Raw genomic sequence first — 96,967 nt, 5'->3', positions numbered from 1 at the left:
GGGCGTCTCCTCGGACGGCGCAGACTCACCCGACACCGCGAGTGAGCCGTTCTATTGCTGCGCCGCCCTGCGGGGATCGCCCTGGTACGCCCCCGCCCCCGGTGTCGCTCCGGTCAGCCCGTGGTGCCGACGCCCGTGCAGGTACGGGCGTTCACCTGGAGTGCCACCGCCGTGTTGGCGCCGAGCGTCGCGGTGAACTGGCCCGAGCCGTTCACCTTGACGCCGTTGCCGGACTGGATGTCGCAGTAGTCACCGGCGGGCAGCGAGGTCTGGAACGTACGGGTCAGCGCGGAGCCCTCGTGGTTGATCGCGACGTACGCCTTGGCGCCGCGGCCGAACGCGATCCGGTCGCCGCCGTCGTCCCACCAGTCGGTGACGGCCTCGCCGCGCGCGGTGTTGCGGAAGCCGACCATGGAGGAGATCTCGCGCCAGGCGTGCTGGCACTTCCAGCCGTCGCTGTAACAGGCGTTCACCGTGCCGCCATTGGGCGGGCCCGCGTCCTTGTCGGACCATTCGTAGCCGGAGTGGACGTCGGGCGAGCCGTACGGCCAGGCCAGCATGAAGACATTGGCGAGGGTGTAGTTCGCGCCGTCCTTGTAGTTCAGCGTGTCGCCGCCGCGCTCGGTGTCGTGGTTGTCGACGAAGACCGCCGCCTTCGACGAGGGCATGAAGCCCCAGCCCTCGCCGTAGTTCTTCAGATAGGCGAGGTTCTCGTTGTTGAAGACCTGCTTGAGGCCGCGGGCGTACCGGAATTCCTGGACGTCCCCGGTGCCGGTGTACTCGTCCGGCGAGACCGCCTCGCCCGCGCCGTATATCGCCTCCTGCTTCCAGTAGACGTTCGGGTCGCCCAGCCGTGACTTGATGTTCGCCAGGTCCGCGGCGGGCATGTGCTTGGCGGCGTCGATCCGGAAGCCGTCCACGCCCAGGGAGCGCAGGTCGTCCAGGTAGGCGGCGATCCGGCCGCGTACGTAGTCCTCGCCGGTGTCCAGGTCGGCGAGGCCGACGAGTTCGCAGTTCTGGACGTTGGCGCGGTCCTGGTAGTTGCTGATCTGCGCGGTGCAGTCGTCCATGTCGGCCGCGGAGTACACGCCGGGGTAGTCGTACTTGGTGTACGAGGAGCCGCCGGTGCCGGTGCCCGATCCGGCCGACATGTGGTTGATGACGGAGTCCGCGACGACCTTGACGCCGGCCGCGTGGCAGGTGTTGACCATGGCGGCGAAGGAGGCCCGGTCGCCGAGCCGTCCGGCGATCTTGTAGCTGACGGGCTGGTACGAGGTCCACCACTGGCCGCCCTGGATGTGCTCCTGGGGCGGCGAGACCTGTACGTAGCCGTAGCCGGCCGGGCCGAGGGAGTCCGTGCAGGCCCTGGCCACCGAGTCGAACTTCCACTCGAAGAGGACCGCGGTGACGTCCTTGTCGCCGGGGGCGGCCGCCTGAGCGGTCGTGGTGGGGGCCACGAGGGCGGCGGCGCCTGCTGCCAGGGCGAGCGCCGCGGACAGTGGTCTGCGTGCCATGTTTCCTCCTGCTGTGGGGGGAAATGCGGGTGACGGTGCAGCCTCACGTGGCAACGCGCCCTGCCCTCAAGGCTCCTGAAGGTTCTTGCTGCAAGAATGCAAACCTTGCCGCAGCCGAGACCGTACGAGCCCATCAGGTTCCGGTCAACCCTTTGGACATGACCCGCTCACATCCACGAAACCCAGGAGTTTTCTCCCTGCAAGCACTTACGCAAAACATTGCAACGCTGTTAAGTTTCTCCCGACTCCGGTCCGGTCGGCCGGGGGTTCCGGCGATCCCGGACCCCACGCGCCCGGCCGGCCGGGCCGGTCAAGGACAAGAGAGGCACCCGGGGCCGCTCACTCCCCGCAGGCCCATCCAGGGCCGGCTCCCGGTGCCTCTCCTGTACCGTCCGGCCCCATGGGCCTCAGCAGCCCCGGAGTGCGGCGGTGGACCCCCGTACCACCAGCTCCGGCTGGAACACGTACTCCGTGCGCTGCACCGGGCTGCCGCCGATCTCCTCCAGCAGGGCGCCCACCGCCGCCGCGGCCATCGCCTGGACCGGCTGGCGCACCGTCGTCAGCGGCGGATCGGTGAACGCGATGAGCTGCGAGTCGTCGAAGCCCACCACCGACACGTCGCGCGGCACACCGAGCCCGCGCTCCCGGGCCGCACGCACCACGCCCAACGCCATCAGGTCGCTGCCGCAGACGATGCCCGTGCACCCCTGGTCGAGCAGCGCACCGGCCGCGACCTGGCCGCCCTCGACGCTGAACAGCGTGGGACAGACGAGGAGTTCGGCCTCGGCACGGTCCAGGCCCAGCAGGTTCACGACGGCGTCGACGAAGCCCTCGCGCTTGCGGCGGGCCGGCACATAGCGCTGCGGCCCGATCGCCAGACCGACCCTGTTGTGGCCGAGGTCGGCGAGGTGCCCGACGGCCATCCGCACGGCGGCGGCGTCGTCGGGCGAGACGAACGGCGCGCTGATCCGCTCGTTGTAGCCGTTGATCAGGACGAACGGTACGCCGCGCTCGGTGAGCGCGGCGTACCTGGCCGGGTCGGCCGACATGTCGGCGTGCAGCCCGGAGATGAAGACGATCCCGCCGACGCCGCGCTCCACGAGCTGCTCGACGAGTTCGTCCTCGGTGGCGCCGCCGGGCATCTGGGTGCAGAGCACCGGGGTGTAGCCGTGCCCGGCCAGCACCTGCTCGACGGACTGCGCGAACGCCGGGAAGATCGGGTTGGTGAGTTCGGGCGTCACCAGTCCGATCAGCCCGGCGCTGCGCTGCCGCAGCCGTACGGGACGTTCGTAGCCCAGGATGTCCAGCGCCGCGAGCACCCGCTGACGGGTGGTCTCCGAGACGCCCGGTTTCCCGTTGAGCACCCGGCTGACGGTCGCCTCGCTGACCGCTGCCTGGCCGGCGATGTCCGAGAGCCTCGGCGCACCGGTCCTGGGCGGAGGAACCGTCACACCGTCCACCACACCGTGGTGTCGGCGGGCAGCTCGATCTCGGCGCCGTCGGTGACGACCGGGCTGCTGGACAGCAGGACGGTGCCGCGCACGGGGATGCGGACCGGGCGGCCCGTCGTGTTGACGGTGCAGACGAAGCCGGGGCGGGCGAAGATCAGCAGCCCCTCGGGCGCCTGGAGCCACTCCACCGAGCTTCCGGCACCGAGCCCCGGGTGTGCCCGGCGGGCGGCGATCGCGGCCCGGTACAGCTCCAGGGTGGAGCCCGCCACGCCGGTCTGCGCCTCCACGGACAGCTCGCCCCAGCCCGTGGGCTGCGGCAGCCAGCTGCCGCCGTCGCCGAAGCCGTACGAGCTGCCCTCGCGGGTCCACGGGATCGGCACCCGGCAGCCGTCGCGGAAGCCGTCCTGGCCCTCGGCGCGGAAGAACGACGGGTCCTGGCGGACCTCGTCGGGCAGGTCGGTGACGTCGGGCAGGCCGAGCTCCTCGCCCTGGTAGACGTAGGCGGAGCCGGGCAGTGCCAGCATCAGCAGGGTGGCGGCGCGGCCCCGGCGCAGGCCCAGCTCGCGGTCGCCGGCGGTGCGGATCTGGGTGCCGAGGCCGGGCGGGTTGGCGAACCGGGTGGTGTGCCGGGTCACGTCGTGGTTGGAGAGCACCCAGGTGGTGGGGGCGCCGACCGGGCGCATCGCGTCGAGCGAGGTGTCGATGACCTTGCGGAGCTCGGCGGCGTCCCAGGAGGTGGACAGGTACTGGAAGTTGAACGCCTGGTGCATCTCGTCGGGGCGCACGTAGTTGGCGGTGCGCTCGACGGTGGGGGTCCAGGCCTCGGCGACGGCGATGCGGTCGCCGGGGTACTCGTCGAGGATAGTGCGCCAGGAGCGGTAGATCTCGTGCACCCCGTCCTGGTCGAAGAACGGCATGACGTCGTTGCCGAGCAGCTTGAGCTGGTCGTGGCTGCCGAGGTCGGGCAGGCCGGTGGCCTTGACGAGGCCGTGGGCGACATCGACCCGGAAGCCGTCGACACCCATGTCGAGCCAGTAGCGCAGGATCGAGCGGAACTCGTCGGCGACGGCCGGGTGTTCCCAGTTGAAGTCGGGCTGCTCGGGCGCGAAGAGGTGGAGGTACCAGTCGCCCGGGGTGCCGTCCGGGTCGGTGGTACGGGTCCAGGCGGGGCCGCCGAAGACGGACTCCCAGTCGTTGGGCGGCAGTTCGCCGTCCGTACCCTTGCCGGGGCGGAAGTGGTAGCGCTCGCGCAGCGCGGAGCCGGGGCCCTCGGCGAGGGCGCGCTTGAACCACTCGTGCCGGTCCGAGGAGTGGTTGGGCACCAGGTCCACGATGATCCGCAGGCCCAGGTCGTGGGCGTCCCGGATCAGCCCGTCGGCGTCCAGCAGGGTACCGAACATCGGGTCGATGGCACGGTAGTCGGCGACGTCGTAGCCCGCGTCGGCCTGCGGGGAGGCGTAGAAGGGGCTGAGCCAGACCGCGTCGACGCCGAGGCTCCTGAGGTACGGGAGCCTGTCGCGTACGCCTGCGATATCGCCCATGCCGTCGCCGTTGCCGTCGGCGAAGCTCCGCGGATAGACCTGGTAGATCACCGCGTCCCGCCACCAGCCGGTCTGGTGGGCCGGAGCGGCGCCGGACGTGCCGGTGGAGGGGGCAGCGAGGTGCTGGGTCATGTCATCCCTGGGGTGTCTGGGTGGGGAGCGGCGCCGGGGCCGGGTCGGGATTCCGGCGGCCGCCGTGACTGGTGCGTGCGGGTCGTGCTGCGGTCGTCGGTCTCAGCCCTTGACGGCTCCGGCGGACATGCCGGTCACGAGGTGCTTCTGCGCGAACAGGAAGACCAGGGCCGCGGGTATCGCGATGAGCACGGACGCGGCGGTCATCGGGCCCCACTGGGCTCCGTACTGGTTGACGAAGAGCTGGAGTCCGCCGGCGAGGGTGAGGTTGTCCTCCCCGACCATGAAGGCGGAGGCGTAGGCCACTTCGCCCCACGCGGTGATGAAGGAGTAGAACGCGGTGACGGCGAGGCCGGGCTTGGCGAGCGGCAGGATCAGCCGCCAGAACGTGCCGAACGGGGTGAGGCCGTCGACCTGCCCGGACTCGTCGATCTCGCGCGGGATGGTGTCGAAGAAGCCCTTCATCATCCAGGCGCAGAACGGCACCGAGATGGTGAGGTAGGTGATGACGAGGCCGGCGGGCTGGTTCAGCAGCCCCATGCTCGCCATGATGTTGTAGATCGGCACGATGAGGACGGCGACCGGGAACATCTGGGTGACCAGCAGCGTCCACATCAGCCCGCGCTTGCCGGGGAAGCGGAAGCGGCTGACGGCGTAGCCGGTGGAGGCGGAGACGATGACGCCGAGGAGCGTGGTGAGTCCCGCGATGAGCAGGGAGTTGCCGAACCAGGTGAGGAACTTCGTGTTCTGGATCAGGTTCGTGTAGTTCTCGAACGTGGTCTCTTTGAAGAAGTCCGTGGTGGTCGCGAACGCGGCGGGCTTCAGCGAGGTGAGCAGGACCCACAGCACGGGGAAGACGGCGATCACGGACGCCACGATGAGCGTCAGGTGCAGGCCGGCGGAGGCCAGCGGCGAACGCTCCCCGCGCAGCCGGACCTTGGGCGCGGAGTGGCGCGCGGCGGGGGTGGGTGCGGTGGTGGTCACCAGTCGTCTCCCTGGGTGCGCAGGACTCGCCGGTAGACGGCGGCGAAGATCAGCAGGAGTACGAGGATCAGTACGCCCCAGGTGGAGGACTGCGCGAAGTCGCGCGGGCTGATCTCGAAGGAGAACTTGTACGCCTGGGTGACCAGGATCTGGGTGGCCTCGCCGGGTCCGCCGCGGGTCAGCAGGTAGATCACCGGGAACATGTTGAAGGTCCAGATGGTGGAGAGCAGGATCACCGTGGTGGAGACCGGCCGCAGTCCGGGCAGCGTGATGTGGCGGAACCGCTGCCAGGCGGTGGCGCCGTCCATCTCGGCGGCCTCGTAGTGCTCGCTGGGGATCGACTGCAGTCCGCCGAGCAGGGCGACCATCATGAACGGCACGCCGAGCCAGACGTTGACGGCGATGACGGAGAACTTCGCCCAGGTGGGGTCGTTCAGCCACGGGATGCCGTCGATCCCGCCGCCGGAGAGGATTTTGTTGAGCAGCCCGCGGTCCTCGTTGTAGAGGAAGCGCCAGGCGAAGACGGAGACGAAGCCGGGGATGGCCCAGGGCAGGATCAGCGCCATCCGGTACGCGGAGCGGCCGGCGATCCGGCGGTTCAGGATGTTGGCGAGGGCCATGCCGAGGCAGAAGGTGATGGTCACGCAGGAGACCGTCCACACCAGGGTCCAGCCGAGCGTGCCGAGGAACTGTTCGCCGGTGAGTGCCTCGGTGTAGTTGTCCAGACCCACGAACTCGTACGTGGCGGGCAGGTGGTTGACCCCGATGGACCGCGCGACGTTGCGCTCGTTGGCGTCGGTCATCGACAGGTAGATGCCGCGGACCAGCGGGTATCCGATGATCACGCCGATCACGACGACGACCGGGGCGACCATGGTCCAGGCGTACCAGTGGGTCGACAGGGCCCGCCGGAGCCTGCCCGGCGGTGTGGGTGTGCCAGTGCCGCGGCTCCGGCCGCGGGCGACGGTGTCGTCGTCCGCGGCCTTCGCCACCGACTGGCTGGTGTGGACAGCCATCAGCCGGCCTGCCTTCCTGTTACTTCCAGCCCTTGAGGAGCTTGCGGTAGGAGTCGCCGGTCGTCTTGGTGGCCTTCTCCGGGGTGGCCTGGCCGGTGAGGACCTTGGTGTACTCGGTCACGAGCGGGGCGAAGAGGCTGCCGGTCTCGGGGATCCAGGGGCGCTCGACGGCGGTCTCGACGACGGGCTTGAAGAAGCCGACGATCTCGTTGTCGACGACGTCCTGCCGGGCGTAGGCGGAGGTGCGGGTCGGCAGGAGGCTCAGCTCCTTGGTGACCTTGGCCTGGGTCTCGGCCGACGTCATGTAGTCGACGAAGGCGTAGGAGGCGTCGAGGTTCTTGGAGCCGGCGTAGACGGCGAGGTTGTGGCCGCCCTGCGGGGCGCCCTGCGCGGCGGAGCCGGCCGGGACCGGGGCGATGCCCAGGTTGGCCTTGTCCTTGAACTCCTTGCCGGCGTAGGTGTCGGCGACGGCCCACGGGCCGTTGATCATCATGGCGACCTTGCCGTCCTTGAAGGACGCCTGCATGTTCTCCCAGCCGTCCGTGGCATCGGTCTTGGCCGCCCCGGAGTCGACGAGGTCCTTGACGACCTTCATCGCCTTGACGCCCGCGGGGTTGTCGATGGTGACGGACTTAGTGGAGGCGTCGACCATGTCGCCGCCCTCGCCGTACAGGAAGGAGAGGAACCAGTACGCGTCGTCGCCGCGCAGGTACATGCCGGTCTTGCCGGTCTTGTCCTTGATCTTCTTGGAGACGGTCTTCAGCTCGTCGACGGTCTTGGGGACCTCGACGCCGGCCTCCTTGAAGATCTTCTTGTTGTAGAAGATGCCCATGGAGTCGATGACCTGCGGCACCGCGTACGTCTTGTCCTTGTACTTGGTGGACGCGGCGGCCTGCTTGAGGAAGTCGTCCGAGTTCTTCAGCGCGGTGGTGCCGTCGAGCGGGGCGAGGTAGCCGAGGTCCGCGAACTCGGGGGTCCAGGCGACCTCGGAGCGGATGACGTCGGGGGCGTCGGAGCCGGACTGCGCCGCGTTCTTGAACTTGTTCTGCGCGTCGCCGAACGGCACGTTGACGTACTTGACGTCGACCTTCGGGTGCTTCTTCTCGAAGTCCTCGGCGATCTTCTTGAAGACCTTGTCCTCGCTGCCCGCGGTGGAGGTGTCCCACCACGTCACCGTGCCGGAGAGCTCGCCCGAGCTCTTGCCCGTGCCGTCGGACTCGTTGTCGCTGCCGCAGGCGGTCGCCGCGAGGGCCAGGGCCGCGACCAGGGCGGTGGCCGTTATGCCACGTCGCATCTGAACTCCTTCAACTGCCGTACCGCTCCGTCGCGGCGCCGGGTCGACGAGAACGTAACAAGGATGAAAGAACGCCGAAAGAGTTTGCGGAAGATTTCTGCAAGCGCCGACGATCGTTACATTCGCGTGTCCTCACGGTTGCCGTCAAGACCCTTGACGCCGGGCATCGTGCCCTGACAGCAGCAGGCCACAGCCCGCGGGCCGTGCGGTGCGACGATCCGACCGGAGCCGGCAGACCCGGCTCGCAAGACCTTGCAAGATGTTGCCGGTAAACCCTCGGGAACCGGCGCACGGAGGCAGTCGTCCGATTCATGCCCATGGTGGGCAATCCGACATACGCCCGGTACAGTCCACTTCCATGACCGCACGGCTTGCCGATATCGCAACTCAGGCGGGGGTCAGCGAAGCGACGGTCAGCCGTGTACTGAACGGCAAGCCCGGGGTTGCTGCGGCCACCCGCGAATCCGTTCTCGCCGCGCTCGACGTCCTCGGCTACGAACGGCCCGTACGGCTGCGCAGGCGCAGCGCGGGACTGGTCGGCCTGATCACACCCGAGCTGGAGAACCCCATCTTCCCCGCCCTGGCCCAGGTCATCGGCCAGGCGCTGACGCGGCAGGGCTACACGCCGGTGCTCGCCACCCAGAGCCCCGGCGGCTCCACCGAGGACGAGTTGACCGAGATGCTGGTCGACCGCGGTGTCTCGGGCATCATCTTCGTCTCCGGGCTGCACGCCGACACCTCGGCCGATATGCAGCGCTATGAGCAACTGCGCGCCAAGGGCGTCCCGTTCGTCCTGGTCAACGGTTTCTCGCCCAAGGTCCAGGCGCCGTTCATCTCGCCGGACGACCGGGCCGCGATGCGGCTCGCGGTGACGCATCTGGTGTCGCTGGGCCATCAGCGGATCGGGCTGGCGGTCGGCCCGAAGCGGTTCGTGCCGGTGCTGCGCAAGATCGAGGGCTTCCACGCCACCATGCGGGACCAGTTGGGCCTCGCGCCGGAGGCGGTGGAGGAGCTGATCCAGCATTCGCTGTTCACTCTTGAGGGTGGACAGGCCGCGGCCTCGGCGCTGATGGAGCGGGGCTGCACGGCGGTGGTGTGCGCGAGCGACATGATGGCGCTCGGCGCGATCCGGGCCGCCCGGCGGCTGTCGCTGCGGGTGCCGCGCGATCTGTCGGTGGTCGGATACGACGACTCGCCGCTCATAGCGTTCACCGACCCGCCGCTGACCACGATCCGTCAGCCGGTGACGGCGATGGGCCAGGCCGCCGTACGCACGCTGCTGGAGGAGATCGGCGGCACGCCCGCTCCGCACAGCGAGTTCGTCTTCATGCCCGAACTGGTCGTTCGCGGTTCAACGGCAGCCGGGCCCGCTCCGGCCGCCACCGCCTGACCGCTCAAGGATCCCACGCCCGCCCCCTGCACGCAGTCCGGCACCCACGGATGTGCGGCCCGGCCCCGGCCGGAGGATGATCGGGCGGAAAGGCATTTTCTGGCAGACTCTGTGCCTATGGGTGAATTGAGCGTGACATCGAAGGAAGGCCGGTCGGAGGCCACCCCGTCACCCATCGTGGACGAGGCGGCCCCTGCGGCGAACGCGAAGCAGAGCACCGGACGGCGTGACGGCGGCCCGGTGGGACCGCGTTTCCCGCTCGCCGCACTGCGTGCGCTGCGCTCCCCGCGCCGGCCGCACATCTGGTTCGAAATCCTGCTCGTCGCGGCCAGTTACTGGGTGTACTCGCTGGTCCGCAACGCCGTCCCGGAACAGCGGACCGAGGCGCTGCGCAACGCGGACCGGATCTGGTCGGCCGAGAAGTACCTGGGCATCGCCGTGGAACAGACCGTCAACCACGCGGTGAATTCCGCGACATGGCTGATCGTCTCGATGAACTACTACTACGCGACGCTGCACTTCGTCGTCACCGTCTGTGTGCTGGTGTGGTTGTTCCGCCGTCACCCCGGCCGTTACGCGGCGGCCCGGCTGGCCCTGTTCGCGACCACGGGTGTGGCGCTGCTCGGCTACTACCTGTATCCGCTGGCGCCGCCCCGGCTGATGAACGGCGGCCACTTCATCGACACCGTGCTGGTCCACCACACCTGGGGTTCGATGGCCTCGGGCAACTTCAAGAACATGTCGAACCAGTACGCGGCCATGCCGTCGATACACATCGGCTGGTCGCTCTGGTGCGGCCTGACCGTCTTCGCGCTGACCTCCGCGCCCTGGGCGCGCGTCCTGGCCCTGCTCTACCCGACGATCACCCTGGTCGTCATCGTGTCGACCGCCAACCACTTCTGGCTGGACGCGCTGGGCGGCATGGCGTGCCTCGCCTTCGGTTACGCCGTCTCGTACGCCTGGTACGGCTCGCTGCCGCACCATCTGCCCAGGCGGGTGCCGCCGCCGCGCGGCAGGGCCCGGCTGGCGGGGCTGTCCGCGGGCGCGCCGGTCCGGACCCGGCGCCCGGCGGCGGGCGCGGCGGCGGGCCGTCGCTGAGGACCCGGCCCGCCCGTCACCGCCTCAGCCCCGGTGCGTCACACGCCCCCCGCACACCGTGAGCCGCACCGGCGCCTCGCCCAGCTCGTCCGCCGGTGCGTCCACCGGATCCACCCCGAACGCCGTCAGATCGGCCCGGTACCCCACCGCGATCCGGCCCGCGACCCGCTGCTCCCCGGCGGCGACCGCCGCGTGCGAGGTGCAGCCCTCCAGCGCCATCAGCCCGGTCAGCGCCTGCTCGGCGGTGACCGGCTCGGTGTCGTACGCCCCGGGCAGCCGCCGCAGCCGGGCCGTGGCCAGCACCTGCCGTACGTCGTAGTGGGCGATCGGCCAGTCCGAGCCCAGCGCCAGGTACGCCCCGGCGTCGCGCAGGTCCCGGCAGCGCCAGGCCCGGCCGGCCCGCTCGTCGCCCAGCCGCTTCGACCACTCGTCGCTGTGGTCGGCCCGGGTGTACGCGGTGTGGGTGGGCTGCATCGAGGCGATCACCCCCAGCTCGGCGAACCGGGCGGCCAGGCCGTTCGGCACGGTCTCGATGTGCTCGACGCGGTGGCGGAGCCGGCCGCTCTCCCCCAGCGCCTCCACGGTGTCCAGCACATGCCGCACGGCCGCGTCCCCGATGGCGTGGGTGGCGGTGCGCACCCCGGCGTGGTGCAGTTGGTGGACGGCGGCGGTGTACGCCTGCGGGTCCGGCCAGAACGCCTCGGTGCCCTCACCGTGGCAGTCGGCGTGCTCCAGCCAGGCGGTGCCGCCCTCGACGGTGCCGTCCATGAAGAACTTGACGCCGCCGACCCGCCAGAGCCGGCCCGCCTCGCTCTGTACGCGTACCAGCTCCTCCAGGGCCTCCCGGTCGGCGCCCGGCATGCACCAGGGGGCCAGCCGCAGCCGTACCGGCAGGTCGGTCTCCTCCTCCACGGCGGCCAGCAGTCCGGGCACCGAACCGTCGGCGAGGTCCATCACATGGGCCCCGGTGAGACCGGTGGCGGCCATGCCGGAGAGCAGCTCCACGAGGCGGGCGCGGCGCTCCGCGGACGAGGGCCTGGGCAGCCGTTGCCCGACCAGGTCCATCGCGGCGTGCTCGATGAGGTGCCCGGTGGGGCGGCCGTCGGGGTCGCAGACGACGGTGGAACGCTGGACGAAGGAGCGAGGGCCGGTGATCCCGGCCCGTTCCAGGGCCGCTCCGCTGGCCAGGGCGGAGTGCCCGTCGTAGAGCCGGATGAAGGCGGGGGCGCCGCCGATGGCGTCCTCGATCAGGGCCCGGTCGACGGGGCGGCCGCCGAAGGCGTTGTGGTCCAGGCCCCAGGCGACGATCCAGCCCTCGGTCCGCTCGGCCGCGGCCAGGGCGGCGCGCAGCCGGTCGAGGTCGCGGACGGCGGTGAGGTCGGTGCCGGTGGCCATCTCCAGGCCCCACACGGGGTGGCTGTGCGCGTCGACCAGGCCGGGGGTGAGGGTGGCCCCGGACAGGTCGATGTGCTCGGTGCCGCTGCCGCGCCACTCGCGCAGCCCGGCCTCGTCGCCGACGGCGGTGATCACCCCGTCCTTGACCGCCACGGCGGTGGCTTCCGGCCGGGCCGGGTCGAGGGTGCGGACACGGGCTCCGGTGAGGAGGAGGTCGGCTGCGGACACGGTGGAACTCCTTAGACGGTGGTGGAGGAGGGAGCGGCGGCGGGCACGGGGTCCGGGGTCGACGGCTCGGCGGCGAACCGGGCGTACACCTCGGGCCTGTCGCGCTTCAGCCGGTGGGCGAGCGCCAGTCCGATCAGGAAGACCGCGGGCACCAGGGAGACGAGCACGGTGTTCACCCCGGTGGAGGCGCCGGAGAACAGATCGACGTGGTCCGTGACCAGGAAGATGGCGGCCGCCAGCAGCACGGCGGCGACGACCGGGGCGACGACGGTACGGAACCGGCCCTCGCCGTGCTCGAACCGGCGGAAGTACAGCGGTACGGCGATCGCGGCGAGCAGCTGGAGCAGCATCAGGCCGAGCATTCCCGGGGTGTTGACCCAGAGCAGCAGCTGCGCGTACGGGTCGGCGCCGGCCGCCGCGAAGGCGATGACGATCACCGCTCCGAGCGCGATCTGGGCGAGACCGGCCACGTAGGGGGAACGGTGGCGAGGGTGGACGCGGCCGAGCGCCTCGGGCAGCACCCCTTCCTCGGAGAGCGCGAGCCCGTACCGGTTGATGGCGTTGTGGAAGGCGAGCAGCGAGGCGAGGACGCTGGTGACGATCAGGATGTGCATCAGGTCCGCGGCCCAGGGGCCGACGTAGTGGGTGATGGCGGAGAAGAACAGCCCGCCCGGGTCGGTGGCCGCGGCCTCGACGACGTTCGCGTCGCCAAACGCCTGGACGACGGTCCAGACGATGAACGCGTAGAAGAGCCCGAGGAACGCGACGGCGATGTAGGTGGCGCGGGGGACGGTACGGTCCGGGTTCCGCGCCTCGCGCCGGTAGATCACCGTGGACTCGAAGCCGGTGAACGCGGCGAACGCGCAGGCCAGCACGGCTGCCGTGCCGGGTACGAGGACATTGCCGGGGGTGAACGAGGCGAGCGAGATCCCGTCGGCCCCGCCGTCCAGCAGCACCCCGCCGGCGAGCAGTACGAGGATGCCGGTCTCGGCCACGAGCAGCACCCCGAGGACCTTGGCGCCGAAGTCGATGGAGCGGAAGCCGCCGTACCAGATGAGCAGCAGCCCGGCGAGGGAGACCGGCAGCCAGGGGATGTCGACGCCCCACAGGGCCTGGACGGTGTCGGCGGTGGTGGAGCCGAGCAGCCCGTAGACACCGATCTCCATGCCGTTGTAGCCGAGCATCGCGATCAGGGCGGCGGCGATGCCGACGGGGCGGCCGAGGCCCCGGGTGATGTACGCGTAGAACGCGCCGCCGCTGCGGACGTGGCGGCTCATGGTGGTGAACCCGATGGCGAAGATCGCGAGGGTCACACCGGCCAGCAGATAGCCGACGGGGGCCCCGATGCCGCCGAGCATGATGGCGATGGGGGCGACTCCGGCCATCACCGTGAGCGGGGCGGCGGCCGAGATGACGAAGAAGGCGATGTCGGCGGTGCCGAGGGTGCCTTTTCTGAGGGTTGGCGCATCCATGCGAGAGGAGAGCCCTTCTGCGACTGGCGGGGGCAGGGACCGGTGACCAGAAACCTAAAGGCTTTCGGTTTGCGCAATGTAGCCTCACCCATGGGCATCCGGGAAGACCTCCCGGAGGACACACGTCAGGAGAAAAACGCATGGGACGGCCGCGCACACCGCTGCTGGACCGGGAGCGCATCACCACCACCGCGCTCGAACTCATCGACGAGAAAGGCGAGTTCAGCGTCCCGCAGATGGCCCGGCGGCTCGGGGTGCAGACCGGTTCGGTCTACCACCACGTGGACGGAAGGGGCGGGGTCGTCGAGCTCGTCCGGGAACGGGTGTGCGCCGCGATCGACTCCGCGGCCTTCGACGTGGAGCCCTGGGACGCGGCCATGACGGCCTGGGCCCGCTCCTACCGTGCCGCGTTCGCCGCCCACCCGCGCGCGATCCCACTGCTGATGACAACACCGGTGCGCGCCCCGAAGGTCCTGGAGCACTACGAGCGGGCGGTCCGGCTGCTGCTGGGCGTCGGCTTCGCGATGGCCGAAGTGATGGCGGTGATCACCGCGCTGGAGAACCTGGTCCTGGGGTCGGCGCTGGACCTGGCGGCCCCGGAGACGATGTGGGAGCTGCCGGACGACACCACGACGCCGCGCCTCGCCGAGGCGCTGGCCGCGGTGGGCACGGGCCGGGCGGACGCGGCGTTCGAACTGGCACTGGGCGCGTTCATCGGGCACGCCCGCGCGCTGCTGGACGCGAAGGAGGCGTGACAGGGACGGCCCACGCGCCCCGCCTCACGCCCGGCCACGCGCCCCGCCTCACGCCCCGTAGAACCGCTCCTCCATCACCGCCCGCGCCCGCCGGGTGATCCGCCGGTAGTCGTCCAGCATGTCCCCGACGTGCCCCGGCTCGTACCCCAGGTACCGCCCGACCGCGGTGAGTTCACGCGGACCGGACGGGAAGGTGTCGCCCGGCCGGCCGCGTACCAGCATCACCGCGTTGCGCACCCGGGTCGCCAGCACCCATGCCTCGTCCAGCGTCTGCGCGTCCTCGCCGGAGATCAGCTCCGCCGCGCAGGCCGCCGCCAGCGCCTCGCGGGTACGGGTGGTGCGCAGCCCCGGTTCCGCCCAGCCGTGCTGCATCTGCATCAGCTGGACGGTCCACTCGACGTCGCTCAGCCCGCCGCGCCCCAGCTTGGTGTGGAGCGTGGGATCCGCGCCGCGCGGCAGCCGCTCGGACTCCATCCGGGCCTTCAGCCGCCGGATCTCACGGACCGCGTCCTCCCCCAGGCCCTCCATGGGATAGCGCAGCGGATCGACCAGCTCGATGAACGCGCGGCCCAGTTCCGCGTCACCCGCGACCGGTTCGGCGCGCAGCAGCGCCTGGCTCTCCCAGACCAGCGACCAGCGCCGGTAGTACGCCTCGTACGACGCCAGCGAACGCACCAGCGGTCCGCTCTTGCCCTCCGGCCGCAGGTCTGCGTCGATGATCAACGGCGGGTCGGCGGTGGGCAGTTGGAGCAGCCGGCGCATCTCGGCGACCACCGCGTTCGCGGCCCGGCCGGCCTCCTGCTCGTCGACGCCCTCGCGCGGCGAGTGGACGAACAGCACATCGGCGTCGGAGCCGTAGCCCAGCTCGTGGCCGCCGAAGCGGCCCATGCCGATGACCGCGAAGCGGGTGGGGAGGGTGTCCCCCCACTGTTCGCGCACGGCGGCGCGCAGGGCGCCCGCGATCGTGACGGCGTTCAGATCGGTGAGCGCGTTTCCGACCCGGTCGACCAGCGCCCCCGGGTCCTCCTCGGCAGGCCTGTCCTCCGTGCCGTACGAGCCGATGAGGTCGGCGGCCGTGGTCCGGAACAGCTCGCGCCGCCGCACCCCGCGCACCACCGCGACCGCGGTCTCGGCGTTGTCCGCCCGCCCCACCGCGGCCAGCACCTCCTGCTCCAGGTTCTCCCGGGTGCGCGGCCGCAGCCCCTGCGGGTCGCCGAGCAGCGCCACCGCCTCCGGGGCCCGCAGCAGCAGGTCGGGGGCGAGCCGGCCGGCCGACAGCACCCGGGCGAGGTTCTCCGCCGCCGCGCCCTCGTCCCGCAGCAGCCGCAGGTACCAGGGGGTCTTGCCGAGCGCGTCGGACACCTTGCGGAAGCCGAGCAGCCCGGCGTCCGGGTCCGCGGAGTCCGCGAACCAGCCGAGCAGCACCGGCAGCAGGGTGCGCTGGATGGCGGCCTTGCGCGACACCCCGGAGGACAGCGCCTCCAGATGCCGCAGCGCGGCGGCCGGATCGGCGTAGCCGAGCGCTTCGAGCCGGTGCGCGGCCGCCTTCGCGCTGAGCCGGGTCTCCCCCGGCGCGAGCTGGGCGACGGCGTCGAGCAGCGGCCGGTAGAACAGCTTCTCGTGCAGCCGCCGCACCACGGAGGCGTGCCGTTTCCACGCCTGGTTGAGTTCGGTGATCGGGTCGGTGCGCATCCCGAGGGAGCGGCCGATCCGCCGCAGGTCCGGCGCGTCCTCGGGGACGAGGTGGGTGCGGCGCAGCCGGTAGAGCTGGATGCGGTGCTCCATGGCGCGCAGGAAGCGGTAGGCGTCGTCCAGTTGCGCGGCGTCCACCCGGCCCACGTAGCCGCCCTCGGCGAGCGCGCGCAGCGCCTCCAGCGTGGTGCCGCTGCGCAGGGTGGTGTCGCTGCGGCCGTGCACCAACTGCAGGAGCTGTACGGCGAATTCGACGTCCCGCAGCCCGCCGGGGCCGAGCTTGATCTCGCGGTCGACGCGGTCGGCGGGGATGTTGTCGACGACGCGGCGGCGCATCTTCTGCACGTCGGGGACGAAGTTCTCGCGGTCCGCGGCCTGCCACACCAGCGGCGAGACGGCCTCGACGTACTCCGCGCCGAGTTCGGGGTCGCCGGCCACCGGCCGGGCCTTGAGCAGCGCCTGGAACTCCCAGGTCTTGGCCCAGCGCTGGTAGTACGCGAGGTGCGAGGAGAGGGTCCGTACGAGGGGGCCGTTGCGGCCCTCGGGGCGGAGGTTGGCGTCGACGGGCCAGATGGTGCCCTCGACGGTCGTGTCGGAGCAGATCCGCATCATGTGCGCGGCCAGCCTCGTGGCGGCCTGCACGGCGTCGCTCTCCTCGTAGCCGTCGACCGGTTCCGCGACGAAGATGACGTCGACGTCGGAGACGTAGTTCAGCTCGTGGCCGCCGCACTTGCCCATCGCGATGACGGCCAGCCGGCAGCGGGCGGCGTCGGCGGGCGCCGCCGTACGGGCGATGGCCAGCGCCGCCCGCAGGGTCGCGGTGGCCAGGTCGGCCAGTTCGGCGGCGGCCTCGGCGACGTCCGTCGTACCGCACACGTCACGGGCCGCTATGGCCAGCAGGCACCGCCGGTAGGCGACGCGCAGCGAGTCCGGGTCGTCGGCCCCGGCGAGCCCCTGCTCGAACTCGGCCACGCCGGGGTGGAGATCAGCGGCCTCGTAGGTGACCAGGGCCTGCCAGTCGCGGGGGTGGCGGGCGAGGTGGTCGCCGAGCGCCTCGGAGGCGCCGAGCACCCCGAGCAGCCGGTCCCGCAGCGGTTTGGCGGTGATGAGGGTGTCCAGCAGGATCTGCCGCTCGTCCGCCTCCTCGGCCTCCACCAGCCGGACCAGCCCGTTCAGGGCCAGATCCGGGTCGGCGGTGGCGCCGAGGGCTTCGAGGAGCACCGGGTCGGAGCGCACGGAGGACAGATCGGGCAGATCCAGGAGCCGCTCGGCGGCCGAGGGGTCGGTGAAGCCGTGCCGCAGCAGTCGGGTGAACGTGCTGCTCCTGCGTCCCGGCACCGTCGTCATTCCGTGCTCTCCCGCTCGCCGCCACACACAATCCAGCGCTCCGAGCTTACGGCCTCCCCCGGTGATGGGGAGTGGGCTCGCAGGGCCCTGCGAGCCCACTCCGAGGAATCGGGAGCGCGTGTTCCGATGATTCCGGAGCGCGTGCGCGGTCTTCACTTCGCGGGCACGATCATTTCCACGACCGGACCGGGAGGCCCACATGTCAGGATTCGAACCCTTCGCCGAGCTTGATCCCGACTACAGCGAGGCGGGCGCGACGGCCTGCCCGTGGTCGGTGGCGAGGGAGCTGCTGACCGGGGCGGAGGTGTACTGGCTGTCCACGGTCCGTCCCGACGGCCGCCCGCACGTCACTCCGCTGATCGGGGTGTGGGCGGACGGCGCGCTGCACTTCGCCACCGGCGCCGAGGAACGCAAGGCCCGGAACCTGGCCGCCGGCCCCGAAGTGGTGCTGATGACCGGGACCGGGGACAACTCCATGTCGAAGGGGCTCGATGTGGTGATCGAGGGCCGGGCCGAGCGGGTGACGGACGAGGCACCGCTGAACCGGCTGGCCGCGGCCTGGGAGGCGAAGTACGGCCCGCAGTGGCACTTCGACGTCCGGGACGGCACCTTCGTGAACGGGGGCCGTGCGGCACTGGTGTTCCGGGTGCGCCCCCGCAAGGCCTTCGGCTTCGGCAGGGGCGCCCACTTCAGCCAGACCCGGTGGCGGTTCAGCTGACCGTGCCGCTCACGGACGGTGCGCCGGGCCGGGCCTGGTGGCGATGACGACGGTCGCGTACAGCTCGTCGGAGGTGACCACGCGCGGGATCAGGCCGCTGCGGGCGACGGTCTCCTCGGCCCGTGCCGCCTGCCGTTCGCTCGTCTCGACCAGCAGATGCCCGCCCGGCGCCAGCCACCGCGGGGCCTCGGCGGTGACCCGGCGCAGGACGTCGAGGCCGTCCGCGCCGCCGTCCAGCGCCACCCGCGGTTCGTGGATCCGGGCCTCCGGGGGGAGCAGTTCGACGTCGTCCGTGGGTACGTACGGCACATTGGCCAGCAGGATCTCCACCCGGCCGCGCAGCGAGGCGGGCAGCGGCTCGAAGAGGTCGCCCTCGTACACCTCGCCCGCGTCACCGATGTTGCGGCGGGCGCACCGCACGGCGGCGGGTTCGACGTCCGCGGCGTGGAGTTCGGCCCGGCCCAGCGTCGCGGCGAGCGCGGCGCCGAGGGCTCCGGAGCCGCAGCACAGGTCGACGACGACCGCTCCGGGACCGGCGAGGGCGGCGGCCTGCCGGACCAGGAACTCGGTGCGGCGGCGGGGTACGAAGACGCCGGGGCCGACGGCGATCCGCAGGCCGCCGAACTCGGCCCAGCCGAGGACGTGTTCCAGGGGAAGTCCGGCGACCCGCCGTTCGACCATGGCGGCGATCGCGGCGGGGCCGGCGGCGGTGGCGAGGATCAGTTCCGCCTCGTCCTCGGCGAATACGCAGCCGGCGGCGCGGAGCGCGGGGACGATGGTGGCGAGGGTGAGGGGTGAAGCGGTGACCGACATGTGCGGAGCCTTTCGGGAAAGCCGATGGGCGCTCCGCGGTCGACTATGTCGGGTCGACCACGCGTTCGCGAGAGCTGAGCACCCAGCCTGATACAGCGGTAATGGGTCTCACCTCCTCGGTCGGCCCCCGTGTGGGGATGCGTCACATTACACCTGCCGGGAGAACATCCTTCAGCCCGCCACCGCGACCGGTGACGACCCGCCCTTCACGGCCATACGGGGTGTGCCCGTACCGTCCGCCGGAACGGTCCAGATGTCGCTTCCCCGGCCGCCCCCGCCCGGCAGTGCGTAGGCGAGCGTGCCGTCGTCCAGCCAGGCCGCCTGGTCGTCGACGCTGTGTTCCTCGGCGAGCGGGGTCTCCCGCATGGTCCGCAGGTCCAGGACGTACAGCCGCCAGGGCGCGGCCGCGTCGTCGGAGACCTTCTTCTTGAAGGCGAGCCGGGTGTTGTCGGGCGACAGGGAGGGGCATTCGACGTTCTGCCGCAGCGCCTTCGCCGTCCAGTCCCGCATGTTCCCCTCGACGAGGTAGGTGCGGCCCTTGGTGGAGACGGTCGCGTAGAAGCGGTTGTCGTCGCGGGCGAAGGTCACGCCCCAGTAGTTGACGTCGGGGGCGTGGTAGCGGGCGCCGTCGATGGTGAGCTGGATGTTCTCCATGGACTTGATGAGGTAGCCGGTGCGCAGATCGAGGATGGCGGTGCGGGTGGAGAAGGACGTGGTGGCGTACGAGTCGCCGGTCGCGAACACCGTCCAGGACAGCATCCGCCCGGAGGCCGAGACCCGGGCGCGGGTGGGCACGCCCGGCACGGTGATCCGGCGCTTCTCGCGCAGCCGCCGGTCGAGGACGATCGCGTACGTCTTCGGCAGCACCCCGGGTTTGGCGCGCAGGCAGAGCGCGCCTTCGTCGGAGGCGTAGAACCGGTCGCAGGCGGGGCCGCCGCGGGTGCGGGTGCCGCCGGTCCGGGCGTCGGCGGCCCGGGTGGCGGCGGCCCGGGTGGCGGCGGCCCGGGTGGCGGGGAGCGGCTGGTGGGCGACGCGCCCGCCGGCCGTGTCCCGGAAGTACAGCGCGGGCCCGCCGAGGGCGAACGAGGCGTCGGCCTCGGTCTGCCGGCCCTTCGTCCGCTGCTCGGCGTGCATCACGTACCCGACGGAGCCGCCCGCGAGGAGCAGCACCGCGGCCACCACGACGGCGATCCTGGCCCGGGGGCCCAGCGGGGTCGCGGGTTTCGGGAACCTGGCACTCATGCGGTCCGCCTTTCGGGGATCTGGGCTTGCGGCTGTCCGGGGGCCGGGGTGCCGGAGGGGTCGCGCGGCAGCAGTGCCCAGCCGCCGGCGAGGGCGGCGAGCAGGGCCGAGAGCGCCGCCCACAGCGCGGGGCCCGGCCCCCACAGGGTCCAGGCGGCGCCGAAGCCCGCCGCGGCGAGCAGCCGGGCCAGTGCCTGGCCGGTCTGGAGCACGGCGAGTCCGCCCGCCCGGCCGTCGGTGGGCAGCACGGGTCCGGCGAGGGCCATCAGCACCCCGTCGGTGGTGGCGTAGAAGACCCCGAGCAGTACGAGGACGGGCACGAGGAGGAGCAGGGCGGGTCCGCCGACCGGGGCGAGGAGCGTGGCGTACACGCCGAGCAGGGCGAGGTGTCCGTACAGGAAGGGCAGCCGTCGGCCGACCCGGTCCGCGATCCGGCCCGCCGGGATCGCCAGCAGCAGGTAGCAGGCCGCCGCGCCGAGCGGCAGCAGCGGGAACCAGCTGACGGGGAGGTCGAGCCGGTCCTGGAGCAGGAGGTAGACGAAGGCGTCGCCGATGGTGGCGGCGCCCAGCAGGGAGGCGGCGGCCAGGATCCGCCGGAAGGCGGGATCGCGGAGCGCCTCGAACGGCTTGCGTCCGCGGGGTACCGGGCGCACGGGCGGTGCCGGGCGCACGGGCAGGTCCGGTTGCTGCCCGGGGACGTACAGGACGAGGAGCAGTACCCCGAGCAGGCCGACGCAGAAGCTGACGACGAACACCGCGTCGTAGGCGTCGGCGGTCGCCCAGAGCAGGGCGAACGCGGCGAGCGGGCCGAGCAGGGCGCCCGTGGTGTCCATCGCCCGGTGCACGCCGAAGGACCGGCCGAGCGCCTCGGGCGGGCTGCTCAGGGTGATCAGCGCGTCGCGGGGTGCCGTGCGGATGCCCTTGCCGACCCGGTCGGTGGCCAGGGCGGCCGCGATCCCTGCGGTGGCGCCGCCCGCGAGGAGCAGGCCGAGCCGGGAGAGGGCGGAGAGGGCGTAGCCGAGCCCGGCGACCCGTTTGTGTCCGCGGCCGCGGTCGGCGGCGTACCCGCCGAGCAGTCGTACGACGGCGGCCACGCCGTTGAACAGGCCGTCCAGGAAGCCGAATTGGAGGGGTGAGAGACCCAGTCCGAGGACCAGGTAGAGCGGCAGCACCGCGGTGACCATCTCGGAGGAGATGTCGGTGACGAGACTGACCGTGCCGAGTGCCAGGACGGTGCCGGGGACACGCCGGCCCGCCCCGCCGGAGCGGGGTCGGACCGGTGTGTCGCGGCGGCCTGTGGTCGCCAGGTACATCAGTGGCAGGTGTACTTCGGGCTGGTGTCCTTGGTCTTGCCGTCGGTGCCGAGGTAGTTCCAGCTGTAGCCGGAGTCGGTGAAGTCCATCTTCAGGACGCCGTATTCACCGCTGATCCGCTTCTGGCTGTTGGGCTGGACCTCCTCGATGGGGTAGGGCTCGGCACCGCCCATCCCGCCGACGATCTCGGTGATCCCGTCGGCGACGGCCTTCCCGTCGGGGTTCTGCGGGGCGAACCGCTCGTAGTGGTGGTCGTGCCCGTTGAGCACCAGGTCGGCCTTGGCCCCGTACAGGATCTTCCAGACCGGCCTGCTGACCGGGTCGTTGCCGTGTCCGCCCGAGGAGTACAGCGGGTGGTGCCAGTAGGCGGCGATGCACGCCTTGCTGTTCTTGGCGAGGTCGGCCTTGAGCCAGTCGATCTGGGCGGTCTTGTCGAAGGAGTTGGAGTCGAGGGCGATGAAGTGCCAGTTGCCCTCGTCGTAGCTGTAGTAGGTCTTGCCCTGGGGGTAGGCGATGTCCCCGAAGTAGGCCTTGTAGCCGGCCAGTGCGCCGGCCGGGTCGTACGTCTCGTGGTTGCCCGGCACCGGACGCGTCTTGGCCTTGAAGGCGCCCCAGGTCTTGTCGTAGTAGGCGCGGAAGTCGGAGATCCGGGCGTCGTCGTACTGGCTGTCGCCCATCGTCAGATAGAACTTCGGGTCGATCTTCTTGGCCAGTGCCGCGGTCTTGGGGTGGGCGCAGTCGCTGTCGGACGCGGTGCACTGGGCGGCGATGTCACCGGCGGCGACCACGGTGAAGGCACCGGTCTGCGGCGGCTGGCCGCCGAGCGTGCCGTACACCTCGAACTCGTACAGCGAGTAGCCGTAGGCGGTGGCGCGTGCGGTGCCGTACACGCGCAGGTAGCGGCCCTTCCCGGTGAGGGCGGGCCAGTCGTCGGTGCCGCCGTCGCCGGCCGTCTCGTCGGCGAGCCGGGTCCAGGTGGTGCCGTCGGCGGAGATCTCGATCCGGTACGCCTTGGCGTACGCGTCCTCCCAGCTCAGCTTCACCCGCGTGACATCGGCAGTGGCGCCGAGGTCGACGCTCAGCCACTGGGGGTCCTTGCCCTCGACGCTGGCCCAGCGGGTGGCGGGGTCGCCGTCGAAGGCGTTCTGCGGTCCGAGGTCGGAGCTTTCGTCGGAGGAGGAGGCGGCGGACTTGCCGCCCGAGATGAGGGGGTCGGCGGCGGCGCCGGCCCGGTCGGGGTAGGCGAGCAACAGGCCGCCCACGAGGACGAGTACGGCGGCGATGACCACGCCCACCGTACGGCGCCGCGTGGGCGTGAGAAGCAGAGCTGAGCCGTTCGGGTGCATCCCTGGACTCCTGGCCTTGTGGGGGTGGCGAGAGCTGGGCATCGGTGCGTGGCCCCGCATCCGGCCCGGGTGCGGGCAGGGGCGGGGTCGTGGTGGCCGGGCCAGAGCTCTCACTGAGCGCGTCATGCCTGAGGAGCGGGGCACCGCGCCGGGCCACCGCCGGGAATGCTAGCGAACAGGAAACTTTCCTACCAGTCCCCCAACTGGCTTCGTTCCACGACCTGTTCGGCGCCGGGGGCTCGGCTTCTCAGCGGAAGAGGACGTCGAGCAGGAGCGCGCCGACGATCCACAGCGGGATCGCGAGCGCGACCAGCAGGCCGGCCAGACAGCCGGACGCGGTCAGCCGGGCACCGGTTCTCGCGGGGTCGTCGCTCTTTCGCATGCGGGTATTCAACCCGAACGCACTCCGGGCCGGAGGCGCACCGCCTCCGGCCCGGATGTCACTGCGCCGCGGTCACAGCACCGGCAGCAGCGCCTTCAGCTCGAAGGCGGTGACCTCGGAGCGGTACTCCTCCCACTCCTGCTTCTTGTTGCGCAGGAAGTGGCTTGCCGGGTTCCCGACCTGCGGCCACGTCATCAAACAGCGCTGTGACCTGCTCTTGAGCCGTCGGCAGTTGTCAGCATTGGTCGGCGCTGCGCACCCTTCCACGGCGCCGAGACGGCCCCGGGAGGGCGCCGCAGCATCCAGTGCCCAGCACGAGTAGTGGGGCAATGTCGGCGTAGATACCGATGGCCTCTGCCATGGGTTTCCACGAGATCGCTGCAATAAAGATCAGCACGACTAGCCAGATGCCCGCGCCAGGGCTTGACACGGGCGGGTTCCACAACGTGCGCTCCAAGGCGGGCGGCACAGTTGGACGCTAGCAACGGTGCCGCTGCGGCGCTGGCCTCGACCTCACTGACCAGACAGGTCCCATTGAAGAGCTCCGACGTAACCAATGCTCTCAAGTTTCAGCCACCCCAAAGCGCGTTGAGCAGGGCTTATTCGCTACCGAAGAGCGATAAACTATGTTGACCTGCGGTTTTGTTCAATGAATCCGAGCCCCAGCGAGTCAGTAAAGATGGCTGATTCTAGTCGGTGGTGTGGTCGAAGTGCTCGCCGCACAACGGCGGACCGGGGTAGGAGTTTTCATGGGGCAAGGCGTGTGCCCGCAGGTCTGCTCCTCTTGAACCACCACTCACCTAGTTCCCGTCCCGTCCGCCTTCGACCCACACACCGTGGAGCGGTCGCGGTTCAGGGCGTCAAGGTGGAGCGCGCCACTGTACGAACGACCTTGACGCCCTGAACCGCGACCGCTCGGCTCTGCCTGGGTCGAAGGTGGTCGGGATGGGAGCCCACGACGCTCGCCACGCTCCGGCCGGCACTCACGAACGGCGCCCCTCCCATCCCGGGGTCTTTGCGCCCCCGCCGGAGGCATCGTCGTGAAGCCGCGGGCTTGGTTCTCGTCTTATGCCCCACGCCTACACAGCGGGCGCGCGTCGGCGGCGGCAGCGCCGAGCGGGCCGAAGGCAGGAGCGCGGGCGCAGCCAGAGCCGGGAAGCGCGCCCGGCGGAGCGGAGCGCAGCCGGGTGCCTTGATGAGGTAGAGAAACCTGTAACAGCTCTCGTTTTCAGGCAGGTGCCACGAAGCAGACGGCGTCGACCTGCTTGCCGCCGAAGGTGTGGAGGGCTTCGCCGATCCGTTGCCAGCCGAGGCGTTCATAAAGGCGGATTGCGGCAGCGTCCTTCGTCAAGACCTCCAGCACCAAGCGCAGTTGCGTCTCTCGGGCGTAGGCCGTGGCGGCTTCCATGAGGTGTTTGCCGACAGCTTCCTTACGTGCTTCGCGCGCGACGAAGAGCCGGGCCAGTACTCCGATGCGAGAGTCGTACTCGCCACTCTTCTCCCTCCAGAGGCGGGCCGGCTCTTCCTCTGGTTGCGGGCTGTTGATGGCGACATGCCCCACCACACGCCCATCGAGTTCGGCGACCCAAGCTGCCAGCAGCCCTTCCGGGGACAGCCATGCCTGCGGGTCCTCCACCCCTTCGACCGGGTACCCGTCAAGTTCGTGTACTGCGGTCAGAATGGTTGCAGCCTCTGAGAGGTCGTGTGTCTTCCGCGGGCGAACTACGGCCTTTGGCATGGGCGATTTTCCTCTTCGACGTGGGTTACTCAACCGGCAGCTCGTACAGCAGGCCGGTCTGATCCGCTCGGTGCACGTGCCTGGAGACCTCGAACGGTTGCAGGTTCTGAGCAAAGCTGGTGTGGAGTACCTCCAGGATCGGAACGCCCGGCAGCAAATGGAGAATCCGTGCTTCTTCCGGCGTAGGCATCCGAGCACTGATCTCGTCGCGGACCCGGGTCATGACGTGCCCTAGATCCTCAAGCCGTCCGTAGATCCCGTCTTTCCCGGTCTTGGGCTGCATGAGCAAGGTGTTCTTGGCTTCATCCCACCGAAGGTATGTCGAGACGATCTGAACGGGTTCGTCGTCTGCGAAGTAATGGTTCTCGCGGTGCACGACGCTCTGTTCATTTGAGGGCACACCGAGCCGTTCCGCCACACTGGGCCGGCGACAGCGCGGTGCTGGTCCGCTACATCAAGGGCCGCACGTCCGAGGAGAGCATCACACTGCCGAGCAAGGCGGTGCGGCTGCTGGAGCGCTGGCTCGAGTATGCCGAACTGGCGAGGTCACACTGCCCACCCGAGTTGCGCAACGGGCTATGGCTGTGGCTCGCCTACACCTCACGCCGCGCGGGCGACGAGGGACTCGGGCCGTGGAGATACGGGCGCCCCTGCAAGTCCACCATCGTCGACTGGTCCCGGGACGCGGGCGTGGTCGACGCCCACGGGGCACCGGTCGTGATGCACCGTCACCGGATCCGCACGACGTTCGAGTCCCACCGGGACCGCTCTTCCTGGATCGGCAGCCGACGCTCGACGATCGACCCCAACCACACCCCGGGAGTGGAAGGCGACCACTACCTGTCCGCGATGACCGAGGCCCAGCAGAACGCCCTGGAAGACATCGTCGAGCAGGCCCAGGGCGATCTGCTCCGCCGGGGCCAGCCGCCCATGGTGCTGTCGGACGAGCAGGTCGCCGACTTGGCCCGTCAGTTCCCGCAACTGGTCAGCGAACTGGAGTTGGACGATCGGGCGATCGCCGAGCTCGTGGGTGGGCAGCGCGATGTGTTCGTGGCGTCCTGCGCCGATCCGACTGCTGGAGTGCACGGCCCGAAGGGAAAGCCGTGCCCGGCCCGCCCCTGGGTGTGCCTGCTGTGTCCCCTCGCCCTGTTCACACCGCGGCACGCGGCGAACCTCCTGCGCATGAAGGCGTTCTTCGCCAGGCAGTGGCAGCAGATGCCTGCCACGCAGTTCATGGCCGCCTTCGGCCACTACGCCCAGCGCATCGAGGACGTCCTGATCAAGTACGACCCCACGCAGCTCGCTGCGGCTGCCACCCAAGTCACTGACACCGACGCCGAGATACCGCTCGAACGGCTCAAGATCAAGGTCGCCGAGCTCAAGGAACGCCTGGCTCAGCGGGACGAGACCGTTGCCGAGCTCACAGCGTTCAAGGAACTCGCCGTCTCACGCTTGGCCGCACAGCACGACGAGATCGTGCGTCTACGGGAACAGGTCGCAACCCTCGGCAACGTCCGCCGCCTGCCCGCCGCCCGCCCTGGAACGGCCCCGTACGGATCGTGCAGCTGAACCTGACGTCTGCCGACGTGTCTGAAACACGGCGGGGGAGCCCGTCGGCATGGCCTGCCGTGCTTCCTCGCCGTCCGCACCAACGGCCCCCTCAAGGGTGACGTTGACCGAAGGCTCGTCGATGGGCAGATCGTGGTGTTCATGCAGGTCACGGCCCCCGAATGCCTTCCCGGGATGTTCGTTGAAGGCGGTCGCGATGCACTGATAGACGGTGGCACGGTGTTGTCGACGCGTATGCGGATTTTGATACGCGGACGATATGTGCCCGCTCGTAACATCGAGAGCATGCGTGTGCTGATCGTCGAGGACGAACCCTATATGGCGGAAGCCATCCGCGATGGCCTGCGCCTGGAAGCCATCGCGGCCGACCTCGCCGGCGACGGCGACATCGCCCTGGAAATGCTGAGCATCAACAGATACGACATCGCCGTCCTCGACCGCGACATCCCCGGACCTTCCGGTGACGAGATCGCCAAACGCATCGTCGCCTCGGGCAGCGGCATGCCGATCCTCATGCTGACCGCGGCCGACCGCCTCGACGACAAGGCATCCGGCTTCGAACTCGGCGCCGACGACTACCTCACGAAACCGTTCGAACTGCAGGAACTCGTCCTCAGGCTCCGGGCGCTCGACCGCAGGCGTGCCCACAGCCGGCCTCCGGTCCGTGAGATCGCAGGGCTGCGGCTGGATCCGTTCCGACGCGAGGTCTACCGGGACGGCCGCTACGTCGCGCTGACGCGCAAGCAGTTCGCCGTACTAGAGGTCCTCATCGCCGCCGAGGGCGGTGTCGTCAGCGCTGAGGAACTTCTGGAGCGCGCGTGGGATGAGAACGCCGATCCGTTCACCAATGCTGTCCGAATCACCGTCTCAGCACTGCGCAAGCGTCTCGGTGAGCCGTGGATCATCGCCACGGTCTCCGGCGTCGGCTACCGAATCGATGCACAGCCGCAGGCCGGAGACGGAGGAGAGAACCATGGATAGAGCGCCTGGATTGAGTGTCCGCCTCAAGCTCACCCTCAGCTACGCCGGATTCCTCATGCTCGCCGGTGCCTTGGCGCTCGCCGCCGCAGGAGTGTTCCTCCTGCGACAGGGGTGGTTGCAAACCAACGAAGAGGGGGCATGGAAAAGAAACCCGGTCATCGACTTCGTGCAGGGTTTCGCGCCAACGGCAGCCGCAGTAATGGTGTTCCTCCTCGTGTTCGGCCTCCTGGGAGGATGGATCCTCGCCGGTCGTATGCTCGCCCCCCTGGCTCGCATCACCAACGCTACCCGCACGGCCGCTACGGGATCGCTCTCGCACCGTATCCAGATGCCGGGCCGCCAGGACGAGTTCCGCGAACTTGCCGACGCCTTCGACGCGATGCTCGCACGGCTTGAAGCACACGTCGCCGAGCAGCAGAGATTCGCGGCAAACGCCTCGCACGAACTACGCACCCCGCTGGCCATCTCGAAGTCACTTCTCGACGTGGCCCGCACCGATCCATCACACGACACCGGCGAAGTCCTCGGCCGCCTCCAAGCTGTCAATACCCGAGCGATCGACCTCACTGAAGCGTTGCTCTTGCTCAGCCGAGCCGACCAGCGATCCTTCACCCGCGAACAGGTCGACCTGTCCCTCATGGCGGAAGAAGCCACCGAAACGCTGCTCCCCCTCGCGGAAAAGAACGGCGTCACCATCGAGACCCGCAGCGACATCACCCCCGCGAGCGGATCGCCGGCGCTCCTGCTGCAACTGACCATGAACCTCGTGCACAACGCGATCGTCCACAATCTGTCTGAACAGGGCAGGGTGTGGGTCACTACCGGCGTCCACTCCGGCACCGTGATACTCACGGTCGAAAACACCGGCGAGAAACTGCCTCCACACCTGGTCTCGACGCTCACCGAACCATTCCAGAGGGGCACCGAGCGCATCCACGCCAACCAGACGGGCGTCGGCCTCGGCTTGGCCATCGTCACATCCATCACTCGCGCACACGACGGCACCCTCACCCTCACCCCGCGCGACACCGGCGGCCTGCGCATCACGGTGGAACTGCCCGCACGCATGTCCCCGCGGTCGTGATATGCGCCCCGCCGACTATGCGGGCGGTGCGGCCGTGTCGACGTACGCCGAGATCCGCCGGATGTCCCACGCGTGCTGCGCGGCATCGTGAGCATTCTTGTAGAAGCGGGCCCGGCCCAGCAGATCCTGGTCGAAGCCGGGCAACGAGCGCGATCCCGAGAGGCGTGCTCCGGCCAGCCGCTCCGCCAGCTGCGCGGGCTGTCCGTGCCGTGGCTGACGTACGCCGTTCCGGCCTTCAGGACGCCGTGTCCGACCTCGGCGGAGAGGCCGTGGTAGTGGCGGAAGTTGTCAATCGGCGGGTTCCAGACCCCGGGAGGCGGCATGGACGCGCGGCGTCTCACACTCGACACTGAAGCAACCGCCCTCCGCACCCGGCGAGGGCGCAGGCGCACGCCTCCAGCTGTAGGACGTACTCAGTGACGCGTGGCGGGGCCACGAGATCGACGTCGGAGGGGGTGAAGCCTGCGGCGCGAACTTGTCGGGTTCGTGCCGGTACACCACGCGCCTACTCTCCGGCCCCGGGTCGACCCCGGTGAGCGGGACACGGCGCTCCACCTGTTCCCAGAGGTCCGGCACGGCGACGTTGAGCACCAGCTCGGGCGTACGGCGAGGTTGCGCGGCGTCCGGCTCGCAACGCCGAGGCCAAGGACCACGTTCTGGCCCAGGACCCAAGCGGAGGAGATCGGGGCGATGTTGGCGGCTTCGTCGTCGTTCTCGGTGGTCAACAGAACCACGAGCATGCCGAAGTACAGGATGCTCTCGGCCGGATCGCACGGTGGGTTTCGTCCGTCATAGGCCAGGACGCTGAGGTCAGGGCCCCTCGGCCGGCGTCGAAGCGTCGCCCGCCGACTATGGCCGGGTGACCAGCACCGACACCTTCACGAAGAGCCCGGCCTGGTCTCCTTGGGTGCCCTCCCCACGGATCGCACCAACGCCGCCATGTGCCTAGCCCTGCTCGACGGCCGCGTCTGGACGGCCGCCGACATGGCCCGGCTTGCCGGGGTGGCGCCGTTCACCGCGAACAGCCACCGCGACCGGCTGGCGGCCTGCTCGGCGAACACCGCGCGGGCCGGCAAAGGGGGCTGACAACGTATCGGCAGCGTATCAAAAACTGCATACGCGCTGGCAACACTCGGTTTCCTTGAATGGAGGCATGACCTACAGCGAACCAGTGGGAATCACCGCTTTCGGATGCGAGCGGGACGAAGCCGAACGGTTCCGTGAGCTGGCGCCCCGATTCGGAGTGACACTGACGATCACAGAATCCGCGGTGTCGGAGGATGACGTCCACCTGGCATCCGGGAACCGGTGCGTCAGCGTCGGACACAAGACCCGGATCTCCTCGGCGACACTTCGTGCGCTGAGTCGAGTCGGTGTCTCCTACATCTCCACAAGAAGCATCGGATACGACCACATCGACGTGGATTATGCGGGCCGCATCGGCATTTCCGTCGGGAACGTCTGCTATTCCCCCGATGGCGTCGCCGACTACACGGTGATGATGCTGCTGATGGCGGTGCGCCACGCCAAGTCCACCGTCCGCCGCGCGGATGTGCACGACTACCGGCTGCACGACGTACGGGGGAAGGAACTGCGCGACCTGACCGTCGGCGTGGTCGGAACGGGGCGCATCGGCACGGCCGTCATGGAAAGGCTCCGCGCCTTCGGATGCCGGATATTGGCGTACGGAAATCGCGCCGGCGACTCCGGCGACGAGGTGTCGCTTGATGAACTGCTGAGGTCGAGCGACGTCGTCACGCTCCATGCGCCACTCAACGCCGAGACGCACCACCTCCTCGACCGTGAGCGCATCCAGCGGATGAAACTCGGCGCGTTTGTGGTCAACACCGGGCGTGGCGCCCTCATCGACACGGCCGCGCTGGTCGAGGCGCTGGAGGACGGGCGTCTGGGCGGTGTCGCCCTTGACGTCGTCGAGGGCGAGGAAGGCGTGTTCTACGCCGACCGACGGAACACGCCCATCGACAGCAAGCCACTGCTGCGGCTGCAGGAAATGCCGAACGCGTTCATCAGCCCGCACACCGCGTATTTCACGAACCGTGCCCTGAGCGACACGGTCGAGAAATCGATCAGCAACTGCCTGGAATTCGAAAGCAGGAATCAGCATGCCTAAGGCAAAGCTTCAGGTCGGAATCCTCTTCGGAGGCTGCTCGGAGGAGCACCCCATCTCCATCAAGTCCGCGCAGGAGATCGCGCGGAACCTCGACCCGGACAAGTACGAGCCGTACTTCATCGGGATCACGCGCAGCGGCGCCTGGAAACTCTGCGAGGGCCCCGCCGCGGACTGGGAAAGCGGCGTCGCGTACCGGTCCGCCGTGCTGTCCCCGGACCGCGATGTGCGCGGACTGCTCGTCCTCGATGAGGGGAAGTACGAGACGGTCGGCCTGGATGTCGTGGTGCCCGTGCTGCACGGCAAACTCGGGGAGGACGGCGCGATTCAGGGCCTGCTCGAACTGTCCGGAATCCCGTACGTGGGCTGCGACGTGCAGAGTTCCGCGTTGGGCATGGACAAGTCCCTCGCTTACGTCGTCGCCGCCGGCGCCGGAATCGCCACGCCGAATTTCTGGACGGTCGCGGCGGGCGAGGACATCGACGCCGGCCGGCTCACCTATCCCGTCTTTGTGAAGCCGGCCCGCTCGGGATCGTCCTTCGGGGTCAGCAAGGTGGCGCATGCGGAAGAACTGCCGGCCGCGCTGGAGGTCGCCCGGCGGTACGACACGAAAGTCCTGGTCGAGGAGGCGGTCGTCGGCAGCGAGGTGGGATGCGCCATCCTGGGCGGCGGAACGGACCTGATCGCGGGGGAAGTTGACCGCATCGCCCTGTCCCACGGCTTCTTCCGGATCCACCAGGAGGACGAACCCGAGACCGGCTCCGACAATTCGACGCCGATTGTCCCCGCCGATATTCCGGCTGAATCCCGGACACGCGCCCAGGAAGTGGCGAAGGCCGTCTACCGCGCCCTGGGCTGCAACGGCCTCGCCCGCGTGGACCTGTTCCTCAAGGAGGACGGACAGGTCGTCCTCAACGAGGTCAACACGTTCCCCGGCATGACCTCCTACAGCCGTTATCCGAGGATGATGGCCGCCGCCGGGGTTCCGCTGTCCGAAGTGATCGACCGTCTGGTGACCGGGGCGCTCGCCCGGTCCCTGCCTTCGACGGAGCAGGCCGATGCGTAACGACTTCGTCTTCATGGACGAGTTCATGCCCGGAGTCCGCTGGGACGCCAAGTACGCCACCTGGGACAACTTCACCGGAAAACCGGTCGACGGATACCTGGCCAATCGCATCGTCGGTACCAGGGCTCTGTGTGCGGCATTGCAGAGCGCCCGAGAAGAGGCGGCCTCGCACGGATTCGGCCTGCTTCTCTGGGACGGCTACCGCCCGCAACGTGCCGTGGACTCTTTCCTGCGCTGGTCGGAGCAGCCGGAGGACGGCCGCACCAAGCAGCGCCACTACCCCAATATCGACCGGCCCGAGATGTTCGAGAAAGGATACGTGGCCGCCAAGTCGGGCCACAGCCGCGGCAGTACCGTCGACCTGACGCTGTACCACCTGGACAGCGGCGACCTCGCCGCCATGGGTGGCGACCACGATCTGATGGACTCGGTCTCGCACCACGGAGCGGAAGGAATCCCGCGGGCCGCGGCGGACAGCCGCAGGCGTCTTCGCTCAATCATGGAGACCAGCGGATTCAGCTCCTACGCCTGCGAGTGGTGGCATTACACACTCACGGACGAGCCCTACCCGGACACCTACTTCGACTTTCCGATCACACAGGTGAGTCTGGGATGAATACAGCGCGGCTCCGGCGGTCCAACCGGAGCCGCAGCCCGTCCTCCGATACCGAGCGGCCAGGGCGAGCACCCCGCCAGAACCCACCACGTATCGCCGACGTATCGAGAACCGCATACGCGTCGGCAACAACCCGCCGCTTTCACTGGAGCCATGACTCAGAGCCAGCCATCCCTCGCCCTGCACCCCCTTTCCCTCGCCGAGATCGCCGCGCTCGTCGGCGGCCGGGTCACGGGGGATGCGACCGTCACAGTGAGTGCGCCGGCCGTCCTCGACAGCCGGCACGGTGAACCGGGCGGTCTGTTCGTCGCCATGGCCGGTGAGCGCGTCGACGGCCACGATTACGCCGGCGGCACCCGTGCGACCGCCGTGCTCGGCTCGCGGCCGACATCGCTGCCCACCGTCGTCGTCGACGACGTACCGGCCGCATTGCAGACACTCGCCGCCCGCTCCGTGGCCCGGCTGCGCGAGCGGCTGACCGTCGTCGCGGTGACGGGCTCACAAGGCAAGACCAGCACCAAGGATCTGCTGTCCGTGGTCCTTTCGGGCGCCGGGCCGACCGTCGCCACACACGGTTCGTGCAACAACGAGCTCGGCGTGCCCCTGACCATGCTGCGCGCCGACGCGCACACCCGTTTCCTCGCCCTCGAAATGGGCGCCCGCCACGTCGGCGACATCGCCCACCTCACCGGCCTGGTCGCACCCGACATCGCGGTCGTGCTCAATGTCGGCCAGGCCCACATCGGGGAGTTCGGCTCGCGCGCGGCCATCGCACGGACCAAGGGCGAACTCGTGCGCGGCCTCGCACCCGGCGGCACCGCCGTCCTCAACGCCGACGACCCCCGCGTCGTCGCGATGCGTGCGCTGACCGACGGGCCGGTCCTGACTTTCGGCCGCGCCGAACACGCCGACGTGCGTGTCCAGGACCTGGTCCTCGACCGCCTGGGCCGGGCGACCTTCACGCTGCGCACCTCCGGCGCCTCGGCCCGTGTCGCGCTGCCGCTCGTGGGCGCCCACCAGGCACTCAACGCGGCGGCCGCCGCCGCGGCGGGACTCGCAGCCGGCATCCCCCTGATCACCTCGGCAGTGGCCCTCAGCACCGCCTCACTGTCCAAATGGCGCATGGAGTTGCGCACCCTCGCCTGCGGCGCGACCCTGCTCAACGACTCCTACAACGCCAACCCCGACTCCACCCGAGCCGCCCTGGACACGCTCGCCGCGATCTCGGGCCGGCGCCGTATCGCCGTACTCGGCGCGATGCTCGAACTCGGCGCCGACAGCGAGGCCGAACACCGAGCGGTGGGCGAGTACGCGGCCGCACACGCCGACCTGGTGGCCGTCGTCGGCGAAACCGCCCGTCCCGTCGCCGACGCCGCAGGGGCGCGGGCGGTCGCGTTCCCCAACAACCAAGCGGCCGCAGCCTGGCTGCACGAGATCCTTACCGACGGTGACGTCGTCCTCGTCAAGGCGTCGCGCGGCGCCCGCCTCGACGAGGTGGCCTCCGCACTCGGGTAACCGTGCGGCGCGGGCTCAGCGCCCGCGCCGCCGCATGTACAGGTCGAAGGCACGGTAGACCAGCGGTCGCAGCGGCAGATCCCACTCCCCGACGTACCGCACCGCCCGCCCCCCGGTGCCGACCTTGAACCGGATCAGGCCCACATGCGGATCAGCGGTGTCGAGCGTCGGCGTGATGCCCCGCAGGTCGTACACGTCGCAGCCCGCCGCCAGTGAATCGCGGATCATCGCCCACTGGCACGCGTTGGAACCCCGCACCTCACGCTTGGCCGTCGAGGAGGCGCCGTACACGTACCAGGAGTGTCCGCCGACCCGCACCAGGATCGTCGCAGCCACCAACTCGCCCTCGTGGCACGCCAGATAGAGCGCGATCCGCTCGGGATCCTCGGCGCTCAACTCCGCGAACATCGTCTCGAAGTACGCCAACGGCCGCGGCGTGAATCTGTCGCGGGCGGCGGTGTGTACGTAGAGCTCGTGGAACGCCGCGAGGTCCGACGCACCACCGACCGTGACCTCGCCCCCCGCCTTCGCGGCCTTCTTGATGTTGCGGCGCCACTGCTGGTTCATGCCCTTCAGGACGTCGTCCTCGGACCGTCCCGCCAGCGGCACCTCGTACGTGAACTGCGGCTGCCCGGCACCGAACCCGTCCTCAGGGCTCTGCGGCAGCCAGCCGGCCGCCCGCAGCCGTCGGCTCACCTCGGCACCGACCGGATCGACCTGCCCATCAGGGAGCTCGGTCAGCCGCCGCGCCCCCGGATCGGCCACGCCGTCCTTGACCTGCGCCGCATCCCAGGTGTGCGTCCGCACTGGCGGGCACAGCCGGATCGCGAACGCGCCGCGAGCCTTGAGATATGCCGCCAGTGGGTCGAGCCACGCACCGATGTCCCCGGACCAGTCGATGTCAGGACCCCACGGCAGATACGCAAGCGTGAACCGCGACAGCCCCGGCACCGGCCGGTGAAGGACAAGCCCCGCCCCCACAAGCCGCACGCCGTCGAACCATCCGAGCGACTCACTGCGCCACTCCGTCTTCACCCGCCCCCACGCCGGCGTCTGCACAAAGTTCACCGACCGCTGCGCCCGCACAAAGGCCAGGTGCTCGGCGTCGCTGATCGGCGCGACGCTCAGCGTCACAGGGAGGGACATGGGTGCTGGTTCGCGATAGGACATGACGCCAGCCAAGTCGGCCCTGTGTTGCCGGCGCGTATCCGCTTTTCGATACGCCAACGATATGCGCCGCTCAGGCGCTCCGCGCCTGTCACAGATCGTGCTGCTCACCGTCAGCGGCAATCGTGAACGTTCCCTGGCCGTCCTCACCACTGATCGACCCAACGCCCCCTACACGGAAGGCCCCTGTGCCAGAACCCACACCTTCACCTATCGTTCCAGCTGACGTGGCACCCTCACGCAGACGTGATCTCAGTCACGCAGTCGTGCAGGACAAAGAGACAACATGCTTCGCTGCAACGCGACACAACAGGGACTCTCGACCCTCGCGTAAAGCGACATGACCTGTGTGGGACACAGCGCCTGCCGTCACAAGGGTCCCGGCGGCGCCGCCATGGGCTACCACCGTGCCGGCTTCGACGTTGACGGCGTGGACCTCGCCGACCGCCCCCGCTACCCGTTCCCCGCCCACCGGGGCGATGCTCTGGAGCACCTCACCCACCTGATCGAGACGGGTGAGATCGAGCAGTACGCCCTGGTGCATGCTTCCCCGCCCTGTCAGAACAAGTGCGGGCTCACCGTGGGCACCAACCGGTCCCGTGGATGGGGCGGCGAACACGTCGACCTCGTCGGACCTACTCGGGACCTGCTCGACCGAACATGCCTGCCCTACGTCATAGAGCAGCCCAATGGACAAGCCGTGGTTGAGCAAAACGGCTGCGGATATGGACAGCGGGCAGCACATCGACCCGAAGTTGGCGCAGACCACGTTCCGGGAGTACGCCGAACGCTGGCTCAAAGCGCAGACCTCGGACCCGACGTCTCGGGAATCGGTGAACTCTCAGATCCGGTTGCACGCACTGCCGTACCTCGGCCCGCGGCCTCTCGGCTCTTTCAAGCCCGAGCACATCCGCGAGTGGCTGGCCTCCCGGCTACCTCGTACCGGCGCGTCATCTTCTCCAGCGTCTCAGCGATCCTCAACGCCGCCGTCGATGACGAGTACATGCGCAAGAACCCTTGCAGCGCGAGCACCGTGCGCGCGCCGGCCCGCAACGCTCAGAAGGTTGCGCCCTGGGCATCGGAACGAGTCTTCGCCGCGCAGGCCGCTCTGCCTGAGCAGTACCGCGCCATGGTGGACCTCGGTGCGGGGTGCGGTCCCCGCCAGGGTGAGGCCTTCGGACTGGCAGAGGAGGCGATCCGATTCGGCACGGGCTGGGTGCACGTCGGATGCCGAGTCAAGGTGGTAGAAGGCGAGTTGGTTTCGCTCTGCCCAAGCGCCAGAAGGAGCGGGACGTACCCCTCTCCCCGCAGGTGGCTGAAGCATTGAGGAGGCATATGGCCGCCTCCGCTCCCGTGGCTGTGACGTTGCCGTGGGCGCGTCCGGACGGTAAGCCCGTCACCAAGCGCCTCCTCTTCGTCCGGCCGGACGGGAAGGGCGCGGTGCGGCGTACCGACTTCAACACTCGGCTGTGGAAGTCCGCTCTCGTCGCGGCCGGCGTCATTCCGCCCGCCGAGCCGGGCAAGCGCCACACGGCTGCGAGAGAGCACGGGATGCACGCCCTGCGGCACTTCTACGCGTCCGTGCTCCTGGACGCCGGGGAGAACATCAAGGCGCTGAGCACGAGTAGCGAGGGGCGGGCCCGTGTCGCCATGGACAAGGTGTACCTCGGCCGTCCGTCCGGGCTTGACGGCCCCCAGACGGCCCAGAGCTGATCATGACTGCGGGCGGGTCGCCTCCATTGAACCGGTCGACCCGCCCGCGTTGCGCTCCCTAAGCCGCTGACCTGCTCTTACAGCACCGGCAGCAGCGCCTTCAGCTCGAAGGCGGTGACCTCGGAGCGGTACTCCTCCCACTCCTGCTTCTTGTTGCGCAGGAAGAAGTCGAAGACGTGTTCGCCGAGCGTCTCGGCGACCAGTTCGCTCTTCTCCATCAGCGCGATCGCCTCGCCCAGGTTCTGCGGCAGCGGCTCGATGCCCATCGCGCGGCGCTCCGCGTCGGACAGCGCCCAGACGTCGTCGTCGGCGCCGGCCGGGAGTTCGTAGCCCTCCTCGATGCCCCTGAGGCCCGCGGCGAGCAGCACCGCGTACGTCAGGTAGGGGTTGGCGCCGGAGTCGATGGAGCGGACCTCCACCCGGGCGGAGCCGGTCTTGCCGGGCTTGTACATGGGTACGCGGATGAGCGCGGAGCGGTTGTTGTGGCCCCAGCAGATGTACGAGGGGGCCTCGCCGCCGGCGCCCGCGGCGCGGGAGGAGCCGCCCCAGATGCGCTTGTAGGAGTTGACCCACTGGTTGGTGACGGCGGAGATCTCCGCGGCGTGGGTGAGCAGGCCGGCGATGAAGGAGCGGCCGACCTTGGAGAGCTGGTACTCGGCGCCCGACTCGTAGAAGGCGTTGCGGTCGCCCTCGAAGAGCGAGAGGTGGGTGTGCATGCCCGAGCCGGGGTACTCGGAGAACGGCTTCGGCATGAACGTCGCCTGCACGCCCTGCTCCAGCGCGACCTGCTTCATCACCAGGCGGAAGGTCATGATGTTGTCGGCGGTGGAGAGCGCGTCCGCGTACCGCAGGTCGATCTCCTGCTGGCCGGGGGCGCCCTCGTGGTGGCTGAACTCGACCGAGATGCCCATGGATTCGAGCATGGTGATCGCCTGGCGGCGGAAGTCCATGCCGACGTTCTGCGGGGTGTGGTCGAAGTAGCCGGAGCTGTCGGCGGGGGTGGGGCGGCTGCCGTCGACCGGCTTGTCCTTCAGCAGGAAGAACTCGATCTCCGGGTGGGTGTAGAAGGTGAAGCCCAGGTCGGAGGTCTTGGCGAGGATGCGCTTGAGGACGTAGCGCGGGTCGGCGAAGGAGGGCGAGCCGTCGGGCATCAGGATGTCGCAGAACATCCGGGCCGTGCCGGGGGCCTCCGCCCGCCACGGCAGGATCTGGAACGTGCCCGGGTCCGGCTTGGCGATCATGTCGGACTCGTACACCCGGGCGAAGCCCTCGATGGCCGAGCCGTCGAAGCCGATGCCCTCGTCGAACGCCTGTTCCAGTTCCGCGGGGGCGACCGCGACGGATTTGAGGTAGCCCAGGACATCGGTGAACCACAGCCGTACGAAGCGGATGTCGCGCTCCTCAAGCGTCCTGAGGACGAATTCCTGCTGCTTGTCCATAGCCACATCCTTGCAGTTCAGACGGTCCGTGCACCACCGCCCGGGGTAGGGGAGGAACTCCAGTATCACGACCCGGGATTTCACCCAGATTACGCACACGACGTGAGATGGAGCACCCGGCCACCCACTACGATCGGCGCCCATGGCGCGCAAGGGGTGGCACGCCTTCGTGACGGCCCCGCGCACGCCGGTTTCCCGGCCTTCGGCCTGTCCGTCCCCGCCCCTTCCCAGAAGGACCTGACGACATGAGTTTCGACCCCAGGACCCCCATGGCCCAGACGCACGACGCCCACCGCGCGCGGCAGCGCCGCGACCGTGCCCTGGCCATAAGCCTGAGCGTGCTCGTGGTCGTGGGGCTGGTCGGGTTCGGCTCGTACATGGTGCTGACCAAGTCCGAGGCGTCCGAGCAGAAGCGGGCCGCCCCGGCGGCGGACGGCAAGGCGCCCTCGGACGGGCAGCAGGCTCCCGCCGACGGGCCGATCGAGGGGCTGCGGACCTGGGACGCGAAGAAGCTGACCCGCAACCATGTCACCGGGACCGTCGCCTACCCGATGAAGCCGCCGGTGGGCGGTGACCACAACCCCGTATGGATGAACTGCGACGGCGAGGTCTACGAGAAGGCGATCCCCGATGTGAACGCCGTGCACGCGCTGGAGCACGGATCGGTGTGGGTGACGTACACGGACAAGGCTCCGGCCGCCGATGTGGCGAAGCTGGCCGAGCGGGTCGGCCGGACGCCGTACTCGCTGATGAGCCCGTACGAGGGCCAGGCCGGAACGATCATGCTGAGCGCCTGGGGGAACCAGGTGACCGTGGACGGCGCCGACGACCCGCGGGTCGACCGGTTCTTCTCGAAGTTCGTGCAGGGTCCGCAGACGCCCGAGCCCGGTGCGACGTGCACGGGCGGGCTGGGGGCGCAGTGACCGCCGGGAAGCGCCGCGGCCGGCGCGTCGAGTGGGTGGCGGGCTCCGCCGTGGCGCTCGCGCTGCTGTTCGCGGGGGTGGTGACGGTCGCCTCCGCGCGCGGCGGGGCGGACGGGGCCGACCGGGCGGCGGCCGCCCCGCACCCGCCCGCGGCGGACTCGGCGGACGCCGGTTTCGCCCGCGACATGGCGGTCCACCACCAGCAGGCCGTGGAGATGTCCTTCATCGTGCGTGACCGCACGAAGGACGAGGAGGTGCGCCGGCTCGCGTACGACATCGCCAATACGCAGGCCAATCAGCGCGGCATGCTGCTCGGCTGGCTGGATCTGTGGGAGCTGCCGAAGACGGCCGCCGGAGAGCCGATGGGCTGGATGGCGGCCGGGCACGAGGGACACTCGGCGAAGGGCATGGACGGGATGCCCGGCATGGGGACCGGCTACCGGGCCCATGACGGCTCCCTCATGCCCGGCATGGCCACCAGGACCGAGCTGGACCGGCTCCGGACGGCGAGCGGCAGGGCGGCCGAGATCCGGTACCTCCGGCTGATGACCGAACACCACAGGGGCGGCATCGACATGGCGCGCGGCTGCGCCCGGCTGTGCACGGTGAAGGCCGAGAAGCGGCTCGCCCGCGGGATGGTCGAGGCCCAGCAGTCGGAGCTGGACGAGATGGCCCGGCTGCTGGCCGCGCGAGGCTCCGCACCCAGGTCCTGAAAGATTCCCCCGAGCCGCAGGTGCACCCGAACGGGTGATAGCGGTCGCGTCCCCCGAACGGGCCCATGACGATGGGTTCGCTCGGGGTCGTACAGCATGCCCACCGGCACGCAGGAGGAATTCCTCATGACCACTGCCAAGGACATCATGCACACCGGGGCCACATGGATCCCCGCGCACGAGACCCTCGACCGGGCCGCGCAGCTGATGCGCGACCACAAGGTCGGGGCGTTGCCCATCTCGGCCAACGGCGAGCAGGACCGGATGATCGGCATCATCACGGACCGCGACATCGTGGTCGGCTGTGTGGCCATGGGCCACGACCCGTCGAAGATGACGGCGGGCGACCTCGCCCACGGCACGCCGCGCTGGATCGACGCGGAAGCGGAGGTGGAGGCGGTGCTGGATGAGATGCAGACACACCGCATCCGCCGGCTTCCGGTGGTCGAGAACAAGATGCTGATCGGCATGATCAGCGAGGCCGATCTGGCTCAGCACCTCAGCGACGAGCAGATCGCCGGCTGGGCTGCGAAGGTCTACGCGCACGGCTGACCCCGCCGTACGGCCTCGCGGCCACGGCCCGTCACCACGGCCCGGCCCCCTGTGTCCGAGGGGTGCCGGGCCGTCGCGCGGCCCCGGCGCCGGGGCCATACGGACGCGGTCGCGGGACGCGCGACGGCTCCGCGCGCGGGGGATACCCGGCGGGGGTAGTGTGCTCACCATGACCCTGAGTGGACGTACGGCATACGGACGGTCGCCACTGCCCGCCTCGCTGATATAGGAGGGGAGCGCCTCCCCCTCCCCCAGCAGACCGACCCGCCGAAACACATTCCGAGGTGCACTCCGTCATGCGTACTCCACCCACTCGACGCGCCGTGCTCGGCGCCGCTGTCGCCACCGCCGGTTCAGCGGTACTGGCCGGCTGCTCCGACGAATCCGGCACGGGCCGCGGCGGCCGGACGACCGAAGGCGCGAGCGTCGCTGTCACGGGCCACGGCAGCGCGAACCGCGGGGGCCCCTCCCCCGGCGGGCGATCCAAGGGCGAGTACGTCTCCCCCGACGGGCCGGAGGTCGCCGCGGCCGAGGCCAGGCGGGGTTCGGGCCCACTGCGGAAGGTGAGCCTCGTCGCCGCCCCCGCCCGTCTCGAACTGGGCGCCGGGATCACCGTCGACTCCTGGGCCTACGACGGCCGGCTGCCCGGCAAGGAGCTGCGGGTCACCGCCGGCGACACTCTGGCGCTCACCCTGGCCAACAACCTCCCCACGGAAACGTCACTGCACTGGCACGGCCTCAATGTGCGCAACGACATGGACGGCGTGCCCGAGGTGACCCAGGCGCCCATCGGGCCCAAGACCGAGTACTCCTACCGGTTCACCGTGCCGCACCCCGGAACGTTCTGGTTCCACCCGCACACGGGCGTCCAGCAGGACCGGGGACTGTACGCGCCACTGATCGTGGACGACCCGAAGGAGCCCCTCAAGTACGACAAGGAGTGGGTCGTCGTCCTGGACGACTGGGTCGACGGGGTGGCCGGCTCGACGCCCGACTCGGTGCTGAACGAGCTGAGCGGCGGCCGGGGCGGCATGAGCCACGGCGCGGGCGGGCACGGCACGCCCGGGAAGCCCGCCAAGCCCAACGACGGGAAGCCCCTCAGCGGGCCCTCGCGGCTGGAGAAGCGCTCGTACAGCAGACTGCTCGACAGCCACGGGGGCGATGTCGCCTACCCGTACTACCTGATCAACGGCCGCGTACCGAAGGCTCCCACCACCTTCAACGCCAAGCCCGGCGAGCGCATCCGGCTGCGCATCGTCAACGCGGGCGGCGACACCGCCTTCCGGGTGGCGCTCGGCGGCCACAAGATGACGATTACCCACACCGACGGCTACCCGGTCCAGCACACCACGACCGACGCCCTGCTGCTGGGCATGGGCGAGCGGTACGACGTGGTGGTCACCGCGGGCGACGGGGTCTTCCCGCTGACCGCGCTGGCGGAGGGCAAGAACGCCACGGCGCTGGCCCTGCTCCGCACCGGGAAGGGGACAGCCCCCGCCGCGACCGTCCGTCCCAAGGAACTGGACGGATGGCTGGTCGAGGCACACGACCTGATGCCGGACCCGTCCGTGGAGCTGTCCCGGCGCGAGGCCGACCGGACCCGCCGGTTCAAGCTGACCGGCAACATGCGGGCGTACAACTGGGCCTTCGACCACGACCCGTACAACCCCCGCCAGCGCCACCCGGTGCGGGCGGGCGAGCGGGTCAGACTGGAGTTCTACAACGCCACGGAGATGTGGCACCCGATCCATCTGCACGGGCACTCCTTCGGCGTGGTCGGCCCGGCCGGGCGGCGCCACTGGGCCACCGAGCGGGGGCGGGCCCACTGGGCACGCAAGGACACCACGATCGTCCGGCCGAACAGCTCGATGGCCGTCGAGTTCGACGCGAACAACCCGGGGCTGTGGATGCTGCACTGCCACAACATCTACCACTCGGACATGGGCATGATGACGGTCCTCGGCTACCTCGCCTGACTCGCCCCGGCCCGGTCCTCGCGGCCCGCGGACGCGGTTCCGCGGCCCGCGAGGACATTGCGTCAGTCAGACGATTACACTGGTGCGCGTGCCTCAACTACGTCTCGCACTGAATCAGATCGACTCGACCGTCGGTGATCTCGCCGGCAACTCCGAGGCGATCGTCCACTGGACCCGGCACTCCGCCGAACAGGGCGCCCATCTGGTGGCGTTCCCGGAGATGGTGCTGACCGGCTACCCCGTCGAGGACCTGGCCCTGCGCTCGTCCTTCGTCGAGGCCTCGCGGCAGGCGCTGCGCGCGCTCGCCGCCCGGCTCGACGCCGAGGGCTTCGGGGAGCTGCCGGTCGTGGTCGGCTACCTCGACCGCTCCGAGACGGCCCAGCCGCGCTACGGCCAGCCGGCCGGCTCCCCCCGGAACGCAGCCGCGGTGCTGCACCGCGGGCAGGTCGCGCTGACCTTCGCCAAGCACCACCTCCCCAATTACGGCGTCTTCGACGAGTTCCGGTACTTCGTACCGGGCGACTCGATGCCGGTGGTACGGGTGCACGGCGTCGATGTGGCGCTCGCGATCTGCGAGGACCTCTGGCAGGACGGCGGCCGGGTGCCGGCCGCGCGGGCCGCCGGCGCCGGGCTGCTGCTGTCGATCAACGCCTCGCCGTACGAGCGGGACAAGGACGACACCCGGCTGGAACTGGTCCGCAAGCGGGCCCAGGAGGCGGGCTGCACCACCGCGTACCTGGCGATGATCGGCGGCCAGGACGAGCTGGTCTTCGACGGCGACTCGATCGTCGTCGACCGGGACGGCGAAGTGATCGCCCGTGCCCCGCAGTTCGCCGAGGGCAGCGTCGTGCTCGACCTGGAGCTGCCGGCGGCCGCCGCCGAGCCGCCGTCCGGGGTCGTCAACGACGGGCTGCGGATCGACCACGTGGTGCTCTCCGAGGAGCCCCTCGCGGCGTACCCCGCGGAGCTGACCGGCGGCTACGCCGAGCGGCTGGACGACGACGAGGAGCTGTACTCGGCGCTGGTCGTGGGCCTGCGGGCGTACGCCGCCAAGAACGGCTTCAGCAGTGTGCTGATCGGGCTCTCCGGCGGGATCGACTCGGCGCTGGTCGCGGCCATCGCCTGCGACGCGCTGGGCGCGCAGAACGTGTACGGCATCTCGATGCCGTCGAAGTACTCCTCGGACCACTCCAAGGGCGACGCGGCCGAGCTGGCCCGCCGTACCGGGCTGAACTTCCGCACCGTACCGATCGAGCCGATGTTCGACGCGTACATGGGCTCGCTGGGGCTCACCGGTCTCGCCGAGGAGAACCTCCAAGCGCGACTGCGTGGCACGACGCTGATGGCCGTCTCCAACCAGGAGGGCCAGATCGTCCTCGCACCGGGCAACAAGTCCGAGCTGGCGGTCGGCTACTCGACGCTGTACGGCGACGCGGTCGGGGCGTACGGCCCGATCAAGGACGTGTACAAGACGTCGGTCTTCCGCCTGGCGAAGTGGCGCAACCGGGCCGCCGAGGAGCGCGGGCAGACCCCGCCGATCCCGGAGGCGTCCATCACCAAGCCGCCCAGCGCCGAGCTGCGCCCGGGACAGGTCGACACGGACTCGCTGCCCGACTACGACGTACTGGACCGGATCCTGGAGCTGTACGTCGACCGGGACCAGGGTCTGGACGAGATCGTCGCGGCCGGCTTCGACTCGGCGCTGGTGGCGAAGACGCTGCGGATGGTGGACACGGCCGAGTACAAGCGCCGGCAGTACCCGCCGGGCACGAAGATCTCCCCGAAGGGCTTCGGCAAGGACCGCCGGCTGCCGATCACCAACCGGTGGCGCGAGTCGGGCTGAGCGGGACGACGGCGCGGTGACCCGGCGGAGCCGGTCACCGCGCCGTCGCGTTTCAGCGCGCGTCCGCCGGGGCGTCGTCCCGCACGGGCCGCGCGTCCGCACGGGCCACCACCCTGGACGCCCCCGGTGTGCGTTCCCGGTCCAGCAGACCCCCCGTGACCGCCACCGCCAGGCCCGCGACCGCGAGGGCCGCGCCGACCGGGGCCGGGGAGGTCCAGCCCCAGCCCGCCGCGATCGCGGCGCCGCCCAGCCACGCGCCGCCCGCGTTGGCGAGGTTGAACGCGGAGTGGTTGGAGGCGGACGCCAGGGTCGGGGCGTCCTTGGCCTTGTTCATGACCAGCATCTGGAGCGGTGTGGTCGTCATGAAGCCGACCGCGCCGAGCAGCACCACCAGCACCGGTGCGGCCCACCGCACCTGGACGGCGAACGGGAAGACCGCGAGGACGACGGCGAGCGCGCCGAGCGATCCGTACAGCGTCGGCCGCAGCGCCCGGTCGGTGAGCGGTCCCGCCGCGAGGGCGCCGAGGGTCATGCCGATGCCGAAGAGCGCGAGCACCGGTGTCACGGCGGACTCGCCGAAGCCCATCACCTCGGTCGTCATGGCCGAGAGGTAGGAGTACACGGCGAAGACCCCGGCGAAGCCGAACACGGCGGTGAGCAGGCCGAGCAGCACCTGACGGTCGCCGAGGGCGCGCAGTTCCCGGCCCAGGCCCTGGTGGGCGTCGACGGGCACCTGCGGTACGAGCCGGGCGAGCGCCGCCACGGCGCACAGCCCGATGGCCGCGACGACCAGGAACGTGGCCCGCCAGCCGAGGTGCTGGCCGAGCAGGGTGGCCGCCGGGACGCCGACGATGTTGGCGACGGTGAGCCCGAGGAACATGGTGGCCACGGCCCGTGCCCGGCGCCCCTCGGGGACAAGACGGGCCGCGACGACCGCGCCGACGCCGAAGAAGGCCCCGTGCGGCAGCCCGGCCAGAAACCGGCCGCCCAGCAGCCAGCCGAAGCCGGGGGCGAACGCGGAGGCGAGGTTGCCGACCGTGAACAGGGCCATCAGCAGCAGGAGCATCCGCTTGCGCGGGATCCGGGAGCCGACGGCGGTGAGCAGCGGGGCCCCCACCACGACGCCGATCGCGTAGGCCGAGACGAGGTGTCCGGCGGTGGGTACGGAGGTGCCCAGGTCGTCCGCGACATTGGGCAGCAGGCCCATCATCACGAACTCCGTGGTACCGATGCCGAAGGCGCTCACCGCGAGTGCGAGCAGGGCCAGGGGCATGTGGAGAGACCTTTCCGCAGGGAAGCCGGGGAGCCGGGCGGACCGGCTTCGCGGCCGGGCCGGCTCCATTGCCGGACGCCCTTGGTTCCCAAACGGAACAAATTCTCTCAGACGGTTTGTTCCGCCGGGTGAACGGACCGTTTCGTCAGCGTTCGCCCGGGGTGACGGAACGGCTCACCGCGTCACAGCTCCACCCGCGCCACGATCGGCAGATGGTCGCTCTCGGTCGCGCCGAGCGTCCACGAGGACATCGGCTCGACGCCCTTGACCAGGATCTGGTCGATCCTGGCCATCGGGAACGAGGCCGGCCAGCTGAAGCCGAAGCCGTCGCCGGCCGCGCCCTGGGTGGAGCGCATCTGGGCGGTGACCGCGTTCAGCGAGCGGTCGTTCATCGTGCCGTTGAGGTCGCCGAGCAGGATCACCTTGCCGAGGCGCTCGTGGGAGATGGCCTCGCCCAGGGCGTCCGCGCTGTCGTCGCGCTGGTTGGCGGTGAAACCGGCGTGCAGCTTGACGCGTACGGACGGCAGATGGGCCACGTAGACGGCGACCTCGCCCTTCGGGGTGGTCACCGTGGAGCGCATCGCCCGGGTCCAGCCCATCTTGATGTCGACCGGGCGGGTGGCGCTCATCGGGTACTTGCTCCACAGACCGACGGTGCCCTGCACCGAGTGGTACGGGAAGCGGTCGGCGAGCGCCGCCTCGTACGTCGCCACCTTGCCGCTCGGCAGCTCCTCAAGGGCGATCACATCGGCGCCGGAGGCCGCGACCTTCCGGGCGGTGCCCTTGGGGTCGGGGTTGTCGGCGTTGACGTTGTGGGTGGCCACGGTGAGGTCGCCGCCGCTGCCGGACTTGTCGGTGAGCAGGCCGCCGAAGACGTTGAACCAGACCACGGCCGGCAGCAGCAGGGCGATCAGCGCGGTCGCCGAGCGGCGCACCAGGCCCAGGACCAGCAGCACCGGGAGGAACACCCCGATCCACGGCAGGAACGTCTCGGAGAGGCTGCCCAGGTTGCCGATGGCGTTCGGGATCTTCGAGTGGAAGGCCATCACCAGGGTGATGAGCACCGAGCAGAGGGCGAGGACGATGCCGCGCCGCCAGATGCCCGGATCACGGGTCCACCGCTCGCGCAGGTCCCGGAAGCGGGATCCCGTCCCGGCGCGTTCCGGTTCCGGCTCCGCACGGTCGTTCCCGGTGTCCGCTCCGTACGCCTGCACCATCGCGCTGTCCTCACTGCCTTGCCGTGCATGTCGCCGCGCCCTCGACCCTAGGCGATGCGTGGCGGGTTTCCTGCCGTCGACGACGGCCGTACTGCCACGAGGACGAAGGGCGGGGTCCGGCGGGTTCCGGCCACGCGGGGTCCGGCGGGGCTTGTGACAGAACGATCACATTCGGGCGGGTCCGGGAGTGTCAGGCGCCGCCGGGCGGGCCTGGGGCCCGGCCGGGCCCCAGGCCCTCGACCAGGACCTGGACGATCCGGTCGGCGAGATCCTCGGGCAGCGGCGCGTCGGGCCGGTGGATGGTGCGTACGAGCATGGGCCCCAGGAACAGGTCGTCCATCAGCCCCACGTCCAGGTCCGCGCGGAGTTCACCGGCGTCGACGGCGCGCCGGACGGCGGCCAGCATGGCGACGCGGCGGGGCGCGATGACGCTGTTGTGGTATTCCTCCCACAGCTTGGGATGGCTCTTCATCTGCGCGAAGACGTTGTGCAGCAGCACCGAGGAGCGCTGGGCCAGGCCGCGCCTGCGCAGCGAGTCCAGCAGCAGTCGCAGGTCGTCGAGGCCGGCGGTGCCGGAGACGGCGGGCTCCGGCGGCTCCATGTCCTTCAGTACGTCGACGAAGAGTTCTTCCTTGCCGCTCCACCGCCGGTAGATGGTCGCCTTGCCCACCCCCGCGGTCCGGGCTATCCGCTCGATGGACAGGGCCGCCAGGGGCTCACCGGCCTCCAGCAGCCCGACGACGGCGTCCAGGATCGCCCGCTCGGCCGCCGCGCTGCGCGGCCGGCCCCGGCGTGGTGCCGGGGTCTTCGCCCGTACGCCGGTCCAGCTCTCGTCCTGCCGCGTCGCCGGTGTCATCGGCCCGCTCCCGCCGCGCGCACCGACCGGTCGCCCCGGCCCGACCCGTCCGGGCCGTCCTCGGCGGGCGGCTTCCCCGGCAGGAAGAGCGCGACCACCAGGGCGCCCACCAGGGCGATGGTCGCCGAACCGATGGCGGTGACGTGCATGGCCTTCAGGAACGCGTCGTTCGCGGAGGCGATCAGCGGGGCGCCCGCCGGGCCCAGCTTGTCGGCGATGCCGAGCGTCGCCTCGATCGACTCCCCGGCCGCCTCCCGGGCGCCGGCCGGGACCGCGCCGAGGTGGCCCTCGATGTCGCCCCGGTAGACGGTGGAGAGCACCGATCCGAGCACGGCGACCCCGAGTGCCCCGCCGACCTGCCGGAAGGTGTTGTTGACGGCCGATCCGGAGCCGGCCTTCTCGCGGGGCAGCGCCTGCATCACCGAGACGGTGACCGGTGTCATCACATGTGCCATGCCGGTGCCCTGGACGAAGAAGAGCAGGCACAGCACCCAGACCGGCGTGGTGTCGTCGAACAGCGCGAACGCCGCCAGCCCGATGGCGACCAGCAGCATGCCGCCGGTGCAGGTGGCGCGGGCGCCGAAGCGGTCGACGAGCAGCCGGGCCCGGGGCGCGAAGATCATCTGGGTGGCGGCCAGCGGCAGCAGCATCATCCCCGCCTGCAGCGCGGTCCAGCCGCGCACGCTCTGCATGTAGAAGGCGGAGAAGAAGGTCACCCCCATCAGCGCGAAGAAGACCAGCGCTATGGCGGCGACGGCCGCGGAGAACGACGGCTCCCTGAAGTACGAGATGTCGATGGCCGGGTGGGTGCTGCGCTTCTCGTGCCAGACGAACCCGGCCAGGACGAGCAGTCCGCCGATGCTCGACAGGAGCACCACGGGGTCGGCGAAGTCGGCGAGCTGGCCGCCGCGGATGATGCCGTACACCAGCAGCACCAGGCCGACGATGGAGAGCACTACGCCGAACGGGTCGATCCGGCCGGGGCTCGGGTCCCTGGAGTCCGGCACCAGCAGCATCATCGCAATCAGCGCCACGATCACCACGGGCACGTTGACCAGGAAGATCGAGCCCCACCAGAAGTGCTCCAGCAGCAGCCCGCCGGTGATCGGGCCGATCGCGATGGCCACCCCGACGCTGCCGGCCCATATGCCGATGGCCTTGGGCTGTTCGTCGCGCTCGAAGACGTTCATCAGGACGGCGAGGGTGGCCGGCATGACGAACGCGGCGCCGAAGCCCATCAGGGCGCGCCAGGTGATCAGCTGGGCGGGCGAGCCGGACATGGCCGCCAGCGCGGAGCCGGTGCCGAAGAGCAGGATGCCGAAGAGCAGCGTCTTCTTGCGGCCGATACGGTCACCGAGCAGCCCGGCGGTGAAGAGGAGTCCGGCGAAGACGAGCGTGTAGGCGTTGATCGCCCACTCCAGCTGGCTCTGGGTGGCGCCCAGGCCGGTGGGTGCGGGGCTGGCGATGGTCTTGACCGCGACGTTCAGGATCGAGTTGTCCAGCACGACGATGAGCAGGCTGAACATCAGGACGACGAGGATCGCCCAGCGGCGACGGTGGACCGCCTCCGGGATCTGGGACGCGTCGGCGCGAGCACCGGACGGTATCGACATGGAACGGAGCTTATCCGATTTCGATACGAGACCGTCTCGTATTGGAAAAGCGTCCACCGGTGGGGCCTCGTCCAAGGGTGGGTGCGGGCCCACTTCCCGTGGACCACCGCGGGATGCCACCATGGAACCGGTCCGGGGACGCCGTCAGGGCGCCTCGAGATGACGAAGGAGCCGTTCGCAATGTCGCTTCAGGCTGCGCGGAATCAGTCCGCAACAACCCCCGCGGGGACTCCCACCGACAGCAGCAAGGCGCTGTACGGAGGCAAGAGCACCCGCCGCGTCTCCATCCATGACATCGCCGCCGCCACCGAGCGCGGCGAGAAGTGGCCCATGCTCACCGCCTACGACGCGATGACCGCGTCCGTCTTCGACGAGGCCGGGATCCCGGTCATGCTCGTCGGCGACTCCATGGGCAACTGCCACCTCGGTTACGAGACCACCGTGCCCGTCACGATGGACGAGATCGCGATCCTCTCCGCCGCTGTCGTACGGGGTACCAGGCGTGCCCTGATCGTGGCGGACCTGCCCTTCGGGGCGTACCAGGAAGGCCCCGTCCAGGCCCTGCGCAACGCCACCCGGCTGGTCAAGGAGTCGGGCGTCGGTGCGGTCAAGCTGGAGGGCGGTGAGCGCAGCCACGAGCAGATCAAGCTGCTCGTCGACGCCGGCATCCCGGTCATGGCGCACATCGGCCTGACCCCGCAGTCCGTCAACGCGATGGGCTACCGGGTGCAGGGCCGTGGCGAGGAGGCCGCCCAGCAGATGCTGCGCGACGCCAAGGCCGTGCAGGACGCGGGCGCGTTCGCCGTGGTGCTGGAGCTCGTACCGGCCGAGCTGGCCGCCGAGGTCACCCGCACCCTGCACATCCCGACGGTCGGCATCGGTGCCGGCCCGGACACGGACGCCCAGGTGCTGGTCTACACCGACATGGTCGGGCTGACCGGTGGCAAGGTGCCGCGCTTCACCAAGCAGTACGCGAACCTGCGCCAGGTGCTGGGCGACGCGGCGAAGGAGTTCGCGGAAGAGGTCGTGGGCGGCGCCTTCCCGGCCGCCGAGCACACCTTCCACTAGCTCCACCGGTTCGTTCCGTACAGAACCACTGCCCGCACCACCGACAGCCCGCCGACATCCCCCATCGGCGGGCTGTCGGCCTGCTGTCGGCGGACTGTCGGTGGCGGCTGGTCCCATGGAGGGCATGACGCGAATCGACAAGAACCCCAGGAGCGGCTCGAACGCCGTCGAGGTCCGGGGGCTGGTCAAGCACTACGGCTCGACCAAGGCTCTGGACGGCGTGGACCTCGATGTCCGCGAGGGCACCGTGCTCGGTGTCCTCGGCCCGAACGGAGCGGGCAAGACCACGCTCGTACGCTGCCTTTCCACCCTGATCCTCCCGGACGCCGGACACGCCACCGTGGCGGGCTACGACGTGGTGAAGCAGCCCCGGCAACTGCGCCGCACCATCGGCCTGACCGGGCAGTACGCCTCGGTCGACGAGAAGCTCTCCGGCTGGGAGAACCTCTACATGATCGGGCGGCTGCTCGATCTGTCCCGCAAGGCCGCCCGGTCCCGGGCCGACGAGCTGCTGGAGCGGTTCTCGCTCACCGACGCGGCCAGGAAGGCCGCGATGGACTACTCCGGCGGCATGCGGCGCCGGCTCGACCTGGCCGCCTCGATGATCGGCAACCCGGCCGTGCTGTACCTGGACGAGCCGACGACGGGGCTGGACCCCCGGACCCGTAACGAGGTCTGGGACGAGGTGCAGCGGATGGTCGCGGAGGGGGCGACCGTGCTGCTCACCACCCAGTACATGGAAGAGGCCGAGCAGCTCGCCAACGAGCTGACCGTCATCGACAAGGGCAGGATCATCGCCCGCGGCGGTGTCGACGAGCTGAAGGCGAAGGTCGGCGGCCGCACCCTGCACTTGCGGCCCTCGGACCCGGCGCAGCTGTCCGCGATGGCGCAGGCCATCCGGGAGGCCGGTCTGGACGGCGTCGCGGGCGCGCAGGCCGTCCCGGACGAGGGGCTGCTGTACGTGCCGATCCTCAGCGACGAGCAGCTGACCTCCGTCATAGGCCTGCTCGGCACCCGGGGCTTCTCGCTGGCGCACGTCGCCACCGCGCTGCCCAGCCTCGACGAGGTCTTCCTCGCCATCACCGGCGAGAAGTCCGCTTCCGTCACCGACACGACTCCCGAGGAGATCGCGGCATGAGCACGGCGACTCTGACACCCACGCCCACACCCACCGCGTCCGCCCGTGGCGGGGCGGTCCACGACGAGGGCCGGATCGGGCTGCGGAACAACCTGCGCCACATCGGGGCGCTGGTACGGCGCAACATGCTCCAGATCAAGAAGGATCCGGAGTCGATGTTCGACGCGCTCCTGATGCCGGTCATCTTCACGCTGCTGTTCGTGTACGTCTTCGGCGGCTCGGTCGGCGGCAGCATGGGCGGCGGCCGGCAGGAGTACCTGAACTACCTGATACCCGGCCTGATGGCGATGATGGGCATGAACATCGCCATGGCGGTCGGCTCCGGGGTCAACGACGACTTCCGCAAGGGCGTCATGGACCGGTTCCGGACGATGCCGATCGCCCGTTCCTCGGTGCTGATCGCGAAGATAGTGGTCGAGCTGGGCCGGATGATGGTCGCCACCCTCATCCTGCTGGCCATGGGCTTCGCCCTCGGCATGGAGCTCCAGGAGTCGGTGCTCGGGCTGATCGCGGCGATCGCGCTGTCGGCCGCGTTCGGCGCCGCCATCATGTGGATCTTCATCCTGCTCGGACTGACCATGAAGACGGCCCAGGCGGTGCAGGGGATGGGGATGCTCGTGCTGATGCCGCTCCAGTTCGGCTCCTCGATCTTCGCCCCGACGAAGACGATGCCCGGCTGGCTCCAGACGTTCACCGACTACAACCCGCTGTCCAACCTGGCCGACGCCGCGCGGGCCCTGATGATGGGCGGCCCGCTCGCCCACTCGGTCCTGGTGACGCTCGGCTGGACCGTGGTCATCACCGCGGTGATGGCCCCGCTCGCGGTCGCCAAGTTCCGCAAGAAGAGCTGACCCGGCGAGGGTTCAGCCCCGGTACGCGTCCGCGAGGGCGGCGGCCTCCTCCAGGGAGAGGCCGCCGCCCTCGGCGTACGCGGCCTCGTAGCCGGCCCGGCCGAGCACGGCCACGGCCAGCTCCTCCGCCCGTGCCCAGTCGTCCAGCTCCATCGCCGTCCGCACATGACCCTCGGGCAGCAGCCCCCGGCCGGCCCCCAGCAGCCGGGCCGCCACGGTGGCCCGATGCTCGCCGCCGATACCGGCCAGCGAGCGGGCGCTGGCGACGAGATGGATGACGGACAGCTGGGGCGCCATCATCTGCGACAGCCGGTCCGTGGACCGCTCCAGCGCCATCAGGCCCCGGGGCAGGGCCTGCTCGTACAGCCCTTCCTGGTTGTCCAGCCAGGCCGTCGCGCCCAGCACGACCCCTTCGAAGACCGCCCTGGTGTCGGACTGGAAGTCCTCGCGCAGCGCCGCCAGTTGAGCGCGCGCCTCGCCGGTGCGGCCGCTGCGGCCCAGCCACATGACCAGATGGAGCCGGGCGAAGGGCACCGCCCCGTGTCCCGCCCGGCGCCCTTCGGCGAGCACCTCGCGCAGGATCTGCTCGCCCTCGGCGCCGCGCCCCAGTTCGGTGAGCACGGACGCGTGCCGGGTGCGCAGGACCGCCACCTGGGACTGGGCGCCCAGCTTCCGCGCGTAGCCGATCGCGGCCCGGAAGTCCTCGGCCGCCAGGGCGTACTCGCCCCGCCGTTCGTTGGCCTCCCCGCGGGCGGAGAGCGATTCGGCGGCGCCCCAGTCGTCACCGATCCGGCCGAAGATGCGCAGGCTCTCGTCGGCGTCCGTGCGTGCCTCGCCCGCCCATTCGGGCCGGTTGGCCAGCACATTGGCACGCATCTGGAGGGCCTCGGCGAGCTCCCATTCGTAGCCGTACTCCCGGCAGGCGCGGACCGTTTCGTCCAGCAGCCGCGGCAGGTCGGTGGTCTCGCCGGTGAGCACGACCGCGAAGAACCAGAGCGATGCCGGAACCCGGCAGGTCTGCGGCTGGCCGGCCCGGTAGGTGCTCGCGATGACCCGCAGCCGGGCCATGCCCTCCTCGTCGGCCCAGATGTTCTGGGAGTGGTCGGCGCTGACCAGCTGGACCAGGGCCACCTGGCGCCGCGCCTCCCCGAGCAGTTCGGGCCCCATCGGCGGCGGCGCGTCGGTGCAGCGTTCGTGGATGGAGGGCGCCGGTTCGACGGCCGCGGTCCCGACGGGCGGGGCGAAGGGGTCGGGGCCCAGCGCGGCGGCCGCCTCGGCCCAGTGCAGGGCGTCGGTGCGCAGTTCGCGCATCTGCCAGTACCAGCACAGCGAGAGCACCATGCAGAGCACCTCCTGCTCGTCGCGGGCGGCGACGGCGTGACGCAGGGCGGTGCGGATGTTCTCGTACTCGCGCTCCAGGAGCGCGATGGCGGACCGCTGTCCGGCGCCGCGCAGTTCGGGTTCGACGGTACGGACCAACTCCCGGTAGAACACCAGGTGGCGCCGGACCACGGGTTCCCGCTCCGCCGCCTCGTCGAGCCGGGCGGCGGCGTACTCGCCGACGGTCTCCAGCAGCCGGTAGCGCATCTCGCCGTCCTCGCCGGGCGCGGCGACGACGAGCGACTTGTCGACCAGGGAGCCGAGCAGACCGGCGACCTCGCGGGCGCCCCGCGGCCCGTCCGCGCAGACCGCCTCGGCGGCGGCGAGGGTGCAGCCGCCCGCGAAGACGGAGAGCCCGCGCAGCACGGCGCGTTCGGGCTCGTCCAGGAGGTCCCAGGACCAGTCGACGACGGCGCGCAGGGTCTGCTGACGGGGCAGTACGGTGCGGGCTCCGCTGGTGAGCAGGCGGAACCGGTCGTCGAGCCGGTCGGCGATCTGGCGCGGGGTGAGCATCCGCAGCCGGGCGGCGGCGAGTTCGATGGCGAGCGGCAGTCCGTCCAGGCGGCGGCAGATCTCCGCCGCGGCCGCCGCGGTCTCCTCGTCCGCGTCGGCCCGGAAGCCCGGCCGGGCGGCGGCGCCGCGGTCGGCGAGCAGGCGCAGCGCCATCGGGTCCGGCAGCGGTTCGACCGGGCGGACGAACTCGCCCGGGACGCCGAGGGGTTCACGGCTGGTGGCGAGCACGGTGAGGTGCGGGCAGTGGGCGAGCAGGTGGTCGGCGAGGGCCGCGGCCGCGTCGATGACGTGTTCGCAGTTGTCCAGGAGCAGCAGCATGCGACGCCGGGAACAGTGCTCGGTGAGCCTTGCCAGGGGGTCTTTCACATTCCCCTCGGCGACCCTGAGCTCCTCGGCGCCAACGCCGCGCAGCACGGTCTCGCGGGCGCCGAGCGCGGTCAGTACGGCCTCCGGCACCGACTCGGGGTCGTCGACCGGGGCGAGTTCGGCCAGCCAGACACCGTCCGGCCAGGCGTCCGCGACGGATTCGGCGGTCTCCTGGGAGAGCCGGGTCTTGCCCGCACCGCCGGGGCCCAGGAGGGTGACCAGCCGGGCGTGCGAGAGGTCCTGGCCCAGGGCCGCGATGTCGTCCTCGCGCCCGACGAAACTGGTGAGCCTGGCCCGGAGGTTGCCGTACGGTGCGGCGGCGGCCGCGGGGGCCGCGGGGCGGGGACTCGCTGACGGAGCGGCCGGGGCGGGCGGGTCCTGGCGGAGCAGTTCGGCGTGGAGCGCGCGCAGTTCGGGGCCGGGGTCGGTGCCCAGGCGGTCGGCGAGGACGGTGCGCACCTCGTCGTAGGCGGCCAGCGCCTGGGCGGTGCGCCCGGCGTCGCGCAGGGCCCGCAGCCGCAGCGCCTGAAGGGGTTCGTCGATCGGGTGCTCGGCGCACAGCGCGACCAGTTCGGGCAGGGCCTCGTCCGGGCGGCCGAGCGCGAGGACCGCGCGGAGCCGGTTGCGGCGGGCGTCCAGCCGCCGGGCCTCCCAGCGGGCGGCTTCGGTCAGGCGGTCGGGCAGGTCGGCCAGGACCGGGCCGCGCCACAGGACGAGCGCGTCGTCGAGCACGGTCCGGGCCTTCACCGGGTCGCCCTCCTCCAGTGCCCGCGCGCCCTCGCCCGCGAGCCGCTCGAAGCGGTGGAGGTCGACGGCGTCCGGCTCGGCGGCCAGCCGGTAGCCGCTGTCCGCGGAGACGATCGCGTCGTGGCCGACGGCGCGCCGGAGCCGGCCGACGAGCGCCTGGAGGGCGCCCACCGCGTCGGCGGGCGGCTCGCCGTCCCACACCTCGTCGACGAGCACGGCGGCCGGGACGGTGCGGCCGGGGCGCAGGGCGAGGACGGTGAGCAGGGCGCGCAGCCGGGCCCCGCCGATGGTGACGGCCGTGCCGTCGTCGCGGAGTGCCCGGGTGGTTCCGAGGATGCAGTAGCGCACCGGCCCATTCTCCGTGACCGGGATCGACAGGCGCACACCTGTCCGCCCGTACCCCTGTGCGCCGTGTTCCGGATCGCTCGTCATGCCTCCACCTTTTCCGGAACCATCGTCCCGGCGCGAGACGTTTGTGACGTGTCGGCGGTACGGTCGGGCTCGCCGCCCGCCGCGCCGTTCACTTCCGGCCGTCCGTCAGGAGTTCGCCGATGACCACCGCAAGCGCCCGCAGCGACCGGCGGATCAGCCCGGTCTTCCTCGGGATCGCCGCCGTGACGGCGTTGTCGGGCTGGGCGGTGTGGACGGACACCGGGTATCCGTACGGGCTCGCGGTCTTCGTCTTCGTCACGGCGGCATGGGTGGTCTCGCTCTGCCTGCACGAGTACGCGCACGCCCGCACCGCGCTGCACAGCGGGGACCTCTCGGTCGGCGCGAAGGGCTACCTCAGCCTCAATCCGCTCGCCTACACGCACGCCCTGCTCAGCATCGTGCTGCCGGTGCTGTTCGTGATCCTGGGCGGGATCGGGCTGCCCGGCGGCGCGGTCTTCATCGAGCGGGGGCGGATCCACGGGCGGTGGAAGCACAGCCTGATCTCGGCGGCGGGCCCGCTGACGAACGTGCTGTTCGCGCTGGTGTGCACGGCCCCGTTCTGGCTGGACGCGCTGGACGGTGTCCCGAGGGAGTTCCGGTACGCGCTGGCGTTCCTGGCCCTGCTCCAGGTCACCGCGGCGATCCTGAACTTCCTGCCGGTCCCCGGGCTGGACGGGTACGGGGTGATCGAGCCCTGGCTGTCGTACCGGATCCGGCGCCGGGTGGAGCCGTTCGCCCAGTTCGGGCTGCTCGCGGTGTTCGGCGTGCTGTGGATCCCGGAGATCAACCACGTCTTCTTCGACGCGGTCCGCGGCCTGCTGGACTCACTGGGCGTGAGCGGGACGGAGACGGAGTGCGGCCGCGCCGCCTATCAGTTCTGGGAGAACTGGAACCGGGAGTACCCGGTCTGCGCCTTCGCCCCGTGACCGGCGGTCCGGCCCTCAGCCCGCGGTCTGCGCGCGGTGCCGGCGTACGTAGAACCACGCCATGTTCGACGAGAGCCCGGCCAGCAGCACCCAGACGATCCCCAGCAGGTTGCCCTGGGCGAACGAGATCACGGCCGCGACGACGGCCAGGACGCAGACGGTGATGGCGTAGAGAGCGAGTCGGGGCATGGGGGCGGCTCCTGTCGGGGGCGGTGCGCGGTCCCGTCCAGTGTCCCCCATGCCCCTTTTCGCTCGCCGCAGGGTGGGCCCGGGAGCGGCCCGGGCCGGGACGGCCGGTGGCCGGTCCGGTTCAGACGTCGGTGGTACGGAGCCCCGCGTGCGCCTTGTAGCGGCGGTTGACCGAGATCAGGTTGGCGACCAGCGACTCGACCTGGTGCGCGTTGCGCAGCCGTCCGGCGAAGATGCCGCGCATGCCGGGGATCCGGCCCGCCAGCGCCTGTACGAGGTCGGTGTCGGCGCGGGCCTCGCCCAGCACCAGCACATCGGTGTCGATCTCCTCGATGGCCTGGTCCTGCAACAGCACCGCCGAGAGGTGGTGGAAGGCGGCGGTGACCCGGGACTCCGGCAGCAGGGCGGCGGCCTGCTCGGCGGCGCTGCCCTCCTCGGGCTTCAGCGCGTAGGCGCCCTTCTTGTCGAAGCCGAGCGGGTTGACGCAGTCGATGACGAGCTTGCCCGCGAGCTCGTCCCGCAGCGACTCCAGGGTCTTGGCGTGGCCGTCCCACGGCACGGCGACGATCACCACGTCGCTGCGGCGCGCGCACTCCGCGTTGTCCGCGCCCTCGACGCCGTGGCCCAGTTCCTCGGCGGCGCTCCGCGCGCGGTCGGCGGCCCGGGAACCGATGATCACCTGCTGCCCGGCGCGGGCGAACCGGTAGGCGAGGCCGCGCCCCTGCGGTCCGGTGCCGCCGAGCACGCCGACGGTCAGCCCGGAGACGTCGGGGAGGTCCCAGGGGTCCTTGGCGGGCGGCTTGGCCGCGCTGTCACTGCCATTCGTGCCATTCGTAGTCATGGCTCCGACATTACTGCCCGCCACTGAAGGCGACCCGGTGTGGTCCCGGGCTTCCCGTTCGGCTGGTCCGGGGCCGTTCTCCGGTGGAGGGCCCGGGTCCTGGGGCAGGATGCCGGGCCATGGATGCCGTACGTGTCGCCCTGCTCCGTGAAGTGCTCGCCGGGACCGAGTGGCCCGCCGCGACCCGGCGGTTCGCGGGGGCGCTGAGGTCGTCAGTGGTGCCGCACGGCGGCGGGCTGCTGCTGGTGGGGACGGCGGCGTACGAGCCGTGGCATCTGGCGGCCCATCTGGTCGACGAGTCCACCTGGTCCGGGCTGCCGGAGCTGGCCCCCACCCTGGTGCGCCACCGGGTGGAGCCGGGCGGCCCCGCGCATCTGGCCGTGGGCCTCGGCCGGATCGAGGCGGCGGGGCGGGGCGAGACGCTGCTCCTGGTGGCCCCGGAGCGGCCCGGCGCGGGGCTGCTGGAGCGGGTGCACGACGCACGGCGCGCCGGGGCCACGGTGCTCTCGCTGAGCGACGGCGATCCGGAGGTGCGGGGGCTCGCCCACGAGACGCTCGCGGTGACCGGCGCCGACGACGTCGACCTCGACACCGTGCAGCATCTGGTGAGCGCGGCGGCCGGGGAGAACAGCGCCCCCGCGCCGCGCGGCCGCCGCGGCTTCCGGGACCGGCTGTCCCGGCTCGCCGACCAGCTGACGGCGCCGCCCCCGGCCCGCTGGTGAGGCCGCCACCGCCGGGCCCGCAGCCGTGGGCCCGGCGGTGGCGGGCCTGCGCTGACGTCCGGTGCGGGCCGCCGCTGACGCCCGGTGCGGGGCTGCGCTGACGCCCGGTGCGGGCCGCTGCGAAAATCCGTTGCGGTGCCGCCGTCGGCGTCACAGCATGGCCTCCTGTGACCTCTGCACCCTCCCCGGCCGCCCGGCTGGCCGCTCTGCTGCCCGACCTCACCCCCCTGCGCTCCGGCGGCGACTTCCGGCTGCTGTGGATCCAGGGGCTGGTGACGTACTTCGGCAGCTTCATGGCGATGATCGCGCTGCCGCTCCAGATCAAGGAGCTGACGGGTTCGCCGCTGGCCGTCGGGGTGATGGGCGCGGTCGAGCTGGTGCCGCTGGTCGTGTTCGGCCTGTACGGCGGGGCGCTCGCGGACGCCTCGGACCGCCGCAAGGTGATCCTGGCGACCGAGGCGGGGCTGGGGCTGCTCGCCGTCGTGCTCCTGGTGAACTCGGCGATGCCCGCCCCGATGCTCTGGCCGCTCTATGTGGTCGCGGCCGGGGTCTCCGCGCTCGCCGGGCTCCAGCGGCCCGCGCTGGACTCGCTGATGGCCCGGATCGTGCCGCACGAGCAGCTGACGGCGGCCGCCGCGCTGAATTCGCTGCGCTGGCAGTTCGGCGCGATCACCGGCCCTGCGGTGGCGGGGGTCACGGTGGCGTACGCGGGGCACGCCACGGCGTACGCGGTCACGGTGGTCACGTTCGCCGTCTCCGTGCTGCTGTGTCTGCGCCTGGCGCCCGCGCCGCCCGCCCGGGACAACACGAAGCCGTCGCTGCGCGGCATCGTGGAGGGCGCGAAGTACGCCTGGAGCCGGCCGGTGCTGCTGGGGACGTACGCGGTCGACATGGCCGCGATGTTCTTCGCCTTCCCGAACGCGATCTTCCCGTTCCTGGCGGACGACCTGCACGCCGACTGGTCGCTGGGCCTGATGTACGCCGCGGACTCGGTCGGATCACTGGTGCTGGGGCTGACCAGCGGCTGGACGTCGCGGGTGCGGCGGCATGGGCTGTTCGTGGTGTTCGGGGCCGCGGTCTGGGGGCTGGCGATCGCGGCGGCCGGCTGGTTCGGCAATGTGTGGCTGGTGCTGGTCTGCCTTGCGGTGGCGGGCGCGGGCGACATGCTCAGCGGTCTGGGCCGCTCCACGATCTGGAACCAGACGATCCCGGAGGAGCTGCGGGGCCGGCTGGCGGGCATCGAGGTGCTCTCGTACAGCATCGGCCCGCAGCTGGGTCAGGTGCGGGCCGGTGCGATGGCGGGCTGGACGGGGACCAGGTCTGCGATCTGGAGCGGCGGGGTGGCGTGCGTGGCCTCGGTCGCGCTGCTCACGGCCGCGCTGCCGAAGCTGCTCACCTACGACTCCGAGACGGACGAGGACGCGCTGCGCAGGCGGAAGGCCAGGCAAGCCGGTGAAGCCGGTGAAGCCGGTGAAACCAGCCCTTCCGCCGTCTGAGAGCCTGCCGGGCGCGGGCCCCGGGACGGGGCCCGGCCTCCCCGGTCAGGACTCCGGACCGGGCGGGGTGGTGCCCCCGTCGTGCCACTTGGGGTCGTTCTCCCACTCCAGGTTCCGCTCCCGCGCGGTGTCCATCGCGTGCTGCGCCTCCTCGCGGGAGGTGTACGGCCCGAACCGGTCCTTGGCCGGGCACTCGGGGCCCTCCTCGACCTTGTGGTGTTCCAGGCAGTAGTACCACTCGCCCGGCTTGCCGACCGTGCGCTTCTTGAACAGGGCCATCTCGGCTCCTTCCCTCGGGGCCATGCTGCCCCAAGCACGCTGGTTAGACTCGCTGACATGTCTGGCCAGTCGCTGCTCGTACCCGGGGAGATCACTCCCATCCGCTCCGTGCCCGGAAAGATCCGGCGCCCCGAATACGTGGGCAAGCCGGCCCCCACCCCGTACACCGGCCCGGAGGTGCAGGACGCCGACACCGTGGAGCGCATGCGCGTCGCCGGCCGGATCGCCGCACAGGCGATGGCCGAGGCCGCGAAGCACATCGCCCCGGGTGTCACGACGGACGAACTCGACCGGGTCGCCCATGAGTTCATGTGCGACCACGGCGCCTACCCGTCGACGCTCGGCTACCGCGGATTCCCCAAGTCGCTCTGCACCTCGCTCAACGAGGTGATCTGCCACGGCATTCCGGACTCCACGGTGCTGCGCGACGGCGACATCGTGAACCTCGACGTCACGGCGTACATCAACGGTGTGCACGGCGACAACAACGCCACGTACCTCTGCGGCGACGTCGACGAGGAGTCCCGGCTGCTCGTGGAGCGCACCGAGGAGTCCCTGAACCGGGCCATCAAGGCGGTCCGGCCGGGCCGTCAGGTCAATGTGATCGGGCGGGTCATCGAGTCGTACGCCAAGCGCTTCGGCTACGGCGTGGTGCGGGACTTCACCGGGCACGGGATCAACTCCTCGTTCCACTCCGGTCTGATCATTCCGCACTACGACAGCCCGCGCGCGACCACCGTGATGCAGCCCGGGATGACGTTCACCATCGAGCCGATGCTGACGCTGGGCAGCCACGACTACGACATGTGGGACGACGGCTGGACCGTGGTGACGAAGGACCGCAGGCGCACCGCGCAGTTCGAGCACACGCTGGTGGTGACGGAGACGGGCGCCGAGATCCTGACGCTCCCGTAGCCGGCCGTACCCTTCCGCCTCGAAAGCGGCCGCCCTCCGGGGCGGCCGCTTTCGCGTACCCGGCACGCGGAACCAGGCGTATCGTTTTTACCGACAGGTCGTCGGGAAGCTGTTGACTTAGGTAAGCCTAAGTAGGAGGATCGGGGTTGTCGACAGCGGTTCCGCACCATGCGGCCACTGCCGATATTTCCGTCTCTTTCCGGACTCCCCGTCCCCCTCTCGGTCCCAGGAGGCCCGCCTTGGACGCAACCGCCGCCGCCACGCCCTTCTCGACGCTCATCCGTACCGCGTCGCACGAACAGCACACCGAGGCGGAGACCTCGTCCTTCATGACCGACCTGCTGGGCGGACGGCTCGGGGTGGATGCGTACACGCGCTACACGGAGCAGCTGTGGTTCGTGTACCGGGCCCTGGAGGAAGGCGCGCAGGCGCTGCGGGGCGACCGGGTCGCCGGTCCGTTCATCCGGGCCGAGCTGATGCGCACCGCCGAGCTGGAGCGCGATCTGGCCCATCTGCGGGGTGCGGACTGGCGCGAGGGCCTGGAGCCGCTGCCGGCCACGGCCGCGTACGCCGCCCGGGTCGCCGAGTGCGCCCGCGACTGGCCGGCCGGATACGTCGCGCACCATTACACCCGCTACCTGGGCGACCTCTCGGGCGGCCAGATCATCCGGGACAAGGCGGAGCGGACCTGGGGCTTCGCGCGCAAGGGCGACGGGGTCCGGTTCTACGTCTTCGAGGGGATATCCAACCCCGCCTCGTTCAAGCGGGACTACCGCGAGCTGCTGGACGCGGTGGACGCGGACGACCTGGAGAAGCAGCGCGTCGTCGACGAGTGCAAGCGCGCGTTCGCGCTGAACACGGCGGTCTTCCGGGAGCTGGGCAAGGTGTTCCCGCTCAGCGCGTAGTGCCCCGTCCGGCGCGGTGGGGTGACCGGTCCGGCCGGTCGCCCCGCCGCGCCGTCGTGTTCCGTTCCGTGCTCAGCCGGCGTACGGGGCGGGCTTTCCGCGCAGGGCCAGCACGACGCGGCCGCCGATCTCCACCGTGCCGTCGGGCGCCGGGGCGGTGAGGATCTGGGAGCCGCGACCCTGCCTGATGTTGAGGGCCCGCCCCAGCTCCGTGCTGAGCAGCAGCGCGGCCGCCCCGGTCGCCTCGTCCTCGGTGATGTTGTCGTCGCGCCGGGGGAACGCCCGCGCCCTGACCCGGCCGGCCGCCTCGTCCTCCCAGGCCCAGACGTACAGCCGGCCCTCCCCCGGCGGCGGGCCGGTGAGCGCCTCGACCTCGGCGACGGATCCGTACCGCTCCAGCGTGCGCGGGGGCACCCATTCGGGGCGAGCGGTGATCCAGGTGAACTCGCCGTCCTGACGGGCGAACACGTCCCCGACCGCCAGTTCCAGGATCTCCAGATCGAGCAGCCAGGCCGTGCCGACGAGCGGGTGCCCGGCGAACGGCAGGCGCAGCCCCGGGGTGTAGATGTCCACCTGTCCGCGCTCGGGGTCGTCGACGAAGACCGTCTCGCTGAAGCCGAGCCGGCCGGCCAGTGCCTGCCGGGACGCCTCGTCCGGGTAGCCGCGGCCGTCGCGGACGACGCCGAGGGCGTTGCCGTGCCGGCCGTCGGGGCCGCAGAACACGCGTAGTACGTCGATGCCCGCGGGTACGTCGAATTCGCTGTCGCTCACGTGGGCATTGAAGCACCGCCCGGGCGGCGGCCGTACGACCGGGCCACCCGGGCGGTGCTGTCACGCGCGGACGCGGACGGGTCAGACGGTACGGCGACGGCGGGCCGCGATCACGACCCCGGCGCCGGCCGCGACGACCACGCCCGAGGCGGCGAACAGTGCGCCCGCCGGGATTTCGGAGCCGGTGGCGGCGAGGGAGCCCGCACCGCCGACCGAACCGCCGCCGACCGAACCGCCGCCGACCGAGCCGCCACCGCCGACGCTGCCGCCGCCCGCGGTCGCGGAGCCGCCCGTCGAACCGGTGCCGCCCGCGGAGCCCGAACCGCCCGCGGAGCCCGGGAGTTCGGCGTCCTTGTCGAGGGCGACCGCGACGGTCAGCGCGTCGAGCTGCTCACCGGCCGGGTACATGCCGCCGAAGGCCTTGGTGCCGTCGGCGGTGAGGGTCGCCGGGACGGCCGAAAGGTTCACCACACCGCCCTTGGCGGCCAGTCGGCCCTTCGGCAGCTTCAGGTCGGCGACGGCCAGACCGGTGTACGTGGAGACCTTCTTGGACTCGCGGTCCTTGGTGGAGACGTCCGCGATCAGCCTGCCCTTCGTGCCGTTCACCTGGATCTCCATGCCGGACAGGGAGAGATCGAGGGTGTACGCACCCTTCTCCTCATGGCCCAGGAAGCGGACCTTGCCGTGGAATTCGGCGTTCAGGGTCTGCTTCGCGGCGTCGAAGTGTCCGGTCGCGTCGGGGAACCGGTAGCCGTCGCCGGAGGCGGTGGCGCCTGCGGTCGCCTCGACCTTGCCGTTGGCGATCGGGCCCGTGACGTACGAGCGGAAGGACTTCTTGACGCCCCAGTCCAGGGTGCCGCCGTGGATCTCGCCCGCTTCGGTGCCGGTCGGTCCGGCGGTGGACGGGCCGGAGGGGGAGGCGGGCGAGGTGGGCTTCGCGCTCGGCCCGGCGGACGGCTCGGTACTGGGCTTCGCGGAGGGCTCGCCGGACGGCTCGGTGCCGGGTTCCCCGGAGGGCTTCTCGCTCGGCTTCCCGCTCGGCTTCTCGCTCGGCTCCGCGGCCGCCTTCACCGAGAGGGTGGCCGGGTCGAGCGCGTCGCCCTCCTTGTACTGGCCGTCGAACGCCTCGGAGCCGGCCTTCGTCAGCGTCGCCGGGATGTCCTTGAAGACCATCGCGCCGCCCTCGCCCCTGCCCGGCTTCACCGCCGAGAGGTCGAGAGACGCGAACTCCACGTCGTCCTCGGTGCCCTTCGGGGTCGTGACGTCGACGGTGATCGCCCCGCCGGTCCCGGTCGTGGCGAGCTTCACGTCGGAGAGCGTGATGTCGAGGACGCCGCCGTGGGCGTAGAAGTTGACGCCGCCCTCGAAGGCGGTGTCGGTGCCGTACGTGGCCGTGTCGTAGGTGCCCTTGCCGCCGGAGAAGGTGAACGCACCGTTGCCGGCGGCCTGGGTGGCCCCGTCCTTGACGGTGATCTTCCCGCCGGAGAACGACGAGGCGAGGTACTTGCGGAAGGACTCCTTGACGCCCCATTCCAGCGTGCCGTCCGTCAGTTCCAGCTTCGGTGCGGCGGCGGCCCTGCCGCCGGCCGCGGCGCCGTCGTCGGCGAGCGCCGGAAGGGCGAACACGGTGGCGCCGAGGGCGGCCGCCGTGGCGACTGCGGCGGTGAGAGCTATGGGACGGCGGTTGGCTGCCATGGTCATTGGTCTCCTCAGGAACGGGGGGATGGTGCGGAGGGGGAGGTCAGTCGTTGTTCTGCCGGGCGGCGCGGCGGCGGACGAGGCCGAACGCGACCGCCGCGGCGACGAGCAGGGCGGCGCCGCCGAGGACCGGGTACAGGACGGTGCCGGTACCGGTGTCGGACGCCGCGGTGGCGGGGGCGGGCTTCTCCGTGGCCGGGGCGGACGGCCCGGACGACGGGCCGGGGTCGCTGCCGAGGTCGGGCAGGGCGGGCAGTTCGGCCCCGGCGTCGACGGCGACGGCCAGTGAGACCGGGTCCATCGCGGTGCCCGCCCGGTAGAGCGAGCCGAATGCCTCGGCGCCCTCGGCGGTGAGGGTGGCGGGGGCTTCGGTGAGGACGGCGAGACCGTCCTTCGGGGCGAAGTCCTTCGCGGTGAAGGTGACCAGCGGGACGGCCCTGTCCCGGTCGCCGTCGCTGTGGACGTCGGCCAGGAGCGTGCCCCTGCCCGCCGCCAACCGGACCTTGACGGCCGACAGTTCCAGGTCGAGCCCGTCGGCCCCGGTGAAGTGGACGCTGCCCGCGAAGCCGGCGTCCAGGGTCTGCTTCTTCGGGTCGTACGTGCCTTTGCCCTTCGGGAAGCGGAACAGCGCCCCGCCGTCCTGGGCCCCTTCGGCCAGGGTCCACTTCCCCTTGCCGATGGAGCCGGTGACGTACTCGCGGAAGGTCCGGCGGACGCCCCAGTCGACGGCGGCGTCCTCGAAGCGCCCGGCGGCCGGGCCGGCCTTCTTCGCTTCCTTCTCCTTCCCGGGGGACTCGGTGGCGGCCGGCTTCCCGGCCGGGGCGGAGGTGTCCACCGAGAGGCTGACCGGGTCGAGCGGGGTGCCTGCCGTGTAGTAGCCGGCGAACGACTTCGCGCCCTGTGCGGTCAGGGTCGCCGGGACGTCGCGGAGGGCGATGGGGGTGGAGCCGCCCTTCATGTCGATCCCGGACAGACCGAGCGTCGCGAGCGGCACCTGGGCGGCCGAGGTCACCCGGCCGGTCCCCCGGTCCTTGCCGACCACGTCGGCGTACAGGGTTCCGCTGCCGCCCGCGATGCGGACGGTGGGGCGGCTGATGGTGAGGTCGAGCTCATGGCTGCCGTCGGACTTGCGGTGGCCGAGGAAGTGGACCCCGCCCGCGAAGGCCGAGCTGAAGGCGCCGGTCGCCGGGTCGTAGGAACCGGTGGCGGAGTGGAAGCGGAACTGGCTGCCGCCGACCGTGGCGGCGCCGCCGGTCAGGCTCCAACTGCCGTTCGCCACGGGTCCGGTGACATAGCTCTGGAAGGAGGACTTGATGCCCCAGTCCAGCCGGCCGCCCTGCACCGTGCGGCCCTCCGCCTGCGCGGCGGTGGCCGGGAGCAGGGCTCCCAGCACGGCCGCGAGAAGCGCGACGGTGAGTGCGCGGGCACGTCTGGACGACAGCATGGACCCCTCCGAGGTCTCGAAAGTCAGGTAAGGCTAACCTAAGCCATGCGGGTTCTACGGTGGACCCCTGCCCCCGCATCACTCGCATACCAGGACCAACTGCCCCTCGCAGACGACAGGAACGACAGGACGGTGCCCCAGTGCGCTTCTCGCAGGACTTCGCCCCGCCGGGTGCCGACCGGCGGCCGGGGCGCGGCCGGGCCGGGGCCCGCGGACCGCTCGGCATCCTGGCCGCCGCCCTCGCCCTGGCCCTCGCCCTGACGGGCTGCGGCGCCGGTACGGACCGGGGCGCTCCCGCCACCGGGTCCACTCCGGAGGCCGCTGCCGACCGGATCGAGCCGCTGGCCACCGCGCCGCGGCCACAGCTGCCCGTCACGATGAAGTCGGCCGACGGCGCCGAGGTCACCGTCGCCTCGACGGACCGGATCGTGCCGCTGACCGGCGGGCTGAGCGAGATCGTCTTCACCCTCGGCCTCGGCAAGCGGGTCGTGGCCCGTGACATCACCGCCACCTTCGAACAGGCCGCGAAACTCCCCGTGGTGACCCGGGCCCATGACGTCTCGGCGGAGAGCGTGCTGTCGCTGAAGCCGACCGTCGTGCTCGCCGAGACCACGACCGGCCCGGCGGAGGCCATCGACCAGATCCGGGACGCCGGCATTCCGCTCGTCGTCGTCGCACCTGCCAAGCAGCTGTCCGACGTCGGCCGCCGGATCGACACCGTGGCGGCGGCCCTGGGCGTACCGGAATCGGGCACCGAACTGAAGTCGCGCACCCGGTCGCGCATCGACGCCGTGCGGAAGTCCGTGCCCGCCCCGGCGGACGGGGACGGGAAGCCCCGGGTCGCCTTCCTCTATCTGCGGGGCTCCGCCTCGGTGTATCTGCTGGGCGGCCGGGAGTCGGGGGCGAGTTCGCTGCTCGAAGCGGCGGGGGCCGTCGACGCGGGCAAGGCGTCCGGGCTGAAGAAGGACTTCACCGCCATCACCAGCGAAGCACTCGCCAAGGCCGCCCCCGACGCCATCCTGGTGATGGCCAAGGGACTCGAATCGGTGGGTGGCGTCGACGGGCTCGTGAAGATCCCGGGCGTCGCCGAGACCCCGGCCGGGATGGACCGGCGGATCGTCTCCATCGACGACGGCGTGCTGCTGAACTACGGCCCGCGCACCGACCGGGTGCTGAGCGAACTGATCGCGCAGCTCTACCCGCGGGACGGGGCGGACAAGTGACCACCTCGTCCCCGGAACACATCCGCACCGGGGCCGCCACCGCCCCGGACCGCACACCGGCCCCGAAGCCCCGGCGCTCCCCCGCCTTCGCGCTGACCGCCGGGCTGCTCGCCGCCCTCCTGGTGTGCTGTCTGCTGTCCGCCGGGCTCGGCGCGTACAGCATCCCGCTCGGCGACGTCCTCGGCTCCGTCCAGCACCGGCTCGGCCTCGGCGGGGCCGCGCTGGACCGGGTCGGCGAGAGCGTGCTGTGGAACGTACGGCTGCCGAGGGTGGTCCTCGCCCTGCTGGTCGGGGCCTCGCTGGGCTGTGCCGGCGCCCTGATGCAGGGGGTGTTCGGCAATCCGCTCGCCGAGCCCGGGGTGATCGGGATCTCCTCCGGCGCCGCGGTCGGCGCGGTCGCCTCGATCGCGCTCGGGCTGAGCTTCTTCGGCAACTGGACCGTCACCGTCTGCGCGTTCGCCGCCGGGCTCGTCACCGTGCTGCTGGTGTACGCGCTGTCCCGGTCGGGAGGGCGGACCGAGGTGGTGACGCTGATCCTCACCGGGATCGCGGTCAACGCCTTCGCGGGCGCGCTGATCGGGCTGTTCATCTTCTTCGCCGACAACGCTCAGGTCTCCCAGATCACCTTCTGGCAGCTGGGCTCGCTGGCCCAGGCGACCTGGCCCAAGGTGCTCGCGGTGCTGCCGTGCGCGGTGCTCGGGCTGCTCGTCGCACCCTTCCACGCCCGGAAGCTGGACCTGCTCGCGCTCGGCGAGCGGCCCGCCCGGCATCTGGGGGTCGATGTCGAACGGCTCCGGATCGTGCTGGTGCTCGTCGTGGCGCTGCTGACCGCCGCCGCGGTGGCGGTCGCCGGGATCATCTCGTTCGTGGGACTGCTGGTGCCGCATCTGCTCCGGATGGCGAACGGTCCCGGCCATCGCTTCCTGATCCCCGGCAGCGCGCTCGGCGGCGCCCTGGTGCTGGTGGTGGGCGATCTCGCGGCCCGTACCGTCGCCGATCCCGCCGAGCTGCCGCTCGGTGTGCTGACCGCGCTCTTCGGCAGCCCGTTCTTCTTCTGGCTGCTGCGCAGGACCCGTCGCAAGCAAGGTGGTTGGGCATGAGGGCCCTGAAGAATCCGTTCCGGGTACGGGGGCGGCTGCTGCCCGCTCCCGTCGCCCCCGGCTCCCCCGTCGCCGAGGCGCGCGGGCTGCGGGTGCGGCTGGGGCAGCGGCCGGTGCTCGACTCCATCGACCTGACCGCCCGGGCGGGCGAGGTGCTGGCGCTCGTGGGGCCCAACGGGGCGGGCAAGTCGACCCTGTTGGCGGCGCTGGCCGCCGATCTGCCCGCCGAGCACGGCGAGGTGCGGATCGACGGGCGCCCGGTCACCGACTGGTCGGCCGCCGAACTGGCGCTGCGCCGGGCCGTGCTGCCGCAGTCCGCCGCCCTGTCGTTCCCGTTCCCGGTGGCGGACGTCGTACGGATGGGGCGGGCCCCGTGGGCCGGTACGGAGCGGGCGGACGAGGACGATCCCGCCGTGGCCTCGGCGATGGCGGCGACCGAGGTCACCGAGTTCGCCGAACGCCCCTTCTCCGCCCTGTCCGGCGGCGAACGGGCCCGGGTCGCACTGGCCCGGGTGCTGGCACAGCGCGCCGGGCTGCTGCTGCTCGACGAGCCGACGGCCGCGCTCGACCTGCGCCACCAGGAGCTGGTGCTGCGGATCTGCCGGGAGCGGGCCGCCGCCGGGGACGCGGTCGTCGTGGTGCTGCACGACCTGGGGCTCGCGGCGGCGTACGCGGACCGTGCGGCCGTGCTCCACGACGGGCGGATCGCGGTGGCGGGGCCGCCCGCCGGGGTGTTCACGGGCGAGCTGCTCGGCGCGGTCTACCGGCAGCCGGTCGAGGTGTTCCCGCATCCGCGGACCGGGGCGCCGCTCGTGGTACCGACCAGAGACGCTTGACCATCGCTTGACCCTTTCGTGGGACTCCCATGGGTCGTCCGTGATCACCTCGTTCCCGGGCCGCCGGGATGAGAGCTGAATCACTGCACGGGTGGGTATCGCTCAGGTAAGCCTCGGTTAAGTTAGGTCCGCCTCACCAGCCTTTGTCCCGATCTTCTCCCGCTTCTCCTTCGTCCTTTGTGGAGCCCGTATGCGAGCCGTTCGTTTCTCCGTCGTCACCGCTGCCGCCACGGTGGCCGCTCTGACCGCCGTCACGGGCTGCGCACAGAAGACCGACGGCAAGGGCGACGGCGCCCTCCAGGTCGTCGCGAAGGACGACTCCTGCGAGGTGTCGAAGAAGAAGGTTCCGGCCGGTCACATCGAACTGGCCGTGCAGAACAAGGGATCCAAGGTCACCGAGGTCTACGTCCTGTTCCCGGACGACCGCATCGTCGCCGAGCGCGAGAACATCGGCCCCGGCACCAAGGCGAACATCACGGCCGAGATCAAGGCCGGTTCGTACGAGATCGCCTGCAAGCCCGGCATGAAGGGCCACGGCATCCGGCAGAAGCTGGAGGTCACCGGCGGCAAGGCGGCCAAGCGCAGCCCCGAGATGGACAAGGCCGTCGCGGAGTACCGCACCTACGTCCAGGCCCAGGCCGACGAGACGCTGCCGAAGGCCAAGAAGTTCACGGACGCCGTCGCCGCCGGCGACATCGAGGCCGCCAAGAAGATCTACGCCGACTCCCGGCTCGGCTGGGAGCGCACCGAGCCGGTCGCCGAGTCCTTCGGCGACATCGACCCGAAGGTCGACATCCGCGAGGACGGCCTGGAGGACGGCCAGAAGTGGACCGGCTGGCACCGCCTGGAGAAGGCGTTGTGGCAGGACAAGAAGCTGGGCGCCGAGGAGAAGGCCCTCGCGCCGGCCCTCTACAAGGACCTGCTCGACTGGCAGAAGCGGGTCGGCACGGCGGACATCACCCCGACCTCGATGGCCAACGGTGCCAAGGAGCTCCTCGACGAGGTCGCCACCGGCAAGGTCACCGGTGAGGAGGAGCGCTACAGCCACACCGACCTGGTCGACTTCAAGGGCAATGTCGAGGGCGCGGAGAAGTCCTACGAGCTGCTGAAGCCGATCGCCTCGAAGAACGACGCGGCGCTGACGGCCACCCTGGACAAGCGGTTCGCGGAGCTCAACACGCTGCTGGACAAGTACCGCAAGGACAAGGGCTCCTACGAGTTCACCTCGTACGAGAAGGTCGGCAAGGCGGACCGCAAGGAACTGTCGGACGCGGTCAACGCGCTGGCCGAGCCGCTGTCCCGGCTCGCCGCCGCGGTGACGAAGTGACGAGCGGGAAAGCTCCGGTCATGTCCGAGCAGACACAGGCCGCTCAGACCCCCGAGGAGACCTCCGGCCCCGCACCGTCCCGCCGGGCACTGCTCGGCTGGGGCGGGGCCGGGCTCGCGCTCGGCGCCGTCGCGGCCGGTGGCGCGGTCGCCGCGGTGCGTCCGGGCAGCGACGCGGTGCCGGCCGCGGACAGCGGTGCGGCCGTGCCGTTCCACGGTGCGCACCAGGCGGGCATCGCCACCGCCGTGCAGGACCGGCTGCACTTCGCCGCGTTCGACGTGACGACGAAGGACCGGGCCGAGCTGATCGCGCTGCTCAAGGAGTGGACGCGGGCGGCGGAGCGGATGACGGCCGGTCACGCGGTCGGTGACGGGGCGTACGGCGGTCTCGCCGAGGCCCCGCCGGACGACACCGGTGAGGCGCTGGGGCTCAAGCCGTCCCGGCTCACCCTCACCATCGGCTTCGGCCCCTCGCTCTTCGCCAAGGGCCGGTTCGGCCTGGAGGACAAGCGCCCCGAGGCGCTCGTCGACCTGCCGAAGTTCCCCGGTGACAACCTCGACGCGGCGCGCAGCGGCGGCGATCTCTGTGTCCAGGCGTGCGCGGACGACCCGCAGGTCGCGGTGCACGCCATCCGCAACCTCGCCAGGATCGGCATGGGCCGCACCGCGATCCGCTGGTCCCAGCTGGGCTTCGGCAAGACGTCCTCGACGACGCCGGACGCCCAGACCCCGCGCAACATGATGGGCTTCAAGGACGGCACCCGGAACATCTCCGGCACCGACACCGCCGCCCTGGACAAGCACGTCTGGGTCGGCGGGAAGGACGACGCGGGCTGGATGACCGGGGGGTCGTACCTGGTCGCCCGCCGCATCCGGATGCACATCGAGACCTGGGACCGCGCCCCGCTCCAGGAGCAGGAGGACGTCTTCGGCCGCGACAAGGGCGAGGGTGCCCCGGTCGGCAGGTCCAAGGAGCGCGACGAGCCGTTCCTGAAGGCGATGCTGCCGACCGCGCACGTACGGCTCGCCCACCCGGACAGCAACGGCGGCGCGACGATCCTGCGCCGCGGCTACTCCTTCACCGACGGCACGGACGGCCTGGGCCGGCTCGACGCCGGGCTGTTCTTCATCGCCTACCAGCGCGATGTCCGCAAGGCATTCATTCCGCTGCAACGGCGCCTGGCGGCGCACGACGCACTCAACGAGTACATCCAGCACGTGGGTTCGGCGCACTTCGCCGTCCCGCCGGGCGTCCGCGACAAGGACGACTGGTGGGGCCGGGCGCTGTTCTCGTAACGGGTCGGAACAGAAAGGAGCACCGGAACGTGTTCAGCAACTTTTTGATCGGCCTGCGCGAGGGCCTGGAGGCCAGCCTGGTCGTCTGCATCCTCATCGCCTATCTGGTGAAGACCGGCAACAGGAACAAGCTGGTGCCGATCTGGATCGGTGTCGGGATCGCGGTCGTCGTCAGCCTGGCGTTCGGCGCCGGGCTCGAATTCGGTTCGCAGGAGATGACGTTCAAGGCCCAGGAGGCGCTGGGCGGTTCGCTGTCGATCGTCTCCGTCGGCCTGGTGACCTGGATGGTCTTCTGGATGCGGCGCACCGCGCGGCACCTGAAGACGGAGCTGCACGGCAAGCTGGACGCGGCGCTCGCGATGGGCACCGGTGCGCTGGTCGCCACGGCGCTCCTCGCGGTGGGCCGGGAGGGGCTGGAGACCTCGCTGTTCGTGTGGCGTGCGGTGCACGCGGCGGACGACGGCTGGCACCCGATGATCGGCGCGCTCCTCGGGATCGCGGCCGCCGTCGTGCTGGGCTGGCTGTTCTACCGGGGTGCGCTGCGGATCAACCTGTCGAAGTTCTTCACCTGGACCGGCGGAATGCTGGTGATCGTCGCCGCGGGCGTCCTCGCGTACGGCGTGCACGACCTCCAGGAGGCGGAGTTCATCGGCGGTCTGCACAACCAGGCGTTCGACATCAGCGCCACGATCCCGCCGGACAGCTGGTACGGCACGCTGCTGAAGGGCACGTTCAACTTCCAGCCCGACCCGACCGTTCTCCAGATCACGGTGTGGGCGCTGTATCTGATCCCCACCCTCGCGCTGTTCCTCGCCCCGGTAGGGTTCGGACGGTCAGTGGGGGCGACGGATCAGAAGGCGCGGAAAGCAACGGATGAGAAGCCTGAGGCCGATTCGGCTGGCGACGGGGCTCGCGACGGCGACGGTGCTGTCGGTGACGGCGAGCGGTTGCGTGACGGTGCACGGCGAGCTGGAAGTGGTACCGGCGGCAACCAGGTCTGAGGCCGCGCAGGCCCTGAAGGCCTTCACCTCCGCGTACAACGCGGCGGACAAGGCGTACGACCCGGCCCTGGACGCGGACCGGGTCACCGGGCCGCTCGGCGCGATCAACCAGGCCGGGCTGAAGGCGCGGCAGAAGAACCATCCGGACGGCAACCCGGACCACTCGCCGCTGGAGCTGACCGACGCCACCTATCTCATCCCGAAGAAGGCCGGCTGGCCGCGGTGGTTCCTCGCGGACACCGACTCCAACCGCGACCAGGACGGCGGGGAGACGGACAGCCGCTGGCTGGTCGTCTTCGTCAAGTCCGGCCCCGACGCCGGGTGGAAGGCCGCCTATCTCTCGGTCGTCCGCCCCTCCCGGCTGCCCGCCTTCGCGAAGGACGGCGACGGCCTGGCCAGGCCGGTGGCCGCCGACAGCGCCGCTCTGGCCGTGGCACCGGAGGACCTGAGCACCCAGTACACCCAGTACCTGCAGAAGGGCGCCCCGGACGTCTTCGCCCCCGGCTCCGCCACCTCGGGCTGGCGGGAGACGCGCCGGACCACCCGGCGGGCGGGCTTCTCGTACCAGTACATCGACCAGCCGCTGGACAGCGGTTCGTTCGGCCCGCTCGGGCTGGAGACGGACGACGGCGGGGCGCTGGTCTTCTTCAGCAGCAAGCACTTCGAGCGGCAGACCGCGGCGAAGGGGCTGCGCCCGCCGCTCAACGCCGACGCGGAGGCGCTGCTGACCGGTGAGGTGGAGTCCACCCTCACCAAGGAGCGGGTCTCCGGCCAGCTGGTGTACGTGCCGAAGAAGGGCTCGACGAAGGACGGCGGCAAGGTCGTCCTGCTGAACAGGCTGCCGGGCCTGACGGCGGCGAAGGGCTCCTGACGGAACCGGGGCCGCCGCTCGGCGGGCCCCGGCCGTGATCCGCCGGAGGGTTTTCTAACGGCTCAGCGGCCAGGCCACCGAGTCGTGGTCGAGATCGCTCTGGTCCGCCGCGTCCGCGTACTGCGCGCACGCGTCGGTCAGCGTCTCCAGCAGGGTCAGCGGATCGGGCAGCGGATTCTCCGGCCCGCGCACCCACCGCACGTCCAGTTCGCCGGGGAGCATGGCCGGCGGCAGGAGCACATAGCTGCCCCGGCAGTGCCACCGCAGCCCCGGATGTTCGTCCATGGTCTCGGGGTGGCAGTCGAGCTCACAGGGCCACCACTCGTCCTCGTCCTCGGGCGTACCGCGGGTGGCGGTGAAGAAGAGCATCCGGTCGTCGCCGGAGCGGGCGACGGGGCCGACGTCGATGCCGGCCGCGAGGAGCCGCTCCAGCGCCTGGCTGCCCGCGCTCAGCGGCACGTCGAGCACGTCGTGGATCATGCCGGTCGCGGTGATGAAGTTGGCCTGCGGCTGGCTGCGGGCCCAGCGCTCGATCTGTGCCCGGTCGGTGGTGGACTGCGTCTGCCAGGCGAAGGAGATGGGGTGCCGGGCGGGGGTGGGACAGCCGATGCGTTCGCACGAACATCGGTACCCGACGGGGTGGGCGGCCGGCGCGATCGGCATTCCGGCCTCGGCGACGGCCAGGAGCAGCGCCTCCCGGGCGGTGTCGTCGACCTCGCTCTGCTGCGGTTTGGGTCGGCGGCGAAGCCATTGGGAAAACTTGCTCTCTGAGCCGCGATAACGGCCGAAATCGGCGCCCATCTATCCCCTTACCTCAGCGTTGCCCCTGCCCATGGTCCCACCATCCTGCGCCTCGGGTGGCCGGACTCCGGAAGCGGGGTACGGACGGCGATGCCGTGAGCTGGGCACTATGCCACTTCTTGTCAGGAAATGACGGGTGCGTCTCGGGGAACCCCGGACCGCGCATCGCACCTCAGGGCGCCAGCCCGCGCACCACGTGGTCGACTACGGCGTCCGCGTACTCGCGGGTGAGCGGGAGGGTGCGCAGCAGCCAGCGGTGGGTGAGCGGGCCCACGAGGAGCTCCACGGCGATCCGCGGGTCGGCGTCGGCGCGCACCTGGCCCGCCTGCTGGGCGGCCCGCAGCCGGGCGACGTACAGCCGGAGCCCGGGGTCGAGCAGCTTCTGGACGAATTCGGCGCCGACCTGCGGGTCGACGATCCCGGCGGCGGCGAGCGCCCTGGTCGGCGCCTCGAAGGCGGGGTCGTTCAGCTCGTCTACAGTGGCCCGCAGCACGGTCCTGAGGTCGGCGGCGAGATCGCCGGTGTCCGGGATCCCCTGCGCCCCGTCCGCGCCGCTCTGCGCGGCGGTCCGCTCGCCGAGGGCCACGAACGCCTCCAGGAGGACGGCCGCCTTGGAGGGCCACCAGCGGTAGATCGTCTGCTTCCCGACACCGGCCCGCGCGGCGATGGCCTCGATGGTGGTCCGCGGATAGCCCACCTCGGCGACCAGGCCGAGCGCCGCGTCATGGATCGCGCGGCGCGAGCGCTCGCTGCGGCGGCTGGAGTCGGGCACCCGGTTCTCTACCATGGCGGCCAATCTAACAGCGGCGCAAGCCGGTACGTATCGTCTCCCGGCCCGACGGAACCACCCGATCGGATCACTGCGCACCGGCCCCGGAGAGCGGACCATGGGCTCACGCACACACCCGTGCGACGTCCCCTCGGCAGGCAACCCCTGCCTTTCGTGAGGAGCCTTCGTTGCCTCGTGAAGCCACACCCCGCCGCTACCTGATGTGCGCCCCCGCGCATTTCAGGGTGACGTACTCCATCAACCCCTGGATGGACCCCAGCAAGCCCGTGGACCTCGCCCTGGCCCAGACCCAGTGGGAGGACCTGCGCGACCGGTACCGCGCTCTCGGGCACACCGTGGAGCTGCTCACCGCCCGCCCCGAGCTGCCCGACATGGTGTTCGCCGCCAACGGTGCCACGGTCATCGACGGCCGGGTGCTGGGCGCCCGCTTCGCGTACCGGGAGCGGTACGAGGAGGCCGGGGCCCACCGCGAGTGGTTCCGGTCCAACGGTTTCACCGAGATCCACGAGCCGGACCATGTCAACGAGGGCGAGGGCGACTTCGCGGTCACCTCGTCGTACGTGCTGGCCGGGCGGGGCTTCCGGTCCAGTCCGCTCTCGCACGGCGAGGCCCAGGAGTTCTTCGGGCGCCCGGTGATCGGGCTCGATCTGGTCGACCCGCGCTACTACCACCTGGACACGGCGCTGTCCGTGCTCGACGACGCGGGCGACGAGATCATGTACTACCCGGGCGCGTTCTCGCCGGGCAGCCGGTCGGTGCTGGCCCGGCTCTTCCCCGACGCGCTGATCGCCGAGGAGGCGGACGCCGCGGCGCTCGGTCTGAACGCGGTGAGCGACGGGCGCCATGTGCTGCTGCCGCAGGCCGCGACGGGGCTCTTCGATCCGCTGCGGGCGCGGGGCTTCGAGCCGGTGCCGATGGACCTGGGCGAGCTGCTCAAGGGCGGCGGCAGCGTGAAGTGCTGCACACAGGAGCTGCGGGGGTGACCCGGCGGGTGGCGCTCAGGCGTTCTCGCCGGGCGGCCACTCGTCGCCCCACGCGACGTCCCGGGCGGCCCGGTACAGCTCGCCGTGCCGCTTGGTGACCGTGGCGCGCCGCAGGGCCTCGTCGCGGGTGCACAGGTCCAGCAGCACCTGCCCCTTGCGGATCTGCGGCTTGCGGGTGACCCGCGCCGCCACGGGCTCCGTCCCGAAGCGGGTCGCCACCACGTAGCTGAACTTCTCGTCCTCGTAGGGCAGCGAGCCGCCCTTGACCTGCCGGTGCAGCGAGGAGCGGCTGACCCGGGCCGAGAAGTGGCACCAGTCCGTGCCCGGCTCGATCGGGCAGGCGTCGCTGTGCGGGCAGGGCGCGGCGACCGTCAGTCCGGCGGCGATCAGCCGGTCGCGGGCCTCGATGATCCGGGCGTAGCCGTCGGGGGTTCCCGGTTCGACGACCACGACCGCCTGCGCGGCGGCCGCCGCGCTGTCGACGAGGGCGGTCCGGACGTCCGCGGTCAGTTCCTTGAGTACGTAGGAGACGGTGATCAGGTCGGTGGGGGCGAGTTCGAGGCCGGCGCCGATCCGGGCCCGGCGCCACTCGGCGGCGCGCAGCGCGGGGATGCCGGAGAGCCCGGCCAGTTCGCGGCCGAGGGCGAGCGCGGGCTCGGCCCAGTCCAGCACCGCCGTCCGCGGCCCCTCCTCCCAGGCCCCCGCCACGGCCCAGCTCGCCGCTCCGGTGCCGCCGCCGACGTCGGTGTGGGTGGCGGGCGTCCAGTCGGGGGCGGCCTCCCGGAGCGCGGCGAGTGCGGACCGTACCGCTTCGAAGGTGGCGGGCATCCGGTACGCGGCGTACGCGGCGACATCGGAGCGGTCGCGGAGCACCGGTGCGTCGGTCGGGGTGGTCCCGCGGTAGTTGGCGATGAGCCGTTCGACGGCCCGGGCGGCCTGCTTGGGCGGCAGCCCGTCGAACAGTCCGGCGAGCGTCGCGCGCAGGACTTCCGCGGTGGGGAGGGTGGCATTCACCGACGAATTGTAGGCAAAGCCGACGGACCTGTCCCCGCCCCGGTATCCGCGCCGATCTGCACGGAATCCGAACTGCCGCGATGCCCACCCAAGTTGCTACGCTGACCGCCGCGAGGTCGGGATCGCCCATCGAGGGGAACCATGAGACAGAAGATCGTGCGCCTGGTTCTGGTCGGCGGAGTGCTCGTGCTGGCCATGCTTCTTCTGCTCGCCACCTGCGGCAGCGGTGAGAAGAGCACGGACAAGCCGGAGAAGCACGCCAAGAAGAAGAGTCCGGCCGAGGTGACACAGCTCACCGTTCCGTCCGCGTACGCGCCCGAGCGTGGCTGGGAGCTCATCGGGACCTCGCCCGACTACGCGATCTCCCGGACCACGGGACGCCTCGCCTACCTGGTGCGGGAGTCGGAGACCAAGTACCAGCTGCGGACCATCGACAACAAGTCGGGGCAGGCCGGCTGGCACGGCGAGAGCTGGCGGCCCCCGTCGCCGCACCAGTTCCCGAGGCTCCTCTCGGTCACCGTCGACGACCACGAGTACTTCGTGACGTGGGCGTACGGAAAGGTCGGCGAGAACGCGCTGACCCCCGCCGACACGATCGTCTCGCTGGACGTCTACGACGTGGAGGACGGCTCCCGGCGGCGCGTCGAGGTGCCGTGGAACTCGGTCCCGACGGTCTCCACCACCGGCCCCGGCATCCTGATCAGTGACGGCCGGACGAACAGTGCGGTGGTCGACCCGGTGACCGGCCGGGTGACCGACGTCTCGGCCCCCGCGCTCAAGTACCCGAAGGGCTGCAAGACCTGCAAGCAGCTCACCGAGGTGCGCGGGCTGACGCAGAAGGGGCTGCTGGTCAGCGGGGCCAGGGAATTCTGGGTGCAGGGCGGCTGGTTCAGCCGCAATGTCGCACCCAAGGGCACGGACAAGTACAGCGGGATCCCCACGTCGGTGGTCCCGGGCCTGATCCTGGCGAAGTGGCAGCTGGACAAGAAGGCGAAGCGCGCCGCCACCCACGACATGTGGGTGGTGCACGACGTGGAGACCGGCAAGCCGCTGGCCTCGGTGGAGTGCAGCAAGCCCGCGATAAAGCCGGGCCAGTACCCGCAGCTCGTCTCCGCGCCCTCGGGTTCCTACCTGGTGGCCGGACCGCTCGCGTTCGACCTGGCCACGAAGCGGGGCTTCTGCTTCGAGGGTGCGGACGGCACGAAGCCGCTGACCCTGGCGTCGGTGAACGACGAGGGCACCGCGTACGGCGCGGCAAGCGCGCGCAACGCGGCCGATGTCCTGGCCGGCGGCGGCGCCCCCGTCGCGGTCGCCGTCCGCAGCGGCTCGACCGGCGCCCTGCCCTCGAACGTGCGCGTCCCGGGCATGGAGACCGCGGACGGTGTCGGCCTGTTCCGCTGGACCGACGAGAAGGACCGCCCGCATCTGATCGGGTACCCGAGGTCTTCGTAGCGTCACGGAGGACCGGGGCCGAGGACCGGGGCGGAAACTCGTTCGCCCCGGTTCGAACCCCGCTGTTACTGGTGGGACATGGGAATCTGGACCGACGCCTTCATCGCGCCCCCGAAGCCCGTCCTCCTGCGGCCGGAGGCGTTCGGCAGCCTCGTGGTCGCGCTGGCGCGTGAGCGCGTGGTCCGCACGCCGTGGGCGCTCGTCGCGGGGAGGCTCTGCGTCAACGCCAGTCTCAACTGGGGCAGCGTCAGCGGTCAGGCCCGTTGGGACCGGCCCCCCGTCGGCACATCGCTGCGGACCGAGGAGTTCCCGGTGGCGGTGCCGGACGACGACCCGCCGCCCTGGGGCCCCTCGCACGAGGAGGCCGGGCTGCTCGCGTCCGGCGACGCGATCCTCGATGTGCTGCCGGCGCTGCGGGCCGCCCCGTACGGCGACGAGGACATCGCCGTCGTCTTCGACCACATGGACTTCGGCAACCGGGCGGTCAGGAACCACCTCTGGTTCGAGGACCCCCGCACGATGCTGGTCTGCTTCGCCCTGGCACGTCCGCAGCACCGGCCGCTTTCCACCGACGACTGCGGGAGACCCGGCGGGCCCACGCATCCGGTGCGGACCTGTGTGGTCCACACCTTCAAGCACTCGATGGAGGAGGGCCCGGTGCCGGCCCTCGTCTCCGTCGTCTCCCGCTGGTTCGGGCCGGACACGGTCAGCGGCGAGACCTGGGGCTGAACCGCGCCCCGGGCCCCGCCGCCCCTCCCGTCATGGCGTCCGGGTCCGCGCGGCCCCTGTCACGCCGTCCGCTGCCAGGGCCTGCACAGCCCCAGGAAGCAGGCCATCGCGCCCAGCCCGCAGACCAGCTGGACGACGGCCATCGGGACGGCCGTGTCCTCGCCGGCGATCCCGACGAGGGGCGAGGCGATGGCGCCGATCAGGAAGGACGAGGTGCCGAGCAGCGCGGAGGCGGATCCGGCCGCGTGCTTCGTACGCATCAGGGCCTGGGCGTTCGTGTTCGGCATCGCCAGGCCCATCGCCGACATCAGCACGAACAGCCCGGCCGCGACCGGGACCAGGCCCACCTTCCCGAAGACCCCGGAGGTCATCAGCAGCAGCGCGGCCGCGGCCAGCACGATGACCGAGAGGCCGAAGGCGAGCGCCTTGTCCAGGCTGATCCGGCCGACCAGCACCTTGCCGTTGATCTGGCCGACGATGATCAGGCCGACCGAGTTGACGCCGAAGAGCAGGCTGAACGTCTGCGGCGAGGCGCCGTAGATCTCCTGCATGACGAACGGCGACGCGCTCACGTACGAGAAGAGGGTGGCGAAGGCGAGGCTGCCAGCGATCATGTAACCGGTGAAGACCCGGTCGGCGAGCAGTCCGCGCATGGTGCGCAGCGCGTCGCCGACCCCGCCGGTGTGCCGGTCCTGCGGCGGCAGCGTCTCGTGCAGCCACTTCCAGACGACGAGGGTGAGCCCCACGCCGACGACGGTCAGGACGGCGAAGATGCCCCGCCAGTCGGTGAACCGCAGCACCTGGCCGCCGATCAGCGGGGCGACGATCGGTGCGACGCCGGAGATCAGCATCAGGGTGGAGAAGAACCTGGCCATCTCCACGCCGTCGTACATGTCGCGCACCACCGCACGGGCGATGACGATGCCCGCCGCGCCGGCCAGGCCCTGGAGCAGGCGGAAGCCGATGAGGAGTCCGGTGGTGGGCGCGAAGACGCAGAGCGCGGTGGCGACCACGTAGATCATCATGCCGAGGAGCAGCGGCCTGCGCCTGCCCCACCGGTCGCTCATCGGCCCGACGACCACCTGCCCGAGCGCCATGCCGGTGAGGCAGGCGGTGAGGGTGAGCTGGATGGTCGCGGCCGGGGCGTGCAGGGACTCGGTGACCGCGGGCAGCGCGGGGAGGTACATGTCCATGGAGAGCGGCGGCAGAGCGGTGAGGCCGCCGAGGACGAGGGTGACGAGAAGTCCGGTGCGCCGGGCCGCTTCGGCAGCGGCCGGTTTTCCGGGTGGTGTGCCGGTGGTCCCGGGCTCCGCGGCCCGGGTTCCGGCGGTCGGTATGTCTGTGCGTTCCTGCTGGGCCCGGCTTGCGCCGCTCTCCGGCATTTCCATCTCCATGTCGTTGAATCCGCATCTATGCTCTCAGCTCAGCCGGACTGGTCGAGACCTCTTGGGGAGCAGGCATGACAGGCATGAGCGGCACTGTGCGGTGGGGTGTGCTGGCGACCGGCGGTATCGCCACGGCGTTCACCGAGGATCTCCGGTCGATGCCGGACACGGAAGTGGTGGCCGTCGCATCTCGGACAGACGCCTCGGCGCAGGCGTTCGCCGAGCGGTTCGGGATACCCCGTGCGTACGGCAGCTGGGCCGCGCTCGCCGCCGACGACGAGGTCGACGTGGTGTACGTCGCGACACCGCACTCGGCCCATCTGGAGGCGGCCTCGCTCTGCCTGGAGGCCGGGAAGCACGTGCTGTGCGAGAAGGCGTTCGCGCTGAACGCCCGGGAGGCGGACCAGTTGGTGAAGCTCGCCCGGGACCGGGGGCTCTTCCTGATGGAGGCCATGTGGACGTACTGCAACCCGGTGATCCGGCGCATGACGGAGCTGGTGCGGGACGGCGCCATCGGCGATGTCCGCACCGTGCAGGCCGACTTCGGGCTCGCGGGCCCGTTCGGGCCCGAGCACCGGCTGCGCGACCGGGCGCTGGGCGGCGGCGCGCTGCTGGACCTCGGGGTCTATCCGGTGTCGTTCGCGCAGCTGCTGCTGGGCGAGCCGGACCGGGTGCAGGCCGACGCGGTGCTCTCCCCCGAGGGCGTCGATGTGCACACCGCGATGCTGCTGGGCTGGTCGGAGGCGGGCGCCTCGGCGCTGCTGAACTGCTCGATCGTGGCGGACACTCCGCAGACCGGCGCGGTCACGGGCACCAAGGGCCGGATCGAGTTCCCGCGCGGCTTCTTCTACCCGGAGCGGTTCGTGCTGCACCGGCCGGGACACGAGCCCGAGGAGTTCACCGCCGGGGCCGCGGGCGCGGGGCTGCGCGGGCTGCAGTTCGAGCAGGCCGAGGTGGTGCGGGCGCTGCGGGCGGGCGAGACGGAGTCGCCGCTGGTGCCGCTGGACGGTTCGCTGGCCGTGATGCGGACGCTCGACGCGGTACGTGACCGCATCGGCGTCCGCTACGCGGCGGACGACCTCGGCTGACCGGGGCCGGGGCCGGGGAACACCGCGACCTGGCCTTACGCCGGCGTGAGGCCCTGGTTGCCCACCTCGGTCACGAACGACGCGGCCGTCGCGAGGGGCGCGCCGGGGGTGGTGACGGCGGACACCGTCCGGTAGTCGGCGCGCGCCTGCTCCCGGCCCAGTGTGACGACGGCGTACCCGCGGCGGCCGTTGAAGAACTTCATGTGCGGGTTGGCCTGCATCTGGTTGTTCCAGCTGCCCGGCTTGTCCGAGCCGTCCTTGCCGCTGGTGATGGAGGTGGCGACGATCTCCGTGCCGACGGTGCGGGACGCCGGGTTGTCGAAGTCCTGCTTCAGGTCGAAGCCGTAGCCGACGTGCACATCGCCGGTCAGCACCATCAGGTTGTCGACCCCGGCGGCCTCGGCGCCCTTCAGGATGCGGCCCCGGGAGGCGGGGTAGCCGTCCCAGGCGTCCATGGACAGCTTGAAGGCGTCGGTGGGGACGTCGCGCCGCTGGGCGAAGGTGACCTGCTGGGGTACGACGTTCCAGGTGGCCCGCGAGGCGTGCCAGCCGTCGATCAGCCAACGCTCCTGGGTGGCACCGGTCATGGTGCGCGACGGGTCCTGGGACTCCGGTCCGGGCGTCTGCCAGCCGTCGCCGTACGCCTGGTCGCTGCGGTACTGGCGGGTGTCGAGGATGTCGAACTGGGCGAGCCGGCCGAACTGCAGGCGCCGGTAGAGCCTCATGTCGGGGCCGGTGGGCCGCTGCGGGGCGCGCAGCGGCTGGTTCTCCCAGTACGCGCGGTACGCGGCGGCACGGCGCAGCAGGAACTCCTCCGGCGGGACGTCGTTCTCGGGGGTCTCGCCCGCGTAGTTGTTCTCGGTCTCGTGGTCGTCCCAGGTGACGACGAAGGGGTGCGCGGCGTGGGCGGCGCGCAGATCGGGGTCGGACTTGTAGAGGCCGTACCGCAGCCGGTAGTCCTCCAGCGTGACCGTCTCCCGGTTGTAGTGGGCGGGGAGCCTGCGGTCGGTGTAGTTGCGGGCGCCGCCGGTGGCGTTGACGGCGTACTCGTAGAGGTAGTCGCCGAGGTGGAAGACGACGTCGACGTCCTCCTGGGCGAGGTGCTTGTACGCGGTGAAGTAGCCGTCGTGGTACGCCTGGCAGGAGACGGCGGCCAGGCTCAGCGCGCTGTTGCGGGCGCCGCGGGCGGGCGCGGTGCGGGTCCGGCCGACGGGGCTGGTCCACGTTCCGGTGCGGAAGCGGTAGTAGAGGACGCGGTCGGCGTCGAGGCCCTTGACCTCTACGTGGACGCTGTGGTCGAACTCCGGGTGGGCGGTGACCGATCCGCGCCGCACGATGCGGGAGAAGCGCTCGTCACGGGCGAGTTCCCAGCGCACCTGCACCCGGTTTCTGGGCAGTCCGCTGCCGGGCTCGTACGGGCGCGGTGCGAGTCTCGTCCACAGCAGGACCGAGTCGGGCAGCGGGTCGCCGGAGGCGACGCCGAGGGTGAACGGGTCGTCGCCGATCTTCTTCGCGTCGAGCTCGGCGGCGCTCGCGGTGCCCGCGGCGGGCAGGTTGACCGAGAAGGCGAGCGCGGCTGCGGCTCCGGTGACGGTGAGGAAACGGCGGCGGCCGAACTGCGTGGCCGCGTCGCGCATCTCCTGCTGGTGCGATGAGTGTGTCATCTGTCCCTCCCCTGGCTGGTGATGTACTAAGGCAGTTCACCGGCCCAGCGCATCGGGCGGCTGTCGTGTTCGCGTCGCTCGGGCGTCGGGTGGATGAGGAATGCGGCAGCAATGGGTTCACGGGGACAAAGCGCGCATCCGTGACGGGCCAATGATCATCTTCGCCGGCCGGACGGGCCGCGAACGCGCCGTCGTACGCGCTGCCTTGACCCCATGTGGCCTCACGCGTCACGGGGGCGGCAAGGCGTACGCTGCGGCCCCATGAGCAACAAAGTGTTGAATTCCGATCCGAAGACGGCGGTCGTGACGGGCGCGGGTTCCGGCATCGGCCGCGCGGTGGCGCTCGCCCTGACCGGTGCCGGCTGGTCGGTGGCGCTCGCGGGGCGGCGGCCCGAGCCGCTCGCCGCGACGGCCGCGCTGGCCGGGGAGAACGCCCGGGTGATCACCGTCCCCGCCGACGTGTCCCGCCCCGAGGACGTGACCGCGCTCTTTTCCTCGGTACGGGAGTGCTTCGGCCGCCTCGACCTGCTCTTCAACAACGCGGGTGCGTTCGGCCCGCGTTCCGTGCCCGTGGAGGACCTCGCGGTGGCGGACTGGCGAGCGGTGGTGGACGTGAACGTGACGGGTGCGTTCCTCTGTGCGCAGGCGGCGTACCGGCTGATGAAGGAACAGGACCCGCAGGGCGGCCGGATCATCAACAACGGCTCGGTCTCGGCCCATGCGCCGCGCCCGCACTCGGTCGCCTACACCACGACCAAGCACGCCATGACGGGGCTGACGAAGTCGCTGTCGCTGGACGGGCGTCCGTACCGGATCGCCTGCGGGCAGATCGACATCGGCAACGCGGCCACGGACATGACCGAGCAGATGCGGACCGGCATCCTCCAGGCCAACGGCGAACTCGCGGTCGAGCCGGTGATGGCGGCGGCGGACGTGGCCCGGACGGTGCTCCACATGGCGGAGCTGCCGCTGGAGGCGAACATGCAGTTCGCGACGGTACTGGCGACGGCGATGCCGTACGTGGGACGCGGCTGACGGGGCGCGGCTGACGGGGCGCGGCCGACGAGGCCGCCCCCAACGCGCCGCCCGTCGGGGGCGGTTGTCACCGATCGACCGGACTCCGGACGGAATGAGCACCCGCGTACCGGGGTGCCGCGCGCTGCCCTTATGCTGACACTCCTTCACCGGAACTCCACACAAGGAACACAGCATGCGCATACGCACCGCGGCTCCGCTCGCCCTGGCCGCCGCCACCGCCCTGGCCGGCTCGCTGCTCGTCGCGGCCCCCGCCTCGGCCGCCTCGCACCAGGGCGGGCTGCACCTCGGGAAGATCCAGTACGACAGCCCCGGCAAGGACAACCGCAGCAACACGTCCCTCAACGCCGAGTGGGTGGACATCCACAACAACGGCAAGTCGAAGCTCCAGCTCAAGGGCTACAAGCTCAAGGACAACAGCGGCTACACGTACACCTTCGGCAGCTACACCATCGCCGCGGGCAAGACGGTCAAGGTCCACACCGGCCGGGGCAGGAACGCGTCGGGCAACGTGTACTGGAACCGCGGTTCGTACATCTGGAACAACACCGGTGACAAGGCCCGGCTGATCAAGCCGAACGGCAAGCTCCAGGACTCCTGCTCCTGGACGAAGGCCGACAAGGGCACCAAGAACTGCCACTGAGCCGGACGCCCCGGCCCGGGCGTTCCCGCTCTCCCCGCCCGGGGCATTCCCGCTCCGCCCGCCCGGAGCGGGAATGCCCCGGGCCACGACGGGGTTGACCTGCGGCATGAGCCGACATTCAGGTACCGAGGTCCTCCGTTACACCGCGTTCTCCGCCGATCCCGAGGGCGGCAACCCGGCCGGGGTCGTCCTCGACGCCTCCGGGCTCGACGAAGCCGCCATGCTCGCCGTCGCGGCGGAGCTGGGGTACAGCGAGTCGGCGTTCCTGACCCGGCAGGGCGGGCCGGGCGAGGCGGGGGCGCGGGACGGTGCGGGCGAGCCGGGCGACGCGGGCGCGCAGGACGGAACGGGCGCGCGGGAGTACACCATCCGCTACTTCAGCCCGAAGGCCGAGGTTCCGTTCTGCGGCCACGCCACCGTGGCGACGGCCCTCGCGCTGGCCGAGCGCGACGGCCCCGGCGATCTGGTGTTCCGTACGCCCGCGGGCACGGTCCCGGTCACCGTCACCCGGGAGGGCGCCGAGCTGCGCGCCACGCTCACCAGCGTCGAACCGGAAGTCCTGGACATCGCTCCCGCCGACCTGGCCGAGGCGCTCGCCGCCCTGGACTGGCCGGCCGCCGACCTCGACCCGGCGCTGCCACCCCGGATCGCCTTCGCGGGCGCCCGCCACCTGGTGCTGGCCGCCGCGACCCGGGAACGCCTCGCCGACCTCTCCTACGACTTCGCGCGCCTCGAAGCGCTGATGCACCGGCTGGACCTGACGACCCTGCAACTGGTGTGGCGGCAGGCGCCGGACGTCTTCCACGTCCGCGACCCGTTCCCGGTCGGCGGCGTCGTCGAGGACCCCGCCACGGGCGCGGCCGCGGCCGCCTTCGGCGCCTACCTGCGCGACCGGTCCCTCGTCCCCGCCACCGCGGTCCTCACCCTCCACCAGGGCGAGGACATGGGCCGCCCCGGCACGCTCACGGTCGAGCTGCGGGCGGACGACGCCCGGGTGCGGGTGAGCGGGACGGGCACCCGCATCGGGGACTGACGGGCCGTTCGCCGACGCCCGGCGTGCGGCGGCTGGCAGGCTGGCGCGATGGACCAGCACAGCGCCCACGCCCCCGGCCCCGCAGACCGCCCGGCCGGCCGCCCGGCCCCGCGTCCCGACCGGGATCACGACACCTGGACGACCATCGACGAGCTGCACGACTGGCTCGAAGCGGAGACCGGCATCCCGCCCGAGCAGGATCTGCTGCTGCGGATGCTGAAGCTGTCGGAGGAGGTGGGCGAGGTCGCCCAGGCCGTCATCGGGGCCACCGGCCAGAACCCGCGCAAGGGCGCCACCCACTCCTGGCAGGATGTGGAGGCCGAACTCTGCGACGTCATCGTGACCGCGATGGTGGCCCTGCGCACCCTGACGCCCGACGCGGCGACCGTCTTCGCCGGGCATGTGCGACGCGTCGCGGCACGTCCACGGACCCCGCTCGGCCCGTAGCGGCAGGCCCCCGGCGCCATGCCCCGACGAAGGGTCCCGGGGCATGGCAGTGCGGCAACAGGTGCCTGAACAACGGGCAACCATCTCTTGCGGCTACGATCGCGGCACCGGAGCGAGACCAGGAGTGCCGACCGTGTCCGAACCACGCATCGCCGTATCCATCGTCACCATGGGCGATCGCCCGCAGGAGGTCCAGGCCCTGCTGGCCTCGGTGGCCGGGCAGGACGTACGTCCGGACCGGCTCGTCGTAGTGGGTAATGGATCGCCCCTCCCGGACTTCAGCACCTTTCCGGGCCTGTCCGATCTGGCCGGCGGTGTGACGGCGATCGAGCTGGCGGAGAACCTGGGCTGTCCCGGGGGGCGCAACGTCGCCCTGCAGAAGCTGGCGGAGTTCGGTGACGTCGATGTCGTCATCGAGCTCGACGACGACGGGCTCCTGGTCGACAGCGGGGTGTTCCGCAAGGTCCAGGAGCTGTTCGCCGCCGATCCGCAGCTCGGCATCGTCGGCTTCCGGATCGCCGACGAGCGCGGCGAGACCCAGCGCCGCCACGTGCCGCGGCTGCGCGCAGCCGACCCGATGCGGGGCGGACCGGTCACCGCGTTCCTGGGCGGCGGACACGCCTTCTCCATGAAGATGCTCGCCCAGACGGGGCCCTGGCCCGCGGAGTTCTTCTTCACGCACGAGGAGACGGACCTGTCCTGGCGGGCGCTCGACGCGGGCTGGAAGATCCTCTACGAGCCCGATCTGCTGCTCCAGCACCCCAAGACCTCCCCGGCCAGGCACTCCGTCTACTACCGGATGACGGCCCGCAACCGGGTCTGGCTGGCCCGCCGGAACCTGCCCCTCCCCCTGGTCCCCGCCTACCTGGGCACCTGGACCCTGCTCACCGTGGCCCGGACCCGGTCGGCGACGGGTCTGCGCGCCTGGGCCGGCGGCTTCGCCGAGGGCGTCCGTACCCCGTGCGGACGAAGGCAGCCGATGCGGTGGCGCACGGTGTGGCGGATGACGAAACTGGGACGGCCGCCGGTCATCTGATCCGCGTCGGGTCCACCGGTGCCAGGCGGCACGGAGCCAGTCCCGCGACAGGAGTTGCCGATGTCCGTCCGCAGAGTCGTCCCCAACATCCGGACCGCCGATGGGCCCACCGCCGAAGGGATGGCGCGGAGCGCGGAGTTCTACGGTCGGCTGGGTCTGCGGGAGGTCATGAACCACGGCTGGATCATGACGCTCGCCTCCGCGTCCGACCCCACGGCCCAGCTCAGCATCATGGGGTCCGACGCGACCGCCCCGGTCACGCCGGACCTGAGCATCGAGGTGGAGGACGTGGACGCGGTGCACGCGGCCATGCGGGAGAGCGGCGCGGAGATCGTGTACCCGCTGCGCGACGAGGAATGGGGCGTACGCCGCTTCTTCGTCCGCGACCCGAACGGTCAGGTTGTCAACGTGCTGGGCCATCGCTGACGGGACCCTGACCGGTGGCGCCGCGCGCGTCGGCGGCGCTCCCTCCGTCGTCGCCGCCGTCGCCGTCGTACGGGAGGATCCGCCGCAGCAGGCCCCGGGGGTGGCCGCGCTTGCGCCACTCCCTCGGGTAACCGATCGAGACCTCCTCGAAGCGCACTCCGTCGTACCAGGTCGTCCGGGGTATGTGCAGATGTCCGTAGACCACCGCCGCCACGTTGAACCGCCGGTGCCAGTCGGCGGTGAGCCCGGTACCGCACCACTGGGCGAACTCGGGGTACCACAGGACGTCCATCGGTTCGCGCACCAGTGGCCAGTGGCCGGCGATGACCAGCGGGATCCCCGGATCGTGCGCCGCCAGGCGCTCCTCCGTCCGCGCCACCCGCGCCCTGCACCAGGCGTCGCGGCTCGGGTACGGGTCCGGGTGCAGCAGGAACTCGTCGGTGCACACCACCCCCGTACGGTGCGCGTACGCCAGGGACTCCTCCTTGGTCCTCGTGCCCGGCGCCCGGAAGCTGTAGTCGTACAGCAGGAACACCGGAGCGACGGCCACGGGACCGTCGGGGCCGGGCCACAACGGGTACGGGTCCTCCGGAGTGACCACCCCGAGGCTTCGGCAGAGCTCGACCAGGTGCTCGTACCGCTCCTGGCCCCGCAGTTGGACCGGATCGTGCTCGGGCGTCCACAACTCGTGGTTCCCCGGGGCCCAGACGACCCGTGAGAACCGGTTCGCGAGCAGCCGCAGCCCCCACTCCACGTCCGCGATCCGCTCGGCGACATCACCGGCGACGATCAGCCAGTCCTCGTCCGAATCGGGCCGCAACGACTCGACGAGGGGGCGGTTGTCCGCCATGCCCACGTGGAGGTCGCTCACCGCCAGCAGAGAACCGCGGCTTCCATCGGTGCGATCGGACAAAACGCTGAACCTTCCCACGGAGTGACTGAGCGGAAGACTGAACGGAGGGCCGAACGAAATAGTGCCCCACCACGGACCAACCCATGGGTCCCATCGGCAACCCGTCCGGCCGGGGAGCGCCCGGGCCGCCGGCCGCCGGGACTGGCGGCCGGAGCCGGCGGAGGGATGATGGAGACGTCCGTGGACCCGGCGCGGGACCGTCGGCAGGCGGTGAGAGGGAGCTGAGAACGAGGTGGACCGCAAAACCCTTCCGGGCACCCCCGGGCACAGCGGGCTCCCGTTCGCGGACAGCGCGGCCGGGGCCCTGCTCGATGCGGACGGGGTGGTCATCGGCTGGACACCCGCGGCGGAGGAGCTCCTCTCGCTCCCCGCCGACCGTGTCTGCGGCCGTCCCGCCCGGAAGCTGCTCGCGGATCCCGCCGGACTGCCCGGACCGCCGGGCGGGCGGCCGGTGGGCGCCTGGTCGGGCGAGGCGGTGGTGCGTACCGGCCGGGGCGAGGAGCTGACCGTCGTCTTCCAGGTCCTCCCGCTGGCGGGGCCCTGCACCGGTGCCGCCGCCGAGTGGGCCGGGGGCCCGGCCCGGTACTTCGTGCTCGGGGCACCGGCCGGGAAGGTCGCCCGGTGGCGGCAGGACCAGGCGTTCACCCGGGAACTCTTCCTTCAGGACCGGCTGGGTCTCGCCGTGTTCGACGCGGAGCTGCGGCTGGTCAGGACCAACACCCATCTGCTGCCGTACACCGGCCTCCCGCCCGACCTGCGCAACCGGCGCCTGGGAGACTTCCTCCAGGCGCCGGACGCGGCGGCGATCGAGCGACGGCTGCGCGAGGTACTGCGGACCGGCCGGCCGCTGATCCTCGCGGAGGACACCGTACGGACCATCGAGGATCCGGGCGGCGGGGTGGTGATGGCCGTCTCGGCGTTCCGGCTCCAGGCACCGGACGGACAGGTCTTCGGTGTCACCGCGCTGTTCACGGACGTCACCGAGCAGCGCCGTTCCGACGAGCGACTGGCGATTCTGCATCACGCCACCGCGGCCGTCGGCGGATCGCTGTCCGTCACCGGCACCGGCGAGGAGCTGGCCACCGTGCTGGTGCCCGGACTGGCCGACCTCGCCGTGGTGGAGATCGCCCGGGCGGTGTTCACGGGCGAGGAACCGGCTCCCGGCGAGGACGGCACGGTGCCGCTCCGGCTGACCGCGGCGGCCGGGGAGCGGGCCGAGGAGGTGCCGACCGGCACCGTGGTCCCGGCCGATGCCGGCTCCGCCCCGTCCGTCGGCGGCTCCCCCTCGTCGATGACCGCCCCGCTGCGGGCCCGGGGCAGCTTCCTGGGCCGGGTGACCGTACGGCGCGGTCCCGGCCGGCGGGACTACGCACCGGCCGACCTGGATCTCCTGTGCGAGATCGCCGCCCGTGCGGCCCTCGCCCTGGACAACGCCCGCCGCTACACCCGGGAGCACCGGGCCGCCGTCGGCCTGCAACGCAGTCTGCTGCCGCCCGCGCAGGCCGAGACCGTCGCGGTGACCACCTCCGGCTTCTACCTGCCGGCCGATACCGCGACCGGCGTCGGCGGCGACTGGTTCGACGTGATCCCGCTGTCCTCCGCCCGGGTCGCCCTGGTCGCCGGGGACGTGGTCGGCCACGGGCTGGGGGCCACCGCCACCATGGGGCGGCTCCGTACCGCCGTGCACACCCTCGCCGACCTCGATCTGGAGCCGGAAGAGCTGATGGTGCACCTCGACGACCTGGTCTCCCAACTCCGCGACGAGCCCAACCAGCCCGACGAACCCGACCAGCACGAGGGAACCGACCAGCACGACGGGCCCGACCAGTCCGACGGACCCGATCGGCCCAGCCCCGTCACCCGGCCGGACGAAGACCCGGCACCCGGCGATCTCCGGGCCGACCCGGTCGGCGCCACCTGCCTGTACGCCGTCTACGACCCGGTCGCCCGGCGCTGCGCGATGGTCTCCGCCGGACATCCCCCGCCCGCCGTCGTGGATCCGGACGGGACCGTTTCGTACGTGCCCCTCAACCCCGGACCGCCGCTGGGCGTCAACGGTCTGCCCTTCGAGGTGACCGAGGTGGAACTGGCGCCCGGCAGCCTGCTCGTGCTCTACACCGACGGGCTGATCGAGGGACGCGACAGCGACCTCGACGAGGGCATGGCGGAGCTGAGCCGTAGGCTGGCCCGCCCCGGCGCCGCCACCGCCCCGTTGCGCGAGCTCGGCAAGGAGATCATCTCCGCCCGGCCCGCGCACCAACTCGCCGACGACGTGACCCTGTTGCTCGCCCGCACCCATGCGGTACCGGCCGGCAACACGGCCGTCTGGCCCGTGGCCGCCGACCCGGCCGCTGTCGCCCGGCTCAGGCAGGACGCGGCACAGCAGTTGCGCGCCTGGGGGCTGGAGGAGCTCGTCTTCACCACCGAGCTGGTGTTGAGCGAGCTGGTCACCAACGCCATCCGTCACGCCGGCGGCCCGGTCGAGGTGCGGCTGATCCGCGCGGGGCAGCTGACCTGCGAGGTCTCCGACCCCAGCGCCACCCAGCCCCGCATGCGCCGGGCCCTGCTCACGGACGAGGGCGGCCGCGGCCTGTATCTGGTCGCGCAGCTCACCACGCGCTGGGGCAGCCGTTACACCCGACGCGGCAAGACGATCTGGGCCGAGCAGCCGATCCCGGACGAGGCGGGCGATACGGGCGATACGGGTGCGCAGGACGTGCCGGGCGTGCCGGACGCGCGGAACGGCTGATCCGTCCGCAAGCCCGGTTCGGCCTGCCATCTCAGTAACGGTCCGTCTTCCTCCTGACGGTTCACCACCTCCGTAACGGCCCGCCACCTCCGTGCCCGCTCGCCACCTCCGTAACGGTTTACTGAACTCCCGTACGCCGACGGCTGGTTACCGGGAACCGGCTCCGCCACGCCCACCGAGCGGCTGCCGACGGACGGACGCCCCCGGGGCACACCCGCTCCCGGCGGGTCCGACGGTGACCCGGGCGACCCCTTGAGTCCCCCGACGCCCCCATGTTAGAAAACGCTTACCACGCTGGCATTCCCGCACTGGCTCACTCTCCCCCGGAGCTTCGATGACAACTGCCTGGTCCCGTCGCGCCCTGCTGGCCACGGGCGGCGGTACGGCGCTCGCCCTCGGCCTCCCGACCGCCGCGTCCGCCTCCGGCCCCGCCGCACTCCCGGCTTCCGCCGCCTCCACCACTGCCGCCGACGCCGCCGACGAGTTCGCCGCGCTGCGTGCGAAGTGGCGCGATCTGTACCTGGGAACCGGCTTCAGCCCGACCGCCGAGCCCTTCAAGTCCAAGCTCGCCGACCTCGGCACCCAGGCAAGCGGTTTCCGTTCCACGATGGCGCCCGCGCGCGGCTCCCTCTGGCCGGATCTGGTCTACCTGGACCCCGATCCGGACACCGACACGGAGTCGTTCGGCTTCTCCGCCAACATGAACACCGGTTACAACCGGCTGCGCACCATGGCGGAGGCGTACTCCCAGCCCGGCACCGGGCTCACCGGCGACACCGGCCTGCGGGACGCGGTCATCGCCGGTCTCGACCACCTCCACGCCGATGTCTTCAACGAGACGACCGCGCGCTACGGAAACTGGTGGAACTGGCAGATCGGCGCGCCCCAGGCCCTCATGGACACCTGTGTGCTGCTCCACGACGATCTGACGGACGCCCAGCGGGCCGCCTACTGCAAGGCGGTCGACACATTCCTGCCCGACTCCGCCGTCGGCTCGTACACCGGCACCAGCACCGGCGCCAACCGTGTCGACCTGTGCCGCGGCATCATCCTGCGCGGCATCGTCGGCGCCAATCCGGCCAAGATCGCCCTGGCGGTCGCCGCGCTCTCGCCGGTCTTCCCGTACGTCACGACGGGCGACGGCTTCTATCCGGACGGCTCGTTCGTCCAGCACACCTCCATCCCGTACATCGGTGGTTACGGCGCGGTCCTCAACGACGGGCTCGGCCGGCTGTTCGCCCTGCTGCGCGGCTCGACCTGGGAGATCACCGATCCCGGCAGCCGGCAGTTCCTCGACACGATCGACGCGGCCATCGCCCCGTTCATCTACGACGGCCTGATGATGGACAACGTCTCGGGCCGGGGCATCACCCGCGTCGGTTCCAGCGACCACACCCGCGCCCACGGCGTCATGGCCTCGATCGTGCTGCTCGGCATGGGCGCCGGGCCCGAGGAGAACGCCCGCTGGCGCGCCATGGTCAAGGGCTGGCTGAAGCGCGACTACTACGCCCCGGCGCTGAAGTCCGGCTCCCTGAGCCTGGTCAACACCGCCCGGTTGCAGACCCTGTTGGACGACACGTCCGTCACCGCGTCCCCGGAGCCGTCCGCGCACCGGGTCTTCCACAACATGGACCGGGCCACCCACCGCCGGCGCGGCTGGGGCGCCGGTCTCTCGATGGCCTCCGGGCGGATCGCCCACTACGAGTTCGGCAACGGGGAGAACAAGCGCGGCTGGCACACCGGCTCGGGCTGGCTCCAGTGGTGGGGCGACGGCGCGGGTCTGGAGCAGTACTCGGACGCGTACTGGCCGACCGTCGACCCGTACCGGCTGCCCGGCACCACCGTCTCCCGGAAGAAGCTCACCGACGGGCAGGGCGGCGCCTGGGCCAACCCGAAGCCGGGCACGAAGTGGGTCGGCGGCACCGGCGACGGCGAGTTCGGCACCACCGGCCAGCACCTCCAGGGCCTGGCGAGCACGATGCACGCCCGCAAGTCGTGGTTCTGGCTCGACGACTGCGTGGTCTGCCTCGGCTCCGGCATCACCTCCGCCGACGGCGCGGGCGTCGAGACGGTCGTCGACAACCGCTGCCTCGGCACGAGCGGCACACCGCGGCTGCTGCTCGACGGCAAGGCACAGCCCACCACTCAGGGCTGGACCACCACCCGCACCACCACCTGGGCCCACCTCGACCGGCACGCCGGCTACGTCTTCCCCGGCGGTACCGAACTGCACGCGCTGCGCGAGGAACGCACCGGTGCCTGGAAGGACATCAACGACGACGGCACCACCGCCCCCAACACCCGCCGCTACGTCACCCTCTGGCAGGACCACGGCACCGACCCGGCGGACAGCGGCTACGCGTACATCCTGATGCCGGGTGCGAGCAGCGCACGCACCGCCGCCCGTGCGGCGGACACCGGCTGGCTCCAGATCCTCGCCAATGACGCCCGGCGCACCGGCATCCGCGTCCCCTCCCTCGGATTCACCGGCGTCAACTTCTGGGAGGCGGGCACGGCGGGCAAGGTCACGGCGAGTGCGCCGGTCTGCGTCCAGATCCACGAGAAGCGCGACGGCACCGCCACGATCTGCGTCTCCGACCCGTCCCGTACCGTCACGGGCCTGACCCTCACCTGGCAGCGGCACGTCAAGTCGGTCCTGTCCAAGCCGGAGACCGTCACCGGCGTCCGGACCGGCTCCTCGGTGACCGTGACCTTCGGCGACCTGAGCAGCAGCCGGGGCGCCACGCACACGGTGCGCGTCCGGGTGCGGTAGGTACGAGTGGGGCGCGGAGTACGGGCCGGGCATCGCCGGGCGATCCCGGCTCCGGGGTTGCGGTTGCCGCAACGGCAGCTTCTACCGTCCTGACCAGGGCCGGAGAGACCGGCCCGGTGAGGTGATCGGGTGAGGAGGCGGCGATGGTCTGGCCGATCGCGGAGGTCGCCCGGATGTCCGGTGTGACGGCTCGGACGCTGCGGCACTACGACGAGATCGGTCTGCTGCCGCCCGCGGGGACCGGTTCCAACGGCCATCGCTGCTACGGGGAGGGCGAGCTGCTCCGATTGCAGCAGATCCTCGTGCTGCGGGCGCTGGGCCTGGGTCTGCCCGAGATCGGGCGGATCCTGGCCTCGCAGGTCGATGAGGTGGAGGCGCTGCGCGGCCACCACCGCCGGCTGCTCGCCGAGCGCGACCGGATCGACGCACTGGCCGGCACCGTCTCCCGCACGATCACCGAACTGGAGGATTCCAGAAAGGACGGTGGCCCCATGACCGCCATCAACCGACCGGAGAATCTCTTCGAGGGCGTCCGGCCCTCCCAGTACAGGGACAGCCTGCGCGACTTCCCCGGGCTGGCCGGGGACATCGACCGGCACACCTCGACGATGAGCGAGGAGCAGATCGAGGCCGGACACCGCGAGCGCACGGCGCAGATGATCCGGCTGGCCGAGCTGCTGGTGGCGGGCGTGCCCGCCGAGGCCGATCCGGTGCAGGCCGAGATCGAGGCCCAGCACCGGGCCCTGACCGGGCTGCGGGCGGTCTCCGCCGAGGAGTACCGCGCGATCGGCCGTTCCTGTGTGGAGAACGAGCAGTGGCGCGCGGCGTACGAGGCGATCGCGCCCGGACTGGCCGTCTACCAGCGGGACGCCATCGAGGCGTACGTATCGACCCGGCTGAGCTGAGCGGGGGCGAGTGGCAGGGGTGCCGCCGCGGGAACGGTCCCGCGGCGGCACTCTTGCGTTCGTCCCTGCTCACCCCTCGATGCCGCCGGGCCCGTGCCGGAGTGCGGCATCGAGCAGGACCACCAGTTGTCCGGCCCGCTCCCGCTCCCGCTGCCGGTCGTGCGTGCCGGTCATGAGCAGGTGGTGGACGGTCCCGACCAGGGCGAGGGCCGCGGCGGCGGTGTCGGCCCGTTCCGCGATCCGGCCGCCCCGCCGTTCCGCGTCCAGGTAGTCGGTGATCGCGTCCTGGACCGTGTCGAAGCCCGGCGCACCGCCCACCAGGGCTTCGCGGATGTGCGCGGACGCCACGGGGCGGGCGAGCGCCAGCCCGGCGACGGTGGGGCCGGCCGAGGACAGCAGCGCGAGCGCGATGCCGAGCAGGTTCTCCGCGACGGTGCCCTGCCCCGCCCGCCCCCGGAGTTCGTCGGCGTGCCGGGCCACCCGCCCGAACCGGTCCAGGACCAGCTCCGCGACGAACTCGTCCAGTCCGCGGAAATGGGCGTGCAGCAGGCCCTTCGCGCAGCCGGCCTCGGCGGCGATCGCCCTGCTTGTCAGGGCCCCCGGCCCGTCCCGCTCCAACACCCGCTCCGCGGCGGCGAAGAGCCGCTCACGTACGTCCGGAGTCGTCACACCACGCGGAGACACCGATTCCCTCCCTCTCGCCCTGTTTACAGTATGGGCACTTGCCCATACCTTGAATGGGCGCCCGCCCATACTAGTCGTCCCGATGTCCGCGGGCGCCGCAACCAGACGGCGAACAGGCCGAGTTCGAGCAGCGTTCAGGGGAAGCACACCGCATGCGACACATCGCCAACAGAGATCAGGACCAAGCGTGGAACGGTTACGAGGGGACGTTCTGGGCCGCCAACCAGGACCGCTGGGACGGGGTGAACGGGGGCTTCGACGAGCCACTGCTCGCCGCCGCCGCGATCACCGGAGGTGACCGTGTCCTCGACATCGGCTGCGGGGCGGGGCGCACCACCCGCCTCGCCGCGCGACGGGCCGGCGACGGGCGGGCGCTGGGCCTGGACCTGTCGGCCCCGATGCTGGGCCGCGCACGGGAGTCCGCGCGCAGCGAGGGCATCGGCAACGTGACGTTCGAGCAGGCGGACATCCAGGTCCACCCGTTCGGGACCGGGACCTTCGATGTCGCGATCAGCCGTTTCGGGGTGATGTTCTTCGCCGATCCGGTCGCCGCCTTCGCCAACATCGGACGGGCACTGCGCCCCGGCGGCCGTATCGCCTTCGTCTGCACCGCGCGGGCCGACCGGAACGAGTGGCTCCAGGCCATCCGGGGGCTGGGTGACCTGCTGCCCGTCGGCGGACTGGGCACCTCCGCGAACCCCGGCATGTTCTCGCTGGCGGACCCGGAGACCGTGCGTGACGTGCTGTCCCGCGCCGGGTACGAGGCGATCGGCACCACACCGGCCGAGGCGTACGGGACCTGGGGCCGGGACGCCTCCGACGCCGCCGCCTTCCTGCTGGACTCCGGCCCCGGCCGGCATCTGCTGAGCCGGGCCGGGGAGGACGACCGGACCCGGGCCCGGCAGCGGCTCGTCGACCTGCTGCGCCCCCACGAGCGGGAAGGCGCGCTCCGACTGCGCAGTGCCGCCCTGCTGGTCA

General features: G+C 71.2%; 83 protein-coding genes and 4 pseudogenes. 49 read left to right on the top strand and 38 right to left on the bottom strand.

The features are described 5' to 3' along the window. Nucleotides 1-125: 125 nt before the first annotated feature. The 6 genes and pseudogenes from EES42_RS11650 to EES42_RS11625 form a co-directional block, all read right to left on the bottom strand. Nucleotides 126-1,514, bottom strand: a pseudogene (locus EES42_RS11650) (alpha-amylase family protein); the annotation flags it as partial. A 407-nt stretch (nucleotides 1,515-1,921) separates the two neighbouring features. Continuing rightward, nucleotides 1,922-2,977 (bottom strand): LacI family DNA-binding transcriptional regulator, encoded by a 1,056-nt coding sequence (locus tag EES42_RS11645; RefSeq protein ID WP_124718051.1) that lies wholly within the window; start codon nucleotides 2,975-2,977, stop codon nucleotides 1,922-1,924. After that, nucleotides 2,962-4,638: a glycoside hydrolase family 13 protein gene (locus tag EES42_RS11640; protein ID WP_124718050.1), complete on the bottom strand. Its 1,677-nt coding sequence runs from the start codon at nucleotides 4,636-4,638 to the stop codon at nucleotides 2,962-2,964. Before EES42_RS11640 ends, EES42_RS11645 begins: the two co-directional genes overlap by 16 nt. Nucleotides 4,639-4,740: 102 nt before the next feature. After that, entirely contained in the window at nucleotides 4,741-5,622 is an 882-nt protein-coding gene (locus EES42_RS11635; protein WP_124718049.1) for a sugar ABC transporter permease, read from the bottom strand. Beyond that, nucleotides 5,619-6,638, bottom strand: a complete 1,020-nt coding sequence (locus EES42_RS11630; protein WP_124718048.1) for a carbohydrate ABC transporter permease — start codon at nucleotides 6,636-6,638, stop codon at nucleotides 5,619-5,621. The genes EES42_RS11635 and EES42_RS11630 overlap by 4 nt, the downstream gene beginning before the upstream one ends. A gap of 19 nt (nucleotides 6,639-6,657) precedes the next feature. Next, nucleotides 6,658-7,932, bottom strand: a complete 1,275-nt coding sequence (locus tag EES42_RS11625; RefSeq protein ID WP_124718047.1) for an extracellular solute-binding protein — start codon at nucleotides 7,930-7,932, stop codon at nucleotides 6,658-6,660. Between the two features lie 358 nt (nucleotides 7,933-8,290). On the opposite strand from EES42_RS11625, the gene EES42_RS11620 reads away from it, so the two are divergent. Together EES42_RS11620 and EES42_RS11615 are read left to right on the top strand one after the other, a co-directional pair. Continuing rightward, nucleotides 8,291-9,322 (top strand): LacI family DNA-binding transcriptional regulator, encoded by a 1,032-nt coding sequence (locus EES42_RS11620; protein WP_124718046.1) that lies wholly within the window; start codon nucleotides 8,291-8,293, stop codon nucleotides 9,320-9,322. A gap of 117 nt (nucleotides 9,323-9,439) precedes the next feature. Continuing rightward, entirely contained in the window at nucleotides 9,440-10,420 is a 981-nt protein-coding gene (locus EES42_RS11615; protein ID WP_124718045.1) for a phosphatase PAP2 family protein, read from the top strand. Between the two features lie 24 nt (nucleotides 10,421-10,444). Here the strand turns inward: EES42_RS11615 and EES42_RS11610 are convergent, their stop codons facing one another. Both EES42_RS11610 and EES42_RS11605 read right to left on the bottom strand, forming a co-directional pair. Further along, the gene (locus EES42_RS11610; RefSeq protein WP_124718044.1) at nucleotides 10,445-12,043 is read right to left on the bottom strand and encodes an amidohydrolase; all 1,599 of its coding nucleotides are present in this window, start codon (nucleotides 12,041-12,043) and stop codon (nucleotides 10,445-10,447) included. An 11-nt stretch (nucleotides 12,044-12,054) separates the two neighbouring features. After that, nucleotides 12,055-13,515, bottom strand: coding sequence for an APC family permease (locus EES42_RS11605; protein WP_124718043.1), 1,461 nt, complete (start codon nucleotides 13,513-13,515; stop codon nucleotides 12,055-12,057). A gap of 140 nt (nucleotides 13,516-13,655) precedes the next feature. On the opposite strand from EES42_RS11605, the gene EES42_RS11600 reads away from it, so the two are divergent. Continuing rightward, nucleotides 13,656-14,270: a TetR/AcrR family transcriptional regulator gene (locus EES42_RS11600; RefSeq protein WP_124718042.1), complete on the top strand. Its 615-nt coding sequence runs from the start codon at nucleotides 13,656-13,658 to the stop codon at nucleotides 14,268-14,270. A gap of 48 nt (nucleotides 14,271-14,318) precedes the next feature. On the opposite strand, the gene EES42_RS11595 is transcribed toward EES42_RS11600, so the two are convergent. Continuing rightward, nucleotides 14,319-17,309, bottom strand: coding sequence for a bifunctional [glutamine synthetase] adenylyltransferase/[glutamine synthetase]-adenylyl-L-tyrosine phosphorylase (locus EES42_RS11595; RefSeq protein ID WP_124718041.1), 2,991 nt, complete (start codon nucleotides 17,307-17,309; stop codon nucleotides 14,319-14,321). 199 nt (nucleotides 17,310-17,508) lie between these two features. Between EES42_RS11595 and EES42_RS11590 the strand changes: the two genes are divergently transcribed. Continuing rightward, nucleotides 17,509-18,027 (top strand): pyridoxamine 5'-phosphate oxidase family protein, encoded by a 519-nt coding sequence (locus EES42_RS11590; protein WP_124718040.1) that lies wholly within the window; start codon nucleotides 17,509-17,511, stop codon nucleotides 18,025-18,027. 9 nt (nucleotides 18,028-18,036) lie between these two features. Here the strand turns inward: EES42_RS11590 and EES42_RS11585 are convergent, their stop codons facing one another. The 8 genes and pseudogenes from EES42_RS11585 to EES42_RS11555 form a co-directional block, all read right to left on the bottom strand. Continuing rightward, a complete protein-coding gene (locus tag EES42_RS11585; RefSeq protein WP_124718039.1) occupies nucleotides 18,037-18,840 on the bottom strand; it encodes a putative protein N(5)-glutamine methyltransferase in 804 nt (267 codons plus the stop codon). Between the two features lie 171 nt (nucleotides 18,841-19,011). After that, complete coding sequence (locus EES42_RS11580; protein WP_124718038.1) at nucleotides 19,012-20,082, bottom strand: TolB family protein; 1,071 nt, start codon at nucleotides 20,080-20,082, stop codon at nucleotides 19,012-19,014. After that, on the bottom strand, nucleotides 20,079-21,395 hold the full coding sequence (locus EES42_RS11575; RefSeq protein WP_124718037.1) for an MFS transporter: 1,317 nt from the start codon (nucleotides 21,393-21,395) through the stop codon (nucleotides 20,079-20,081). The genes EES42_RS11580 and EES42_RS11575 overlap by 4 nt, the downstream gene beginning before the upstream one ends. Then, on the bottom strand, nucleotides 21,395-22,741 hold the full coding sequence (locus tag EES42_RS11570) for a discoidin domain-containing protein (RefSeq protein WP_124718036.1): 1,347 nt from the start codon (nucleotides 22,739-22,741) through the stop codon (nucleotides 21,395-21,397). Before EES42_RS11570 ends, EES42_RS11575 begins: the two co-directional genes overlap by 1 nt. Before the next feature lie 247 nt (nucleotides 22,742-22,988). Further along, nucleotides 22,989-23,123, bottom strand: coding sequence for a hypothetical protein (locus EES42_RS47270; protein ID WP_277426112.1), 135 nt, complete (start codon nucleotides 23,121-23,123; stop codon nucleotides 22,989-22,991). A gap of 72 nt (nucleotides 23,124-23,195) precedes the next feature. Further along, a pseudogene (locus tag EES42_RS46080) lies at nucleotides 23,196-23,282 on the bottom strand (glutamine synthetase); the annotation flags it as partial. A gap of 1,069 nt (nucleotides 23,283-24,351) precedes the next feature. Continuing rightward, on the bottom strand, nucleotides 24,352-24,861 hold the full coding sequence (locus EES42_RS11560) for a GNAT family N-acetyltransferase (RefSeq protein WP_124718034.1): 510 nt from the start codon (nucleotides 24,859-24,861) through the stop codon (nucleotides 24,352-24,354). A 25-nt stretch (nucleotides 24,862-24,886) separates the two neighbouring features. After that, nucleotides 24,887-25,279: pseudogene (locus EES42_RS11555) on the bottom strand (UTRA domain-containing protein); the annotation flags it as partial. On the opposite strand from EES42_RS11555, the gene EES42_RS45590 reads away from it, so the two are divergent. The 3 genes from EES42_RS45590 (at nucleotide 25,252) to EES42_RS11540 (ending at nucleotide 28,495) form a co-directional block, all read left to right on the top strand. After that, entirely contained in the window at nucleotides 25,252-26,430 is a 1,179-nt protein-coding gene (locus EES42_RS45590; protein ID WP_206433438.1) for a class II aldolase/adducin head domain-containing protein, read from the top strand. The pseudogene EES42_RS11555 and the gene EES42_RS45590 overlap by 28 nt on opposite strands. Nucleotides 26,431-26,715: 285 nt before the next feature. After that, nucleotides 26,716-27,411, top strand: a complete 696-nt coding sequence (locus EES42_RS11545) for a response regulator transcription factor (RefSeq protein ID WP_124718033.1) — start codon at nucleotides 26,716-26,718, stop codon at nucleotides 27,409-27,411. Further along, nucleotides 27,404-28,495 (top strand): sensor histidine kinase, encoded by a 1,092-nt coding sequence (locus tag EES42_RS11540; protein ID WP_124718032.1) that lies wholly within the window; start codon nucleotides 27,404-27,406, stop codon nucleotides 28,493-28,495. Before EES42_RS11545 ends, EES42_RS11540 begins: the two co-directional genes overlap by 8 nt. A 15-nt stretch (nucleotides 28,496-28,510) precedes the next feature. On the opposite strand, the gene EES42_RS47265 is transcribed toward EES42_RS11540, so the two are convergent. Continuing rightward, nucleotides 28,511-28,639: a hypothetical protein gene (locus EES42_RS47265; protein WP_266494358.1), complete on the bottom strand. Its 129-nt coding sequence runs from the start codon at nucleotides 28,637-28,639 to the stop codon at nucleotides 28,511-28,513. A gap of 795 nt (nucleotides 28,640-29,434) precedes the next feature. On the opposite strand from EES42_RS47265, the gene EES42_RS11530 reads away from it, so the two are divergent. The 5 genes from EES42_RS11530 (at nucleotide 29,435) to murF (ending at nucleotide 33,820) form a co-directional block, all read left to right on the top strand. Continuing rightward, the gene (locus tag EES42_RS11530; protein ID WP_206433437.1) at nucleotides 29,435-29,581 is read left to right on the top strand and encodes a hypothetical protein; all 147 of its coding nucleotides are present in this window, start codon (nucleotides 29,435-29,437) and stop codon (nucleotides 29,579-29,581) included. Nucleotides 29,582-29,648: 67 nt separating this feature from the next. Continuing rightward, nucleotides 29,649-30,626, top strand: a complete 978-nt coding sequence (locus tag EES42_RS11525) for a D-isomer specific 2-hydroxyacid dehydrogenase family protein (RefSeq protein WP_124718031.1) — start codon at nucleotides 29,649-29,651, stop codon at nucleotides 30,624-30,626. Further along, on the top strand, nucleotides 30,619-31,689 hold the full coding sequence (vanA, locus tag EES42_RS11520; protein WP_124718030.1) for a D-alanine--(R)-lactate ligase: 1,071 nt from the start codon (nucleotides 30,619-30,621) through the stop codon (nucleotides 31,687-31,689). Before EES42_RS11525 ends, vanA begins: the two co-directional genes overlap by 8 nt. Continuing rightward, the gene (vanX, locus tag EES42_RS11515; protein ID WP_124718029.1) at nucleotides 31,682-32,305 is read left to right on the top strand and encodes a D-Ala-D-Ala dipeptidase VanX; all 624 of its coding nucleotides are present in this window, start codon (nucleotides 31,682-31,684) and stop codon (nucleotides 32,303-32,305) included. The genes vanA and vanX overlap by 8 nt, the downstream gene beginning before the upstream one ends. 180 nt (nucleotides 32,306-32,485) lie before the next feature. After that, nucleotides 32,486-33,820 (top strand): UDP-N-acetylmuramoyl-tripeptide--D-alanyl-D-alanine ligase, encoded by a 1,335-nt coding sequence (murF, locus tag EES42_RS11510; protein ID WP_124718510.1) that lies wholly within the window; start codon nucleotides 32,486-32,488, stop codon nucleotides 33,818-33,820. A gap of 15 nt (nucleotides 33,821-33,835) precedes the next feature. Here murF and EES42_RS11505 read toward each other — a convergent pair whose 3' ends face one another. Beyond that, complete coding sequence (locus tag EES42_RS11505) at nucleotides 33,836-34,990, bottom strand: lipid II:glycine glycyltransferase FemX (protein ID WP_124718509.1); 1,155 nt, start codon at nucleotides 34,988-34,990, stop codon at nucleotides 33,836-33,838. Between the two features lie 337 nt (nucleotides 34,991-35,327). Here EES42_RS11505 and EES42_RS46075 point away from each other — a divergent pair. The 3 genes and pseudogenes from EES42_RS46075 to EES42_RS46065 form a co-directional block, all read left to right on the top strand. After that, nucleotides 35,328-35,702: pseudogene (locus EES42_RS46075) on the top strand (hypothetical protein); the annotation flags it as partial. Then, on the top strand, nucleotides 35,677-36,234 hold the full coding sequence (locus tag EES42_RS46070; protein ID WP_323138581.1) for an N-terminal phage integrase SAM-like domain-containing protein: 558 nt from the start codon (nucleotides 35,677-35,679) through the stop codon (nucleotides 36,232-36,234). The pseudogene EES42_RS46075 and the gene EES42_RS46070, both read left to right, overlap by 26 nt. A gap of 88 nt (nucleotides 36,235-36,322) precedes the next feature. Beyond that, on the top strand, nucleotides 36,323-36,700 hold the full coding sequence (locus tag EES42_RS46065; RefSeq protein ID WP_241196358.1) for a site-specific integrase: 378 nt from the start codon (nucleotides 36,323-36,325) through the stop codon (nucleotides 36,698-36,700). Nucleotides 36,701-36,777: 77 nt separating this feature from the next. Here EES42_RS46065 and glnA read toward each other — a convergent pair whose 3' ends face one another. Next, nucleotides 36,778-38,139 carry a type I glutamate--ammonia ligase gene (gene glnA / locus EES42_RS11490; protein WP_124718028.1) on the bottom strand — a complete coding sequence of 454 codons (1,362 nt, stop codon included), beginning with the start codon at nucleotides 38,137-38,139 and terminating at the stop codon, nucleotides 36,778-36,780. Between the two features lie 245 nt (nucleotides 38,140-38,384). On the opposite strand from glnA, the gene EES42_RS11485 reads away from it, so the two are divergent. The 5 genes from EES42_RS11485 (at nucleotide 38,385) to EES42_RS11465 (ending at nucleotide 44,146) form a co-directional block, all read left to right on the top strand. Beyond that, nucleotides 38,385-39,062, top strand: a complete 678-nt coding sequence (locus EES42_RS11485; RefSeq protein ID WP_124718027.1) for a DUF3105 domain-containing protein — start codon at nucleotides 38,385-38,387, stop codon at nucleotides 39,060-39,062. Continuing rightward, nucleotides 39,059-39,775 (top strand): DUF305 domain-containing protein, encoded by a 717-nt coding sequence (locus EES42_RS11480; RefSeq protein WP_124718026.1) that lies wholly within the window; start codon nucleotides 39,059-39,061, stop codon nucleotides 39,773-39,775. Before EES42_RS11485 ends, EES42_RS11480 begins: the two co-directional genes overlap by 4 nt. Nucleotides 39,776-39,901: 126 nt before the next feature. Then, nucleotides 39,902-40,327: a CBS domain-containing protein gene (locus EES42_RS11475; RefSeq protein ID WP_124718025.1), complete on the top strand. Its 426-nt coding sequence runs from the start codon at nucleotides 39,902-39,904 to the stop codon at nucleotides 40,325-40,327. A 296-nt stretch (nucleotides 40,328-40,623) separates the two neighbouring features. Next, a complete protein-coding gene (locus tag EES42_RS11470) occupies nucleotides 40,624-42,303 on the top strand; it encodes a multicopper oxidase family protein (RefSeq protein WP_124718024.1) in 1,680 nt (559 codons plus the stop codon). 88 nt (nucleotides 42,304-42,391) lie between these two features. Then, nucleotides 42,392-44,146: an NAD+ synthase gene (locus tag EES42_RS11465; protein WP_124718023.1), complete on the top strand. Its 1,755-nt coding sequence runs from the start codon at nucleotides 42,392-42,394 to the stop codon at nucleotides 44,144-44,146. A 52-nt stretch (nucleotides 44,147-44,198) separates the two neighbouring features. On the opposite strand, the gene EES42_RS11460 is transcribed toward EES42_RS11465, so the two are convergent. The 4 genes from EES42_RS11460 to EES42_RS11445 all read right to left on the bottom strand — a co-directional run bounded on the left by EES42_RS11460 (nucleotide 44,199) and on the right by EES42_RS11445 (nucleotide 49,105). Continuing rightward, nucleotides 44,199-45,419, bottom strand: coding sequence for an MFS transporter (locus EES42_RS11460; protein WP_124718022.1), 1,221 nt, complete (start codon nucleotides 45,417-45,419; stop codon nucleotides 44,199-44,201). A 182-nt stretch (nucleotides 45,420-45,601) separates the two neighbouring features. Beyond that, nucleotides 45,602-46,636 carry an endonuclease/exonuclease/phosphatase family protein gene (locus EES42_RS11455; protein ID WP_124718021.1) on the bottom strand — a complete coding sequence of 345 codons (1,035 nt, stop codon included), beginning with the start codon at nucleotides 46,634-46,636 and terminating at the stop codon, nucleotides 45,602-45,604. Between the two features lie 190 nt (nucleotides 46,637-46,826). After that, entirely contained in the window at nucleotides 46,827-47,492 is a 666-nt protein-coding gene (locus tag EES42_RS11450; RefSeq protein WP_124718020.1) for a TetR/AcrR family transcriptional regulator, read from the bottom strand. Further along, on the bottom strand, nucleotides 47,489-49,105 hold the full coding sequence (locus EES42_RS11445) for an MFS transporter (RefSeq protein WP_124718019.1): 1,617 nt from the start codon (nucleotides 49,103-49,105) through the stop codon (nucleotides 47,489-47,491). The genes EES42_RS11450 and EES42_RS11445 overlap by 4 nt, the downstream gene beginning before the upstream one ends. Nucleotides 49,106-49,285: 180 nt before the next feature. On the opposite strand from EES42_RS11445, the gene panB reads away from it, so the two are divergent. The 3 genes from panB (at nucleotide 49,286) to EES42_RS11430 (ending at nucleotide 52,162) form a co-directional block, all read left to right on the top strand. Further along, entirely contained in the window at nucleotides 49,286-50,173 is an 888-nt protein-coding gene (gene panB / locus EES42_RS11440) for a 3-methyl-2-oxobutanoate hydroxymethyltransferase (RefSeq protein ID WP_124718018.1), read from the top strand. A 115-nt stretch (nucleotides 50,174-50,288) separates the two neighbouring features. Then, complete coding sequence (locus tag EES42_RS11435) at nucleotides 50,289-51,311, top strand: ATP-binding cassette domain-containing protein (RefSeq protein WP_124718017.1); 1,023 nt, start codon at nucleotides 50,289-50,291, stop codon at nucleotides 51,309-51,311. Further along, the gene (locus EES42_RS11430; protein WP_124718016.1) at nucleotides 51,308-52,162 is read left to right on the top strand and encodes an ABC transporter permease; all 855 of its coding nucleotides are present in this window, start codon (nucleotides 51,308-51,310) and stop codon (nucleotides 52,160-52,162) included. The genes EES42_RS11435 and EES42_RS11430 overlap by 4 nt, the downstream gene beginning before the upstream one ends. Nucleotides 52,163-52,174: 12 nt before the next feature. Here EES42_RS11430 and EES42_RS11425 read toward each other — a convergent pair whose 3' ends face one another. After that, nucleotides 52,175-55,516, bottom strand: a complete 3,342-nt coding sequence (locus tag EES42_RS11425) for a BTAD domain-containing putative transcriptional regulator (RefSeq protein ID WP_124718508.1) — start codon at nucleotides 55,514-55,516, stop codon at nucleotides 52,175-52,177. A 203-nt stretch (nucleotides 55,517-55,719) separates the two neighbouring features. Here EES42_RS11425 and EES42_RS11420 point away from each other — a divergent pair, with 203 nt between their 5' ends. Then, a complete protein-coding gene (locus EES42_RS11420; protein ID WP_124718015.1) occupies nucleotides 55,720-56,526 on the top strand; it encodes a site-2 protease family protein in 807 nt (268 codons plus the stop codon). 15 nt (nucleotides 56,527-56,541) lie between these two features. On the opposite strand, the gene EES42_RS44675 is transcribed toward EES42_RS11420, so the two are convergent. Then, a complete protein-coding gene (locus EES42_RS44675) occupies nucleotides 56,542-56,715 on the bottom strand; it encodes a hypothetical protein (protein WP_164495224.1) in 174 nt (57 codons plus the stop codon). 121 nt (nucleotides 56,716-56,836) lie between these two features. Continuing rightward, on the bottom strand, nucleotides 56,837-57,556 hold the full coding sequence (npdG, locus tag EES42_RS11415) for an NADPH-dependent F420 reductase (protein WP_124718014.1): 720 nt from the start codon (nucleotides 57,554-57,556) through the stop codon (nucleotides 56,837-56,839). A gap of 119 nt (nucleotides 57,557-57,675) precedes the next feature. On the opposite strand from npdG, the gene EES42_RS11410 reads away from it, so the two are divergent. Together EES42_RS11410 and EES42_RS11405 are read left to right on the top strand one after the other, a co-directional pair. Then, on the top strand, nucleotides 57,676-58,278 hold the full coding sequence (locus EES42_RS11410; RefSeq protein ID WP_124718013.1) for a hypothetical protein: 603 nt from the start codon (nucleotides 57,676-57,678) through the stop codon (nucleotides 58,276-58,278). Between the two features lie 167 nt (nucleotides 58,279-58,445). Continuing rightward, nucleotides 58,446-59,774, top strand: a complete 1,329-nt coding sequence (locus tag EES42_RS11405) for an MFS transporter (RefSeq protein ID WP_124718012.1) — start codon at nucleotides 58,446-58,448, stop codon at nucleotides 59,772-59,774. A 45-nt stretch (nucleotides 59,775-59,819) separates the two neighbouring features. Here EES42_RS11405 and EES42_RS11400 read toward each other — a convergent pair whose 3' ends face one another. Next, the gene (locus tag EES42_RS11400; protein WP_124718011.1) at nucleotides 59,820-60,053 is read right to left on the bottom strand and encodes a hypothetical protein; all 234 of its coding nucleotides are present in this window, start codon (nucleotides 60,051-60,053) and stop codon (nucleotides 59,820-59,822) included. A gap of 57 nt (nucleotides 60,054-60,110) precedes the next feature. On the opposite strand from EES42_RS11400, the gene map reads away from it, so the two are divergent. Further along, the gene (gene map, locus EES42_RS11395; protein WP_124718010.1) at nucleotides 60,111-60,968 is read left to right on the top strand and encodes a type I methionyl aminopeptidase; all 858 of its coding nucleotides are present in this window, start codon (nucleotides 60,111-60,113) and stop codon (nucleotides 60,966-60,968) included. A 239-nt stretch (nucleotides 60,969-61,207) separates the two neighbouring features. After that, nucleotides 61,208-61,873: a biliverdin-producing heme oxygenase gene (locus tag EES42_RS11390; protein ID WP_124718009.1), complete on the top strand. Its 666-nt coding sequence runs from the start codon at nucleotides 61,208-61,210 to the stop codon at nucleotides 61,871-61,873. A gap of 72 nt (nucleotides 61,874-61,945) precedes the next feature. On the opposite strand, the gene EES42_RS11385 is transcribed toward EES42_RS11390, so the two are convergent. From EES42_RS11385 to EES42_RS11375, 3 genes are all read right to left on the bottom strand, one after another. Next, nucleotides 61,946-62,644: a PhzF family phenazine biosynthesis protein gene (locus tag EES42_RS11385; RefSeq protein ID WP_124718008.1), complete on the bottom strand. Its 699-nt coding sequence runs from the start codon at nucleotides 62,642-62,644 to the stop codon at nucleotides 61,946-61,948. 81 nt (nucleotides 62,645-62,725) lie between these two features. Continuing rightward, nucleotides 62,726-64,339, bottom strand: coding sequence for an HtaA domain-containing protein (locus EES42_RS11380; protein ID WP_124718007.1), 1,614 nt, complete (start codon nucleotides 64,337-64,339; stop codon nucleotides 62,726-62,728). A 46-nt stretch (nucleotides 64,340-64,385) separates the two neighbouring features. Then, a complete protein-coding gene (locus EES42_RS11375; RefSeq protein WP_124718006.1) occupies nucleotides 64,386-65,786 on the bottom strand; it encodes an HtaA domain-containing protein in 1,401 nt (466 codons plus the stop codon). A gap of 140 nt (nucleotides 65,787-65,926) precedes the next feature. On the opposite strand from EES42_RS11375, the gene EES42_RS11370 reads away from it, so the two are divergent. From EES42_RS11370 to EES42_RS11340, 7 genes are all read left to right on the top strand, one after another. After that, complete coding sequence (locus EES42_RS11370) at nucleotides 65,927-67,009, top strand: heme/hemin ABC transporter substrate-binding protein (protein WP_124718005.1); 1,083 nt, start codon at nucleotides 65,927-65,929, stop codon at nucleotides 67,007-67,009. A gap of 20 nt (nucleotides 67,010-67,029) precedes the next feature. Further along, nucleotides 67,030-68,109, top strand: coding sequence for a FecCD family ABC transporter permease (locus tag EES42_RS11365; RefSeq protein ID WP_124718507.1), 1,080 nt, complete (start codon nucleotides 67,030-67,032; stop codon nucleotides 68,107-68,109). Next, on the top strand, nucleotides 68,106-68,945 hold the full coding sequence (locus EES42_RS11360) for a heme ABC transporter ATP-binding protein (RefSeq protein ID WP_124718004.1): 840 nt from the start codon (nucleotides 68,106-68,108) through the stop codon (nucleotides 68,943-68,945). Before EES42_RS11365 ends, EES42_RS11360 begins: the two co-directional genes overlap by 4 nt. A 190-nt stretch (nucleotides 68,946-69,135) precedes the next feature. Beyond that, a complete protein-coding gene (efeO, locus tag EES42_RS11355) occupies nucleotides 69,136-70,272 on the top strand; it encodes an iron uptake system protein EfeO (RefSeq protein ID WP_124718003.1) in 1,137 nt (378 codons plus the stop codon). 20 nt (nucleotides 70,273-70,292) lie between these two features. After that, on the top strand, nucleotides 70,293-71,567 hold the full coding sequence (gene efeB, locus EES42_RS11350; RefSeq protein ID WP_124718002.1) for an iron uptake transporter deferrochelatase/peroxidase subunit: 1,275 nt from the start codon (nucleotides 70,293-70,295) through the stop codon (nucleotides 71,565-71,567). 29 nt (nucleotides 71,568-71,596) lie between these two features. Then, nucleotides 71,597-72,568 carry an iron uptake transporter permease EfeU gene (gene efeU / locus EES42_RS11345; RefSeq protein WP_124718001.1) on the top strand — a complete coding sequence of 324 codons (972 nt, stop codon included), beginning with the start codon at nucleotides 71,597-71,599 and terminating at the stop codon, nucleotides 72,566-72,568. Further along, nucleotides 72,501-73,439 (top strand): SCO2278 family lipoprotein, encoded by a 939-nt coding sequence (locus EES42_RS11340; protein WP_241196357.1) that lies wholly within the window; start codon nucleotides 72,501-72,503, stop codon nucleotides 73,437-73,439. The genes efeU and EES42_RS11340 overlap by 68 nt, the downstream gene beginning before the upstream one ends. 54 nt (nucleotides 73,440-73,493) lie before the next feature. Here the strand turns inward: EES42_RS11340 and EES42_RS11335 are convergent, their stop codons facing one another. Both EES42_RS11335 and EES42_RS11330 read right to left on the bottom strand, forming a co-directional pair. Next, nucleotides 73,494-74,240: a bifunctional DNA primase/polymerase gene (locus EES42_RS11335; protein WP_124718000.1), complete on the bottom strand. Its 747-nt coding sequence runs from the start codon at nucleotides 74,238-74,240 to the stop codon at nucleotides 73,494-73,496. 172 nt (nucleotides 74,241-74,412) lie between these two features. Next, nucleotides 74,413-75,027 (bottom strand): TetR/AcrR family transcriptional regulator, encoded by a 615-nt coding sequence (locus EES42_RS11330; protein ID WP_124717999.1) that lies wholly within the window; start codon nucleotides 75,025-75,027, stop codon nucleotides 74,413-74,415. 170 nt (nucleotides 75,028-75,197) lie between these two features. Between EES42_RS11330 and ddaH the strand changes: the two genes are divergently transcribed. Then, nucleotides 75,198-76,013 carry a dimethylargininase gene (gene ddaH, locus EES42_RS11325; protein WP_206433435.1) on the top strand — a complete coding sequence of 272 codons (816 nt, stop codon included), beginning with the start codon at nucleotides 75,198-75,200 and terminating at the stop codon, nucleotides 76,011-76,013. Nucleotides 76,014-76,028: 15 nt separating this feature from the next. Here ddaH and EES42_RS11320 read toward each other — a convergent pair whose 3' ends face one another. Next, nucleotides 76,029-77,027 carry a small ribosomal subunit Rsm22 family protein gene (locus EES42_RS11320; RefSeq protein WP_124717998.1) on the bottom strand — a complete coding sequence of 333 codons (999 nt, stop codon included), beginning with the start codon at nucleotides 77,025-77,027 and terminating at the stop codon, nucleotides 76,029-76,031. Nucleotides 77,028-77,168: 141 nt separating this feature from the next. Between EES42_RS11320 and EES42_RS11315 the strand changes: the two genes are divergently transcribed. Further along, a complete protein-coding gene (locus tag EES42_RS11315) occupies nucleotides 77,169-78,479 on the top strand; it encodes a hypothetical protein (RefSeq protein WP_124717997.1) in 1,311 nt (436 codons plus the stop codon). 78 nt (nucleotides 78,480-78,557) lie between these two features. Next, the gene (locus tag EES42_RS11310; RefSeq protein ID WP_124717996.1) at nucleotides 78,558-79,208 is read left to right on the top strand and encodes a hypothetical protein; all 651 of its coding nucleotides are present in this window, start codon (nucleotides 78,558-78,560) and stop codon (nucleotides 79,206-79,208) included. Between the two features lie 59 nt (nucleotides 79,209-79,267). Here EES42_RS11310 and EES42_RS11305 read toward each other — a convergent pair whose 3' ends face one another. Further along, nucleotides 79,268-80,590: a multidrug effflux MFS transporter gene (locus EES42_RS11305; RefSeq protein ID WP_124717995.1), complete on the bottom strand. Its 1,323-nt coding sequence runs from the start codon at nucleotides 80,588-80,590 to the stop codon at nucleotides 79,268-79,270. Nucleotides 80,591-80,676: 86 nt separating this feature from the next. On the opposite strand from EES42_RS11305, the gene EES42_RS11300 reads away from it, so the two are divergent. Next, nucleotides 80,677-81,681 (top strand): Gfo/Idh/MocA family protein, encoded by a 1,005-nt coding sequence (locus tag EES42_RS11300; protein WP_124718504.1) that lies wholly within the window; start codon nucleotides 80,677-80,679, stop codon nucleotides 81,679-81,681. Nucleotides 81,682-81,716: 35 nt separating this feature from the next. Here EES42_RS11300 and EES42_RS11295 read toward each other — a convergent pair whose 3' ends face one another. Then, nucleotides 81,717-83,345 (bottom strand): alkaline phosphatase D family protein, encoded by a 1,629-nt coding sequence (locus tag EES42_RS11295; RefSeq protein ID WP_124717994.1) that lies wholly within the window; start codon nucleotides 83,343-83,345, stop codon nucleotides 81,717-81,719. 261 nt (nucleotides 83,346-83,606) lie between these two features. Here EES42_RS11295 and EES42_RS11290 point away from each other — a divergent pair, with 261 nt between their 5' ends. The 6 genes from EES42_RS11290 to EES42_RS11265 all read left to right on the top strand — a co-directional run bounded on the left by EES42_RS11290 (nucleotide 83,607) and on the right by EES42_RS11265 (nucleotide 87,965). Next, nucleotides 83,607-84,380, top strand: a complete 774-nt coding sequence (locus EES42_RS11290) for an SDR family oxidoreductase (RefSeq protein WP_124717993.1) — start codon at nucleotides 83,607-83,609, stop codon at nucleotides 84,378-84,380. 175 nt (nucleotides 84,381-84,555) lie between these two features. Further along, a complete protein-coding gene (locus tag EES42_RS11285) occupies nucleotides 84,556-85,023 on the top strand; it encodes a lamin tail domain-containing protein (RefSeq protein WP_124717992.1) in 468 nt (155 codons plus the stop codon). Nucleotides 85,024-85,129: 106 nt separating this feature from the next. Further along, nucleotides 85,130-86,056, top strand: a complete 927-nt coding sequence (locus tag EES42_RS11280; RefSeq protein ID WP_124717991.1) for a PhzF family phenazine biosynthesis protein — start codon at nucleotides 85,130-85,132, stop codon at nucleotides 86,054-86,056. A 48-nt stretch (nucleotides 86,057-86,104) separates the two neighbouring features. Beyond that, nucleotides 86,105-86,503: a MazG-like family protein gene (locus EES42_RS11275; RefSeq protein WP_241196356.1), complete on the top strand. Its 399-nt coding sequence runs from the start codon at nucleotides 86,105-86,107 to the stop codon at nucleotides 86,501-86,503. 133 nt (nucleotides 86,504-86,636) lie between these two features. Continuing rightward, nucleotides 86,637-87,539 carry a glycosyltransferase family 2 protein gene (locus EES42_RS11270; RefSeq protein ID WP_124717990.1) on the top strand — a complete coding sequence of 301 codons (903 nt, stop codon included), beginning with the start codon at nucleotides 86,637-86,639 and terminating at the stop codon, nucleotides 87,537-87,539. A 60-nt stretch (nucleotides 87,540-87,599) separates the two neighbouring features. Next, a complete protein-coding gene (locus tag EES42_RS11265; RefSeq protein ID WP_124717989.1) occupies nucleotides 87,600-87,965 on the top strand; it encodes a VOC family protein in 366 nt (121 codons plus the stop codon). Here the strand turns inward: EES42_RS11265 and EES42_RS11260 are convergent. Beyond that, nucleotides 87,943-88,815 (bottom strand): metallophosphoesterase family protein, encoded by an 873-nt coding sequence (locus tag EES42_RS11260; protein WP_241196378.1) that lies wholly within the window; start codon nucleotides 88,813-88,815, stop codon nucleotides 87,943-87,945. The two genes, EES42_RS11265 and EES42_RS11260, sit on opposite strands and share 23 nt — an antisense overlap. Before the next feature lie 295 nt (nucleotides 88,816-89,110). On the opposite strand from EES42_RS11260, the gene EES42_RS11255 reads away from it, so the two are divergent. From EES42_RS11255 to EES42_RS11245, 3 genes are all read left to right on the top strand, one after another. Further along, nucleotides 89,111-91,627: a SpoIIE family protein phosphatase gene (locus EES42_RS11255; RefSeq protein ID WP_124717987.1), complete on the top strand. Its 2,517-nt coding sequence runs from the start codon at nucleotides 89,111-89,113 to the stop codon at nucleotides 91,625-91,627. A 334-nt stretch (nucleotides 91,628-91,961) separates the two neighbouring features. Beyond that, entirely contained in the window at nucleotides 91,962-94,400 is a 2,439-nt protein-coding gene (locus EES42_RS11250; RefSeq protein WP_124717986.1) for a polysaccharide lyase 8 family protein, read from the top strand. A gap of 143 nt (nucleotides 94,401-94,543) precedes the next feature. Beyond that, complete coding sequence (locus tag EES42_RS11245; RefSeq protein WP_124717985.1) at nucleotides 94,544-95,305, top strand: MerR family transcriptional regulator; 762 nt, start codon at nucleotides 94,544-94,546, stop codon at nucleotides 95,303-95,305. 69 nt (nucleotides 95,306-95,374) lie between these two features. On the opposite strand, the gene EES42_RS11240 is transcribed toward EES42_RS11245, so the two are convergent. Continuing rightward, on the bottom strand, nucleotides 95,375-95,989 hold the full coding sequence (locus EES42_RS11240) for a TetR/AcrR family transcriptional regulator (protein ID WP_241196355.1): 615 nt from the start codon (nucleotides 95,987-95,989) through the stop codon (nucleotides 95,375-95,377). 152 nt (nucleotides 95,990-96,141) lie between these two features. On the opposite strand from EES42_RS11240, the gene EES42_RS11235 reads away from it, so the two are divergent. Then, the coding region (locus EES42_RS11235; protein WP_164495223.1) for a class I SAM-dependent methyltransferase at nucleotides 96,142-96,967 on the top strand (826 nt) is incomplete at its 3' end.

The sequence above is a fragment of the Streptomyces sp. ADI95-17 genome (assembly GCF_003846175.1).
In the GTDB taxonomy this organism is placed as follows: domain Bacteria; phylum Actinomycetota; class Actinomycetes; order Streptomycetales; family Streptomycetaceae; genus Streptomyces; species Streptomyces sanglieri.
Note: the sequence above shows the minus strand (reverse complement) of the source record. Positions and strands in the feature narration are given on the sequence as shown.

Excerpts from the sequence above, each read along its gene's own strand:
- EES42_RS11640 (WP_124718050.1), bottom strand. The coding sequence starts at position 4,638 with ATGACCCAGCACCTCGCTGCCCCCTCCACCGGCACGTCCGGCGCCGCT.
- EES42_RS11630 (WP_124718048.1), bottom strand. The coding sequence starts at position 6,638 with ATGGCTGTCCACACCAGCCAGTCGGTGGCGAAGGCCGCGGACGACGAC.
- EES42_RS11625 (WP_124718047.1), bottom strand. The coding sequence starts at position 7,932 with ATGCGACGTGGCATAACGGCCACCGCCCTGGTCGCGGCCCTGGCCCTC.
- EES42_RS11620 (WP_124718046.1), top strand. The coding sequence starts at position 8,291 with ATGACCGCACGGCTTGCCGATATCGCAACTCAGGCGGGGGTCAGCGAA.
- EES42_RS11615 (WP_124718045.1), top strand. The coding sequence starts at position 9,440 with ATGGGTGAATTGAGCGTGACATCGAAGGAAGGCCGGTCGGAGGCCACC.
- EES42_RS11605 (WP_124718043.1), bottom strand. The coding sequence starts at position 13,515 with ATGGATGCGCCAACCCTCAGAAAAGGCACCCTCGGCACCGCCGACATC.
- EES42_RS11600 (WP_124718042.1), top strand. The coding sequence starts at position 13,656 with ATGGGACGGCCGCGCACACCGCTGCTGGACCGGGAGCGCATCACCACC.
- EES42_RS11595 (WP_124718041.1), bottom strand. The coding sequence starts at position 17,309 with ATGACGACGGTGCCGGGACGCAGGAGCAGCACGTTCACCCGACTGCTG.
- EES42_RS11590 (WP_124718040.1), top strand. The coding sequence starts at position 17,509 with ATGTCAGGATTCGAACCCTTCGCCGAGCTTGATCCCGACTACAGCGAG.
- EES42_RS11585 (WP_124718039.1), bottom strand. The coding sequence starts at position 18,840 with ATGTCGGTCACCGCTTCACCCCTCACCCTCGCCACCATCGTCCCCGCG.
- EES42_RS11580 (WP_124718038.1), bottom strand. The coding sequence starts at position 20,082 with ATGAGTGCCAGGTTCCCGAAACCCGCGACCCCGCTGGGCCCCCGGGCC.
- EES42_RS11575 (WP_124718037.1), bottom strand. The coding sequence starts at position 21,395 with ATGTACCTGGCGACCACAGGCCGCCGCGACACACCGGTCCGACCCCGC.
- EES42_RS11570 (WP_124718036.1), bottom strand. The coding sequence starts at position 22,741 with ATGCACCCGAACGGCTCAGCTCTGCTTCTCACGCCCACGCGGCGCCGT.
- EES42_RS47270 (WP_277426112.1), bottom strand. The coding sequence starts at position 23,123 with ATGCGAAAGAGCGACGACCCCGCGAGAACCGGTGCCCGGCTGACCGCG.
- EES42_RS11560 (WP_124718034.1), bottom strand. The coding sequence starts at position 24,861 with ATGCCAAAGGCCGTAGTTCGCCCGCGGAAGACACACGACCTCTCAGAG.
- EES42_RS11545 (WP_124718033.1), top strand. The coding sequence starts at position 26,716 with ATGCGTGTGCTGATCGTCGAGGACGAACCCTATATGGCGGAAGCCATC.
- EES42_RS11540 (WP_124718032.1), top strand. The coding sequence starts at position 27,404 with ATGGATAGAGCGCCTGGATTGAGTGTCCGCCTCAAGCTCACCCTCAGC.
- EES42_RS11530 (WP_206433437.1), top strand. The coding sequence starts at position 29,435 with ATGTGCCTAGCCCTGCTCGACGGCCGCGTCTGGACGGCCGCCGACATG.
- EES42_RS11525 (WP_124718031.1), top strand. The coding sequence starts at position 29,649 with ATGACCTACAGCGAACCAGTGGGAATCACCGCTTTCGGATGCGAGCGG.
- vanA (WP_124718030.1), top strand. The coding sequence starts at position 30,619 with ATGCCTAAGGCAAAGCTTCAGGTCGGAATCCTCTTCGGAGGCTGCTCG.
- vanX (WP_124718029.1), top strand. The coding sequence starts at position 31,682 with ATGCGTAACGACTTCGTCTTCATGGACGAGTTCATGCCCGGAGTCCGC.
- EES42_RS11505 (WP_124718509.1), bottom strand. The coding sequence starts at position 34,990 with ATGTCCTATCGCGAACCAGCACCCATGTCCCTCCCTGTGACGCTGAGC.
- EES42_RS46070 (WP_323138581.1), top strand. The coding sequence starts at position 35,677 with ATGGACAAGCCGTGGTTGAGCAAAACGGCTGCGGATATGGACAGCGGG.
- EES42_RS46065 (WP_241196358.1), top strand. The coding sequence starts at position 36,323 with ATGGCCGCCTCCGCTCCCGTGGCTGTGACGTTGCCGTGGGCGCGTCCG.
- glnA (WP_124718028.1), bottom strand. The coding sequence starts at position 38,139 with ATGGACAAGCAGCAGGAATTCGTCCTCAGGACGCTTGAGGAGCGCGAC.
- EES42_RS11485 (WP_124718027.1), top strand. The coding sequence starts at position 38,385 with ATGAGTTTCGACCCCAGGACCCCCATGGCCCAGACGCACGACGCCCAC.
- EES42_RS11475 (WP_124718025.1), top strand. The coding sequence starts at position 39,902 with ATGACCACTGCCAAGGACATCATGCACACCGGGGCCACATGGATCCCC.
- EES42_RS11470 (WP_124718024.1), top strand. The coding sequence starts at position 40,624 with ATGCGTACTCCACCCACTCGACGCGCCGTGCTCGGCGCCGCTGTCGCC.
- EES42_RS11460 (WP_124718022.1), bottom strand. The coding sequence starts at position 45,419 with ATGCCCCTGGCCCTGCTCGCACTCGCGGTGAGCGCCTTCGGCATCGGT.
- EES42_RS11455 (WP_124718021.1), bottom strand. The coding sequence starts at position 46,636 with ATGGTGCAGGCGTACGGAGCGGACACCGGGAACGACCGTGCGGAGCCG.
- EES42_RS11450 (WP_124718020.1), bottom strand. The coding sequence starts at position 47,492 with ATGACACCGGCGACGCGGCAGGACGAGAGCTGGACCGGCGTACGGGCG.
- EES42_RS11445 (WP_124718019.1), bottom strand. The coding sequence starts at position 49,105 with ATGTCGATACCGTCCGGTGCTCGCGCCGACGCGTCCCAGATCCCGGAG.
- panB (WP_124718018.1), top strand. The coding sequence starts at position 49,286 with ATGTCGCTTCAGGCTGCGCGGAATCAGTCCGCAACAACCCCCGCGGGG.
- EES42_RS11435 (WP_124718017.1), top strand. The coding sequence starts at position 50,289 with ATGGAGGGCATGACGCGAATCGACAAGAACCCCAGGAGCGGCTCGAAC.
- EES42_RS11430 (WP_124718016.1), top strand. The coding sequence starts at position 51,308 with ATGAGCACGGCGACTCTGACACCCACGCCCACACCCACCGCGTCCGCC.
- EES42_RS11420 (WP_124718015.1), top strand. The coding sequence starts at position 55,720 with ATGACCACCGCAAGCGCCCGCAGCGACCGGCGGATCAGCCCGGTCTTC.
- EES42_RS44675 (WP_164495224.1), bottom strand. The coding sequence starts at position 56,715 with ATGCCCCGACTCGCTCTCTACGCCATCACCGTCTGCGTCCTGGCCGTC.
- npdG (WP_124718014.1), bottom strand. The coding sequence starts at position 57,556 with ATGACTACGAATGGCACGAATGGCAGTGACAGCGCGGCCAAGCCGCCC.
- EES42_RS11410 (WP_124718013.1), top strand. The coding sequence starts at position 57,676 with ATGGATGCCGTACGTGTCGCCCTGCTCCGTGAAGTGCTCGCCGGGACC.
- EES42_RS11400 (WP_124718011.1), bottom strand. The coding sequence starts at position 60,053 with ATGGCCCTGTTCAAGAAGCGCACGGTCGGCAAGCCGGGCGAGTGGTAC.
- map (WP_124718010.1), top strand. The coding sequence starts at position 60,111 with ATGTCTGGCCAGTCGCTGCTCGTACCCGGGGAGATCACTCCCATCCGC.
- EES42_RS11380 (WP_124718007.1), bottom strand. The coding sequence starts at position 64,339 with ATGGCAGCCAACCGCCGTCCCATAGCTCTCACCGCCGCAGTCGCCACG.
- EES42_RS11375 (WP_124718006.1), bottom strand. The coding sequence starts at position 65,786 with ATGCTGTCGTCCAGACGTGCCCGCGCACTCACCGTCGCGCTTCTCGCG.
- EES42_RS11360 (WP_124718004.1), top strand. The coding sequence starts at position 68,106 with ATGAGGGCCCTGAAGAATCCGTTCCGGGTACGGGGGCGGCTGCTGCCC.
- efeO (WP_124718003.1), top strand. The coding sequence starts at position 69,136 with ATGCGAGCCGTTCGTTTCTCCGTCGTCACCGCTGCCGCCACGGTGGCC.
- efeB (WP_124718002.1), top strand. The coding sequence starts at position 70,293 with ATGTCCGAGCAGACACAGGCCGCTCAGACCCCCGAGGAGACCTCCGGC.
- EES42_RS11335 (WP_124718000.1), bottom strand. The coding sequence starts at position 74,240 with ATGGGCGCCGATTTCGGCCGTTATCGCGGCTCAGAGAGCAAGTTTTCC.
- EES42_RS11330 (WP_124717999.1), bottom strand. The coding sequence starts at position 75,027 with ATGGTAGAGAACCGGGTGCCCGACTCCAGCCGCCGCAGCGAGCGCTCG.
- EES42_RS11315 (WP_124717997.1), top strand. The coding sequence starts at position 77,169 with ATGAGACAGAAGATCGTGCGCCTGGTTCTGGTCGGCGGAGTGCTCGTG.
- EES42_RS11310 (WP_124717996.1), top strand. The coding sequence starts at position 78,558 with ATGGGAATCTGGACCGACGCCTTCATCGCGCCCCCGAAGCCCGTCCTC.
- EES42_RS11305 (WP_124717995.1), bottom strand. The coding sequence starts at position 80,590 with ATGCCGGAGAGCGGCGCAAGCCGGGCCCAGCAGGAACGCACAGACATA.
- EES42_RS11300 (WP_124718504.1), top strand. The coding sequence starts at position 80,677 with ATGAGCGGCACTGTGCGGTGGGGTGTGCTGGCGACCGGCGGTATCGCC.
- EES42_RS11295 (WP_124717994.1), bottom strand. The coding sequence starts at position 83,345 with ATGACACACTCATCGCACCAGCAGGAGATGCGCGACGCGGCCACGCAG.
- EES42_RS11290 (WP_124717993.1), top strand. The coding sequence starts at position 83,607 with ATGAGCAACAAAGTGTTGAATTCCGATCCGAAGACGGCGGTCGTGACG.
- EES42_RS11285 (WP_124717992.1), top strand. The coding sequence starts at position 84,556 with ATGCGCATACGCACCGCGGCTCCGCTCGCCCTGGCCGCCGCCACCGCC.
- EES42_RS11280 (WP_124717991.1), top strand. The coding sequence starts at position 85,130 with ATGAGCCGACATTCAGGTACCGAGGTCCTCCGTTACACCGCGTTCTCC.
- EES42_RS11275 (WP_241196356.1), top strand. The coding sequence starts at position 86,105 with ATGGACCAGCACAGCGCCCACGCCCCCGGCCCCGCAGACCGCCCGGCC.
- EES42_RS11265 (WP_124717989.1), top strand. The coding sequence starts at position 87,600 with ATGTCCGTCCGCAGAGTCGTCCCCAACATCCGGACCGCCGATGGGCCC.
- EES42_RS11260 (WP_241196378.1), bottom strand. The coding sequence starts at position 88,815 with ATGGCGGACAACCGCCCCCTCGTCGAGTCGTTGCGGCCCGATTCGGAC.
- EES42_RS11250 (WP_124717986.1), top strand. The coding sequence starts at position 91,962 with ATGACAACTGCCTGGTCCCGTCGCGCCCTGCTGGCCACGGGCGGCGGT.
- EES42_RS11245 (WP_124717985.1), top strand. The coding sequence starts at position 94,544 with ATGGTCTGGCCGATCGCGGAGGTCGCCCGGATGTCCGGTGTGACGGCT.